The 111420-nt window shown below is 60.2% G+C and carries 112 protein-coding genes, 1 other RNA gene and 2 pseudogenes (1 of these 115 only partly in view); 61 read left to right on the forward strand and 54 right to left on the reverse strand.

Annotated elements, in window-relative coordinates:
• Positions 1-308: 308 nt before the first annotated feature.
• Both AC13QE_RS20385 and AC13QE_RS20390 read right to left on the reverse strand, forming a co-directional pair.
• Complete coding sequence (locus AC13QE_RS20385; protein WP_488485015.1) at positions 309-1499, reverse strand: SGNH/GDSL hydrolase family protein; 1191 nt, start codon at positions 1497-1499, stop codon at positions 309-311.
• Between the two features lie 79 nt (positions 1500-1578).
• A complete protein-coding gene (locus AC13QE_RS20390) occupies positions 1579-2802 on the reverse strand; it encodes a lytic murein transglycosylase (protein WP_488485016.1) in 1224 nt (407 codons plus the stop codon).
• Positions 2803-3005: 203 nt separating this feature from the next.
• Here AC13QE_RS20390 and galU point away from each other — a divergent pair, with 203 nt between their 5' ends.
• The gene (gene galU, locus AC13QE_RS20395) at positions 3006-3893 is read left to right on the forward strand and encodes a UTP--glucose-1-phosphate uridylyltransferase GalU (protein WP_132717526.1); all 888 of its coding nucleotides are present in this window, start codon (positions 3006-3008) and stop codon (positions 3891-3893) included.
• Between the two features lie 196 nt (positions 3894-4089).
• Here galU and AC13QE_RS20400 read toward each other — a convergent pair whose 3' ends face one another.
• A complete protein-coding gene (locus AC13QE_RS20400; protein WP_488485017.1) occupies positions 4090-5607 on the reverse strand; it encodes an outer membrane beta-barrel protein in 1518 nt (505 codons plus the stop codon).
• A gap of 197 nt (positions 5608-5804) precedes the next feature.
• On the opposite strand from AC13QE_RS20400, the gene AC13QE_RS20405 reads away from it, so the two are divergent.
• Positions 5805-6800, forward strand: coding sequence for a KpsF/GutQ family sugar-phosphate isomerase (locus tag AC13QE_RS20405; RefSeq protein ID WP_132717524.1), 996 nt, complete (start codon positions 5805-5807; stop codon positions 6798-6800).
• Here AC13QE_RS20405 and AC13QE_RS20410 read toward each other — a convergent pair whose 3' ends face one another.
• Positions 6801-7259 (reverse strand): NfeD family protein, encoded by a 459-nt coding sequence (locus tag AC13QE_RS20410; protein WP_488485018.1) that lies wholly within the window; start codon positions 7257-7259, stop codon positions 6801-6803. It abuts the gene before it with no gap.
• A gap of 1 nt (position 7260) precedes the next feature.
• Positions 7261-8277: an SPFH domain-containing protein gene (locus AC13QE_RS20415; RefSeq protein ID WP_488485019.1), complete on the reverse strand. Its 1017-nt coding sequence runs from the start codon at positions 8275-8277 to the stop codon at positions 7261-7263.
• Between the two features lie 299 nt (positions 8278-8576).
• Between AC13QE_RS20415 and AC13QE_RS20420 the strand changes: the two genes are divergently transcribed.
• Positions 8577-9485 (forward strand): S1C family serine protease, encoded by a 909-nt coding sequence (locus tag AC13QE_RS20420; protein WP_488485020.1) that lies wholly within the window; start codon positions 8577-8579, stop codon positions 9483-9485.
• A 34-nt stretch (positions 9486-9519) separates the two neighbouring features.
• Here AC13QE_RS20420 and hemH read toward each other — a convergent pair whose 3' ends face one another.
• The 9 genes from hemH to AC13QE_RS20465 all read right to left on the reverse strand — a co-directional run bounded on the left by hemH (position 9520) and on the right by AC13QE_RS20465 (position 19724).
• Positions 9520-10554: a ferrochelatase gene (hemH, locus tag AC13QE_RS20425; RefSeq protein ID WP_488485021.1), complete on the reverse strand. Its 1035-nt coding sequence runs from the start codon at positions 10552-10554 to the stop codon at positions 9520-9522.
• A gap of 96 nt (positions 10555-10650) precedes the next feature.
• Complete coding sequence (locus AC13QE_RS20430) at positions 10651-12750, reverse strand: 5'-nucleotidase C-terminal domain-containing protein (RefSeq protein WP_488485022.1); 2100 nt, start codon at positions 12748-12750, stop codon at positions 10651-10653.
• Positions 12751-12896: 146 nt separating this feature from the next.
• Complete coding sequence (locus AC13QE_RS20435) at positions 12897-13220, reverse strand: hypothetical protein (RefSeq protein WP_132717519.1); 324 nt, start codon at positions 13218-13220, stop codon at positions 12897-12899.
• Positions 13221-13248: 28 nt separating this feature from the next.
• Positions 13249-13638, reverse strand: coding sequence for an outer membrane lipoprotein Omp10 (gene omp10, locus AC13QE_RS20440; RefSeq protein ID WP_488485023.1), 390 nt, complete (start codon positions 13636-13638; stop codon positions 13249-13251).
• 180 nt (positions 13639-13818) lie between these two features.
• The gene (locus AC13QE_RS20445; RefSeq protein ID WP_488485024.1) at positions 13819-15270 is read right to left on the reverse strand and encodes a homospermidine synthase; all 1452 of its coding nucleotides are present in this window, start codon (positions 15268-15270) and stop codon (positions 13819-13821) included.
• Positions 15271-15536: 266 nt separating this feature from the next.
• Positions 15537-15821, reverse strand: coding sequence for a YciI family protein (locus tag AC13QE_RS20450; RefSeq protein WP_488485025.1), 285 nt, complete (start codon positions 15819-15821; stop codon positions 15537-15539).
• A 4-nt stretch (positions 15822-15825) separates the two neighbouring features.
• Positions 15826-16467: an aminotransferase class IV family protein gene (locus tag AC13QE_RS20455; RefSeq protein ID WP_488485026.1), complete on the reverse strand. Its 642-nt coding sequence runs from the start codon at positions 16465-16467 to the stop codon at positions 15826-15828.
• A complete protein-coding gene (locus AC13QE_RS20460; protein WP_488485027.1) occupies positions 16452-17612 on the reverse strand; it encodes an aminodeoxychorismate synthase component I in 1161 nt (386 codons plus the stop codon). Before AC13QE_RS20460 ends, AC13QE_RS20455 begins: the two co-directional genes overlap by 16 nt.
• Positions 17613-17879: 267 nt before the next feature.
• Positions 17880-19724: a M3 family oligoendopeptidase gene (locus tag AC13QE_RS20465; protein WP_488485028.1), complete on the reverse strand. Its 1845-nt coding sequence runs from the start codon at positions 19722-19724 to the stop codon at positions 17880-17882.
• A gap of 220 nt (positions 19725-19944) precedes the next feature.
• Between AC13QE_RS20465 and AC13QE_RS20470 the strand changes: the two are divergent.
• From AC13QE_RS20470 to AC13QE_RS20495, 6 genes and pseudogenes are all read left to right on the forward strand, one after another.
• Positions 19945-21196: pseudogene (locus AC13QE_RS20470) on the forward strand (sigma-54-dependent transcriptional regulator); the annotation flags it as partial.
• Between the two features lie 104 nt (positions 21197-21300).
• Positions 21301-21513, forward strand: a pseudogene (locus AC13QE_RS20475) (helix-turn-helix domain-containing protein); the annotation flags it as partial.
• A 175-nt stretch (positions 21514-21688) separates the two neighbouring features.
• Positions 21689-23641 carry a peptidoglycan L,D-endopeptidase MepK gene (locus AC13QE_RS20480; protein ID WP_488485029.1) on the forward strand — a complete coding sequence of 651 codons (1953 nt, stop codon included), beginning with the start codon at positions 21689-21691 and terminating at the stop codon, positions 23639-23641.
• 279 nt (positions 23642-23920) lie between these two features.
• On the forward strand, positions 23921-24538 hold the full coding sequence (locus AC13QE_RS20485; protein WP_488485030.1) for a hypothetical protein: 618 nt from the start codon (positions 23921-23923) through the stop codon (positions 24536-24538).
• 124 nt (positions 24539-24662) lie between these two features.
• Complete coding sequence (locus AC13QE_RS20490) at positions 24663-25505, forward strand: glycosyltransferase family 25 protein (RefSeq protein ID WP_488485031.1); 843 nt, start codon at positions 24663-24665, stop codon at positions 25503-25505.
• Positions 25506-25516: 11 nt separating this feature from the next.
• Positions 25517-26218 carry a polysaccharide deacetylase family protein gene (locus AC13QE_RS20495; protein ID WP_488485032.1) on the forward strand — a complete coding sequence of 234 codons (702 nt, stop codon included), beginning with the start codon at positions 25517-25519 and terminating at the stop codon, positions 26216-26218.
• Between the two features lie 124 nt (positions 26219-26342).
• Here the strand turns inward: AC13QE_RS20495 and AC13QE_RS20500 are convergent, their stop codons facing one another.
• Positions 26343-26537, reverse strand: coding sequence for a hypothetical protein (locus AC13QE_RS20500; protein ID WP_488485033.1), 195 nt, complete (start codon positions 26535-26537; stop codon positions 26343-26345).
• 347 nt (positions 26538-26884) lie between these two features.
• Between AC13QE_RS20500 and AC13QE_RS20505 the strand changes: the two genes are divergently transcribed.
• From AC13QE_RS20505 to AC13QE_RS20520, 4 genes are all read left to right on the forward strand, one after another.
• The gene (locus AC13QE_RS20505; RefSeq protein WP_488485034.1) at positions 26885-28147 is read left to right on the forward strand and encodes a flavin monoamine oxidase family protein; all 1263 of its coding nucleotides are present in this window, start codon (positions 26885-26887) and stop codon (positions 28145-28147) included.
• A 191-nt stretch (positions 28148-28338) separates the two neighbouring features.
• Positions 28339-29436, forward strand: a complete 1098-nt coding sequence (locus AC13QE_RS20510) for a branched-chain amino acid aminotransferase (RefSeq protein ID WP_488485035.1) — start codon at positions 28339-28341, stop codon at positions 29434-29436.
• Positions 29437-29637: 201 nt separating this feature from the next.
• Complete coding sequence (locus tag AC13QE_RS20515) at positions 29638-30564, forward strand: NAD(P)-dependent oxidoreductase (protein ID WP_488485036.1); 927 nt, start codon at positions 29638-29640, stop codon at positions 30562-30564.
• Between the two features lie 98 nt (positions 30565-30662).
• Positions 30663-31715: an NAD(P)H-dependent flavin oxidoreductase gene (locus AC13QE_RS20520; RefSeq protein WP_488485037.1), complete on the forward strand. Its 1053-nt coding sequence runs from the start codon at positions 30663-30665 to the stop codon at positions 31713-31715.
• A 77-nt stretch (positions 31716-31792) separates the two neighbouring features.
• Here the strand turns inward: AC13QE_RS20520 and AC13QE_RS20525 are convergent, their stop codons facing one another.
• The 3 genes from AC13QE_RS20525 to AC13QE_RS20535 form a co-directional block, all read right to left on the reverse strand.
• Positions 31793-32044, reverse strand: a complete 252-nt coding sequence (locus AC13QE_RS20525; RefSeq protein ID WP_015341059.1) for a DUF2312 domain-containing protein — start codon at positions 32042-32044, stop codon at positions 31793-31795.
• A gap of 172 nt (positions 32045-32216) precedes the next feature.
• The gene (locus tag AC13QE_RS20530; protein WP_488485038.1) at positions 32217-32522 is read right to left on the reverse strand and encodes a DUF1244 domain-containing protein; all 306 of its coding nucleotides are present in this window, start codon (positions 32520-32522) and stop codon (positions 32217-32219) included.
• A gap of 27 nt (positions 32523-32549) precedes the next feature.
• Entirely contained in the window at positions 32550-33344 is a 795-nt protein-coding gene (locus AC13QE_RS20535; protein ID WP_488485039.1) for an N-formylglutamate amidohydrolase, read from the reverse strand.
• Positions 33345-33547: 203 nt separating this feature from the next.
• Between AC13QE_RS20535 and AC13QE_RS20540 the strand changes: the two genes are divergently transcribed.
• From AC13QE_RS20540 to AC13QE_RS20555, 4 genes are all read left to right on the forward strand, one after another.
• Positions 33548-34036 carry a DUF1036 domain-containing protein gene (locus AC13QE_RS20540; protein WP_041677973.1) on the forward strand — a complete coding sequence of 163 codons (489 nt, stop codon included), beginning with the start codon at positions 33548-33550 and terminating at the stop codon, positions 34034-34036.
• On the forward strand, positions 34036-35475 hold the full coding sequence (pyk, locus tag AC13QE_RS20545; RefSeq protein ID WP_015341054.1) for a pyruvate kinase: 1440 nt from the start codon (positions 34036-34038) through the stop codon (positions 35473-35475). The genes AC13QE_RS20540 and pyk overlap by 1 nt, the downstream gene beginning before the upstream one ends.
• A 126-nt stretch (positions 35476-35601) precedes the next feature.
• Entirely contained in the window at positions 35602-36483 is an 882-nt protein-coding gene (locus tag AC13QE_RS20550; RefSeq protein ID WP_488485040.1) for an NAD(P)-dependent oxidoreductase, read from the forward strand.
• 323 nt (positions 36484-36806) lie between these two features.
• Positions 36807-37442 (forward strand): LysE family translocator, encoded by a 636-nt coding sequence (locus AC13QE_RS20555; RefSeq protein WP_488485041.1) that lies wholly within the window; start codon positions 36807-36809, stop codon positions 37440-37442.
• A gap of 104 nt (positions 37443-37546) precedes the next feature.
• Here the strand turns inward: AC13QE_RS20555 and AC13QE_RS20560 are convergent, their stop codons facing one another.
• The 4 genes from AC13QE_RS20560 to AC13QE_RS20575 form a co-directional block, all read right to left on the reverse strand.
• Entirely contained in the window at positions 37547-38518 is a 972-nt protein-coding gene (locus tag AC13QE_RS20560) for a threonine ammonia-lyase (protein WP_488485042.1), read from the reverse strand.
• 89 nt (positions 38519-38607) lie between these two features.
• Positions 38608-39180: a DUF4865 family protein gene (locus AC13QE_RS20565; RefSeq protein WP_488485043.1), complete on the reverse strand. Its 573-nt coding sequence runs from the start codon at positions 39178-39180 to the stop codon at positions 38608-38610.
• 3 nt (positions 39181-39183) lie between these two features.
• Positions 39184-39579 carry a cupin domain-containing protein gene (locus AC13QE_RS20570; protein WP_488485044.1) on the reverse strand — a complete coding sequence of 132 codons (396 nt, stop codon included), beginning with the start codon at positions 39577-39579 and terminating at the stop codon, positions 39184-39186.
• 5 nt (positions 39580-39584) lie between these two features.
• Positions 39585-39977: a tautomerase family protein gene (locus AC13QE_RS20575; RefSeq protein WP_488485045.1), complete on the reverse strand. Its 393-nt coding sequence runs from the start codon at positions 39975-39977 to the stop codon at positions 39585-39587.
• Between the two features lie 111 nt (positions 39978-40088).
• Between AC13QE_RS20575 and AC13QE_RS20580 the strand changes: the two genes are divergently transcribed.
• Entirely contained in the window at positions 40089-41030 is a 942-nt protein-coding gene (locus tag AC13QE_RS20580; protein WP_488485046.1) for a LysR substrate-binding domain-containing protein, read from the forward strand.
• Here AC13QE_RS20580 and AC13QE_RS20585 read toward each other — a convergent pair.
• The 6 genes from AC13QE_RS20585 to AC13QE_RS20610 form a co-directional block, all read right to left on the reverse strand.
• Positions 41009-42058, reverse strand: coding sequence for an alpha/beta fold hydrolase (locus AC13QE_RS20585; RefSeq protein ID WP_488485047.1), 1050 nt, complete (start codon positions 42056-42058; stop codon positions 41009-41011). The two genes, AC13QE_RS20580 and AC13QE_RS20585, sit on opposite strands and share 22 nt — an antisense overlap.
• 99 nt (positions 42059-42157) lie before the next feature.
• Complete coding sequence (locus AC13QE_RS20590) at positions 42158-42787, reverse strand: hypothetical protein (protein WP_488485048.1); 630 nt, start codon at positions 42785-42787, stop codon at positions 42158-42160.
• 90 nt (positions 42788-42877) lie between these two features.
• Entirely contained in the window at positions 42878-43003 is a 126-nt protein-coding gene (gene ykgO / locus AC13QE_RS20595; RefSeq protein ID WP_003566454.1) for a type B 50S ribosomal protein L36, read from the reverse strand.
• Between the two features lie 151 nt (positions 43004-43154).
• Positions 43155-44213 (reverse strand): 5-(carboxyamino)imidazole ribonucleotide synthase, encoded by a 1059-nt coding sequence (locus AC13QE_RS20600; protein ID WP_488485049.1) that lies wholly within the window; start codon positions 44211-44213, stop codon positions 43155-43157.
• Entirely contained in the window at positions 44210-44707 is a 498-nt protein-coding gene (purE, locus tag AC13QE_RS20605; protein ID WP_207899614.1) for a 5-(carboxyamino)imidazole ribonucleotide mutase, read from the reverse strand. The genes AC13QE_RS20600 and purE overlap by 4 nt, the downstream gene beginning before the upstream one ends.
• Before the next feature lie 16 nt (positions 44708-44723).
• Positions 44724-44927, reverse strand: coding sequence for a YdcH family protein (locus tag AC13QE_RS20610; RefSeq protein ID WP_015341042.1), 204 nt, complete (start codon positions 44925-44927; stop codon positions 44724-44726).
• A 230-nt stretch (positions 44928-45157) separates the two neighbouring features.
• On the opposite strand from AC13QE_RS20610, the gene AC13QE_RS20615 reads away from it, so the two are divergent.
• Positions 45158-45331, forward strand: coding sequence for a YdcH family protein (locus AC13QE_RS20615; protein ID WP_015341041.1), 174 nt, complete (start codon positions 45158-45160; stop codon positions 45329-45331).
• Between the two features lie 358 nt (positions 45332-45689).
• Here the strand turns inward: AC13QE_RS20615 and AC13QE_RS20620 are convergent, their stop codons facing one another.
• A complete protein-coding gene (locus tag AC13QE_RS20620) occupies positions 45690-45950 on the reverse strand; it encodes an ArsR/SmtB family transcription factor (RefSeq protein ID WP_015341040.1) in 261 nt (86 codons plus the stop codon).
• Positions 45951-46172: 222 nt separating this feature from the next.
• On the opposite strand from AC13QE_RS20620, the gene AC13QE_RS20625 reads away from it, so the two are divergent.
• The 5 genes from AC13QE_RS20625 to AC13QE_RS20645 all read left to right on the forward strand — a co-directional run bounded on the left by AC13QE_RS20625 (position 46173) and on the right by AC13QE_RS20645 (position 51262).
• Positions 46173-46826: a thiamine phosphate synthase gene (locus AC13QE_RS20625; RefSeq protein ID WP_132717494.1), complete on the forward strand. Its 654-nt coding sequence runs from the start codon at positions 46173-46175 to the stop codon at positions 46824-46826.
• A gap of 9 nt (positions 46827-46835) precedes the next feature.
• Positions 46836-48056, forward strand: coding sequence for a tetratricopeptide repeat protein (locus AC13QE_RS20630; RefSeq protein WP_488485050.1), 1221 nt, complete (start codon positions 46836-46838; stop codon positions 48054-48056).
• A 191-nt stretch (positions 48057-48247) separates the two neighbouring features.
• Positions 48248-49048 (forward strand): inositol monophosphatase family protein, encoded by an 801-nt coding sequence (locus tag AC13QE_RS20635; RefSeq protein ID WP_015341037.1) that lies wholly within the window; start codon positions 48248-48250, stop codon positions 49046-49048.
• A gap of 135 nt (positions 49049-49183) precedes the next feature.
• Positions 49184-50227, forward strand: a complete 1044-nt coding sequence (locus AC13QE_RS20640; RefSeq protein WP_041677656.1) for a hypothetical protein — start codon at positions 49184-49186, stop codon at positions 50225-50227.
• 3 nt (positions 50228-50230) lie between these two features.
• Entirely contained in the window at positions 50231-51262 is a 1032-nt protein-coding gene (locus AC13QE_RS20645; protein WP_488485051.1) for a peptidoglycan -binding protein, read from the forward strand.
• A gap of 4 nt (positions 51263-51266) precedes the next feature.
• On the opposite strand, the gene AC13QE_RS20650 is transcribed toward AC13QE_RS20645, so the two are convergent.
• From AC13QE_RS20650 to AC13QE_RS20665, 4 genes are all read right to left on the reverse strand, one after another.
• Positions 51267-52514: an RNA polymerase sigma factor gene (locus AC13QE_RS20650; protein ID WP_488485052.1), complete on the reverse strand. Its 1248-nt coding sequence runs from the start codon at positions 52512-52514 to the stop codon at positions 51267-51269.
• Positions 52515-52519: 5 nt separating this feature from the next.
• Entirely contained in the window at positions 52520-52858 is a 339-nt protein-coding gene (locus AC13QE_RS20655) for a YciI family protein (protein WP_488485053.1), read from the reverse strand.
• 247 nt (positions 52859-53105) lie between these two features.
• Positions 53106-53294 (reverse strand): YegP family protein, encoded by a 189-nt coding sequence (locus AC13QE_RS20660; RefSeq protein ID WP_015341032.1) that lies wholly within the window; start codon positions 53292-53294, stop codon positions 53106-53108.
• 101 nt (positions 53295-53395) lie between these two features.
• A complete protein-coding gene (locus tag AC13QE_RS20665; RefSeq protein ID WP_488485213.1) occupies positions 53396-55216 on the reverse strand; it encodes an ABC transporter transmembrane domain-containing protein in 1821 nt (606 codons plus the stop codon).
• 174 nt (positions 55217-55390) lie between these two features.
• Between AC13QE_RS20665 and rpmE the strand changes: the two genes are divergently transcribed.
• Entirely contained in the window at positions 55391-55612 is a 222-nt protein-coding gene (rpmE, locus tag AC13QE_RS20670; RefSeq protein ID WP_015341030.1) for a 50S ribosomal protein L31, read from the forward strand.
• A gap of 73 nt (positions 55613-55685) precedes the next feature.
• On the opposite strand, the gene AC13QE_RS20675 is transcribed toward rpmE, so the two are convergent.
• The 4 genes from AC13QE_RS20675 to AC13QE_RS20690 all read right to left on the reverse strand — a co-directional run bounded on the left by AC13QE_RS20675 (position 55686) and on the right by AC13QE_RS20690 (position 60293).
• Positions 55686-57623: a GTP-binding protein gene (locus tag AC13QE_RS20675; RefSeq protein ID WP_488485054.1), complete on the reverse strand. Its 1938-nt coding sequence runs from the start codon at positions 57621-57623 to the stop codon at positions 55686-55688.
• Between the two features lie 276 nt (positions 57624-57899).
• Entirely contained in the window at positions 57900-58415 is a 516-nt protein-coding gene (gene rcdA, locus AC13QE_RS20680) for a protease adaptor protein RcdA (RefSeq protein WP_069611865.1), read from the reverse strand.
• A gap of 383 nt (positions 58416-58798) precedes the next feature.
• A complete protein-coding gene (locus AC13QE_RS20685) occupies positions 58799-58990 on the reverse strand; it encodes a DUF1192 domain-containing protein (RefSeq protein WP_015341027.1) in 192 nt (63 codons plus the stop codon).
• A gap of 28 nt (positions 58991-59018) precedes the next feature.
• Entirely contained in the window at positions 59019-60293 is a 1275-nt protein-coding gene (locus AC13QE_RS20690; RefSeq protein ID WP_488485055.1) for an MFS transporter, read from the reverse strand.
• Between the two features lie 224 nt (positions 60294-60517).
• On the opposite strand from AC13QE_RS20690, the gene AC13QE_RS20695 reads away from it, so the two are divergent.
• A complete protein-coding gene (locus tag AC13QE_RS20695) occupies positions 60518-60679 on the forward strand; it encodes a hypothetical protein (RefSeq protein WP_015341025.1) in 162 nt (53 codons plus the stop codon).
• Positions 60680-60727: 48 nt separating this feature from the next.
• Here AC13QE_RS20695 and AC13QE_RS20700 read toward each other — a convergent pair whose 3' ends face one another.
• The 7 genes from AC13QE_RS20700 to tkt all read right to left on the reverse strand — a co-directional run bounded on the left by AC13QE_RS20700 (position 60728) and on the right by tkt (position 70530).
• On the reverse strand, positions 60728-61645 hold the full coding sequence (locus tag AC13QE_RS20700) for a PhzF family phenazine biosynthesis protein (protein ID WP_488485056.1): 918 nt from the start codon (positions 61643-61645) through the stop codon (positions 60728-60730).
• Between the two features lie 159 nt (positions 61646-61804).
• Positions 61805-63067 carry a serine hydrolase domain-containing protein gene (locus AC13QE_RS20705; protein WP_488485057.1) on the reverse strand — a complete coding sequence of 421 codons (1263 nt, stop codon included), beginning with the start codon at positions 63065-63067 and terminating at the stop codon, positions 61805-61807.
• Positions 63068-63294: 227 nt separating this feature from the next.
• A complete protein-coding gene (locus AC13QE_RS20710; RefSeq protein WP_488485058.1) occupies positions 63295-64497 on the reverse strand; it encodes a phosphoglycerate kinase in 1203 nt (400 codons plus the stop codon).
• 173 nt (positions 64498-64670) lie between these two features.
• A complete protein-coding gene (locus AC13QE_RS20715; protein WP_132717483.1) occupies positions 64671-66521 on the reverse strand; it encodes a potassium/proton antiporter in 1851 nt (616 codons plus the stop codon).
• Between the two features lie 365 nt (positions 66522-66886).
• Complete coding sequence (locus AC13QE_RS20720; RefSeq protein WP_488485059.1) at positions 66887-67471, reverse strand: putative glycolipid-binding domain-containing protein; 585 nt, start codon at positions 67469-67471, stop codon at positions 66887-66889.
• Positions 67472-67473: 2 nt separating this feature from the next.
• A complete protein-coding gene (gap, locus tag AC13QE_RS20725) occupies positions 67474-68484 on the reverse strand; it encodes a type I glyceraldehyde-3-phosphate dehydrogenase (RefSeq protein WP_488485060.1) in 1011 nt (336 codons plus the stop codon).
• A 63-nt stretch (positions 68485-68547) separates the two neighbouring features.
• Positions 68548-70530 carry a transketolase gene (tkt, locus tag AC13QE_RS20730; protein WP_488485061.1) on the reverse strand — a complete coding sequence of 661 codons (1983 nt, stop codon included), beginning with the start codon at positions 70528-70530 and terminating at the stop codon, positions 68548-68550.
• 399 nt (positions 70531-70929) lie between these two features.
• On the opposite strand from tkt, the gene AC13QE_RS20735 reads away from it, so the two are divergent.
• The 3 genes from AC13QE_RS20735 (at position 70930) to ssrS (ending at position 71956) form a co-directional block, all read left to right on the forward strand.
• Positions 70930-71205, forward strand: a complete 276-nt coding sequence (locus AC13QE_RS20735) for a DUF4164 domain-containing protein (RefSeq protein ID WP_015341018.1) — start codon at positions 70930-70932, stop codon at positions 71203-71205.
• Positions 71206-71252: 47 nt separating this feature from the next.
• Positions 71253-71630 (forward strand): cell division protein ZapA, encoded by a 378-nt coding sequence (locus AC13QE_RS20740; protein WP_015341017.1) that lies wholly within the window; start codon positions 71253-71255, stop codon positions 71628-71630.
• 167 nt (positions 71631-71797) lie between these two features.
• A non-coding RNA gene (ssrS, locus tag AC13QE_RS20745) (6S RNA) lies at positions 71798-71956 on the forward strand.
• A 305-nt stretch (positions 71957-72261) separates the two neighbouring features.
• On the opposite strand, the gene AC13QE_RS20750 is transcribed toward ssrS, so the two are convergent.
• Both AC13QE_RS20750 and AC13QE_RS20755 read right to left on the reverse strand, forming a co-directional pair.
• Complete coding sequence (locus tag AC13QE_RS20750; protein WP_488485062.1) at positions 72262-72978, reverse strand: SDR family oxidoreductase; 717 nt, start codon at positions 72976-72978, stop codon at positions 72262-72264.
• Between the two features lie 46 nt (positions 72979-73024).
• Entirely contained in the window at positions 73025-73843 is an 819-nt protein-coding gene (locus AC13QE_RS20755; RefSeq protein WP_488485063.1) for an SDR family NAD(P)-dependent oxidoreductase, read from the reverse strand.
• A gap of 101 nt (positions 73844-73944) precedes the next feature.
• On the opposite strand from AC13QE_RS20755, the gene AC13QE_RS20760 reads away from it, so the two are divergent.
• Positions 73945-74808 carry a helix-turn-helix transcriptional regulator gene (locus AC13QE_RS20760; RefSeq protein WP_488485064.1) on the forward strand — a complete coding sequence of 288 codons (864 nt, stop codon included), beginning with the start codon at positions 73945-73947 and terminating at the stop codon, positions 74806-74808.
• A 30-nt stretch (positions 74809-74838) separates the two neighbouring features.
• Here the strand turns inward: AC13QE_RS20760 and AC13QE_RS20765 are convergent, their stop codons facing one another.
• Entirely contained in the window at positions 74839-75162 is a 324-nt protein-coding gene (locus tag AC13QE_RS20765; protein WP_488485065.1) for an ArsR/SmtB family transcription factor, read from the reverse strand.
• Positions 75163-75235: 73 nt separating this feature from the next.
• Between AC13QE_RS20765 and AC13QE_RS20770 the strand changes: the two genes are divergently transcribed.
• The 8 genes from AC13QE_RS20770 to AC13QE_RS20805 all read left to right on the forward strand — a co-directional run bounded on the left by AC13QE_RS20770 (position 75236) and on the right by AC13QE_RS20805 (position 84541).
• Positions 75236-75718, forward strand: a complete 483-nt coding sequence (locus AC13QE_RS20770; RefSeq protein WP_015341010.1) for an SRPBCC domain-containing protein — start codon at positions 75236-75238, stop codon at positions 75716-75718.
• 526 nt (positions 75719-76244) lie between these two features.
• Positions 76245-78797, forward strand: a complete 2553-nt coding sequence (gene mprF / locus AC13QE_RS20775) for a bifunctional lysylphosphatidylglycerol flippase/synthetase MprF (protein ID WP_488485214.1) — start codon at positions 76245-76247, stop codon at positions 78795-78797.
• Positions 78794-80191 (forward strand): virulence factor, encoded by a 1398-nt coding sequence (locus tag AC13QE_RS20780; protein WP_488485066.1) that lies wholly within the window; start codon positions 78794-78796, stop codon positions 80189-80191. The genes mprF and AC13QE_RS20780 overlap by 4 nt, the downstream gene beginning before the upstream one ends.
• 141 nt (positions 80192-80332) lie before the next feature.
• Positions 80333-81061: an HAD family hydrolase gene (locus tag AC13QE_RS20785; protein ID WP_488485067.1), complete on the forward strand. Its 729-nt coding sequence runs from the start codon at positions 80333-80335 to the stop codon at positions 81059-81061.
• A gap of 104 nt (positions 81062-81165) precedes the next feature.
• Entirely contained in the window at positions 81166-81750 is a 585-nt protein-coding gene (locus tag AC13QE_RS20790; RefSeq protein WP_488485068.1) for a 5-formyltetrahydrofolate cyclo-ligase, read from the forward strand.
• Between the two features lie 3 nt (positions 81751-81753).
• A complete protein-coding gene (locus AC13QE_RS20795) occupies positions 81754-82578 on the forward strand; it encodes a TIGR00282 family metallophosphoesterase (protein WP_112335069.1) in 825 nt (274 codons plus the stop codon).
• 238 nt (positions 82579-82816) lie between these two features.
• Positions 82817-83659 carry an MBL fold metallo-hydrolase gene (locus AC13QE_RS20800; protein ID WP_488485069.1) on the forward strand — a complete coding sequence of 281 codons (843 nt, stop codon included), beginning with the start codon at positions 82817-82819 and terminating at the stop codon, positions 83657-83659.
• 135 nt (positions 83660-83794) lie between these two features.
• Positions 83795-84541, forward strand: coding sequence for a YebC/PmpR family DNA-binding transcriptional regulator (locus AC13QE_RS20805; protein WP_041677652.1), 747 nt, complete (start codon positions 83795-83797; stop codon positions 84539-84541).
• Between the two features lie 159 nt (positions 84542-84700).
• Here AC13QE_RS20805 and AC13QE_RS20810 read toward each other — a convergent pair whose 3' ends face one another.
• Together AC13QE_RS20810 and AC13QE_RS20815 are read right to left on the reverse strand one after the other, a co-directional pair.
• Positions 84701-85504 (reverse strand): anti-sigma factor family protein, encoded by an 804-nt coding sequence (locus tag AC13QE_RS20810; protein ID WP_488485070.1) that lies wholly within the window; start codon positions 85502-85504, stop codon positions 84701-84703.
• Positions 85501-86274, reverse strand: a complete 774-nt coding sequence (locus AC13QE_RS20815; protein ID WP_488485071.1) for a sigma-70 family RNA polymerase sigma factor — start codon at positions 86272-86274, stop codon at positions 85501-85503. The genes AC13QE_RS20810 and AC13QE_RS20815 overlap by 4 nt, the downstream gene beginning before the upstream one ends.
• 325 nt (positions 86275-86599) lie before the next feature.
• On the opposite strand from AC13QE_RS20815, the gene AC13QE_RS20820 reads away from it, so the two are divergent.
• From AC13QE_RS20820 to AC13QE_RS20830, 3 genes are all read left to right on the forward strand, one after another.
• On the forward strand, positions 86600-87574 hold the full coding sequence (locus tag AC13QE_RS20820; RefSeq protein ID WP_488485072.1) for an MBL fold metallo-hydrolase: 975 nt from the start codon (positions 86600-86602) through the stop codon (positions 87572-87574).
• Between the two features lie 25 nt (positions 87575-87599).
• Positions 87600-88061, forward strand: coding sequence for a tetratricopeptide repeat protein (locus AC13QE_RS20825; RefSeq protein ID WP_132717469.1), 462 nt, complete (start codon positions 87600-87602; stop codon positions 88059-88061).
• Positions 88062-88165: 104 nt separating this feature from the next.
• On the forward strand, positions 88166-88603 hold the full coding sequence (locus tag AC13QE_RS20830; protein WP_488485073.1) for a DoxX family protein: 438 nt from the start codon (positions 88166-88168) through the stop codon (positions 88601-88603).
• Between the two features lie 70 nt (positions 88604-88673).
• On the opposite strand, the gene AC13QE_RS20835 is transcribed toward AC13QE_RS20830, so the two are convergent.
• Entirely contained in the window at positions 88674-89672 is a 999-nt protein-coding gene (locus tag AC13QE_RS20835) for an LLM class flavin-dependent oxidoreductase (RefSeq protein ID WP_488485074.1), read from the reverse strand.
• Between the two features lie 189 nt (positions 89673-89861).
• On the opposite strand from AC13QE_RS20835, the gene ruvC reads away from it, so the two are divergent.
• From ruvC to AC13QE_RS20875, 8 genes are all read left to right on the forward strand, one after another.
• Positions 89862-90374 (forward strand): crossover junction endodeoxyribonuclease RuvC, encoded by a 513-nt coding sequence (ruvC, locus tag AC13QE_RS20840; RefSeq protein ID WP_488485075.1) that lies wholly within the window; start codon positions 89862-89864, stop codon positions 90372-90374.
• Between the two features lie 55 nt (positions 90375-90429).
• Positions 90430-90693: an AbrB/MazE/SpoVT family DNA-binding domain-containing protein gene (locus AC13QE_RS20845; RefSeq protein WP_132717465.1), complete on the forward strand. Its 264-nt coding sequence runs from the start codon at positions 90430-90432 to the stop codon at positions 90691-90693.
• Complete coding sequence (locus tag AC13QE_RS20850) at positions 90671-91090, forward strand: type II toxin-antitoxin system VapC family toxin (protein ID WP_488485076.1); 420 nt, start codon at positions 90671-90673, stop codon at positions 91088-91090. Before AC13QE_RS20845 ends, AC13QE_RS20850 begins: the two co-directional genes overlap by 23 nt.
• Positions 91091-91102: 12 nt before the next feature.
• Positions 91103-91717 (forward strand): Holliday junction branch migration protein RuvA, encoded by a 615-nt coding sequence (gene ruvA, locus AC13QE_RS20855; protein WP_488485077.1) that lies wholly within the window; start codon positions 91103-91105, stop codon positions 91715-91717.
• Positions 91718-91870: 153 nt separating this feature from the next.
• Positions 91871-92911: a Holliday junction branch migration DNA helicase RuvB gene (gene ruvB, locus AC13QE_RS20860; RefSeq protein WP_112335057.1), complete on the forward strand. Its 1041-nt coding sequence runs from the start codon at positions 91871-91873 to the stop codon at positions 92909-92911.
• Positions 92912-93814: a metallophosphoesterase gene (locus AC13QE_RS20865; protein ID WP_488485078.1), complete on the forward strand. Its 903-nt coding sequence runs from the start codon at positions 92912-92914 to the stop codon at positions 93812-93814. It begins immediately after the preceding gene.
• Positions 93815-93820: 6 nt separating this feature from the next.
• A complete protein-coding gene (locus tag AC13QE_RS20870) occupies positions 93821-94330 on the forward strand; it encodes an NUDIX hydrolase (protein ID WP_488485079.1) in 510 nt (169 codons plus the stop codon).
• A gap of 10 nt (positions 94331-94340) precedes the next feature.
• Positions 94341-94904: a DinB family protein gene (locus AC13QE_RS20875; RefSeq protein ID WP_488485080.1), complete on the forward strand. Its 564-nt coding sequence runs from the start codon at positions 94341-94343 to the stop codon at positions 94902-94904.
• On the opposite strand, the gene AC13QE_RS20880 is transcribed toward AC13QE_RS20875, so the two are convergent.
• Genes AC13QE_RS20880 through AC13QE_RS20890 form a run of 3 tightly spaced genes read right to left on the reverse strand, consistent with a single transcriptional unit; the run spans position 94849 to position 97882 of the window.
• Positions 94849-95802, reverse strand: coding sequence for an NAD-dependent epimerase/dehydratase family protein (locus tag AC13QE_RS20880; protein WP_488485081.1), 954 nt, complete (start codon positions 95800-95802; stop codon positions 94849-94851). The genes AC13QE_RS20875 and AC13QE_RS20880 overlap by 56 nt on opposite strands.
• Positions 95799-96647, reverse strand: coding sequence for a glycosyltransferase (locus AC13QE_RS20885; protein ID WP_488485082.1), 849 nt, complete (start codon positions 96645-96647; stop codon positions 95799-95801). The genes AC13QE_RS20880 and AC13QE_RS20885 overlap by 4 nt, the downstream gene beginning before the upstream one ends.
• A gap of 14 nt (positions 96648-96661) precedes the next feature.
• A complete protein-coding gene (locus tag AC13QE_RS20890) occupies positions 96662-97882 on the reverse strand; it encodes an NAD-dependent epimerase/dehydratase family protein (RefSeq protein ID WP_488485083.1) in 1221 nt (406 codons plus the stop codon).
• A gap of 135 nt (positions 97883-98017) precedes the next feature.
• Between AC13QE_RS20890 and ybgC the strand changes: the two genes are divergently transcribed.
• The 11 genes from ybgC to glmM all read left to right on the forward strand — a co-directional run bounded on the left by ybgC (position 98018) and on the right by glmM (position 110087).
• Positions 98018-98473: a tol-pal system-associated acyl-CoA thioesterase gene (gene ybgC, locus AC13QE_RS20895; RefSeq protein ID WP_112335292.1), complete on the forward strand. Its 456-nt coding sequence runs from the start codon at positions 98018-98020 to the stop codon at positions 98471-98473.
• A gap of 419 nt (positions 98474-98892) precedes the next feature.
• The gene (gene tolQ / locus AC13QE_RS20900) at positions 98893-99615 is read left to right on the forward strand and encodes a protein TolQ (protein WP_488485084.1); all 723 of its coding nucleotides are present in this window, start codon (positions 98893-98895) and stop codon (positions 99613-99615) included.
• A 26-nt stretch (positions 99616-99641) separates the two neighbouring features.
• Positions 99642-100103: a protein TolR gene (gene tolR / locus AC13QE_RS20905; RefSeq protein WP_488485085.1), complete on the forward strand. Its 462-nt coding sequence runs from the start codon at positions 99642-99644 to the stop codon at positions 100101-100103.
• A gap of 9 nt (positions 100104-100112) precedes the next feature.
• Positions 100113-101366 carry a hypothetical protein gene (locus AC13QE_RS20910; RefSeq protein ID WP_488485086.1) on the forward strand — a complete coding sequence of 418 codons (1254 nt, stop codon included), beginning with the start codon at positions 100113-100115 and terminating at the stop codon, positions 101364-101366.
• Positions 101367-101374: 8 nt separating this feature from the next.
• On the forward strand, positions 101375-101791 hold the full coding sequence (locus AC13QE_RS20915) for a hypothetical protein (RefSeq protein ID WP_488485087.1): 417 nt from the start codon (positions 101375-101377) through the stop codon (positions 101789-101791).
• Positions 101791-103116, forward strand: coding sequence for a Tol-Pal system beta propeller repeat protein TolB (gene tolB / locus AC13QE_RS20920; RefSeq protein ID WP_405047986.1), 1326 nt, complete (start codon positions 101791-101793; stop codon positions 103114-103116). The genes AC13QE_RS20915 and tolB overlap by 1 nt, the downstream gene beginning before the upstream one ends.
• Before the next feature lie 153 nt (positions 103117-103269).
• Positions 103270-103803, forward strand: a complete 534-nt coding sequence (pal, locus tag AC13QE_RS20925) for a peptidoglycan-associated lipoprotein Pal (RefSeq protein WP_015340980.1) — start codon at positions 103270-103272, stop codon at positions 103801-103803.
• A 156-nt stretch (positions 103804-103959) separates the two neighbouring features.
• The gene (gene ybgF, locus AC13QE_RS20930) at positions 103960-104976 is read left to right on the forward strand and encodes a tol-pal system protein YbgF (RefSeq protein WP_488485088.1); all 1017 of its coding nucleotides are present in this window, start codon (positions 103960-103962) and stop codon (positions 104974-104976) included.
• Positions 104977-104981: 5 nt separating this feature from the next.
• Entirely contained in the window at positions 104982-106307 is a 1326-nt protein-coding gene (gene tilS, locus AC13QE_RS20935; protein WP_488485089.1) for a tRNA lysidine(34) synthetase TilS, read from the forward strand.
• Between the two features lie 115 nt (positions 106308-106422).
• On the forward strand, positions 106423-108366 hold the full coding sequence (ftsH, locus tag AC13QE_RS20940; protein WP_041677649.1) for an ATP-dependent zinc metalloprotease FtsH: 1944 nt from the start codon (positions 106423-106425) through the stop codon (positions 108364-108366).
• 368 nt (positions 108367-108734) lie between these two features.
• Positions 108735-110087 carry a phosphoglucosamine mutase gene (glmM, locus tag AC13QE_RS20945; RefSeq protein ID WP_488485090.1) on the forward strand — a complete coding sequence of 451 codons (1353 nt, stop codon included), beginning with the start codon at positions 108735-108737 and terminating at the stop codon, positions 110085-110087.
• 88 nt (positions 110088-110175) lie between these two features.
• Here the strand turns inward: glmM and AC13QE_RS20950 are convergent, their stop codons facing one another.
• Positions 110176-110736: an SH3 domain-containing protein gene (locus AC13QE_RS20950; RefSeq protein ID WP_488485091.1), complete on the reverse strand. Its 561-nt coding sequence runs from the start codon at positions 110734-110736 to the stop codon at positions 110176-110178.
• 322 nt (positions 110737-111058) lie between these two features.
• Between AC13QE_RS20950 and AC13QE_RS20955 the strand changes: the two genes are divergently transcribed.
• A protein-coding gene (locus AC13QE_RS20955; protein WP_488485092.1) for an outer membrane protein crosses the window boundary here: on the forward strand, positions 111059-111420 show its start. Its footprint extends 490 nt past the window's final position; 362 of the gene's 852 nt are visible here — the first part of the coding sequence; it begins with the start codon at positions 111059-111061; the stop codon falls past the right edge of the window.

Genomic DNA, 111420 nt, shown 5'->3' on the forward strand with positions numbered 1-111420 from the left:
AGCGTCGCGCAATTTAATGTCCCGCTCTTCCCAGTGAACGAGCGAATTGACGTTATAGATATTGAGCACGTGCCATTCTCCATGGGCAACGTTGATGTCTAGAGGTTGAGGGCTTTACGTCCAGCAGCCGCCGGACGCATCAACGCCTCCGGCCGTCACGACTGGACGCGGAGACCTCGGCCGGAGAAAGCGCGCAAAACCGCCGCCTGCAGGCAGGTGCGGTAACGATCGATCTGATCTGCGCTTTTGGTGCTCATGCAATTCTTCTATTGGCGAGGCGCGGCGTTGTCAAACCGCATCCGCGCCGCTTACCGCGCGACCGATCCAGGCAATCTGTAGTCGTCCACGCGGCCGACTGGCGCCGGGTCCATAAGGCCCTTCTCGACCAGAAGATCGCGGGGTGATGAAGTGGTTATGGCGGGGGCAGGGCTGTTGCCGAGAAGCTGCGAGCCGCCGTCGAGATCGGGATCGGAGAGGCTCATCGGCTGGGTGCGGGTGATCTTTTCCGGCTCCGCGCCCGGAAGATTGGCCTGTTGCGCCGGCAGCGGATTGCTGGTGTCCAGGCGCGTGATGTCGGGGCTTGCCTGATCACCCAGGATCCGGCGTGCGGATTTCTCCAGATAGAAGGCGACCTTGCGCTTGCCGGCTGCCGTCAGATTGACGCCGTCGGCCGTTCTCAGTCGAACCTGCTGACCGTTGATATCGGAACCGGTCACGATGAATTCGCCATTCTGGTCGGTAAATCCATCCCATATGTCGATGAACTCGCCGCCGACGCTGGTGGTCTGGCTTTGGTAGATCTGGTTGAGCTTGACCGCGCTGGCGGTCAACTGATCTGAGCCGAAAGAAGGTAGGCCAACCCAGAGCAGCGGAATATGGCGGCTCGTTACCAGTTTGGCGAATTGCTGCACGCGTTCTTCATAGGCGAGGAACCACGGGTCGGTTCCGTATTTTTCGTTCAGCCCGTCGCCGATCATCTGCTGGCGGTCGTTGGCACCGATCATGACGACGACCATGGCCGGTTTCAGCTGGTCGATCATCCCGGGCAATTGCTGCGGCCAATTGTAATAATCCTGCCGCACGAGACCGGAGGCGACGTTGCCGCGGGACTGGACGACGACGCCGGGGGAGGTAGAGAAGGCATCTTCCAGCCCGGTGGCCAGGCCGCTCGCCAGAAAATCGCCAACGACGAGGATGGTTTTGGCGTCAGAAAGCTTTTCGGCGGGCGGCGGCGTTTCCGGCTGCGCGACCGGCTGGCGCGGCGGCGGGGTCGGACGCTTTTTCGGCTGCACCTTGCGCCGTGGCGGCGGCTGCTCCATTGGCTGGTCCGGATAATCGGGCTCGCGGGTGCCGAACAGCATGTCGAACAGGTTCCGCCGCGGCCGCTCCTGCGCTTCGGCCATGTTCGGCAGGCAGCCAAGCGCGATGACGGCGGCGAGGAATGCCGTCAGAACAATCCTTAGAGTTGCCTTGGTCGCGCGCGTAGGGTGTTTCATCATCGCTTCTTTTCCGCTGACGAGTCCGGGTCGCACAAGGACGATTTCATCGTCCGGCGGTCCCGGATTCGCTCGAGGCGGCCTACTTACGCAATGCTTTCAGCAGGTTCATTGACGGCTCACCGTCCGCATCCATGCCCATGCGCTGCTGGACGGCTGATATGGCGGCCTTCGAGCCCGAGCCGAAATTGCCGTCGACCACGCCGTCATAATAGCCGAGTTCTTTCAGACGCGTCTGCAGCTCGAATTTCTGCTTGACGTCGAGCGTGCCGCTCGGACGGGGCCAGGATTGCTGCATGCCGCCATAGCCGGCAATCTGATCCGCGAGCAGGCCGACTGCCAAGGCGTAGCTGTCGGAGGCATTGTAGCGCTTGATGGTGAAGAAGTTTCCAGTCATCAGGAAGCCGGGGCCGCTCGATCCGCCGGGCATCTTCAGCTGCGCGCGGTCGGAGGTGCTGCGGAAACCCTTGCCGTTGGGACGCACGAAGCCGAGAGCCGCCCATTGTGCGATCGTGTGCGTCTTGCCGGCCTGGGCATTGCCGCCGGGTGGTACGACCACCTCGTAACCCCAGGTCCGGCCGGTATCCCAACCGTTCTTGGCGAGAAGATTGGCCGTCGTCGCCAGGGCGTCCGGAACGGAATTCCAGATATCGGCATGGCCGCTGCCATCGGCATCGACTGCATAGAGCAGGTAGCTTGTCGGGATGAACTGCGTATGGCCCATAGCGCCGGCCCAGGATCCGTTCAGGTCCTTGCGCGAGATGTCGCCCTTCTGCAGGATTTTCAGGGCGGCGATAAGCTGTTTCTTGGCATAATTCGCGCGCTTCGGATCGGCATAGGCAAGGGTCGCCAGCGCGCGGGGCACATAATGCAGCCGATCGTTCTTGGCGAGAACCTCGCCGTAATTCGACTCCATCGACCAGATGGCCAGTATGATATTGCGATCGACGCCGAAATGCTGTTCGAGCGTGCGCAGTGTGGATCCGTACTTAACCGCCATCTTGCGGCCAATATCGACCGTATAGGGATTGACACGGGAGTCGAGGTAATCCCAGATTTGGGACTTGAACTCCGGCTGGTACTGCGCCTTTTCAAGCACCGTGGGGTCCGGGTCGGTTACGCCGGCAAATGCATTGCGATAGGTCGATTGCGTGATGCCGCTCTTTGCGGCGGTAGCGTAGAAGCCCGCGATCCATTTCTGGAACCCAGGGTCAGCGCTGGCGTTAACGGGAAGGAATCCCGCAAAGGCGCCGAGCGCGAGCGCCAGAGCGAGACCACGAAGGGAGTGTTTGCGGTTTACGGTCATCTACAGCCTTGTCCATCAATCGTTGGATTTCGGTGCGGCGATGCGTGTGGCATCGGCCCATGCGTGACGCTAAACGAACGAAGTCAACAAATTCTTTACCATGGAAGCTTGCGTCAGTCATTATTTGCAAAACGGTAGCAAATCTAATCTACTGACCTTTAGAATGGCTTTGTGCCAACTGATTTAATGCCCAGGAGGTATGCGTGGGACAGCATAAGAAGGTTCGTAAGGCAGTATTTCCGGTCGCCGGACTAGGGACGCGGTTCTTGCCGGCGACCAAGGCGGTGCCGAAGGAAATGCTGACCGTCGTTGATAAGCCGGTGATCCAGTATGTCGTTGACGAGGCGATGGAAGCCGGCATCGAGCATTTCGTATTCGTCACCGGCCGCAGCAAGCACGTCATCGAAGATTATTTCGATATTCAGTTTGAGCTCGAGCAGACGCTGCGCCAGCGTAACAAGAATGCCGAACTGTCGCTGCTGAGCGGCCTGCTGCCGAAGGCCGGTACGGCAAGCTTCACGCGCCAGCAGGAGCCGCTCGGCCTCGGCCATGCCGTTTGGTGCGCCCGCGAGATCGTCGGCGACGAACCCTTTGCGCTGCTGCTGCCCGACATGGTCATGCGCGCCGAAAAGGGCTGCATGAAGGGCATGATCGAGCTTTACGAGCAGAGCGGCGGCAATGTCATCGCAGTCGAGGAATGCGCGCCCGATCAGGCTCATAAATACGGCATCGTCGGCGTCGGCGAGACGATTGGCAGCGGCTTCCGCATCACGGAAATGGTTGAAAAGCCGGCCAAGGGTACGGCTCCTTCCAACTTCTTCATCAACGGCCGCTACATCCTGCAGCCGGAAATTTTCCATATTCTGGAAAGCCAGGAGCGCGGCGCCGGCAACGAGATCCAGCTGACGGACGGCATGCTGAAGCTTGCCAAGACGCAGGATTTCGCCGGCTACCACTTCCGCGGCCAGACGTTCGACTGCGGTGCGAAGGACGGCTTCATCCTCGCAAACGTCGCCTTTGCCTTGGCGCGTGACGACATCCGCCCGACTATCGAGGATGAGTTCAAGGCGCTGATCGCGGCCCTGAAATAGAGCATGTCGCGCAAAAGTGTGCAGCGGTTTTGCGACAATGACATGCGCAAAATCAAACCTAAAGCGTGGGACGCGAATCTGAAAGATCGCGACGCGCCTTAGGCGCTCTAACTTTCGGACAATATGGTGAGGCCTGGCATATGCCGGGCCTCAATTCGTTTGAACGAAAGAATTATTCAAAGCGACGTGCGGGTTATCAACGCTTCGCGGTCAAACCGATGCCGGCCTGAAGCTGACGGGTGCTGTCGCCAACGTCCCTGGTCGTCAGCTGGTAGCCGACATTGCCGGTGAGATCGAGGTAACGGTTGATTCCCCAGGTCAGGCCGAAGGCGGCGTCATATTCGGTTTCATCGGCGGCGCTGCCATTGGAGGGGTAGTCGCGCCAGATCGTTCCGCCCGTCAGCTTGGCGGTGAGATCGTCGCGCAGCTGATGGGCCACGGTGCTGGTCAGTTGGTAAGCGGTGTAGCCGCTGAGACCGGCCGTGGTTGAAGGCTGGACCGTTGTCGAAAGGCCGACACTGATATCGGTGCCGCGCTGTGGCGACCAGGCGAGGCTGCCGTCGATCGTCGGCGAGTCGACCGAACTCAGGCGCGAATCGTCGAACTCCGTGTGCTGGTAGCCGAAGCCCAGCTCGCCCTTGAATTTTTCACCGAGATCGACTTCGACCCCGCCCTTGCCGCCATAGCTCTGGTTCGAGCGGGCATAACCGTTGCTGTCGCGCGTCTGGTCGTAGACGGCGCGCCCGAGATCCACTTCCATGAAGGGAATGATGGCGGGTGACAGCTCGTAACCGATGCGGCCGCGCCAGCTTCCGGCCGTCTGGTTACGGTCGCTGAGGGTAACCGTCGTCCCATCCGAAAGCACGGCGTTGGAATAGACGCTGCGTGTCAGCGCCACGGCCGTCGTGCCGCGCAGCAGGCCGAAATCGCGCTCCAGTGAGAGGCCAGCGGAATACTGGTTGACAGCGGACTGTTTCGAGGCGCCGGCGATCGCATTCGGATCGCTCGTGTCTTCGCGGTAGAATTGATAGCCGGCGGTGACATGTGCCGTCGTGTCGGCGGGAAGATCCAGGCGCAGGTCGGCATTAAGATTGACTGTCGGTTTCTCTTCGCCCGTGCCGCCGACGTTCCTCTGCCAGACGCCTTCGCCGGTGATGGTCAGCGCGTGGCGATCCCAATCCGATGTCAGGGTGCTGCGCAGGTCGGTCTGCAGGAAAGTGCGGTTGTTCTTGACGTCGCCGGTGCGATCCCGCTCGATATTGACCGACTGATTGATCGAGGGGCGCAGGGTAAAGGTGCCGAGCGGTATACCCTGGACGTCTGCGCGATCCGGATATTGGCGAGCCTTCAGACCGTCGACGGCAGATTCCCGCTGGTTCACGCGGCGCAGGTCGTTATCCAGCGTCGAGCCGGTGGTCGTGGGGTCGATACCGGTGAGGCGCAGCGGCGCGTTCAATGGCGCGTCGCTGGAGGTCGATGTCTGGTTTGCCGGTGCGGTTGCCTGGCTGTCGGCGGTGGGTGCGGCGCTCGGATCCGTCGAGGAAGCCGATGTCGGGGCAGGCAAGGTATCGTCGAGGTTCTGATCTGGCGGCAATGATTGCGCATGGATCGGCAGTGGAAGGGCAAATGCGATACCCCAGCCGAGCAGGGCGGAACTTGCCCATGCCGTCAGCCGGAGGGCACCATGACCCGCCTTGTCCTTGCCGATGCCCATGTTGTTTATATCTGACCCTGCTGGAAATGACCTAAATTCTTACCCAAGTGTAAAGGCGCATGGTTAACGGTTGGTTGCCAAGCGATGGCAACAAGAATGGGTTCGATAATATTTGTCGGGAAGACGTTGCAGGCTGTCGCATCGCCATAAGTCGATCTTTGGTGGACAGATTTGTCGAAAAGCGTTAGGCCTCGCTCATGAACAAGAGAGCTGTAAGACTCATCGAGAATGGTGCGATCGAATCCGCGATGCGAACGATCGAGACCGAGAGACGGGGCATGGAAGCGCTGGAACGCGCACTGACCAACGGTCTGGCCGAGCCTTTCAGCCGCGCGGTGGAAATCATAGGCGATATTTCCGGCCGTGTGGTGATCACCGGCGTCGGCAAGAGCGGCCATATCGGCAACAAGCTCGCCGCAAGCCTGGCGTCCACGGGTACGCCGGCATTCTTCGTGCACCCGGTCGAAGCCAATCACGGCGATCTCGGCATGATCACGCAGCATGATGTCATCATCGCCATATCGTGGGGCGGCGAGAGCGCCGAGCTGCGTGGCATCATCAGCTACTCACGCCGTTTCTCGATCCCCATGATTGCGATCACTGCCGGCGAGACTTCTACACTTGCGCGCGAATCGGATGTGGTGCTGCTGCTGCCCAAGGAGCAGGAGGCCTGCCCGCATGGGCTGGCGCCGACGACATCGACGCTGCTGCAGCTTGCCATCGGCGATGCGCTGACTGTCGCCTTGCTGGAGGCGCGCGGTTTTACGGCCGAAGATTTCCGTACCTTCCACCCGGGCGGCAAGCTCGGTGCCAGCCTCTCGCATGTGGCTGACATTATGCATAAAGGCGACAGTGTGCCGCTCGTCAAGCTTGGAACCGGCATGCCGGAAGCGGCGATGACGCTATCGAAGATGCGGTTCGGCTGCGTCGGCGTGGTCGATGATGACGGTTGCCTCTGCGGCATCGTCACCGATGGCGATATCGCCCGCAATCTCGGCACGAGCCTCGCCGAGATGCGGGTGGACGAGGTGATGACCCGCAATCCGAAGACGGTCAAGGAAACGACGCTGGCGACGAGCGCCATGGCCGTGCTCAATCGCCACAATATCTCGGCTCTGATCGTCGTAGACGATGCACGCCGGCCGATCGGCGTCGTACACTTCCACGATCTGCTGCGGATCGGCGTCGCCTGATCAGACCGGTTCGACCGTGAGCTCGCGGCCGTTGCTGGCGACCACCTTGACGCGGGTGCCGACAGGCAGGTCCGGTCCGCTGACGGTCCAATAGGTATCGTTCAAGCGAATGCGCCCGCGGCCTTCGGCGATCGGTTGCTCGAGGGTTGCCGTGCGCCCGACCAGGCTGGCTCCGCGCTGGTTCAGGAATGGTTCGTCGGTCACCTGGTTGTTGTTATAGAGATAGCGGCGGCCGATGAGAGTGACGATCACCGCCGTGGCGGCGAAGACCAGCCCTTGAACCTGCCAGACCCAGAAGCTGCTTTCCCAAAACAGAAGCGACAAGGCGCCGACGATGATCGCGGCGAGCCCGATCCATACCAGGAAGAAGCCGGGCAGGACGAGTTCGGCGGCGAGCAGCGCCAGGCCGGCGAGCCACCAGCTCCAGGGGCCGAGTTCGACGATGAGATTGTCGAACATGTCAGGTCTCCTTCGGCGGCAGCGGATTGATCGAGGGGGTCGTGCGCGCAGGACCAGAGCGCGGACGGGACGGTTGCGGTACGCCGTTGCCGTCGCCATTGTCGCCGAAGACTTCGCGGGCGATGGCGCCGATACCGCCGAGCGAGCCGATGATGGAGCTCGCCTCCACCGGCATGAGGACAATTTTCGAATTGCTGGCGGAGCCGATCGCGGTCAGGGCTTCGGTGTATTTCTGGGCAACGAAGTAGTTGATCGCCTGCACATTACCCTCGGCAATCGCTTCGGATACCACGCGGGTCGCCTTGGCTTCGGCCTCGGCCAGGCGCTCGCGCGCCTCGGCATTGCGAAATGCTGCTTCGCGCTGACCTTCGGCTTGTAGGACGGCCGCCTGCTTCGCGCCCTCGGCGCGGAGAATTTGCGCGTTGCGCAGACCTTCCGCCTCCAGGACCTGAGCGCGCTTTTCGCGTTCGGCCTTCATCTGCCGGCCCATGGCGTCAACCAGGTCTTTCGGCGGTTGAATGTCCTTGATTTCGACGCGTGTCACCTTGATGCCCCAGGGCTCTACCGCCTCATCGACCACGCGCAACAACCGTTCGTTGATGGCATCGCGATTGGACAAGAGCTCGTCCAGATCCATAGAGCCCATGACGGAGCGGATATTGGTCTTGGTGAGGTTGAGGATCGCGCTTTCGAGATTGGTGATCTGATAGGCGGCCTGCGCCGCATTCAGCACCTGGAAGAAAGCGACTGCATCGGCGGAGATACTGGCATTGTCCTTGGTGATGACCTCCTGGGTTGGAACGGCCAACACCTGCTCCATCACGTTCATCCGCATGCCGATCGTTTCGATGAAGGGCACGATCAGGTTGAGCCCCGGTTCCAGCGTCCGGATATAGCGACCGAAGCGCTGAACTGTATACCGATAGCCCTGAGGTACGGTCTTGATGCCTGCAAATAGCACCAGAATGACAAAGACCACCAAGGCAATCACAACGATGCTGAAACCACCCACTACCATCGAACTCCTCCATGGACGCGCCGCCTCAACAGGCTCGCGTCGCTTAAACCGCTGCGGTTCGGCGTCCCCCACTCGGGCGAGCTCATGAGACGGCAGCTCAATCAGATGTGGTGGGTTAGCATGTTCTCGGCAAGTGAGGAATGGGGATGGTCTCGGGCCTTTTGCTGCGGCATCGCTCAAGCAATCGTCGCACGGGTCTTGCGCCCGGCGATTGATATTCATACCTTATATGGAATTTCCGGCTCCGCTGCCTCGCAGCCTTTTCGGGCCAAGCCATCGCGCATCATCAGGGTGAAGCTATGAACTTAGATAGGACCTTGCGGTCGGTTGTGGCCGTGCACGCCTCAATTCCGGAAGACGCCTTTACTGCGGCAACGCTCGGCATCCGCAGGGAAGGCAGTGGTGTTGTCATCCGCGGTAACGGTCTGGTGCTGACGATCGGCTATCTGATTACCGAAGCGGAAGAGGTCTGGCTCACGACCAATAGCGGCCGGGTCGTTCCCGGCCATGCGCTCGCTTACGATCAGGAAACCGGATTCGGTCTCGTGCAGGCGCTCGGGCCTCTCGATGTGCCCGCACTGGAATTCGGCGATACCGACAAGGCAGAGATCGGCGATGAAGTCGTCGTCGCCGATGGGATCGGCCAGTTCGTCGAGGCGAAGATCGTCGCCAAGCAGGAATTCGCCGGTTATTGGGAATATCTGCTCGACGAGGCGATCTTCACGGCACCCGCCCATCCCTCCTGGGGCGGCGCGGCCGTTGTCGACGAGGACGGCAAGCTTCTCGGCATCGGCTCGCTGCATTTGCAGATGGCGACGGAAAAGGGCGACAGCGCCGATATCAACATGATCGTGCCGATCAACCTGCTTATGCCGATCCTGGACGATCTGGTCAAACGCGGTCGGGTCAACAAGCCGCCACGGCCCTGGCTCGGGGCCTTCTCGGCCGAAAGCAATGGCGAAGTCGTCGTCATGAGCGTTACCGAGGGCGGCCCGGCAGCCAAGGCTGGCTTGCGTCGCGGCGACGTCATTTCCGAAATCCGCGATGGCGAGGTCGATGGACTCGCCGATTTCTATCGCAAGGTCTGGGAGAGCGGCCCGGCTGGATCCGAGATCCCCATGCGCGTACTGCGCGACGGCCGTGAGGCCTGGCTGCGCGTCAAATCCGCCGACCGCGGCAGCTTCCTCAGAAAGCCGCAGCTCCAGTAGGATTGCGTCGCCGGGATCAATCCCGGCGATCTCGTCATGCCCAACCGAGCAGCTCCCGCCGCACCACCTTCTCCAGCACGTTCATGCCGTCTTCGCTGTCGTTGAGACAGGGAATGTGGGTGAATTTCTCGCCACCATTGTGGTGGAAGGATTCAGCCGCCTGCTCGGCGATCTCTTCCAGCGTCTCCAGGCAGTCGGAGACGAAACCCGGATTGAGGACGGCGATCCGCTTGGTGCCGTTTTTTGCAAGCTCTTCCACAGTCTTGTCCGTATAGGGCTGCAGCCATTCCTCAGGACCGAAGCGGGACTGGAACGTAACCATGAACTGATCTTCGGATAGGCCGAGCCTCTCGCGCAGCAGCCTGCCGGTCTTCTGACAGAAACAGTAATAGGGATCGCCGAGCTTGAAGTAGGACATGGGTATGCCGTGGAAGGATGCGATGATCTTTTCGGGCTGCCAGTCCAGTGTCGAGAGGTGCCGGGTGATCGAATTGGCGAGCGCCTCGATATAGGTCTCGTCGTCGTGATATTGCGGGACGGTGCGGATTGCCGGCTGCCAGCGCATCTTTTGGAGCTTCTCGAAGGCCTTGTCATTGACGGTTGCCGTCGTTGCCGCCGCATATTGTGGATAGAGTGGGAAGAGCACGATGCGCTCGCAGCCATCATCCTTCAATGCCTGGATGCGATCGGCGATCGAAGGCTGACCATAGCGCATGGCCCAATCGACCTTGACGTTGGGCAGGTCGCGTAGTCGCTCGGCCATCAGGTCTGACTGGTTGCGGGTATAGGTGCGCAGATAGCTCTCGTTCTTGTCTTTGTTCCAGATCGTCTCATAGGCCTTGCCGACCTTCTGCGGCCGGGTGTTGAGCACGATGCCGAATAGGATCGGGTACCATTTCCAGCGCGACCATTCGATGACGCGGCGGTCGGTCAGGAATTCGCGCAGGTAGCGGCGCATCGAGGAATAGTCTGTGCCGTCGGGGGTGCCAAGATTGATGAGCAGCACGCCGACCTTGCCGTATTTCACGCTGGGGTGACCGGGTGAAAGCGTGGTCGGGTCTGCTGTCATCGATTGAATTCCTCTCAAGATACGAAGCACTCCACATAAGAATAAAAGCCGGCCCGGGAAAGCCCGGACCGGCTGGAGTAAGCGAGACAAATCGTCTTACTTGGCGGGAATTTTCAACTTTTCACCGACCGACAGGTGGTGCGGCTTGATGTTGCGATTGGCGGCCACGAGTTTGTGCCACTGGCTGGCGCTGCCATAATAGGTCTTGGCGAGATCCCAGAGCGTGTCGCCGGCGACGACGACGTGGGTTGTCGGTGTCTTTGGCGGTTCGTTGCCCTTGGCTTCCGGCGCTGCCGTTGCTGGAGCTGTGGCCGTGGGTGCGGAGGCCGCCGGGGTTTCCGCCGCTGGAGCTGAGGTGGCGGGTGTCGAGGCTGCCGGATCCGATTTTGGCGGAGCGGACGGTGTCGCACTCGGGTTTGCCGGCATGGTGGTGCTTGGCGTTGTCACCGTGGGAGGTGAGGAGGCCGGAGGGGTGGTCGTGGATGAGGTGCCGCCGCCACCTGTGGCGGCCGCTGCCGGCTTCTGCTCCGGTGCTGTCTGCGTGGTATCGGCGGGCTTTGCGGGTTCCGGCTGCGCAGCCGACGCTGCCGCGGCTATCTGTGTTATGCGGCCGTCCGTGTAGGGCTTGTAGGGATTGTGCGCGCCAAGATAATCGGCGACCACCGATTCCAGGTTGGGGCCGAAGTCATAAGCATTCTTGCCATTCTTGGCGAAGACCGTATAGCCGTCGCCGCCGGCGCGCATGTAGTTGTTGCTGACGACGCCATAGGTCTTTTCGGGGTCGATCGGCTTGAATTCCGTGCCTTCCTGAACGTCGACGGACACCAGGCGGCTGCCTGCGGGCTTGGACTTGTCAAAGCTGTATTTGAGGCCGGCAACCTGCGGGAAGCGGCCCGCGCCGTCGTCGATCTGGCTGAGGCCGTTTTCGAGCGCCGCTTTCACGTCGGCTCCCGTGAGCTGGAAGGTCGCAACCGTGTTCTGGAAAGGCAGTACGGTCAGCACGTCGCCCATGCTGACGTCGCCGGCGCCGATCGAGGCGCGCAAGCCACCGCCGTTCTGGATGGCAATGGAGATCCCTTGCGCCTTGGTGCGGTCGAGCATCGCATCGGCGACGAGATTGCCCATCGAGCATTCCCGAACGCGGCAGACTTCACGCGCGCCTTCGATCGGCTCCTGCGAATTGCCGATGATCTTCTTGCGCAGTTCCTGGATCGGTTTTGCCATCTCCTGCACGCGTGCAAGGATCGTTGGATCGGGCTTGATGGAGGAATCGAGCAGGATCGGATCGCCTTTGGCGTCCTTGACGGCGCCATTGTCGTCGAAGGTGACGACGATGTCGCCGAGATATTTGCTGTAGGATGCGGCCTGTACGACAGGCACCTTATAGCCGGCCGGATTGTCGACCATCGTCGGATAGGGGCCTGCTGCCTTCGGATCGGTATTCGACAGGAGCGTATGCGAGTGGCCGCCGACGACGACGCTGACGCCGGCGATCTTGGCGATCTTCTCGACATCGCGCGGATAGCCGACATGAGTGAGCGCGATGATCTTGTTGACGCCTTGCGATTTCAGGGCATCGACTTCGGCGCTGATGGCGGCGGCATCGTCGGTGATCTTCACATGCGGGCCGGGAGAGGCAAGTTCCGGTGTTTCGGTCGTCACCGCACCAACGATGCCGATCTTCTGGCCGCCGATATCGAGCACGATGGACTTCTTGATGCGTTCGCCGAGCTTCGACTGGTCGTCGACCACCAGATTGGCCGTCACGACGGGGAACTGCGCCTTGTCGAGAAAAGCGGCAAGCGGGCCTTCGCCATCGTCGAACTCATGATTGCCGACCGTCATGGCATCGATCTTCATGTCATTGAGGAATTCGACTTCGGCAGCGCCCTTGTAGGTCGTGTAGAACAGCGAGCCCTGGAAGTTGTCGCCGGCATCGAGGACGAGGACGTTCTGGCCGGCAAGCGCGGCGCGGCGCTGGTCGATGATGGTCTTCAGCCGGGCTGCGCCGCCGAAGCACTCATTCTTGGCTTCTTCTTCTGCGGAGCACGTCGCGTCGAACTTGTTGATCGACTCCACGCGCGAATGGAAATCGTTGAAGTGCAGGATATTGAGCTGATAGTCCGCGAAGGCGGCGCTGGTGCTCAGCGCCAGCAGCGTGGCGGCCAAAAGACCCACTCCGAAGGGCTGCTTCATCTGTCTCTCCTGTTGGTCATTGCAATCCGGCCCGCCAATGCCCGAGGCGGTCCCCCATGCCGATGTTTCCATCCCGGCGGAGCGAGCGCAAGTAAAAGCTGTTGCCTTCATTCGGATTTTACAAAGAAGCGAAATGGCCCGCCGGATCAGGCGCAGGCTTCGACGGAGGCTGCACCATAGGATTCGCGCAGCGCCGCAGCGGCATTCCAGCCGGCAGCGCAGAAGACGAGCGCACAACAGAGGAAGGCGACAAGATGCAGGCGCCGATTCCGCCTCCGGTAAAGCAGGATAGCGCCGGCACCGTAGACGAGCAAAGCCGGTATGGCGAAGAGGAGGACGCTCGCTGGGCCGTCGCAATCAAGGGCGTCGATGCCCTGAGCCCGATAGCTGTTTACAGGGAGGACCGTCGCCATAATGGCGACGGGCAATGCCGCGACAAGTGCCAGATAAAGGATCAGCATGCCGCGCATGATGCCTTATCCGCCCATCGGGTCTCTATCAGCCCTGCCGATTGAGCGAGAAGTGTCCACCGGTTTCGGAGGTGCAATTGAGCTGGCTGGGATTGGCCAGGAAGCAATTCACCTTCGATGATGTGCGCTTGATGTTCGAATAGAGGTTGATCTGGATCACGCCGGATGGATCGGTCGTATAGGTTCCCGAGGCCATCTGCTGGTTCGTGCCATCAGTGGTATGCGTTTCGAATCGGCCGCCGTTGAAGGTCGAATTCAGGCCGTTCGAATCGGCCCAGCTTCCTTCCACCGAATTCATGCGCGGTTGGGAGCCACCCGGGTTCATCCCCATCGGCGGCGGTCTGGAGCCGCCGAAATCGACGCAGGCAGAGAGGGCCGTGGCGGCGGCAACGAGGGCAAGAACGGTTCTCATCTTCATAAATATCTCCCGCGAATGAAGGCGGTCTAAAGGCGTATCGGTTGCAAGGAAGATGCCGCGGCCATCGGGCTAAAGCAAGATGCCCCAGGCGATCTGCTTGATTTATCTGGCTTGCGTAACAAAAATGCCCGCACGACTTGTGCGGGCATTCGGGTCTGGCATCAAGCTGCCACTATACCCTCAGCGAACCAGAATGTTCCGGAACTGCCAGGGGTCCTTGGTGTCGATGTCTTCCGGGAAGAGGCCCGGACGGCCGTCGAGCGGGGTCCAGTCGGTGTAGTGACCTTCGACCGGGCCGAGATAGGGCAGCTGTACTTCGAGGCAGCGCTTGTAATCGATTTCGTCTGCTTCCACGATGCCGGCCTTCGGGTTTTCCAAAGCCCAAACCATGCCGGCGAGCACGGCTGATGTCACCTGCAGACCGGTGGCGTTCTGGTAGGGAGCGATGCGGCGCGTCTCTTCGAGAGACAGGCGCGAGCCGTACCAGTAGGCATTCTTGGCATGGCCGTAAAGCAGTACGCCGAGTTCGTCGATGCCGTCTTCCAGCTCGTCCTCGTCGAGAACGTGATGGACCGGCTGCGGCGTGCCGCCATTGCCGAACATCTCGTGCAGCGAGAGCACGGCGTCATTGGCCGGATGATAGGCGTAATGGCAGGTCGGGCGGAAAGTGACTTCGCCGTCCTTGTCGCGGACGGTGAAATAGTCGGCGATCGAGATCGACTCGTTATGGGTGACGAGGAAGCCGTATTGCGGGCCGGGGGTCGGGCACCACGTGCGCACACGGGTATTGGCGCCCGGCTGCTCCAGATAGATGGCGGCCTTGCAGCCCTTCTTGTGCTTCTTGGCGTTCTTCGGCATCCATTCTTCGTGGGTGCCCCAGCCGAGTTCGGCCGGCTGCAGACCTTCGGAAATGAAGCCTTCTACGGACCAGGTGTTCCAGAAGACGTTGAGCGGCTTCGGATGCTTGGTGCGCTGCGTGTCGCGCTCGGCGATGTGAACGCCCTTGACGCCGACCTTCTTCATCAGCTTTGCCCAGCCTTCGCGATCGTGCTGATCCGGCTCTTCGAACTTCAGGCCGATATCCTTGGCGAGATTGACGAGCGCCTGCTTGACGAACCAGGAGACCATGCCCGGATTGGCGCCGCAGGTGGAAACGGCCGTCGCGCCGCCCGGGTTCTTTTCCTTCTCCTTGCGCATGGTTTCGCGCAGCGCATAGTTGGTGCGGTCGGCGTTCTTCAGGCCCCTGTCGAAGTAGAAGCCAAGCCAGGGCTCGACGACGGTATCGATATAGAGCACATCGAGCTTGCGGCACAACTTGACCAGATCGAGCGAGCCGGTATCGACCGAGAGGTTGACGCAGAAGCCCTGACCGCCGCCTTCTGTGAGAAGCGGCTTCAGGAGGTCCTTGTAATTGTCCTTGGTGACATATTCCTGGATATGGCGGACGCCATGCTTTTCCAGGATCGCCAGGTGCTCGGCATCCATCTGCGGGTCAATGACGACCATCCGGCTCTTGTCGAATTTGAAATGGCGCTCGATCAGGGGCAGGGTGCCACGGCCAATGGAGCCAAAGCCGATCATTACGATCGGACCGGTAATTTCGGCATATACCGGATAGTTGTGTTTCGTCATTCTTTTCTCCTTCGAAGGGCGGGACGCCGTTCGGTTCACGAAATTCAATCAGAGTTTGCGCGAAAGCGCTGGCAGAGTTTGCGCGAAAACGCGAGGTGAGCGGCTCTAATCATAATTTGATGTCACAATAAAGAGCTGTTGAGGGTTAGCCGGGCAAAGTCAAGTGGAGGGCAACATACACGCCATATGCGACGAGTTTGTTGCCCTCAAGGTTGGTTTTCGCTGACATAAACGGAATGGGGCGGCAGGCAAGCGCCTCCCGCCGCTTAGGCCTTCAGGCCTTCCAACCCGTCGATGACGGTGGTGAAGGCGATTTCCTGGACTTCGTAAATGGCGACACCGTGGATCGTGAAGGGGTCGGCCGCGACATAGGCTTCAAGTTCCGTCCGCTCGCCACGGGCGAAGATGACGCCGCCTGTGCGCGGCACTTTGCGGCCGGAAGCGAGGAACCAGCCCTTGGCATAGCCCTCCTGCACCCAGGCCATATGCGGCTGCATGTGCTTGTCGGCTTCGTCATTGCCCTTCAGGTAGGTGAGCGAGAGAATGAACATGCAATCAATTCCACAGGAGTTGTGCGCGGATCAGGCCGCGCAGGGAGTTTCCGACATAAAGGGGGCGATCTTTCAGGTCGTCGAGCCGGATGCGGCCGACACGAGCCTTGCGCTGGCAGATGAGTTCGGTGCGCAGGACGCCGGCAAGCAGACCGGCTGATATCGGCGGGGTGCGGAGCAAGTCCGCGCTGTCTTCGAGGAAGACCGAGGTGATCGTCCCCTCGCAAACCTCATCCCTCTCATTGAGGAGCAGCACTTCGTCTGCCTCGTCTGGCCGATACTCCGCGCGCGCTGCTTCATAAACAGCGCGGCGAGTGGTCTTGACGCGCAGCAGCTTGTCGGCGGAATCGAGCCGGGTTGTGGCGATGCGCACGCGCCAGACGGTGTCGAGCAGCAGCGGGACAAATGGTGCCGTTGTCACTTCGGTCTGCCCTTCGCGGTCCAGCGTCAGCCGCACTCGCAACGGTGCGGCAGCGCCGGCGACCGCCTGTTCCAGTTTTCCAAGCACGTTCTTCGGGGCTGCAAAGCCTAAACGGCGGGCGGAACGCTGCAGCCGCGCAAGATGCAGGCGCAGGCGCACGAAACCAGTTTCCGGCTCGAAGCGCAGCGTCTCGATGAGGGAAAAATTCTCTACCGGTCGATCCATCTATCCCCCACGGCGAAGCGCGCCTTGAGGAGGCATTCTTCATATTCCGCTTCCGCCGTCGAATCGAAGACGATGCCCCCGCCGACATTGAACACCGCGCTGCCGTCTTCGAAAAGCGTGATCGTGCGGATCGCCACCGAAAAGCGCATGGCTCCACCAGGCGAGATCATGCCGATCGCGCCGCAATAGGCGTCGCGCGGGCCGTCTTCCAGTTCATGCAGGATTTCCATCGCCCGCATTTTCGGCGCACCGGTGATCGAGCCGCAGGGAAAAAGTGCGGTAAGGATATCGCGGATCGATATGCCCGGACGCAGCTTCGCCTGGACATGGCTGACCATCTGATGGAGCGTCGGATAGGTCTCGATCTCGAAGAGCTTCGGCACGTCAAGCGTGCCGACCTGGGTGATGCGCGAGATATCGTTGCGCAGGAGATCGACGATCATACGGTTTTCCGCCTGCGTCTTTTCGTCGGCAAGCATGGCCGCGATAATGCGCTCGTCCTCGGCAGCATTCGCGCCGCGCCTGGCTGTGCCCTTCATCGGATGCGTCTCGATCCAGCCATTTTCGTCCGTGCGGAAGAAAAGCTCCGGCGAGCGCGAGAGGATGATCGGACCGCCGAGATCGACGAGTGCGCCGTATTTCACCGGTTGCCGTTCGATCAGCGACCAGAAGGCGGCGCGGGGATCACCGTTCCATCGCGCATGGATCGGCATGGTAAGGTTTGCCTGATAGCAGTCGCCAAGGCGCAAATGCTGATGCAGCCTGTCGAAGCGCTCCTGATAGGTCTCGAAATTCCAGGCCGCTTTCGGCTCTGTCAGGAATTCCTGGTTTTCCACGCGCTGGGCCGGTTGGCAGAGCGGGTGGCCGGCCGCAGCTGGGCCGTCGAAAACGCCGAAGCAGAGCAGGGGCGTTTCCCTATTCTCCTCGGCGAAGGATGCGAGTTTTTCCTCGAAGAGATGGCCGGCCTCATAGGCGATGTAGCCCGCCAGCCATTTTCCCTGTCGCTTGGCCTCTTCCATCCGGTCCAGCGCATCGAAAAATTGCGCGCGCGTATGGGCGACGATGATCTCTGCCGGTTCGGCAAAGATCAACACCTGTCCTGTGCTGTCGTCCCTGAAGAGGACGTAGGGTATGGCGTCGGCCATGTGCGGGTGTCTATCGGGTCTTTGTTATTTCGATTGTCAGACACGTCCGTGATTGCCGCAACTTCCGTGCCCGGCCCCTCACCCCAACCCTCTCCCCGCCAATGCGGGGAGAGGGAGTTACCGCAGTCGCTACACCGTCGTTTGCGAAGAACGATGCGGTGAGTGCTGAACCAGTTCCCTCTCCCCGCAAGCGGGGAGAGGGCTAGGGTGAGGGCTATGCACAGAGCTGCAGCAATGGCAGACGTGCCTGTCCTGCTTCTCTTCAGCTCAGTTCTTATCTAACGCTTCCAACTCATCGATCAGCCCTTCGATCATCGACAGGCCCTTGCTCCAGAACGACGGATCGGTCGCGTCGAGGCCGAAAGGCTTCAAAAGTTCGGAATGATGCTTGGTGCCGCCGGCCTTCAGCAGCTCGAAATACTTGTCCTGGAATCCCTTTTCGGCGTTGCGGTAGACGGCATAGAGCGAATTCACCAGGCAGTCACCGAAGGCATAGGCATAGACGTAGAAGGGCGAATGGATGAAATGAGGGATATAGGCCCAATAGGTCTCATAGCCCTCGGAGATCTTGATCGCCGGGCCTAGGCTCTCTTCCTGCACGGAGAGCCACAGTTCGCCGATATTGTCCGATGTCAGTTCGCCATTCTTGCGGGCGGTGTGCACCTTGCGCTCGAATTCGTAGAAGGCGATCTGGCGCACGACTGTGTTGATCATGTCCTCGACCTTCTGGGCGAGCATGGCCTTGCGTTCGCGCTTGTCGGTAGTCTTGTCGAGGAGCGCGCGGAAGGTCAGCATCTCGCCGAAGACGGATGCGGTTTCCGCCAATGTCAGCGGCGTCTGGCACATCAGCGCCCCCTGGCCGCCGGCCAGCACCTGATGCACGCCGTGGCCGAGCTCATGCGCCAGCGTCATGACATCGCGCGGCTTGCCCATATAGTTGACGAGGACATAGGGATGGGCCGACGGCACAGTCGGATGCGCGAACGCACCAGGCGCCTTGCCCGGACGCACCGGCGCGTCGATCCATTCCTCATCGAAGAAGCGCTTGGCGATCGCAGCCATTTCGGGCGCGAAATTGCCGTAGGCGGAAAGAACCGTGTCCTTCGCATCGGTCCAGGGGATAAGCGCATTCGGCGTTTCCGGCAGCGGCGCATTGCGGTCCCAGAAGTTCATCTGCTCCATGCCGAGCCATTTGGCTTTCATCTTGTAATAACGATGCGACAGGCGCGGATAGGCGTCGCGCACGGCGGCTGCCAAGGCATCGACGACCTCGCGCTCGACGCGGTTAGCGAGATGCCTGCTATCGGCAATATCCTCGAAACCGCGCCAGCGGTCGGAAATTTCCTTATCCTTGGCGAGCGTATTGGTGATCAGCGTGAAGGTGCGCAGGTTAGCCTTGAAGGTTTCGGCAAGCGCCATGGCCGCCTTGCGACGCACTTCGGGGTCCTGCTCCTGCAGCATGTTCAAGGCCACTTCCAACGACTGCTTCTCGCCGTCGATCTCGAAGCGCAGTTCTGCCATCGTCTCGTCGAACAGTCGGTTGAGGGCGGCAGCGCTCGTCATCGACTTTTCGAGAAACAATTGTTCGAGCTTGTCGTCGAGCTGATGCGGCTTGTCCTTGCGCAGATCGACGATCCACGGGCGGTAGTGACCGGCGGTGGCGTCGTTCGCCATGCAGGCATTCATGACTGCGTCGTCGATGCGGTTCAATTCCAGCGGAAAGAACAGCAGGTGCGCGGCGTAGTCCGTCAGCTTTGCCTGGACGTCGCCATAGAGCTTGCCGTTGGCCGGATCGATGGTGTTGGAGAAATAGGTGAGCCCGGCATAGGAGCCGAGGCGGCCCATGATATCGTCAAGCGCCTCATACTCCTTGATGGCGGCGCCGATGCCGGCGTCGCCCGTTTTGGCGGCGGCTTCGGTCAGCTTGCCTTTCCACTTTTCCTCAAAGGCAATGGCCATCTTGCCGGCCCTTTCGATGTCTCCAAGAAATTCCGGCGAGGTCGCGGACGGATAGAGATCGCTGAGCTTCCAGGCGGGCAGCTCGCCAAGCGCCTGGCCGGCGGCCGAGCTTGCGGAGAAGTTAAGAGAGTGGCGGAGCGAGGTCGGGCTCATGGGCGAAATTTCCTCTGCTTTTATCTTTCGGATCGTCCGATCCATTCGTGTCTAGTGGGCTGGAAAGGCCACCGCAAGGCCTGATTTTCCAGCGCCGGCCGTTGATTCATAAGCGATTTTATATTCGTCATAATGATTAAAATGCGATGGTTTGGCAAAACTTCATGTTCAAGCCTTTCTGCGAATGTCCGCGTCAGGTTTCGCATGAAGTGAGGCACCAATGACCGTTTACAATAGCGCCAAGGGAGGCGCGCAGATTCTCGTTGTTGAGGATGATCCGATTCAACGCCGTCTGCTGAAGAATGCCATCGAGCGGCACGGACACGTTGCCCATTTGGCAGAAAATGGCCGTCTCGGCCTGGAGTTTCTGAAGCGTGGCCACGATCAGATTAATGTGATCGTGCTCGATCTCATGATGCCGGAAATGAACGGCATCGAGTTCCTGGGCGCTCTGAACGATATGGGCATCGACCTGCCCGTCATCGTGCAGACCGGGCAGGGCGGAATCGATACCGTGGTGCAGGCCATGCGCGCCGGCGCCTTCGATTTCGTCGTCAAGCCTGTGTCGCCGGAGCGTATCGCTGCGTCGATCGCCAACGCCCTGAAGCTCGACCAGCGCGAGGCGAAGGCCCGCGCCGGGCGCAAATCGCGCTCGAGCAGCATCTCCTTCGACGACATCGTCTCGGCAAGTCCGGCGATGATGCGCGTGATCGATCTCGCCCATCGGGCGGCGCAATCGAGCATTCCGGTGGTGCTGGAAGGCGAATCGGGCGTCGGCAAGGAACTGGTGGCTCGCGCCATCCAGGCCGCCAGCGATCGTGCCGGCAAGCCGTTCGTGATCGTCAATTGTGGTGCGATCCCGCACAATCTCGTCGAAAGCATCCTTTTCGGACACGAGAAGGGCGCATTCACGGGTGCGACCGAACGCCATGTCGGCAAATTCATGGAAGCCGATGGCGGCACGCTGTTCCTCGACGAAATCGGCGATCTGCCGCTGGAAGTCCAGGTCAAGCTTTTGCGCGCCGTGCAGCAGGGCGAAATCGAGACCGTCGGCGCGCGTGTCGCGCAGAAGGTCAATGTCCGGCTGATCTCGGCCACCAACAAGGATCTGATCGAAGAGGTCAAGGCAGGACGATTCCGCGAGGATCTTTACTATCGCCTCAATGTCTTCCCGATTACGATGCCGGCCCTGCGCCGCCGCAAGGAGGACATCCCGCATCTGGCGCGCGCTTTTGCCGACCGGTTTGCACTGGAGCAGAAGCTCGATCGCCCGCTTGGTATCAGCAATGATGCTCTAGCCTTGCTGACGGCCTATGACTGGCCGGGCAATATCCGCCAGCTCGAAAACGCGATCTTTCGCGCGGTCGTTCTGTCCGAAGGACCGGAATTGCTCGATACGGATTTTCCGCAGATCGCCGCGCAGCTGCCGGGTTATTTCGCCGTCGAGCATCCGACTTTGGTTGTGGATAATTCGCATGCCTCGTCGGCTGAACTTCTGGCGGCTGAAAGAAGCGAACGGATCCCTTACGGGGTTTCGCAGGCATCGCCTGCAACTCCTCCGCTTGCTTCTGCCGATGCTTCCGACAACGTCATCGTCAGCACGAACACCTTGGGCGACGTAAGAAAACTGGCGGATGTAGAGGAAGAATTGATCCGATTCGCCCTTAAATTCTATCGCGGGCAGATGAGTCAGGTGGCGAGAAAGCTCGGCATCGGGCGCTCAACTCTCTACCGTAAGTTGAAAGACTATGGCATCGACCCGGATGATCCGCAAAAAAGCGCGGCATGAGAAAAAGCTTAACGTTTAGGCAAGCATATTTTGTTACCCGTCGTAAAGCACTTGTTAGTGCATCGTTCACCATGTATGAAGGGGGCGACCATGTGTGGCATTTTTGCCATCGTGTCACCGCAATTGACAGCCATTTGGAACACGATGCGACATTGTCTGTCGGACGGGGATCGAATTGCCGAATTTGAGTGCAAATACCAAGCCTAATAGCTTGAGCTGGCATTCTGCGTGCTCTAACCTATTTAGCAAGGTGGCCAAGGTAGCAGCCGTTGGCCTCCTTGCTTTGGCCGTTTCTACTCCTGTTTTCGTCGGTACTCCCTCGCAGGCTGGTGGTGAAACCCGCAGCTTGAAGATCTATTATGTCCACACCGGCGAAAAGGCCGTCATTACCTACAAGCGTAATGGCAGGTTCGATCCGGACGGCTTGGAGAAGCTGAACCGCATCCTGCGCGACTGGCGCAAGAATCAGCCCACCAAGATGAACCCGCGCCTGTTCGATCTGATCTGGGAGGCCTACCGCGAAAGCGGTTCGCACGAATTCATCTATGTGATCTGCGGGTTCCGTTCGCCTGGCACCAACGAGATGCTGCGCACGCGCTCGGCCCACACCGGCGTTGCCAAGAAGAGCCAGCACATGCTCGGCAACGCGATGGATTTCTATCTTCCAGACGTCAAGCTTTCCAAGCTGCGCGAAATCGGCATGAAGTTGCAGGTCGGTGGCGTCGGCTATTATCCGACTTCGGGTTCGCCTTTCGTCCACATGGACGTCGGCGGCGTGCGTGCATGGCCGCGCATGGATCGCCAGGATCTCGTCCGCCTCTTCCCGGATGGCAAGACGATGCATATTCCGGCCGACGGCCGGCCGCTGCCGGGCTACCAGCAGGCAGTCGCCGATTACAAGCGCCGCATGTCGTCCGACGATATCCAGATCGCCAGCTCCTCTTCGTCGCGCCGCGGCTTCTTTGCCCGTCTGTTCGGAGGCGGTGGTGCGGATGAGGAAGAGGATAACGCGGATACCGGCACGGCGGCAGCACCGGTGGCTGTCGCTTCGGCTGCTCGCAAAGGCCAGCCCGCTCCAGCCGCCAGCGATGATGGTGACGATGGCTCCGCTCCAGCTCCGGCCCAGGTTCAGGTCGCCAGCGTAAACGCACCCGTTCCGCAGGTTCGCCCGGCATTCGGCAATCAGCCTGCCGGCAGCGATGTTGCTTCCGCTCTCGTTTCGCCGTCTCGCAACGCTGCTCAGGACGCGCTTGCCGCCGCCATGCCGGATACGGGAGATCAGCCGCAATATGCCGATCTTCGCTCCTATCACGTGCCGGTGCCGTCCTTGCTTGACCGCCGCTCACCCGGCGATGCCGAAGTGGCATCGGCCGAGGCTGACATGAAAGGCCAGTTGGCTGCCGTTCCGGTGCCGGCGCAGCGTCCGGAATTGGCCGAAAGCCTGCTGGCATCAGCCGATGCGGATCAGGAGGCTGCCGACGACCAAGCCGATGCAGGCGCACTTTCGCCTTCGGTCATTGCGGCTCTGGAGCAGAGCCGTCCAGATCGATCGGATGGCAACAATGCGGTTGCGATGACCCAACCGTCGAACAACGTCGCGTCTAAGGATCAGCTGCCCGCGGCAGACAATGGTCTGGCTGCCGGTAACGATGCAGCGCGGGCAATTGCCTCCGTCCTGCCGCAGCAGAGACCGACCCAGCAAATGCCAATGCAGGTGGCCGCACTCGCGCCGGTTCGCAGTGAGGTGAAGGCCAGCAGCCGTCGCTTCAACGACGGGTTCGAGCCGACAACGCCGCAGGAACGCCCGATTGCCGCTGGCATTGCGACCAAGGGCGGCCGGCCGAACAGGCAGGATGCCGTCGTGGCCGATTCGGGCCGTGCAACTGTGACAACTGCGCCGACGCTGACGGATAAAATGATCTCGCAATGGGCGATCGCAAAGGCTCGGGTCGAGATCGTGAACCGCCCGGTCAAGGCTCCGCGCTTCGTGAGTCCGACGCTTCGTGCCCAGCCGACTGCCGTTTACACGGATGGCTTCAAGGTGCAGACCGCGTCGATCGATCCCGAACGCTTCAGCGGAAGCGCAGTGAATTTCCTTCAGGTGAAGAAGTTCAATTCGGTCGAATAGACCAGACAAACCGTCATCGCTTCGGGAGCCCGTTTGGGCTCCCTTTTGATTCGGCAAGATGTCACCTCTTTGCGTTCGCAATCGGCTTCTTGCACTCTCAAGCCCCACACAAATCTGAGCTGACGCGTGGTCCTCGGGCATTGCTGTTGCGTGCGGGTGACATCGCGAAGGCTTTCAGGTTCGTGTCAGCATTTATGCATCCTTCCCCTCATTCGTCTTCAGTTTGGCTTCATTTGGCTCCGTTAGGTCGGCGATTTCAGACCTGATGGATACTCATATTTGACCCGCAAGACGGCAATCATCATCGGCAATGGCAAGCTGCAGTGCGACCTTTCCGAGGTCGTGGACAATGCGGAATTCGCAATGCGCTTCAACGAGCCGAAAGCCTCGATCGGGATGAGCGGCTCACGCACTGATATTCTCATGCTTGCAGCTTCCAGCAAGCCGATGCAGCGCCGATTGACGGACCCGGCCTTTCTGACAAGCCCGACTTTTACGGCCGCCAAAGAGGTCGTGCTGGCCTATCATCCCGATATCATCCGCAAATATCACCCCAAGCCCAATCTTCTCTCGCGCCTCAAAGGCAGGAGAAGCGATTGGACGATGCGGACGATCGAGTTGGTCGGCGCCGCCGGCAAGGAAATCCGCATCATGCCGCCGCAGTTCTACATCGAGGGCTGCGAGGAACTCGGCGTGAGCCAATGCCGCATGCACCAGCTCTTTCCGAGCACCGGCTTCTTCGGCATCCGATATGTGCTGTCGCGATTGCCTGCCGACGAGTGGGAGGTGAAGCTGTGCGGTTTCAGCTGGGAAGGGTGGAAACGCCATGCCTGGCTGGACGAGCGCCGCTGGGTTGAAGGCAAAATGGCGAGCGGCCGCATCAGCATGCTCGTTTAGCCTTCTTTCAGTTGTTCAGACCAGTTGAAAACAACCGTTTTCAGTTTGGCCTCAGGTTTGCCTAAGCTCGCTTTCATTCAGGGTTGCTAGAGCCTCGCGAAATATGACCTCGAGGTATCCATTCATGCAAGCCCACGAATTCAACCCGTCTTCGGCGATGCCGCTCGAAAGATCTCACACGGGATTCGAGTTCGCTCCTGCGTCCAATTTGGTCGGTACCGTTCTGGACGCGCCCGGCCAACCCGTCATTCGTGGCTTCATCATCCATCTCGCTCGCGCCCGCGATCGCATGCCGCAGGTCGAAAGGCTTGCTGTAAAGCTTCCGGTGCAAAGCGAGATCATCGAGGCAGTCGATGGCCGCACTCTGAGTACCGTCGAGATCGACAGCGTCTATCGGCCTCGGCTGCAGAAGCCATATTATCCGTTTGTCATGAGCGCGGGCGAGATCGCCTGTTTTCTGTCCCACCGTAAGGCCTGGGCTGCCATCGTCGAGCAGGGCATCGATGCCGGCCTTGTTTTCGAGGACGATGTCGAGATCGACGATGCGTTCCATGCCGCTTTTGCCGCCGCCAAGGCCTGCCTGAAGCCAGGTTCGTTTATTCGCTTCCCGTTTCGCATGGGCAAGGAGCATGGCAGATGTGTTCTCTCCCAGGGAGAGGCCGATGTCATTCAGCCGACGCGGATCGGGCTTGGCATGGTGGCGCAGCTTGTCAGCCGCGATGCTGCCATCCGCCTGCTGGAGGCGACTTCCGTCTTCGATCGACCCGTCGATACCACCGTGCAGATGAGCTGGTTTACCCGCGTATCGCCGCTTTCGGTTGTGCCCGGCGGCGTGCGTGAAATCTCTCCCCAGCTCGGCGGCAGCACGATCAAAAGCCGCAAGACAGTAATGGAAACGCTCTCCAGAGAGGTGTTGCGGCCACTCTATCGTGCCAAGATCGCGCTTCGCTCGCGCCGCATCATCTGAGACGCTCCATCGTGGCTGTTCCGATCCTCGCATATCATCAGATTGCGGTGCCGCCGTCGCGCAAGGCGCCGTTCAGAAGCATGGTCGTCCATCCAGAAGCCTTCCGCCGTCAGATGGAATGGCTGAAAAGGCTTGGAATTCAGGGTGTGTCGCTGCGGGAGGCAATGCCTTACATCCGCGGCGAGAAGACCGGCAAAATCGCTGCCATCACCTTCGATGACAGCTATGCCAATGTCTATGAGAACGCCTTGCCCGTGCTGCAGGAGTTCGGCTTTACCGCCACGAATTTCGTCGTGGCGAACCAGATCGGCGGCAGCAATGTCTGGGATGCCCCTCTTGGGGTGGCGCAGGCGCCTTGCATGTCGGTCGAACAGCTGAAGCATTGGCACAGGCTCGGGCACGAGGTGGGATCGCATACGCTCGATCACGTTCGCCTGCCGCAATTGCCCATGGAAGAGGCACGCCGTCAGATCACACATTCGCGCGAGCTGCTCGAAGATTTGCTGGATGAGGGAATCTCGTCCTTCTGCTTTCCCTATGGCGACGAAACGCCGCTCGACCGCGTGCTTGCCTACGAAGCCGGTTACAGCGCCGCAACGACGACACGCCGCGGTCGGGCGCGATCAGGCGACGATCCCTTCGGCTTGCCGCGCGCCACTATCCGGCGTAATGACAGCTGGCTGCATTTCATCAAGAAATGTGCCCTCGGATAACGAGTCCCTGTAGTCAGGGTGCTACCGTAAAGCTGTAGCTGCCGTCGGTCTTATGGCCGGCGCTGGAAAGTACGGCGCCCACGCATCTTGGTCTTCATTTCTGCCTTATCGACCGCGGCGTCTGCTACTTCTGTTTTTGGGGCGCGAAATTGGCCGTCGGATGAGCATTGCTGTCGCTGAGTATGGCAGCTCCGTCGACATGGTTCTGTGCTGTCGCCGCCGGCGGCAGGAGGGTCCAGGTGAAATAGGCAATCAGACCGCAGACGCCGAGCAGGAAGACGGTGAGGATCGCGGGGATGGACCACTCCTTCGTGAACATCGATGTTTCCTGACGCGACTTGAAAGAAGCCCGACGTCCGGCTGCCGTCTTATTGAGCTGTGTTGGCACAAGCGCCTCCAATATTACGCGTCGCGGTCGAAAGTGTTGTTGTGAAGGTCGGTTTCCGCACGATCTTCCTCATTATCTGCCTCGATGAAGCACGTACGACATTCGTCATTTCGGCTCAATGCGGCAATTTGGTATGCCCATCATTGTGACCGTTTACAGGCCGCGCCGAGGTCGGCTACAGATGATCGACAGGGCTCGCGCCGGCGGATTGGCGAGCCTCATATCATCAAGTCGCGCGGCTGGATTATTCTCCGGCGCTTGCGCGAAAAGGAATCGGAATGCCCATCGAATCCTGGAGAGGCGGCGAGGTCGACGTTGCCGTGATCGGCGCCGGCGCAGCCGGTGTAGCTGCAGCCCGGCAGCTGCAATTGCTTCGGCCGGATCTCTCGATCGTCTTGCTCGAAGCCTCCGATCGCGTCGGCGGCCGCGCCCGCTCAATCCATCCGTTCGGCACCGACGCCGCCGCGCTCGATCTCGGCTGCGGCTGGCTGCATGGCGCGCGCACCAATGCCTGGACTGATATTGCCGAGGAAGTAGGCCTGACCGTCGATCGCACGCCTGCGCCCTGGAGCGATGGCGGCCATCGGTTGGAACAGAATGATCCCGATGCGAAGGCTGCGGCTGCCGCCGTCAACGACTTCTTCGGGCGGGTCTATGAGTATGAGGGTGACGCGGACGCCGATCTCTCGGCCATGTTGTCTCCTGATGATCCGTGGAATGAAAGGATTTACGCCGTCGGCGCCTTCATGACCGGAGGAGAGCTCGACAAGTCCTCGGTGATCGATCTTGGCCGCTACGATCCCGGCCCCGGTCCTGACTGGCGCGTGCGGCAGGGCTACGGTACCCTGGTCGCCACCTACGGCTTGCCGGTGCCGACCGTTGTCGGCGCCGAGGTCTGCCGCATCGACCACAGCGGCGCCGGCCATATCGTGCTTTCGACAGGCAAGGGTGAGCTGCGGGCGAAGGCCGTCATTGTCACGGTTTCAACCAATGCGCTTGCGGCCGAACGCATCGCCTTCTGGCCGCCTTTGCCGGAAAAGATCGAGGCGGCGTCCCGGCTGCCGCTCGGCCTGGCAAACAAGCTTTTCCTCCGCGTTGCCGAACCTCGGATATTTCCGGAGGATACGCATGTGATGGGATCGCAGTATAGCCGCCGGACGGGCGCCTATCAGCTGAAGCCATTCGGTGTGCCGGTCATCGAGGCCTATTTTGCCGCCGATCTCGCGCTCGATCTGGAGCGGCAGGGCGTCGATGCGATGTTTGGTTTTTCGGTGGAGCAGCTGAAGCGCGTCTTCGGTGCCGATGTCGGCAAGACGCTGTCGCCGCTGGCTGCGTCAGCCTGGGCGGGAGAGCCTTTCTTCGGTGGTTCTTATTCCTATGCGACGCCCGGTGCTTCCGACCTGCGCAGCGTCCTTGCCGCTCCTCATAACGAGCGTTTGTTCTTCGCCGGAGAAGCCTGTTCGAAGACGCGTTATTCTACCGCGCACGGCGCCTATGAAACCGGCGTGGCTGCCGCCGAAGCCATCGCGAAAACGCTGTGATGGGAGCCCCATGAGACCGAGAGCCAGCTTCCAGGCGAGAAATAGCGATTCGCCTCGTAATTTTATGCAAATCGCTCTTAAACTTGCGTGAGAACAGGCGTAAACGCAATCAAATACCACCTGATTTGATTTACACCATCCTTCGGGAGATGGGCGGCGAAAGCCGCGGCAAAAGAAGCATTGGAGGAGCCATGAGCACCGGCGAAACATTAACCTTCGACATCCAGAAAAACCCCAATCCCGCGACGGCGAGCGAGCGGGAGGCGCTGTTGCAGAACCCGGGCTTCGGCCGCATCTTTACCGATCACATGGTAACGATCCACTACTCGCAGGACCGTGGCTGGCACAGCGCCAAGATCGAGCCGCGCAAGGCGCTTGCTCTCGATCCGGCAACCGTGGTGCTTCATTATGCCCAGGAAATCTTCGAAGGCATGAAAGCCTATCACCTGCCGGATGGCGGGGCCGCCCTTTTCCGCCCGAGCGCCAATGCGCTCCGTTTCCAGAATTCGGCCGAACGGCTGGCGATGCCGCGCTTGCCGGAAGAGCTTTTTGTCGAGTCCGTACGCGAGCTGGTCAAGATCGAGCGCGAATGGATCCCGACCGCGGAAGGGGCATCGCTCTATCTCCGGCCGTTCCTGATCGGCACCGAAGTCGCTCTCGGCACAAAACCGTCGGCAGAATATATCTATTGCGTCATTGCCTCCCCCGTCGCCTCCTTTTTCAAGGGCGGCGGATCGGCCGTTACGCTCTGGGTGTCCGAGAATTTCACCCGCGCCGCGCCTGGCGGCACGGGTGCTGCCAAGTGCGGCGGCAACTACGCCGCAAGCCTTGCCGCATTGGCTGAGGGCCAGCGCGAAGGCTGCGATCAGGTCGTCTTCCTCGATGCCGTCGAAAAGCGCTGGATCGAGGAGCTTGGCGGCATGAACGTCTTCTTCGTCTTCGATGACGGATCGCTGCAGACGCCGCCGCTCACCGGCACGATCCTGCCCGGTATCACCCGCGATTCGCTGATCAAGCTTGGGCGCGACATGGGCCTGACGGTGCGCGAAGAGCCCTATTCGATCGAGCAGTGGCAGGCGGATGCCGAGAGCGGGCGCCTGCGCGAATCCTTCGCCTGCGGCACGGCGGCTGTCGTGACTCCGATCGGCAAGGTGAAGGGCCGCAAGCACAGCTTCACCATCGGCGACGGCAATGCCGGCGCTACGACGCAGCGTCTAAAGGCTGCGCTGACCGACATCCAGTTCGGCCGCGCGCCGGACAAGAACGAGTGGCTGGACCGCCTGTTCTAAGCGAACCATGAACCCATATCCGGCGGGAAAAGGCATATGAGCTCTCCCGCCGGCTTCTGACTCAAGAGCGGTTCAGCTTTTCGTGAAATATCTGAACCGCTCAATCTCTTTGTTTCACGCAATCCCGGACGGAAAACCGCTGCGCATTTTTCCTGGAATTGCTCTAAAGTTCGCATAGTCACCCGAACCATCGGAGTTGTCATGATGACCAACGTCAGCGAACGTCCCGGCGACGAGCCGGGCGAGGAGATCGGCTTTGTCGGTCTCGGCGTCATGGGCCAGCCGATGGCCCTCAATCTCGCAAAGGCAGGCACCAGGCTTGTCGTGTGGAATAGATCGCCGGCGGCGACCGATCCGTTGCGGGAGGCGGGTGCGACGGTCGCTGTTAGCGTCGAGGAGGTGTTCGAACGCACGCGCATCGTCATCCTCATGCTGGTCAACGAAACCGTGTTGGACGAGGTGCTGCGGCGCGGGACACCGGACTTCGAAAAGCTGGTATCCGGGCATATCGTGGTTTCGATGGGAAGCAATTCGCCCGGCTATTCACGCAGATTGGCCGCCGATATTTTCGCAGCCGGTGGGCGCTATGTCGAAGCCCCGGTTTCGGGCTCGCGGAAGCCTGCCGAGACAGCGCAGCTGGTCGCGCTGCTCGGCGGCGATGCGGATACGGTTGCCGAGGTGCGGCCGCTGCTTACGCCGATGTGCCGCGAAACGATCCTGTGCGGTCCGGTCGGCAATGCGCTGCTGATGAAGTTGGCTGTCAATCTCTATCTCTGCACGACGCTGGCGGGTCTCGCAGAAGCCTCGCATTTCGCCGAGCGGAACGGCCTCGATCTCGAAACTTTTCAGGCTGCGATCGATTCCGGCCCGATGGCCAGCGATCTGACGCGCGTGAAAATTCCGAAGCTTGTTGCGCGGGATTTTTCAGTGCAGGCGGCGACAGCCGATGCGTTCAACAGCACGAAACTGATTGCCGAGGCGGCTCGTGCCGTCGGCATGGCATCGCCGGTCCTTGATGTCTGCCGTATTCTTTACGGCGAGAGCGTCGAACTCGGCAACGGCCGGCTCGACATGGTGTCGGTGGTTGCGGCCATCGAGGCCCGCACCGAAGCGCTCAGGCGGGGCTGAATAGACCTAAATTTCGTCAAGCTCACGCTTGGGAAGCCGTCTTGCGGCACCTATGTTGCATGGAGACCTGAACAGACATTTCTGAAAGGACGCCGGACATGTCTGCACCTATGGACAGCAATCTTTTTCAACAACTTGGCTTGAAGCATCCGTTGATCGTCGCGCCGATGGCGGGCGGTCCTTCGTCGGTGGAGCTGATGGCGGCGGCTTCTGCCGCAGGCGCGCTCGGCGCCATGGGCGGCGCCTATTTAAATGCCGTGGCCATCGAAGCCTTTGCCGCCCAGGTACGTCAACGAACCGACAAGCCGTTTTCGATCAATCTCTTCATCCCGCACTCAATCCCGGAAGTTGCCACTGATCGGTTTGAGCGCGCGGCGGCGGCGACCGCACGATATCGCCAGGAGTTGGAACTGCCGTCGCCGCAGCTTTCGCCTCCCTACGAAGAGGATTTCGATGCGCAGTTCGAAGCTGTCTTGCGTATTAAACCCGCATGCTTCAGCTTCGTCTTCGGCCTGTTGCCGGCCGGCTATGTACGGGAAGCGAAGAAAGCTGGTATTCCGCTGATCGGCACAGCGACGACACTCGATGAGGCGAGGGCGCTGGAAGAGAGCGGCGTGGATGCGATCGTGCTGCAAGGGTTTGAAGCGGGCGGTCATCGCGGCATTTTCGATGCGCGGGCAGCGGATCCGGAAATCGGCATGCGCGATCTCCTGGCGCAATGCGTCGGCACCATTCGTTTGCCGCTGATCGCAGCCGGCGGCATCATGACCCCAAGCGATATCCGGGCGGCGCTGCTGGCGGGAGCGCAGGCCATGCAGATGGGCACGGCCTTCCTTGCCTGCGCGGAAGCCGGAACATCGGCACCCTATCGCAGGAAGCTGCTGGAAACGCCGGAGCGAAAGACGCGAACGACACGCGCCTTTTCGGGCCGCTTTGCGCGCGGCATCGAGAACCGCTTCATGAACGAGATGGATGGGAGGCCGGAGGCTATCCTTCCCTTTCCGGCGCAAAACAAGTTCACGCGGGACATACGCGCGGCGTCGATGGCGAAGGGGGCGCCGGATTTCCTGTCTCTATGGTCAGGAACCGGCAAGGGTGAGCTTTGGCAGGGTGGTGCCGCCGATCTGATTGCTCGCCTTTTTCCAGAATGACAGGTTCTTCGTCCAGATAAAAGAATGGAGCCGGCAAGCCGGCTCCAGATCATCTCGCAAGGCTCATAAAGCCTTGATTATTCCATGCCGAGTGCGGCCATGTAGGTCTGCAGGATGGATTCTTCTTCCAGGCGTTCGTTCGCGTCCTTCTTGCGAAGGCGGATGATGGTGCGGATCGCCTTGGTGTCATAGCCGCGGCCCTTGGCCTCGCCCATGACGTCCTTAATATCGCTTCCAATCGCGGCCTTTTCTTCTTCGAGGCGCTCGATGCGCTCGATGAATTGACGCAGTTCCGCCGCGGCCACGTTCTCGACGCTGTTCTCTTCCATGCACTTCTCCTAAAGGGTCTCAAAGGGTCGCTTGCAGCCCGTCGCAGATGAGATCGGTCAGTCACCGATAGGGGCACATCGCTTCAGGGCTTGCGCGGGATTTCGAATTCGATCGGGCAGTTGACGTGCCGCGAATGGCGCGCAAGGTCAAGCCGAATTGGTGAAGGGAGCGTTAATCTTTCGGCTTGTTCTGCTCGAAAGCGGCTTTTTGCACAGGCGAGGCTTCTTTCTGGTGCAGGTTCTTCCAATCCTCGTAGGGCATGCCATAGATCACTTCGCGCGACTCGTCCTTGCTGACGGGCAGGCCCGCCTCTTCGGCCGCTTCGCGATACCAGTTGGAGAGGCAGTTGCGGCAGAAGCCGGCGAGGTTCATCAGGTCGATGTTCTGAACGTCGCTGCGTTCGCGCAAATGCGCAACGAGGCGGCGGAAGGCAGCGGCCTCGAGCTCGGTCTGCTGTTGCTTGGTGACTTCGGTCATCTTTTTCTCCTCAATTCGCTTGCCGGCTCATACCTCATAAGGCCCAGTGCGCGAAGGATAGCGCTTATATTCATGGAGCGCCGGATCGGCATTGATCTCTGAGAAGATCGGCGCTAGGCGATCGGCCCATTCGACAATACCGGTCTCGTCGCCGATCAGATCCTGCCGGACTTCCAGCAGCGCATGCGCAATGCCCTTTGTCATGCAATGGCGGAACATGGTGTCGTTGCGCAGCGCGCCGTCATACGGCTCATTATCTCCGATAACGAGATCGGTATCGGCGCCGAGCTTTGCAAGGAGCGGCACGACGGCGCGGTCGTCGCTATCCCAGAGCACGCTGGCATGCCAGGGGCGCGGCACACCCTTCCACGCCGGCGTGAAGGAGTGCAGCGAGAAAACCAGAGGTGCCTTGCCCGTTGCTTCTGCCACGGCGGAAATCGTTTCGTCGACCGCTTCATGATAGGGCCGGTGGAAGGCTTCTATACGGTTATTCCATTCTTCATCCGTGATCGGATGATTGCCCGGAATGATCGCGCCATCCGAGATCTTCATGATGAGCGTGGGGTCGTCCTCGCCGCGGTTTGGATCGATCAGCAGACGGGAAAAGCCGCCAAGCACGCCCGGCACGTCCAGCCGCGCGCAGAGATGACGGCAGAGGCCTTCGATGCCGATGTCGTAGGCGATGTGGCGGGAGAAGGCGGTCTCCGGCAGGCCGAGGCTGCCGTAGCGCTCGGGCAGGCGCCGCATGGCGTGGTCGCCGAGAATGACCATGCCTTTGTCACGATTGCCGGGTATAAATTCAAACGGTCTGAAATCGGTCATGCGGATTGTCGATTATTGAAATTTTCAACTCTTTGTTTGATTGCATGTGCGGATGGAAGGTGCAAGGTTTGCAGCTTCGATCGGATGAGGGGCGGCGCATGGTGCCGCCACCGTCCCGTGAAGAAAATATAATCGATTAGAGTTGCGTTGACATTCATGGGATGGCAGCGCAAGAAGACGCAACAACGAATAACCGGGAGCCAATTGGAGCCGTGTCCAGCCAAGTCGCGCCACGTTTCGTTAAGCGGTCAGGCCCGCTCGCCCGAATCGCCTTCCTCATTCTCGCCGCGGCAGCGCCGTTCTTCTTCATGCCGAATGCGGCCCATGCCGATTTCCGAACGTGCAACGGTACGCAGAACCTTGTCGGCGTTGCCATCGGCTATCGCGCCAAGGACGGCTGGGTGACGGAGGGTTGGTGGCAAATTCCGGCCAATACCTGCGCGACTTTGATCGAGGGGCCGCTTCAATCCCGCTATTATTATCTCTACGCAGAAGATGCGGCCCGCGGCGGCCGCTGGACGGGTGACGTCGAAATGTGCGTGGCGGAAAATGAATTCAAAATCCCAGGCGTCAAGGATTGCTACGCGCGTGGCTACCAGAAGATGGGATTCAAGGAATACGACACCGGGCGCCAGGCGAGCTGGATGGTTCAGCTTTCCGAGCCCTCGGGCAGCCAAGAAAGCCAGAATTGATGAGACGAAACCGAAAAGTCAAAATCCTCGCAACGCTCGGTCCGGCCTCCTCTTCGGAGGAAATGATCCAGAAGCTTCACGAGGCCGGGGCGGACCTGTTCCGCATCAACATGAGCCACGCCAGCCATGATGTGATGCGCACGCTGATCCAGCGCATTCGCGCCGTCGAAGCTCGCTGTGGTCGGCCGATCGGCATTCTCGCTGACTTGCAGGGTCCCAAGCTGCGCGTTGGCAAGTTTGCTGACACCAAGGTCGATCTCAAGCCAGGTCAGACTTTCACGCTCGACAATCAGGATATCCCCGGCGACAACACGCGTGTCTACCTGCCGCATCCGGAAATCCTGGAATCGGTTCAGCCCGGCCACCGCCTGCTGATCGATGATGGCAAGCTGGCGCTGCGTGCCGAAAAGTGCGACGGCAAGAGCATCGTCACGACTGTCATTTCGGGCACCAAGATTTCCGACCGCAAGGGCGTCAGCCTGCCCGATACCCTGCTCGGCGTCGGCGCGCTGACCGACAAGGACCGCGCCGACCTCGACGCCGTTCTCGCGACCAATGAAGTCGACTGGGTCGCGCTCTCCTTCATCCAGCGCCCGGAAGACCTGACGGAGGTTCGCAAGATCTCACATGGCCGTGTCGGCCTGATGTCGAAGATCGAAAAGCCGCAGGCTGTCGAGCGCATCGAGGAAATCATCGAGCTTTCCGACGCGCTGATGGTGGCCCGCGGCGACCTCGGCGTGGAAATGCCGCTGGAAGCCGTTCCGGGTATCCAGAAGCAGCTGATCCGCGCATGCCGCCGCTCCGGCAAGCCCGTGGTCGTCGCCACGCAGATGCTGGAATCGATGATCTCCGCGCCGGTCCCGACCCGCGCCGAAGTCTCCGACGTCGCAACCGCCGTCTTCGAAGGCGCCGATGCCGTCATGCTCTCGGCGGAATCCGCCTCCGGCGACTATCCGGTCGAAGCCGTTTCCATGATGGCGTCGATTGCAGGCACCATCGAGCGCGAGCCGCATTATCCGGGCATCATCTATGCTCAGCGCGCTCTACCTGAAGCAACTGGCGCCGACGCGATCTCGCTCGCCGCCCGCCAGATCGCCGAGACGCTGAAGCTTGCCGCCATCGTCTGCTACACGTCGTCCGGCACCACCGGTCTGCGCGCCTCGCGCGAGCGTCCGCAGGTTCCGATCCTGGCGCTGTCGCCGATCATCCAGACGGCACGCCGCCTGTCCGTCGTCTGGGGCATGCATTGTGTCGTCACTCACGATGCGACCGACCTCGACGACATGGTCAACAATGCCTGCCGCATCGTTGCCGAAGAAGGTTTCGGCAAGCCGGGCGACCGCATCATCATTTCGGCCGGTGTGCCGCTCGGCACGCCGGGCGCCACCAACATGCTGCGCATTGCCTATATCGGTTCGGATGGCCAGTCTGGCGTGTGATTGCCGACATCCGATTGCGGCAGCACCTGAAACATCCGAAACCCGCTGTCGAAAGACGGCGGGTTTTTTCTTGAAGCCGAAGCGCCTGCAATCCCCAAGCAGGCGGATTGAGAAGGAGATATGCCAATGAAAGTCGGATTTATCGGATTGGGCCAGATGGGCAGCGCCATGGCCGTCAATCTCATCAAGGCTGGGCATGAGGTGACCGTCTACAATCGCTCTCGCGACAAGGCCGAGGCTCTGGCTGGGGAAGGTGCCAAGGTTGCCGCAACCGTTGCGGAAGCCTGTGGCGGCGAGGCTGTCTTCACAATGCTCGCGCATGACGATGCGCTGTCGGCGGTCGTCCACGGCGATGGAGGCGTTCTGGCAAGCCTTGGCAAGGGTGCAGTTCATATTTCCGCCAGCACGATCAGCGTCGCCATGTCGGAAAGGCTGACGAGGGAACATGCCGCGGCAGGTCAGCACTTCGTGGCAGCGCCCGTCTTCGGCCGTCCGGAAGCGGCGGCAGCGGCAAAGCTCTTCGTTGCCGCTGCGGGTGCGCCTGATGCGATCCAAACGGTCACGCCGCTCTTCGACGCCATCGGTCAGCGCACCTTCGTCCTCGGCGAGGAGCCGAAGGCGGCCAATCTCGTCAAGCTCAGCGGCAATTTCCTCATCGCTTCGGTCATCGAGTCGCTGGGCGAGGCCATGGCGCTGGTCGAGAAGGGCGGTGTCGACCGGCATGCCTATCTCGATCTCTTGACCTCGACGCTGTTCAACGCGCCTGTCTACAAGACCTATGGCGGGCTGATTGCGGACCGCAAGTTCCAGCCGGCGGGCTTTACGGCCCCGCTCGGCCAGAAGGATATTCGGTTGGCTTTGGCGGCCGGCGAGGCGCTGAACGTGCCGCTGCCATTGGCGAGCCTGCTGCGTGATCGGTTCCTCAACCTGCTGGCGCATGGCGGAGAGGAACTGGACTGGTCGGCGATTGGCGCGCTGGCGGCGAAAGATGCGGGGTTGGTGGGGTAATTATGTAAACATCGGTGACTGAGTGTGAGGAGGGTGCGTACCCCCCTCTGTCACTTCGTGACATCTCCCCCACAAGGGGGGAGATCGTTTGGAGCTTGCCGCCTGTTCTTTTCAAACCACTAGGCTGTAGTTGCTGCACATCCGACATTTGTTTGAGGCACGTCGGTGCTGCGGGTAACCGATCTCCCCCCTTGTGGGGGAGATGTCCCGACAGGGACAGAGGGGGGTATCAGAAGTACGGCATACTCAAAGCCTCCATCAAGCAACCCCTTGCTAAGTACCCCACCACATGCAACCTTCCTATCTTCCAGAGGAGGGACCTCATGCATCTGACCACGCTGCTTGCCTTCGCCACCGTTTCCTTCATCGGTATCGCGACGCCGGGGCCGACTGTGCTTCTGGCGTTGACCAATGGCTCGCGCTTCGGCATCAGGCGCGCCTTGCCGGGCATGATCGGTGCCGTTCTTTCCGATGCGGTGCTGATCAGCGCCGTCGCCATCGGGCTTGGTGCCTTGCTGGCGGCTTCCGAATTCTGGTTCTCGGCCCTGAAATGGGTGGGTGCGGCCTATCTCGCCTTTCTCGGCATCATGATGTTGCGCTCCAAGGGGAGCATCGACGGTGCCTTACAGGCGATCGCAAGCCAATCGAAGGGAACCGCTTTCTCCATCGGCCTCAAGAGTTTCATGGTCGCCGTGACCAATCCGAAGGGCTATCTCTTCTTCTCAGCCTTCCTGCCGCAGTTCATCGACCCTTCAGCGCCGCAGATTCAGCAATACATCGTGCTCGGCGCGATCTTCGCTGCGCTCGATTTCATGATCATGTTCGGCTATGCGGTGTTCGGTTCGCAGGCCGTCCGTGTCCTGAAGTCGGAGGGGGCGAAATGGCTTGAGCGCGCCTGTGGCGGCGCGCTGCTGGCTCTTGCCGGTTCGCTGGCGCTCTATCGCCGCGCCGTCAACTAGAACAATTCCAGGAAAAGTGCGTAGCGGTTTTCCGTCTGGAATTGGGAAAAACAAAGAGATAAAGCGGTTCAGAGCTTCCGTGAAAAGCTGAACCGCTCTGGGATCTAGTGGCGGCTCAACGCCGCCTCGAAAACATCCTGATCGACATTGCCGCCAGAGGTGACGGCGATCACCGCATCACTCTCGATTTGCCTGCCGTGGAAGAGTGCGGCAGCAAGCGCGACTGCGCCGCCCGGTTCAACCACGATCTTCAGCCGAGTGAAGGCGAGTGCCATGGCCTTCTGCGCTTCCTCGTCTGTCACGACGAGGCCGGGGCCGCAGAGGCGTTTCATGATCGGAAAGGTGATGTTGCCCGGCTGCGGCGTGATGATGGCGTCGCAAATCGAGCCCTGCAGCGCGACATTGCGCTCGATCTTGCCTGAGGCCAGCGAGCGGGTGGTGTCATCGAAGTTTTCCGGCTCGCAAGGGCGTGCCGTGAGGCCCGGTGCGCGGGATTCGAGCGCCAGAGCGATCCCTGAAGTCAGGCCGCCACCGCCGCAGGGCACGAGCACGCTGGCTGTCTCGATGCCTTCCTCCGCCGCCTGCTCTGCGATCTCCAGCCCGGTTGTTCCCTGGCCGGCGATCACCTGCGGTTCGTCGAAGGGTTTGATGAGCGTCAGGCCGCGCTCCCCGGAAATGCGCGCGCCGATCTCGTCGCGATCTTCCTTGATACGATCATAGAGCACGACCTCGGCGCCGAAGGCGCGGGTATTGGCGATCTTCAGCTTTGGCGCATCCGTCGGCATGATGATGACCGAGGGGACGCCGTGCAGCTTTGCCGCCAGCGCCACCCCTTGGGCGTGGTTGCCGGAGGAAAACGCGATGACACCTCTGGCGCGCACGGACGGCTCCAGCGCTGAAACCGCCGACCAGCCGCCGCGAAACTTGAAGGAGCCGGAATGCTGCAGGCACTCGGCCTTCACGAAGAGGCGGCGCCCGGCGATCTCGTCGAGAAAGGGCGAGGAGAGAAGCGGCGTGCGTCGCGCCCTGCCGCCGAGGCGAGTGCGGGCGGCTTCGATCATTGCGATATCGACCATGGAGGGATCACTCTTCGGATTCAGAAAGACTTTCCATCCATAAAGCGCCCGCCTTTCCTTTAAAACAAGGAGATTGTCTCCGTGACACTTCAGGCGATGCCTGGCAGCGAGAGGTACCCGACATCATAGGTCTGCAGACCGGATTTAGCCGGATTTTCGGGCGGCTCTGCCAATAGGCGGAAGCGTACCAGCGTCCAGTGGGTCGGTTCGAAGGCGGCGACCGAAGCGAGGGCTTCACCGTTCGATATGGCCTGCGCTGCTGCCTCGATCTCCTTCGCGCGGAGTTCGGCAAGCGATGTTTCGGCGTCGATCGCGACCACCTCGCGCGTGGCGAACTTGGCGCTGCGAATATCCGCAGATGTCTCGACGTGCCAGGCGATCCAGGTATTGACCTGAGGACGACCGAAATTCTCGGTCAGGGCCGCGAAGCCTGGGCCAGAGACGAAGTCGCTCAGGCTCTGTTCTTCATGCCAGACATAAAAGGGGGAATAAAGGTTCTGCCGGCTCCCCGTGACGACATCGCCCTTTCTTGCCGTTAGGTAGGCCTTGAACTTCAGGCCCGGGAGATTGTCGAGCAGGGGACCTTTTTCACGGATACGGCGATCGATGATCGCCATGTCGTAATCCGCGGGTAGGGGGAAGTTATATTGCATGGCGATCATCGGTCATTCCTCCAGCCAGGTCACGGCGCTTCCATCTTGCGCCGCCTGGATGCTGATATAGGAAAAGGCATTCTCCGGTGCCGCACCGTGTCGATGGCGTTCGTTCGGTGCGAAGCTGATGCAGTCGCCGGCGCGCAGTTCCTCGGCCGGGCCGCCGAAGCGTTCGGCAAGTCCGACGCCGGACAGAACATAGAGGATCTGCCCATGCGGATGCGTATGCCAGCGCGTCATGACGCCAGGTTCGAGTTCACAGCGCATGGCCGTGAGACCGCTGTTTTCAACGTTCTCTACAAGCGGCTCCACCAGGAAAGAGGCCGTAGCGATGCCCTCGGGCGATGGGCGCATATTCGTGCCGGCGCGATGTATGGCCGGCGTTTGGGTCGATGTGGTCTGAGGCATGGCTCTCAGACCTGTTCGATCATCTGCGCGCGACCGTCGGAGAAGGACCAATCCTCGCGCGTTGCCGTGGTGATGGTGATCATGATGTCTTCGGGACGAACGCCAGGGGCGTCTGCAAGAAGCTCGACAACACGGCGATAGAAGGCTTGCTTGACCTCGGTGCTGCGCGGCTTGCCGATGGTGACGTCGAAAAAAACGTAATCGTCCGAACGCGGCTTGCTGGCGAAATAGGTGCGATCGAAGACGAGTTCATACGGCTCCAGCTGATGAATGGACTGGAAGCGATCGGTGGGCGGCACGTCGAAGGCTTCGACCAGGGCGCGGTGGAAATTATCCGACAGTGCCTTGAGATATTCCGGCGACTTGCCGCGCAGAAGGGTGATGCGGGTGAATGGCATGCGATTGCTCCTGTTTCCCTGTCACTTGACGAGCATAGAATGCCAGTGGATAATCATCCTGAAAACCAGATAATTCTGGATATATAGTCCCAAAAATATGGATGGTTATCCGTGCGAAAGATCATCTTCGATCTCGATGTGCTGCGCAGCTTCGTCACCGGCATGGATCTTGGCAGCTATGCCAAGGCGGCAGACCGGCTCGGGCGTTCGACCTCGGCCATCAGTGCCCAGCTGAAAAAGCTGGAGGAGCAGGCGGGCACGCCTATCTTTCGCAAGGCGGGCCGAGGACTGGCGTTGACGGAGGCTGGCGAGACGATGCTTGGCTATGCACGGCGGCTGCTGGACCTCAACGACGAGGCGGCCACGGCGCTCCATGGGACCGAGCTTGCAGGCTGGGTGCGCCTGGGGCTGCAAGAGGATTTCGGCGAGACGCTGCTGCCGGACGTATTGGGCCGCTTCGCCCGTGCACATCCCAAGGTGCGTATCGAGGCGCGTGTCGTGCGCAACGCGGAACTTGTGGAACGGGTGACGTCAGGCAAGCTCGATCTGGCGCTTGCCTGGAGCGATGGTTTCCGCACGGCTTATACGGATCGCATAGCCGAAGTACCGCTCTGCTGGGTCGGCCCGGCCAGTGGCGACATGCAATGGCACGCCGATGGTGGCGAGGCCATGCCGCTCGCCTCGCTTGAGGCGCCTTGTTTGCTGCGGAATATCGCCACGAAGACGCTCGATCGCGCCGGCATCGGCTGGCGAATATCTTTCGTCAGCCCGAGTCTCGGGGGCCTTTGGGCTGCAACGGCGGCAGGTCTCGGCCTGACACTGCGCACGCCGCTCGGGCTGCCGCCAAAGGTACGGCAATTGATGCCGGGAGAGGCGGGCTTGCCGGCTTTGCCGACGCTCGATCTCGTGCTGCATCGTACCGAGGCGGAGGGGAGCCCGGCGACGGAGCGGCTGGCATCTATCATGGTGCAGGCGGTACGGCAGACCGTCGAGACCGTGCCGCAAAGCCGCATCTTTGAGGATGCGTCTGGTCAGGATGTCGTCATGGCCTGAGAAACGGTGGCAGCTTCAACGGATCCTTCCGTCAGGCTGGCGATACGGATTTCCGCCTGTGCAGCCAGTTCATACAGGTCACGCGGCTGGCCTGCCAGCCGTTCCATGGCAGCGATCGCTACATCCGTCGTTACATAATCCGGCTTATGGCCAAGATTGCGGATGGTAACGAGTTCGGCGCCAGGGATATCCCGGGCAAGGCCGCGCGAATGCAATTCCTCGAGCACGATATCGTCACTGTCGCCGGTGATGATGACCGTGGGCGCCTTGATCTCGCTATAGCGCGGCGCATGGGCCGAGACATAGGCAAAGAGATTGACCACGTCGATCGCATTGTTGCGAAAGGTTTGCGGACGCAGCACCAGTTCCGGGGCTGTTCTCATTATATAATCCGCCGGTCGTTCGTTGGGGCGGAAGATGCTGAGCGTGCCGCTCTCGACCCGGCGCAAGCCGAGAGGAATGACGAGGAGTTGAGTAAAAAGCCAGCCAAGAACGGGCAGGGCGGCAAGCGTGTAATACCAGTCGATACCACCGGGCCAAGGATGGGTGGCAGGTGCCAGAAACAGTAGTCCCTTCGTCTTCTCAGGGTGCCGCATGCCGAAAGCGGCTGCGATCGCACCACCGAAGGAGTGACCGACGATGATGGCGCTCTTGATGCCGCGCTTGTCCATCAGCTTGGCGATCGCATCGGCCTGGCCGGAGGGCACCGCGTTTTCGGCCGGCCCGCGTTCGGAATAGCCGTGACCGGGGCGGTCGACGAACAGCATTTCGGCGCGGCCAGATAAAGGTGCTGCAAAGGCCTCGAACTGGTCGCGCAGATTGCCGCTGGCCCCATGGATAAAGACCAGAGCCGGCAGATCAGCCGTTGCCGGGCGCGGCAAATGGACCGCGTTGAGGCGGTAGCCGCCAATATCGGTAAGTTCGCCAATATTGGGATAGGCCTGCTCGATGGCGCGGGTCTTGTAGGCGGAAAAGCCCGCGGCGGCGATAAGAAGCAAGACAATGGCGACGAGGAAAGAATCGATCATTGCGGCGCGGATCAAATATCTTAAGACGCTAATCTAGCGCGATATGGCGACTTTTCATCCCTCCAAATGCGATTTCCGCCGGGAAACCGCGGCGGAAAATCAGGTGCGGCTGCCGGCGATCTTTTCCGAGAGCTTGTCCGCTTCCTCTTGGGCCGATCGATTCGCAGGATAGACTTCGAGAAAGCGCTGCCAGGCCTTGAGGGCGAGAGTATCGTTGCCGCGTTCGGTCAGCATCGCCGCCATGCCGGCCAGCGCTCCGAAATGGCGCGGTTCGATGCGCAGGACCTGATTGATGTCTTCCATCGACTTGCGATAGTCGCCGATCGCAAAATTGAGCGTGGCGCGTCGGTTCCAGCCTTCGACATAGTCGGGCTTCAGCGAGATCACCTGATCGAGATAATCCATCGCGGCGGCATTGCGCTTGTCCTGAATGGCCTTGTCGGCCCATTGCATCAGGAGATTGATGGTGGCGCTGCCGGAATCGGCGAACTGGGCATTGATCTGGTCCGCAATCAGGCTTGCCTGGTCGGGATCGCGCTGCCGCTTCAACGTCGTGAACAGATTGTCGAGCTGCTGCTTGGGCGACAGGGTGCCGGAGGAATTGCCCTGATTCTGCTTTTCCACAGGGTTTGGTTCATCAGCCGGCGCCGCATGGGGTGCAGAGGCAGTCAGAGCAAACAGAATCGACAGGGCTAGATATGACAAAACAAAAACGCGCATGGCGGGCATAGTAGCCCGCCAATGTCGAAGATCAAAACAAATTTGATGCGATCAACTAAAACTGAGGCTCGATCCGTGGGATCGGAGCCGCGCGCTGTATCAGCCTTGGCGAGCCTTGAAGCGCGGGTTCAGCTTGTTGATGATGTAGATACGGCCCTTACGGCGGACGAGACGGTTGTCACGGTGGCGCGCCTTGAGCGACTTGAGCGAATTCTTGATCTTCATTTTTCTGATCCGCGATCTCTGAGGGGGAATGTCACATTCGCCCGGGTCTTTAACAATCAAAAGCGCGCTCAGGGCGCGCTCTTTAGGGTGGGGAGCAAATACCCTGTCGGCCGTGCGCTGTCAACCATGTCAGGGCTTTTTCCCGCTGATCTCAGCGCAGAAGCTGTGTAACATGCCCCATCTTGCGGCCCGGCCGGGCTTCGGTCTTGCCATAGAGATGCACTAGCGTGTCGTCAAGGCGCAGCCAATCCGGCAGCGCCAGGATGTCGTTACCGATCAGATTCGTCATGACGCAGTCCGAATGACGATTGGGATTTCCGAGCGGCAGGCCGCCGACGGCGCGGATATGCTGCTCGAATTGCGAGATGACGCAGGCGGCTTCCGTCCAATGGCCGGAATTATGGACGCGCGGCGCCATTTCATTGGCGATCAGGCTGCCATCGGCAAGCACGAAGAACTCGATGCCGATGACGCCGACATAGCCGAGCGCCGTCAATATCTTTTCCGCAGCATCGCGAGCGGCGTTCGCCGTCTCTTGCGAAATGCTCGCGGGCAGCGTGGAGGTGTGGAGAATGCCGTTGCGATGGACGTTCTCTGCCGGATCGTAGCAGGCGACCTTTCCGTCGCTGCCGCGGGCGGCGATGATGGAGACCTCGCGCTCGAAGGATACGAAGCTTTCCAGAATCAACGGAACGCCGCCCAAGGCCGCGTAGCCGCCTTCGGGGCTGTCGACGGCGGAGCGATAGACGCGCTGGCCCTTGCCGTCATAGCCGAGGCGGCGCGTCTTCAGCACGCCTTGGCCGCCGAAATCGGCTAGTGCCTTTTCGAGGTCGTCCTGGCTGCCGACAGCATGGAAGCGGGCCGTCGGAATGCCGCAGCCGTTGATGAAGCTCTTTTCGGTCAGCCGGTCCTGCGCCATTTCAAGCGCCTTGGGCGGCGGATAGACCGTTACCTGCAAGGCAAGATCCTCAGCGGCGGTCACGGGCACGTTCTCGAACTCATAGGTCACGACATCGCAGCGCTTCGCCAGCTCGGCAAGGGCGGCCGCATCGTCATAGGCGGCTGTGATCTGTTCGTTGGCAACATGGGCCGCCGGGCAATCGGCCTGGGGCTCGAGGATGATGGTGCGAAAATTCAGGCGTGCGGCCGCCATGGCCAGCATGCGGCCGAGCTGGCCGCCGCCGATGATACCGATCGTCTTCGCGTTCATAGGTCGTCCATCGGATATTCGGCAACGGCGGCGCTCTGGCGCGCGCGCCATTCGTCGAGCCGGTCGGCAATCTCTTCGTCGCCGAGCGCCAGGACGGCGGCAGCAAGAAGGGCGGCATTGACCGCGCCGGCCTTGCCGATCGCGAGCGTGCCGACGGGAATGCCGGCCGGCATCTGCACGATCGAAAGAAGGCTGTCCTGACCGGAGAGCGCGCGTGACTGAACCGGCACGCCAAAGACCGGAAGAGGCGTCATGGACGCCGCCATGCCCGGCAGATGCGCTGCGCCGCCGGCGCCGGCGATAATGACCTTGAAACCCTCGTCCCTCGCGCCCTTGGCAAAGCTCACCAGCCTGTCCGGCGTACGATGCGCGGAAATGATGCGCGCATCATAAGTGATCTCAAGCACTTCCAGGGTGTCCGCAGCATTCTTCATGGTTTCCCAGTCGGACTGGCTTCCCATGATGATGGCGACAGGCGGTCTTTCGGTCAGCATCGTTGCGTTGTGCTCCTCAGGCGATGATGTCGGGGATGATCTGGTCTTCCAGCTTGGTCAGCTTGTCCTTGATGACGAGCTTCTTCTTTTTCATGCGCTGGATACGAAGGGCATCGCAGCCCGTCTCGATCATGGCATTGATTGCGGCATCATAATCCTCGTGTTCCTGGCGCAGCCGCGCCACGATCAGCCTGATTTCCGCCTGTTCCTGATCGGCCATGTTCATTTCCCCAGCATATCGCGGAATCGCATTCGTTCCGCCTCCTGATTTCCGCAAGCTCCTATCACCAAATGACGATAACGGGAAGTTATCCTTCTTCACGAATTTGCCGCCTATAGGCCACGTTTTCGCCTTCGACAAAGGCTCCATCTTATGGCACAGTGAGAAGGTTGACACCTAGAGCCTTGGCGAATGGATGGTCAGGGCTCTTCAGAGGAAGGAAGGGTCATATGACTGTTCAAGCACATCTTGAATCGCTCGAAAAGAAACATGTCGCGCTCGAGGAGGCGCTGCATGCGGCAATCTCATCTCCCTCTAGCAATGATACGGAAATAGCCGACATCAAACGCAGGAAACTGCGCGTCAAGGACGAAATCCAGCGTCTGCGTTCCTCGGTCCACTGAGGCAACGTTCCAAAGTTCAAAAAAGCCATCGATCTTGGGGCGAGAGAGGCAGATCGAAAGGTCTTGAGGCAAATTCCCATCCAGGATCGATGAGCATTTCCGTCAAAAACGGATGCGCCAGCTTCGTAGTGTCGAAGGTAGGGGTTGGCGCAATTTCCCCATCTTATGCAACAAATGCCGTCGTTGGCGACTCTCGGCTCGTTGTGGTCGCGGCACTCGCTCATCCGGAGGTCATGTCGCTTCGATTGCTGGCTTAACTCGAAGAGCCGCTTTTCGCGCCGTCATGGCTGACGCTATCAGCTACCAAATTCCGCAAATTTCCAAGTATTCCAAGTATAATGAAGGTGGAAAAGCCGTTTCAGGACCAGAATTGATCCAGCCATAGATTCAGCTTGTCGAAACCGCGGCTGTTGACCGCATAAATGCGCTTCGTGCCTTCATTGGTGACGGAAACGAGGTTGCTGTCGAGCAAAGCCTTGAGATGCTGCGAAACGGCCGGGCGGCTGATCGGCAGGCCCTGCGCCAGTTCGTTGACCGTCTTGGGTGCGCGGCGCAACTCTTCCAGCAGATGACGCCGGTTCGGGTCCGCGATGGCTGCGAAAGGATCCATGGTCGACATGGCGGAAAGCTACGTCAAACACCAAAGGGCGGCAAGTTAATTGTGCGCTGCATGATATATTGTGCGAATGGCCGCTCGCGGAGGTGGCGTGTCCGATGTCCTTCATCGCGAACTGCCCGTTTCGGCCGCTGCCCCTTGTCAGAGAGAGCTAACGGATTTACTCACGATTATCGAACCGGTGCGCCATCGCTGACGATGGAGGCCGAAACCATGGAAGCTCGCATGACCGTGCCCGAAGATCGTTGCCGCCTTGTACTCATCGTTCCCGACATTGCCGATATCGAGCAGCGGGCGACGGCGGTGGCCGATGCCCTGAGGGGTGGGGACGTCGCTTCGGTGATCATTCCTCAATATGATCTCGATGACGGTACCTTTCAGAAACATGCGGAAAAGCTCGTGCCGGTCATTCAGGCCGCAGGTGCGGCAGCGCTTATCGCGGGTGACAGCCGCGTGGCGGGCCGTGCCAAGGCCGACGGGCTGCACATTACCGGCAATATTACCGAGCTTACGGAAGCCGTCGAAAAATTCGTGCCGAAGCTGATCGTCGGCGGCGGCAGCGCGGCCGACAGGCACAGCGCATTGCAGGTCGGCGAGCTCAGACCGGACTATATCTTCTTCGGTAAGCTCGATGGCGATATCAAGCCCGAGGCGCATCCGAAAAATCTGGCGCTCGGCGAATGGTGGGCTTCGATGATCGAAATTCCCTGCATCGTCATGGGCGGCACCGATCCGAAGTCGGCGCTGGAGGTGGCGCTTACCGGCGCCGAGTTCGTGGCGCTGCATAAGGCGGTCTTTGCCGATCCCGCCGCCGCCCCCTCGATCGTTGCGGAAGTGAATGCGCTTCTGGACGAAAAAGCGCCACGGTTTGAGGATTGATAGCGGTCCATGTCGTCAGCGCCTCGATTCCGCCATCGATCTTTCCTTGCCGTGCTTGCAGCCGGGCTTGCGGCCTTCCCGCTGCTGGCCTGGGCGCAATCCGGCAATGACAATACATCGCTGCCTGGCGTTTCTCAGCCAGCGGACAAGGGGCCGCGGCCAGAAGACAATGTGCAATCCGATGACGACACAAGCGTGCCGGATGCACCGCAGCACAACGACAATGTCATGACCCGGCCTTTGGGCGCCGATGCCGGGACCTTCAAGACTGAAAAGATTCAGCCGGGTGCAGAGCCGAAAGCCGATAGCGACATCAAGCCATCCCAGGGCGTTGGCGTTTTCGAGCGCATGGGGGCAAATTTGCCGGACCTGCCGCCGGAAAAGCCTTTCACCGGCAAGGTGGATGATGCCTATGGTGCCTTCCAACGCGGTTATTACCTGACCGCTTTTCAGAAAGCATTGCCGCGGGCGCAGCTCGGCGATCCGGCCGCACAGACCTTGATCGCGGAACTGATGGCACAGGGCCTGGGCGTCAAGCGCGATACGAAGGACGCCGCCTTCTGGTACAGCAAGGCAGCCGAGGGCGGTGATCCCACGGCGATGTTCAAATACGGGTTGATTCTGATGGAGGGCCGCGAAATGCCCCGCGATCAGAAGAAGGCCGATGAATGGATGAAGAAGGCGGCCGATGCGGGTCAGCCTTCGGCAGAATTCAATGTCGCCCAGATGCTGACGGCCGAAAATCCAGGCCCGAAGGGTCTGCAGATGGCGCTTCCCTATTATGAAAAGTCTGCGCAGCAGGGCATTGCCGACGCGCAGTATGCCGTTTCGCAGCTCTATCTGAACCTTCCCGATCTGCCGCCGGAAAAGAAGGCGCGCGCACGCGAGTGGCTGTCGCGTGCCGCCAATGCCGGCTTCGATACTGCACAGCTCGACATGGGCATCTGGCTGATCAACGGCACCGGTGGCGCGCAGGATCTCGAAAACGGCTTCAACTGGATGCGGGTCGCAGCCTATCGCGGCAACGTCGTTGCGCAAAACAAGCTGGCGCATCTTTATATCAACGCCATCGGCACGAAGCAGGATCCGGTGGCTGCCGCCACCTGGTATGTCATTTCGCGTCGTGCCGGCCTGAAAGACCCCGAGCTTGAGGATTTCTATCAAGGGATCGAGGACTACCAGCAGAAGGCGGCCATCGACGCAGCCAACAAATATCGGCGCGCGCGATAATAAAGGTGTCGGATTGAGCCTCGGCGGAGCTGATCTGATACCAGTTTGCGCCTGCTACAGCCTCACCACTTGAAATTCCCGCGATTTTATGGTCTTGAGGCCGCCAATCTTTATTTCCGCTGACGCTTCTGCTCCGTCGGTGCCTGCTTTCGGGCCCGGTCAGCGCTTTCTGCATTATCCAAGGAACCCCGATGGCCCGTTCTGCTCTTCTCAATGTCATGGTTCAGGCTGCCCTCAAGGCAGGCAAGTCGCTCAGCCGCGATTTCGGCGAAGTGCAGAACCTGCAGGTGTCGGTGAAGGGACCGGGTGATTTCGTCAGCCAGGCGGACCTGAAGGCGCAGAAGATCATCCGCGACGAGCTGTTGAAGGCCCGCCCCACCTACGGTTTCCTCGGTGAAGAAGGCGAAGAGGTCAAGGGTACGGATGGCGCCCATCGGTGGATCGTCGATCCGCTCGACGGCACCACCAATTTCCTGCACGGCATTCCGCTGTTTGCGGTCTCGATCGCGCTTGAGCGCAACGACGAGATCGTTGCCGGCGTCATCTTCAATCCGGCCACCGACGAACTCTATACGACCGAGCGCGGTGGTGGCGCATTTCTCAATGACCGCCGCCTGCGCGTGGCTTCGCGCCGCGTACTGTCGGACAGCGTCATCGGCTGCGGCGTTCCGCATCTCGGCCGCGGCAATCATGGCAAGTTCCTCGTCGAGCTGCGTCATGTCATGGGCGAGGTTGCCGGTGTCCGTCGTCTCGGTTCCGCATCGCTCGATCTTGCCTATGTGGCAGCGGGCCGCTTCGACGGCTTCTGGGAAACCGGCCTGTCTTCCTGGGATATCGCAGCCGGCATTCTGCTGATCCGCGAAGCCGGCGGCTTCGTATCGGATTTCCATGGCGGTACCGAGATGTTCGCAACGAAATCGATCATTTGCGGCAACGAGCATATCCAGAAGGCGCTTGCCGAAGTCGTCAAGCGCCCGGTCCCGACGAAGTAAGCCATTTCTCCATTCGCGTTTTAGAGTGACAAAACAGTCTGTTTCCAGCGGGCTGTTTTATGCTTTCCATCTCTTCAATTCGGCACAATGTTGCTCTAGTCTCCGCCTGCGGAAAATGCGGTGGCGGAGCGTGCAATGGAAAATGTGAAATTGGCGGATCTGGGATCGACCGACAATGTGTCGGGCAGCTACGCCTATAAGCTCTCGAGCCCGATGGCCTTTTTCTGGACGATGGTGCTTTTCCTCGTCATCGTCGGCTTTATCGTGGCTATCCTTTTCCGTCAGGCCCAGGTCGCGTTCCTGCACAATCCCGGCCTCAACGGCCTGATCGTCGGTGTGCTGGTCGTCGGCATCCTGCTGGTCTTCAACCATGTGCTGATGCTGAGACCCGAGGTTCGCTGGTTCAATCACTTCCGCGCAGTCGGCAATGCGGACAAGGTCGGTCGCAACCCGCGGCTGCTGGCGCCGATGCGGGCGCTGCTCGGCAATCGCCGTGCGATGCAGCTTTCCACGGCGACGCTGCGCTCGATCCTCGACTCGATCGCCACGCGCCTCGACGAATCGCGCGACACCTCACGCTATCTTATCGGCCTCCTCGTCTTTCTCGGCCTGCTCGGCACATTCTGGGGTCTGATCGGCACGATCGGCTCGATCAATGACGTCATCCAGGGCCTCGACGCGGGCACCGGCGACTCAGGTGACATTCTGAGCGCCTTGAAATCAGGTCTTTCCGGCCCGCTTGTGGGTATGGGCACGGCCTTCTCCTCCTCGCTGCTCGGCCTTTCCGGCTCGCTGATCCTCGGCTTCCTCGATCTCCAGGCCGGCCGTGCTCAGAACCGTTTCTACACCGAGCTCGAGAACTGGCTTTCCTCGGTCACGGATGTCGGTTCCGATATCACGCCCGTCATCGAAAATGCCGCCGGCGCCTCCTCGGAGGATGTCCGTGCGCTTTCCGACTATCTGCGCAAGATCGCCGAGGAGGGCGGTGGTCAACGCTCGGTGACCGCGATGGCGAACCTTGCCGAAGGCATTCAGGGCCTGGTCAAGAACATGCGCAATGAGCAGCAGATGCTGCGCGACTGGATCGAGGCCCAGCAGGAGGAGGCGAAATCGATGCGCCGCACGCTCGACCGCCTCGCCGACCGGATCAGCCATACCGAGAAGACCGGGAGCAAGTAAGCCATGGCGCTCGCCCGCAACCGACGCCACCAGAGAAGCGTCGACTATTGGCCCGGCTTCGTCGATGCGCTGTCCACGCTGCTCATGGCGATCATGTTCCTATTGACGGTATTCGTCGTTGGCCAATTCATTCTCAGCCGCGAAATTTCCGGGCGCGACGAAGTGCTCAATCGCCTCAACAGCCGCATCAACGATCTGGTGCAGCAGCTGGCGCTGGAAAAAAGCGGCAAACAGGACCTGGAGGATGCTGTCGCCAATCTTCAGGCATCGCTGTCCTCAGCGGAGACTGAGCGCTCGCGGCTGCAAGACCTTCTAGCAGCAGGCTCCGGCAGCAGCCAGGCCGCGGAAAAGCGGGCCGGATCGCTTTCGCAGGAGCTTGACGATCAGAAGCAGGTGAGCGCGCGGGCGATGAGCCAGGTCGATCTCCTCAATCAGCAGATCGCCGCGCTGCGCAGCCAGATCGCCGCTATCGAAGCTGCCCTTCAGGCATCGGAAGCCAAGGATCAGTCATCGCAGGTGAAGATTGCCGATCTCGGCCGGCGGCTGAATGTGGCGCTGGCGCAGCGCGTGCAGGAGCTGAACCGCTATCGTTCCGACTTCTTCGGCCGCCTGCGCGAAATCCTTTCGGATCGGGATAATATCCGCATCGTCGGCGACCGCTTCGTGTTCCAGTCCGAGGTGCTTTTCCCGTCCGGCGCTGCCGATCTCAATCCGGCGGGCCAGGCGGAGATGACCAAGCTTGCCGCAGCTCTCATCGATCTTTCCAAGGAAATTCCGCCCGAGATCAATTGGGTGCTGCGCGTCGATGGCCACACCGACAATGTGCCGCTTTCGGGCAATGGCCGCTATCCGGACAACTGGGCGCTGTCATCGGCGCGCGCTATCGCAGTCGTCAAGTTTCTGATTTCGCAGGGTGTGCCCGCCGATAGGCTCGTCGCCGCCGGCTTCGGCGAATTCCAGCCGATTGCACCGGGCGATACGCCGGATGCTCGCGCCACCAACCGCCGCATCGAGCTGAAGCTGACGGAGAAGTAATCGGTCATCGCTCCGGCGATGCGATACTATCGAGGCGTGCCTGCAGGAATTGCCGCACGGCTTCGCTGTCACTGAGGCCGATCGCGGTGCGGTATGCGTGGGAAGCGCTTTCCTCATCTCCGGCTTCGGTCAGCAGGTGGGCGCGCACGGCCCAATAGGGCTGATAGTTGACGATTTCGCGCTCGGCTATCCGGTCAAGGAGAGCCAACCCCGCAGCAGGACCTTCCACTTTGCCCGTCACCGCGGCATAGCTGACGCGGGCGCCGACGGTCGGTTTCATCATAACGAGCGCCTGATAAAGCTTGGCAAGGGCCGTCCAGTCAGTGATGCCCGAGCGTCGCCGGTCGGCATGCACGGACTGGATCGCGGCCTGGCACTGGAACGGACCGAAACGCCCGAATGTGCCAGCCTTTCGTAATAGATTATCGGCCTCCGCGATCATTTCGACGTCCCAAAGGGCCATGTCCTGCTCGTCGAGAGGGACATACCGTCCATTCGCGTCGCGCCGCGCTTTATGACGGGATTGGCTGTAGAGCATCAGCGACAACAAGCCGGCGGCTTCCGGTTCCCCGGGCAGGGTCGCAAGCAGCGTGCGGCCGAGCCAGATGGCCTCGTCCGCTAAAGATCTTTGCTTGCCGATCTCTCCGTCGACACCGTCCCAGCCGAGGCCATAGGCGGCATATATCGCCGAGAGCACGCTTTCCAATCGGTCTGGCAGTGCGGACCGCTCCGGAACGATGAAGGGAATATGTGCGTCGCGGATCTTGATTTTTGCCCGTACCAGCCGCTGGCTCATGGCTTGCGGCGAAACGAGGAAGGCTTTGGCTATGGTTGCGGCATCGATGGCCAGCACGGATTGCAGCATCAGCGGGGTGTGAGCTGAGCGATCCAGAGCCGGATGGGCGCAGACGAAGAGGAGCTTCAGGCGCTCATCCGGAAAGGTGGAATTGTCGGCATTCATGCGTTCCTCCGCTTCTTCGAAGGCCATCATGATCCTGTCGCGCGCTCCGGCCCTGACGTTCTCGTGCCTGACACGGCGAAGGAGGTTACGCTTGGCTGCAACCAGCAGCCAGGCTTCCGGATTGTCGGGGATGCCGCGTTCCGGCCAGGTACTCAACGCTGCCGCGATCGCATCCGACAAAGCATCCTCGGCCGCCGGCACGTCGCGGAAGCGTGCGGCGAGGAAGGCGATCAGCTTGCCGTAGGATTGACGCGCCGTTTGCTCGGCGGCGCGTCCGGCATCCAACGCCATGATGGCTACATCTGCAATCGCGGCCGTATCTCGACCGAACCTTGCTGGGAGATTGGGACGCGTAGTGCCCATTCCAGCGCGGCATCGAGATCCGGCACATCGATCAGGTAGAAGCCGCCAAGCTGCTCCTTACCGTCAGGGAAGGGACCGTCCTTTACTTCATGGTCCTCGCCCTGGCGACGGACAACCGTTGCCGTCTCCGGCGCCGTCAATCCCGCGCCGCCTGTCATGATGCCGGCCTGGATAAGCGCCTGCGTGTAGGCGATCCAGCCGTTCTTATAGGTCGGATCGGAGCGACGCCCAAAATCCTCGACTGATTCACGGATGATCAAAGCATATTGCATGAGATGGGTCTCCCATTTGCAGTTTTGACGATGGCCGGACGGCGTATCCCGAAAGCTGAATGCCGGAATATACAACACCGCTGGCAAAACGGCTTCCTGCCGCTTCGACATAATGAGCCGCGGGCCGGAGTGAATTCGACACTCGCGAAAAGATTTCTTGAAATTCGCCGCAGAAAATCAAAACGACCGGCATGCCCAAAGGGCAGCCGGCCGTTAATGGCTTTGCAGCGAGTGCGTGACGCGAGAATTATGCGGTGGCGGTGGTCTGGTCGTCGATGACGGCGCCGCCAACGTGAGCCTTGATCGATTCGATGGCATGCAGGGCCGAGGCCTTCGCCTTATAGCCTTCCGAACCGAACATGGTTTCGCCGTTCGAGGCCTTGAAGCGGAAGCGAAACTCGCCGGCTTTGTCCTTGTAGACTTCAAATTTATACATGGTGCACGTCTCCTAGAATCGCGTCAGCGCGGGATAACGCCGAAAATCTAGCTCAACTTTGAAACTATTTCCACAAGGTTGTATTTGAGACGACTTGCGCGCTATTTCGCGACGAGCATGTGGTCCTCGATGCCGGCATCGAATTGCAGGCGCGCGAGCTTGGCGTAGATGCCGCCATGGCGGATCAGGCTCTGGTGCGTACCTTCCTCGACGATGCGGCCCTGATCCAGCACCAGAATGCGGTCGGCCTTGAGCACGGTCGCCAGGCGATGGGCGATGACGAGGGTCGTGCGTGCTTCCATCAAGCCCTCCAGCGCCTTTTGAACGAGCGTCTCGCTTTCGGCATCGAGCGCGGAGGTCGCTTCATCGAGCAGCAGGATAGGCGCGTTCTTCAAGATGGCGCGGGCGATGGCGACACGTTGGCGCTGGCCGCCGGAAAGGGTGACGCCGCGCTCACCGACCTGCGTATCATAGCCTATTTCGAGGCGCGAAATGAACTCGTCCGCCTGCGCGGCAATCGCGGCGGCGCGCACTTCGTCGCGCGAGGCGCCCGGGCGGCCGAAGGCGATATTGTCATGGATGGAGGCGGCGAAGATCGTGGTGTCTTGAGGAACGATGGCGATGCGCTCACGCAGGGCATCCGGCAGCACATCGCGCGCATCGACACCATCCAGGGCAACCCGGCCCTTCTGCGGATCGTAGAAGCGCAGCAGCAGCGAAAAGATGGTGCTCTTGCCCGCACCGGACGCGCCGACGATTGCGACCGTCTCCCCCGGCTTCACGGAGAAGGAGAGCCCATGCAACGCCGATCTGTTCGGTCGTGACGGGTAAGAGAAATGGACGTCGGAAAATTCCACGCGACCCTGTGGCGGCTGTGGCAAGGGCAGAGGATTGGCCGGGGCGGCAATGGGTGAGACTTCTGCAAGGAGCTCGCCCAGGCGATCGGCAGCACCTGCGGCCTGGGAGAGCTCGCCCCAGACCTCCGACAGCGAGCCCAGCGAGGAGCCGGCGATGACGGAATAGAGCAGGAATTGGCCGAGCGTGCCGGCCGACATCGTGCCGGCGAGAACATTCTGCGCACCGACCCAGAGGACGGCGACGATGCTGCCGAAAACCATGGCAATGGCGAAGCCCGTCAGTAGCGAGCGGGATTTGATCGCGGCGCGTGCCGCCTGATAGGCATCCTCGACGGCGCTGCCATAGCGCTGAGCGGCGGCGTTCTCGCCATTATAGGCCTGGATGGTGCGGTTGGCCGCGATGGTCTCGTTGGCATAGGCGGATGCCTGTGCCAGCGTTTCCTGTGCGGCCCGCGAGCGCTTGCGCACGGAGCGGCCGAAACTGACCAGCGGCAGCACGATGATCGGAATGGCGATCAGCACGATACTCGAGAGCTTCGGGCTGGTGACGATCATCATGATCACGGCGCCAAGACAGAGGATCAGGTTGCGCAGCGCGACGGAGGCCGTGGCGCCGACTGCGGACTTGATCTGCGTGGTATCGGCGGTCAGTCGCGAGACGATCTCGCCCGATTGATTGACATCGAAGAAGGAGGGCGACAGCCGCGTCACGTGGTCAAAGACCTCGCGGCGCATGTCGGAGACGATGCGCTCGCCGATGGAGATGACGAAGTAATAACGCAGCGCGCTCGCAGCGGCGAGCAGCAGCGCCATGATCATGATCGCTACGAAATAACTATCGATCAGACCGCGGTCGGCTTGATCGAAGCCGTGATCGATCATGCGGCGGACGGCGACTGGCAAAGCAAGCGAGGTAACGGCAGCGATGACGAGCGATATGATTGCCCCGGCCACCATGCCTCGATATCGCCTGAGGTATGGTGCCAGTCGTCCGAGAGGACGGATTGAACGGTTTTTCTTTTCCTCAGCCTGGCCAGTTTCTGACAAGTCGTCTCCAATCCCCATATCAGCAAGGGACTCGGCGTTTCGCCCCTTGTTATCGCCGCTGCCTTCATGTATAGGCACGCCATCTTAATTGGAAGCCGTGGCCTTTAACGGACTGCGGCTTCATTTATTCAATCGGTTCGGTTGCCGCAATGCCTTGCGACAAATGGACCCTGGCATGACAGGAAGATTGTTATGAAGGCCAACATTCATCCCGACTACCACACGATCAAGGTAGTCATGACCGACGGTACCGAATATGAAACCCGCTCGACCTGGGGTTCTGAAGGCGCTGTCATGAACCTCGAAATCGACTCCAAGTCCCATCCGGCTTGGACCGGCGGCAACCAGCAGCTGATGGACCGTGCCGGCCGTGTTTCGAAGTTCAACAAGCGCTTCGGCGGTCTCGGCATCTAATCGCATTGCGATTTGCCGCTTGAAAAGAGCCCGGTTTGCCGGGCTTTTTTGCGTTGATACGGAGCCTCGTCCCTCATCGCACACGCCGCAGGTAATCAGCACGGTCGAACGGATTTACGGCTGCGCGCACCCGTACGCGCTGCGGACCCGATAGTGGCGCATAGTGATCGAAGGCGTGCTCCAGGACGCCGGCTCCGCCCGACAATCCTGGTAATTGCCTTTGGAGCGTCTGGATCATCGATGATGCCACCGTGCCTTTCAGACGGGCCAGTCCCTCGTCGATCAGCGATTTTCTCATCGAGGCGCCGGATTTTGCGAGCAGGCTGTGCACACCAGCCAAAGCCGTTGCCGGTATCTCGACGTGAAAATGCTCGATAGGTTCGCAGAGGATCGTTTGTGCCGATGAGAGCGCGGATGCCAGCACCAGCGGCGTCAGCTTGCGGAAATCCACCGCAGTGCTCGCCGGCGAACTTTGCCGCGCTGCCGTCATGGCGACATGGCAGTCGATGATCTGCCAGCCGAAAAGACCTTCCTTCAGCGTTTCGAACGTGGCTTCCTCGACCGCCCGGTAGAAGCTTGCGGGCATCTGGCCGATATCCACTTCCAGGGCAAAGCTGTTTCCGCTGCCTTCCGGCCGCGGCTCGACCCGCAAGCCGACTGTTGCGAGAAACGGATTGGGCTCCTTGAATATGTGCTCAACCGCGCTCCCCGTTCCTGCCAGCCTTTCGACATAGATGACGGTGCTTTCCTCGAAAGCTATATCCAGGCCGAATTCTGTGGAGAGCGTTGCCTGGATGACTTCCTTCTGCACTTCGCCATAGAGTGAGACGTATATCTCGCCGGTTTCCTCGTTGCAGCGCAGGTTGATGAGCGGATCCTGTTCTGCAAGTTGCCCCAGAGCTAGCCAGAGTGCCGCATTTTCTGAAGGGCGCCTCGGGCGGATGCGGGTCTCCAAAGTGGGCGGCGCGAAGTGGCGAAGCGTGCCTGGCCGGCTTTCGGTGCCGATCCAATCGCCGATGCGGGCGTTCGGAAGACCGCCGACCTTGGCGATCTGTCCGGCGCTGATCTGCGCGACCTTGTCCGCCTTGCCATCCCGGAAGAGTTGGAGGCTGCTGATCTTTGCCGGGCCGTTCGCGGTTTCGATATCGTCGCGAAGGCCGACCGTGCCAGACGCCAGATAGAGATAGGCGAGCTTTCCGCCACCCCATCCGCGTTCGATCTTGAAGATCGTCCCGGAAACCGGACCGTCATGGTTCGGCTGACGGCTGGGCAGCAAAGTCTGGACCGCCGAAATCAGGGTAGGGATGCCGAGGCCCCGCGTCGCCGCGCCGGCGAATGCCGGATGAACCAAAGACTTCCCCACCTGATCGACAAGGGCTTGCTCCAGCCTCTGCCGTGTCAGGCGCTCGGGAGCTAGAACATAATCTTCCAGGAAGAGCTCGTCGTTGACTGAAAGGGCTTCGCAGACGCGCGAGAAATGCGGATCGCTTCCGAGATCGGCTGTTTCCACAGTGGCGAGCCTGCTGCCGGCATCATGGACGATCGACATCGCAATGGGGCGAACCGCCAGCTGGGTCGCAATATCCTCAAGCACTTCATCATAGCGCGCGCCGGGGCGGTCAACCTTGTTGATGAAGAAGATGAAAGGGATGCTGAGGCGGCGCAATGCCCTGACGAGCACGCGGGTCTGCGATTGCACGCCCTCGACAGCCGATACGACGACCACGGCCGCATCGAGCAGCTGCAGCACCCGTTCGATCTCGGCAATGAAGTCCGGATGTCCCGGCGTATCGATGAGGTTCACCGTGACGTCACCGACCGTGAACGAGACCACCGCGGCGGCAATGGTGATACCGCGTTGCCTTTCGAGTTCGAGGCTATCTGTCTGCGTGCTGCCGGCGTCTACGCTGCCGAGCTTGTCGATTATGCCGGTATCAAAAAGGAGTCGCTCCGTAAGGCTAGTCTTGCCCGCGTCTACATGGGCGAGGATGCCCATATTCAATGTGCGCATGGTTCATCATCTTCTCAGAATTTCGGATTTGATTTTCGTGAGAAGTGAGTCGGCGCATTGGGTCCTCCACGCGGATTCGTTTTCGGCTCGCCCACCCCTTGAGAGAGGCAGACGCTGTCTTTTTAATGAAGTTTCGCTGAGATCGTCAAGCTTTGCCCGCTTGCTACTTGGGGTTTAGCTCCCCGCGCACGGTTTTTCGGAGAGATGAATAACTGCTCAAAACAAAACCGGCCGCGCAGTGCGCGACCGGTTCGAATTCATAGCCGATGGTTGGGCTCAGTTGCCGCCGAAGGCGGTCTGCAGCAGGGTCAGCTGTGCCTTGACGCTATTCTGGTTGTCCGGAACGATGGCCGCTTCCGTAGGACGATAGATCTCGCGATCGAGGATGGCGACGCGGTTCTGCAGGCGCAGCGAACGCTCGACGAGATCGCGGAAGGATTCTGGCAGGTCATTCCAGCCGGGTGCCGTGCGGTCGACGTTGAAGCCGTCGAGGCGAACCTTGTTCTTTTCGGCCAGCACCTGATCGCGCGACATTTCGCCATTGTTGACGGCGCGCTGGAGCAACAGCCAGGAGGCCATCTGCATGAGACGGGTCGTCAGCCGCATGGATTCGGCGGCGTAGAGTACGGAGGCCATGCGCGGCAGAACCTTGGAAGCGGCGCGGCCTTGGCCGTCGAGATAGCCGGCAGTTTCTTCGACCAGCGACATGCCTTCAGAATAGAGCGCCCTGAACTGCGCCGACGATGCGGCGTGGCCAGCAAAGCTGATCGTGTTCAATCCAAGTTCCGACATCGAATAAATCCCTGCTTCACGCAACACTTTTGTTCAGGAAAGGCCGGTCAAGTCCCTAAGAGCTTTCGGCATCCGCTTTTATGACTTTAAGATGGTTGTTTTAACTGAAATTCGCAAGGCGATTCTTAAGAAAGGGTTAATCTCCACAGTTTCGGCAAGGTCCGTGATACAGGACAAAAAAGAAGAGCCGCAAAAGCGGCTCTCAAGGTAAAACAGGGAGAAAAATCAGACCAATTCGCCAAGTGGAGGAACTGTCTGAGTCCAGAGCGAATCTGGATGGTCTAGTAATATGTCGTAAAGCTTAATATTCGGTTGACCATGTCTTGATCCAGGGCTGCGCCGCCCAAATTTTGTGCTGCGGCGATACACCTTGGGACGAGGCGTCAGAAGCGGAAAAGGCTATCCGCCGCCTTGCGGCCGGAGGTCTTGGTGGCGATTTCCTCTTCCAGCCGGGCGATCTCGCCCTGAAGCAATGCAACACGGCTTTTCAGCTCGTCGACCGATAGTAACGACAGGTCGCTGCCAATCTCGTGGGCGGACGGCTGCGTGGGACGATCATCATCGAATAGGCTCATTTCGGCTCCTCCTTCCCTTCAAGAGGGATCAGGTGCCGTAATCTACAGTTATATCGTCCTTTTTTGAAGTCTCGCTGCGCGCCAGCGCCATGCTCTCCGGTGTGATCATCTGCGCGTTGGCCGATGGCATAGTCGTGTAGGCGTCGCGATCGCTCGCGGGCTTGGCGGCGCGCATACGGCTGCGGAAGATCGAGTAGGAGGTAATCAGCACATGGGCGATGGCGGTGACGAAGAACAGCGAGTAGGGGCCGATGGAGGACATGACCGGTCCGCTCAACGTCGGGCCGATGATCGTGCCGATGCCATAGAGCAGCAGGAGGCCGCCCGAAACCTTGACGAAATCCTCCGGCGCAGCGAAGTCGTTGGCATGGGCGACGGCGATCGGATAGAGCGTGTTGGCGACGGCGCCATAGATGACGACCATGCTGATAAGGAAAGCCGGGCTGCCCGGCTTCAACAGGAAGAGCAACAGGCCGTCGAGGGCTGCGATCGCCGCCATGCCCGCGAGCACATAGCGTCGGTCGATGCGATCGGACAGGCGGCCGGCCGGCAGCTGCATGACGGCGCCTGCAAAAATCGTCGAGCTCATCATCAGCGCGATATCGCTTTGGGAAAGGCCGGCCTTGGCGCCGAAGACGGCGCCGAGCGTGCCGTATGCGCCATTGGCGATACCGACGAGCAGGATACCGATCGAGGCGACCGGCGAATTGCGGTAGAGCGCCTTCAGGTCGAGGCTGACGGCCTTCAGCGGCTGCGGCGAGGCGGCGGTCGACAGCGTGGTCGGCAGCATGGCGATACAATAGCAGATGCCGCACACCATGAAGAGGATGGGCGTATGGACATCGGCAAAGGGCACCATCATCTGGCCGGCGACGGCGCCGATGAGGGTGATGCCGATATAGAGCGAGAAAATCGCGCCACGGCTTTCATTGGTGGCGCGTTCGTTGAGCCAGCTCTCGATGATCATCGAGGTGCCGGCCGTGCAGAAACCGGTCACGGCACGCAGCGCCACCCACCAGATGGGGTCGACGATGATGCCCGTCAGAAGCGCAATGATTGCGATGACGGAGATGAAGCCCGAAAAGGCGCGCACATGACCTATGCGTCGGACCAGTTTCGGCGCCGTCAGGCAGCCGAGCACGAAGCCCGTCGCCCACGTCGTGCCCAGCAGGCCGAGCGTCGTCGTCGCATAGCCTTCGGCCGTGCCACGCACAGGCAGCAGCAGGCTGTGCAGACCATTGCCCGTAAACAGGAACAGCGTGCCGAACAGCAGAGCGAGTACCGGCAATATGTTTCTTTTCATGCTCCCCACCTTCACGCGGCTCCGTTTGGGAGCCGAAAGACAGGATCGCGCCCTGCCTGTATTCGCTATTGATTGTGTCCCGGATTGCCGCTATCGGCGTGTAGAAACAGTCTGTTGGCGCGGAAAAATGTCCGTCGTATGACGATTAGAGCATGATCGCGAAAGGCGTGCAGCGGTTTTTGGTCGCGGCTGCTCTCACTCTTGCATAAATGGGGAAAAATAGCGTGACAAAAGCCATAGCGGTGCTGCTCCTGCTCGCCATGGCGGTGCACATCATTAAGCCTTTGGGACTGCCCGGCCTGAGGCGCAGGGCTGATTTCTGGAAGATCGCCCTCTTCGCCTTTGCCATCTGGACGGTGGCGCTCGTTATCAACGAGGTGTTTTAAGGCATTCCAGACCGGTTTCGGGGCTTCAGCTCCGGCGTGTGTCGCATCCTATACCCGGATCTCTCCGCGCATGACGAAGACGCTGCTGCCGGACAGCAAGACTTCATTTACCGTACCGGCGGATTTTTTGACGTCGACGCCGATGACGCTGCGTCTTCCCATTTCTACGCCCTGCTCGATGGTGATTTTTACCTCTGCATCCTGTGCCGGTAGTAGGGACGTTAGATAGGCGCCAATTGCGGCGGAGGCGCTGCCGGTCGCCGGGTCTTCCGTGACATTGTCGAGCGGCGCAAACATGCGGGCGCGGATAGCCCATGGATTTTCGGCGGAGCGTACGTAGAGAAAGAGCGAGAAGCCGGTCTTGTCCTCTGTGTGCCGCGCAGCTGCTTCGGCAAAAACGGCGGCATTCGGCCGTGCTTTACCAAGCGTTTCCAGGCTGTCCAGCTCGGCAAAGGCGAAAGGCAGGCCGACGGATGCGAAGGTCGGAGTATGGGTCGTATGGCGGATCGATTGCGGGTCGATCTGTACGCAGCGTGCAATCAGTTCGTCGGCAATCGTCTCGCCGACTGAAAGTCGGCCCGGCGCGCGGATGCTTGCGCCCGAGACTACGCCATCGTTGCGCAACAACGTCACTTCCACAAGGCCGGCATCCTCTTCGAAAATCAGTCTGTCGCCCCTAGGCTTTCCGAAGATCGCCGGCTGCTGGCCGAGAACGAAGGCGGTGCCGACATTCGGGTGGCCAGCAAAGGGAATTTCTGATGTCGGCGTGAAGATGCGGACGCGGGCTGTATGCTCTGGGTTTTCGGGCGGCAGCACGAAGGTCGTTTCCGAATAACTGAACTCGGCCGCGATCTTCTGCATGGCGTCGCTGCTGACGCCACGCGCATCGGGGATGACCGCCAGCGGATTGCCGACAAAGCGTTCGGACGTGAAGACATCGACGGTGACATAGGCGACAGTGTTCATGGCGGCCCCCAGAGCTTCGGTAGATCTGCGAGGATTTAGCCGTTGCTCGGCTGATGCTGGAAGCGGGAACTTGTGCCGGTGACAACTTCACCAGCGGTCTCCTTTGGAAGCCGGGCTTCGCGTATCAACTTGAAAGCCGGTCACGCGATGGCGATCGCGTCAATTGTTTTGAAACTGCTTGAGCACGCTGGACCAGAGCTCGACAAGCTCCGCACTGCCTGCATCGCCGGGCTTGGCACGGACCGCAGTGTGCACCAGAACCAGATGTGTTGCCGGATCGACGAGAATGCGCTGGCCGGCTCGTCCGTCCAGAAAGAACGTTCGGCGCGGGCCGGGCATCAGCCAGGTCTGATAGCCGTAGCCCCATGGGTTCGTTTCGTGATTGACGGCGAGGAACGAGCCTTGCTTGACCGGCTCCGTCGCATCCAGCAGCCATTGGCGCGGAATGATCTGCCGCCCGTTTAAGGCACCATCATGGGCGAGCAGCATGCCGAAGCGGGCATAGTCGCGAAGCGTCGCGCTGAAGCAGCAGTAGCCGACTTCCTGACCTGTTTTGTCGACCTGCCAGTTCGCGCTGGCTTCGGCGCCCATCGGCTGCCATATCCGCGTCTGTAGATAGTCCGCCATGCTCATATGGGTGGCATGCGTCAGAACGAGGCTCAATCCTTCGGTATCGAGATTGCTGTAGTGCCAGACCGTATCGGGAGGCGCCACCCGCTTGTTGAAGCGGGATATGGCCGTGATGGGATCAAGCTTTTCGGGGCCAAGCAGGGAATTGCTGAGATGAATGTTGTCGTCGGGGTTGCCGAAGTTTTCGGTAAAGGCAATGCCGGAGGCCATATGCAGCAATGCGCGGATCGGCGTAACGCCCATCTCCGTGCCTTTCAGCTCCGGCACATAGGTCGCAACTGTATCGTCGATCGAATGAATGGCGCCTTCGGAAATTGCAATCCCGATCATCATGCCGGTCAATGTCTTTGCCAGGGATTGTGAGACGAAGTGGTCGTGATCGGTGCGGCCGTATTGATAATGTTCGAACAGGATCGTGTCGTTGCGGGCAATCAGCAATCCCGTGGTGGGATTGGTGTCGAGATATTTCGACAGGGAGGCGGTTTCGGCGCCGAATGTGAACTTCACCGAAATCTCGGATGGGGCGCGTAACAGCTGTAACGGATGCTCGGCAGCGGCGATCGTGTGCGTTGGCGCAAGCTGATCGGCGTGAGTGAAGTTGCCGATCATGTTGCGTTGTTCGCTGAGCGGCAGACCGACGGGATAGCCGAGTTTCTCACCGTAAGCTTCCGCATCCGGTCCAGTCGGAGAAAAGACAGGAACAGCTGCACGCACCTGTTGGGCTTGAGAAATATCTGCTTGAGCGACCAGGACGACAGCAAGAACGGCGATAAAACTGCGCCAGGCCAGCATATGGCAACCCCTCTATTCGGCCCTTCATTATAATTGGACCTAGTGCCGCGCTTTTGTAACATCCGTTTGACACGGTTTGCTTTCCGATATCACAGCAAAGCTGATCTTACCATTGTGGCAGATGTAGCTTGCTCTGTTCTGAACGTTCGGACGTTATCACCATAAAGAAAAAAGCCCCGGCCGCATTTACGACCGGGGCTTTTCATTCATTCGAAGTACTGGCCGATTTACTTGCCGGCCTGCAGAACAGCGACGCCGGGAAGGACCTTGCCTTCCATCCATTCGAGGAACGCGCCGCCCGCGGTCGAAACATAGGTGAAGTCGTCGGCAACGCCGGCGTGATTCAGCGCCGAAACCGTGTCGCCGCCGCCGGCGACCGAGGTCAGCTTGCCGGCCTTGGTGCATTCGGCGGCATATTTGGCTGCCGCGACCGTTGCTGTATCGAAAGGCGTGATTTCGAAGGCGCCGAGCGGGCCGTTCCAGACGAGCGTGGTGGCGCGGCCGATCCAGTTGTTGATCGCTTCGACCGATTTCGGGCCGACATCGAGTACCATGGCATCGGCGGGGATTGCTTCGATCGCGACGACTTCGTTTTCTGCGCCGGCCTTGAATTCGCGAGCGATGACGCCGTCCTCAGGCAGCACGATCGCGCAGCCGGCCGTGGCGGCTTCGATCATGATCTGCTTTGCGGTGTCGGCGAGATCGTGTTCGCAGAGCGATTTGCCGACATTGGTGCCGCGCGCAGCGAGGAAGGTGTTGGCCATGCCGCCGCCGATGACAAGCGCATCGACCTTTTTCACCAGGTTCATCAGAAGGTCGATCTTGGTGGAAACCTTGGCGCCGCCGACGATGGCGACGACCGGGCGGACCGGATTGCCGAGGCCCTTTTCCAGGGCTTCAAGCTCGGCCTGCATCGTGCGGCCTGCATAGGCCGGCAGCAGGTGAGCGAGGCCTTCCGTGGAAGAGTGGGCGCGGTGCGCTGCCGAGAATGCGTCGTTGACGTAGATATCGCCATTGACTGCGAGCGCCTTGGTGAAGGCTGCGTCGTTCTTTTCCTCTTCCTTGTGGAAGCGGGTGTTTTCCAGAAGCAGGATGTCGCCATTGTTCATCTTGGCAACGGCGTCGGCAGCCGGGGTGCCGATGCAATCGGACGCAAAGAGAACGGCATGATCCAGAACTTCCTCGACGGCCGGCACGATGAGGCCGAGCGAAAGGTCCGGGGAGGGGCCATCCTTCGGGCGGCCGAAATGGGCAAGCAGAATGACCTTGGCGCCCTTTTCGGACAGTTCGAGAATCGTCGGGGCGACACGCTCGATGCGGGTCGCATCGGTGACCTTGCCATCCTTAACCGGCACGTTGAGGTCAACGCGTACGAGAACGCGCTTGCCGGAGATGTCGGTGAGATCGTCGAGAGTTTTGAAGGCTGCCATGGGAGGATCCGATATTGTTGGTGGCGAAAAGCGCGCCGACCATACTACGGATGATCGGAGACGCAAGAACCGTTCGGCGTTTCGTGGGATCGCCGAACGGTTCTATTTTCCTGCTTTTGGGCAATTCCGGACGGAAAGCCGTCATGCATTTTTCCGGGAATTGCTCAAGGCACTCAGGCGTCGTTTTTACCCGGTGTCGATTCGTCGGAAATAGCTTCATTCACGCGCTCGCGGCGCTTCTGCAGATAAGCCCGGATGCTCTTCAAAATATCATGGAGATTGATGAAGATCGGCATGATGACGGGCGGTTCCACCGCCTCGAGCGACATTCCGACGGATTGGATATGATCGTTCTCGTCGAGATCGCGGACGATGAGGATAATCTCGCCGAGGCGTACGCGATCCGCATAGTCGGCCTTGCCACCGAGGCGATGGCGCATGAGCTCCGCTATGGTGAGCCCCTTCTCCTGTTCGCTGAGCAATCCCGGTCCATAGGCGGCGTCGAGATCGGCGGCGGGGCGCAGCGGCGATATCGAGAAGGCACCGAAGAATTCGGCATCCTCGGGATCGACCGGCGCGCGGCTGGCGAAGATGCGGTCGAGAAGGCGCGAATAATTGGGAGAGACGAAAAGATAGACGATATCGTTTTCGCGCAGGCGGCCGGCATATTGATAGCGCATGGACTTGCCGTCGCGAACGATGAGCGACGGCGTCGCCCAGCGCGGAATGCGTTCGCCGCGCAGGACCGGACTGTCCTTCACGACGCGATAGGAGAGGAGTTCGTGGTTGACCGTGCCCGGCAGGTCGACTTCGACCTTGTCGATCGCCCCCATGCGCGGGGGAACGATGAGGCCAAGCCGGCGCGCCATCGGCTTGATGGTCCAGCCCTGTACGAGCAGCGACACCAGCACGACGATGAAGGCGACGTTGAAATAGGTTTGCCCCGCCTGCAGGCCGCCGAGGATCGGCATGATCGCCAGAAGAATGGAGACGGCGCCGCGCAGTCCGACCCAGGCGACAAAGCCGGTCTCGCGCTGCGTATAGTCGAAGGGCAGCACGCAAAGCCACACGGCGATCGGCCGGGCAACGAAGATCAGGAACAGCGCCAGCGCCACGGCCGGGATGGCGATTGCCGGAAATTCCGATGGGGTGGCGAGCAGGCCGAGCACGAGGAACATGATGATCTGCGCCAGCCAGGTCATGCCATCCTGGAAACGCTTGATCGAGGCGGAGGCTGGCAGCTTGCGATTGCCGGCATAGATGCCTGCGACATAGACGGCCAGGAAGCCGCTGCCGCCGACGGCGCCGGTAAACGAGAAGACGAGGAGCGCCAGCGCCAGTACGAAGATGGGCGTCAGGCCGCGATCCGTCTCCAGGCGGCCGACGATGAGGACGATCATCATGCCGCCGAGCAGGCCGAGTATGACACCCAGCCCCATCTGCTGGACGAAGGTGGCAAGCATGGCGAGGTTGATGCCGGCATAGCCTTCGCCGCTTGCCAGGAGCTCGACCAGGGCAAGCGTCAGGAAGATTGCCATCGGATCGTTGGTGCCGGATTCGACTTCCAGCGTCGAGCGCACCTTGTCACGGATATTGATGCCGCCGATGCGCAGAAGGAAGAAGACGGCCGCCGCATCCGTCGAGGCGACGATCGAGCCCAGCAGAAGACCCTGCAGCCAGGTGAAGCCGAGCAGCCAGGTGGCCGCGAGGCCGAACAATGCGGCCGTCACGATGACGCCGACGGAAGCGATCGTCAGCGCGGGTGCCGCAGCAAGCTTGAACGCCTGGATCGGCGTGCCATAGCCGGAATCGAACAGAATGATAGCAAGCGCCAGGGAGCCGAGGATATAGGCGAGATAATTGTTGGAGAATTCGATGCCGAGCCCGTCCGTTCCGGCGGCAAGGCCGATCATCAGGAAGAGCAGCAGCAAAGGCGCGCCGAAACGGAAGGCGAGGAGGCTGGAGAAGGCTGCAATGAGTATGAGAACCGTGCTGATCAGCACGATAATGTAAAATGCCTCCACCTTTTTTCCCTTTCCGTGCGCCGCCAGCGGGCCAAAAGCCGCGAATGCCGGAGGTCTTCCCAGTTTCCATCATGTTGCCGTGCCTGGCAAATTGGCAAACACGGAAATCGTTCGGAGGAGAGTTCATGGATCGAAACTCTTTCCGACGACTGCATCGTCATGGTGTGATGCGCTTTTGCCAGAACGGCGAAGCGGCTTGGAATGCCTGGGAGACTTCCTGCTTCAAAATTTACTGGTAAATCTGGACGATAGCAGGGCAGGGCGAACAAAGATTGAGGCGTTTTGAAGGGCGATTGCGATTGCTACGAGAGGCACAAGCTCGTTGCTTGCCGAATGAGCAAGGGTATCGATACCGAGGCCTTCGCTCAGACATCCACGCGCCTGAAATAGCTGGGATAGTCGATCACCAGCCCATCCTCGTCGACCGGAAGATCGACGGTGAAATTCCTGTCTTCGGCCGCATAGCGATAAAGTTTCTCCGGCACGATGCAGGTATAGTGCTGACCGTCGCGCACCGGTTCGAAGGTGTCGAATGGGATATAGAGCATCGAAAGCTTAGCGGTTCCGCTTTCGGGCGTCATGCCAAGCCGGCGGATCGGCAGACTGTTGGTGAAGGGCGAGCCATAGAGATCGATATCGATGCAGCCGTCGAATTGCGGCAACGTCACGCCATGCTCGGTGCGCCAATGTCCCTTGCCGTCCGAAATCAGCGCCAAGCGACGGCCATCGGTGGTTTCGACCGAGAAGGAGAGAGCGGCCCAATCAGCGTCGCAGTCGATACGGTAGGAGACGCCATAGGGCGTGCCGCCGCGGGCACCAATGACAATGCCGGCGGCACGGATGGCCGCGCTGCCGGCATTGTCGATAGGAGAGATCGTCAGGTGCTCCAGCCCGTCTCCTTCCAAGGGACGCCAGCGGACTGTCGTCGGAAGGAGCGGGCGGAAGGTCATGATCAGATCAGCTTTGCGAAGGCAACGGCCGTGTCCGACATGCGGCTGGAGAAGCCCCACTCGTTGTCGTACCAGGACAGGACGCGCACGAAGTTCCCTTCCATGACCTTGGTCTGGTCGGTCGCGAAGATCGACGAGTGGCTGTCATGGTTGAAGTCGCGGGAAACCAGCGGCTCGTCGGTGTAGCCCAGGATGCCCTTCAGCTTGCCGTTCGATGCAGCCTTGATGGCTTCGTTGATTTCGCCGACCGTCGTTGCCTTCTTGGACACGAACTTGAAGTCGACGACCGAGACGTTCGGCGTGGGAACGCGGATCGACGTGCCGTCGAGCTTGCCCTTGAGGTGCGGCAGAACGAGACCGACAGCCTTTGCGGCGCCCGTCGACGTCGGGATCATGGACAGGGCTGCGGCGCGGGCGCGGTACAGGTCCTTATGCATGGTGTCGAGCGTCGGCTGGTCACCGGTGTAGGAGTGGATTGTGGTCATGAAGCCGTGATCGATGCCGACGGCATCGTCGAGAACCTTGACCACCGGTACCAGGCAGTTCGTGGTGCAGGATGCGTTGGAGATGACCAGGTGTTCCCTGGTGAGCTGGTCATGGTTGACGCCGAAAACCACGGTTAGGTCGGCACCGTCGGCAGGAGCCGAAACGATGACGCGCTTGGCGCCGGCCGTCAGGTGGGCGGCAGCCTTGTCGCGGGCGGTGAAGATGCCCGTGCATTCCATGGCGATGTCGACGCCGAGATCGCGGTGCGGCAGGGTTGCCGGATCCTTGATCGCCGTGACCTTGATCGGCTTGCCGCCGCCCACGATGATCGAGTCGCCTTCGACCTTCACTTCGGCGGGGAACCTGCCGTGGATGGAATCGTAACGCAGCAGGTGAGCATTGGTCTCGACCGGGCCGAGGTCGTTGATGGCAACGACTTCGATGTCGGTACGGCCGGATTCGACGATTGCACGCAGGACGTTACGGCCGATGCGGCCAAAGCCGTTGATGGCTACTTTTACAGTCATGAATGTCACTCCCTTTCATTCAGGGTGTTTATCTATTGGATTTGAGAGCGCTTGTCAGCGCCCTCAGGAAAGCTTTGCCTCAGCGGCGGCGACAACAGCCTCGGTGGTGATGCCGAAGTGCTTGTAGACGTCCTTGTACGGAGCCGACGCGCCGAAGCTTTTCATGCCGATAAAGGCGCCTTCCGGCCCGATGAAGGCATCCCAGCCTTCGCGAACGCCGGCTTCGACGGCAACCTTGACCGGCGAGTTGCCGATGACTTCCTTGCGGTAGGCGTCCGGCTGCTCGAAGAAGAGCTCGGTGCAGGGAACCGAAACGACGCGCGTGGAGACGCCCTTGCCTTCAAGAACGGTGCGGGCGGCAACGGCGAGTTCGACTTCGGAGCCCGAAGCGAAGATCGTCACCTTGGCATCGGCATTGCCGGCCAGCGTGTAGGCGCCGAGTTCGCAGAGGTTCTTTTCGCTGTACTCTGTACGGGCGGCCAGCAGGTTCTGACGGGTCAGAGCAAGGCCGGACGGACGGTTGGTCGTCTTAATGGCGATCTGCCAGCATTCGGCCGTTTCCGTTGCGTCCGCCGGGCGGAAGAGCTGGAAGTTCGGGATAGCGCGCAGGCTGGCGACCTGCTCGACCGGCTGGTGGGTCGGGCCGTCTTCGCCGACGCCGATGGAATCATGCGTCAGGACGTGAATGGCGCGGATGCCCATCAGAGCGGCGAGGCGGAGCGGCGGGCGGCAATAATCCGAGAAGATCAGGAAGCCGCCGCTATAGGGGATGAGGCCGCCGTGGAGCGCGATGCCGTTCATGGCAGCAGCCATGCCGTGTTCGCGGATGCCCCAGTGCATGTAACGGCCGGAGAAATCGGTCGGGGTGATCGACTTCATCTGGCTGGTCTTGGTGTTGTTCGACGGCGTCAGGTCGGCCGAGCCGCCGAGCGTTTCCGGAATGAAGCCGTTGATGATTTCCAGCGCATCTTCCGATGCCTTGCGGGTTGCGAGTGTCGGCTTGGTTTCCGCGAGCTTCTTCTTGTAGTCGCTGATGGCGGCGTCGAAGCCGGCAGGCAGCTTGTGATCGAAGCGGCGGGTGAACTCTGCCTTCTTGGCCGGGTCGGCGGCAGCGAGGCGGCCTTCCCAGGCTTCGCGGGTGCCGACGGAGCGTTCGCCGGCAGCGCGCCATTCGCCGAGGATGTCGTTCGGAATGACGAAGGGCTCGTAAGGCCAGTTGAGCGCAACGCGGGTCGCGGCGATTTCCTCGGCGCCGAGCGGCGAGCCGTGGACCTTGTGGGTGCCCTGCTTGTTCGGAGCGCCGAAGCCGATGATCGTCTTGCAGGCGATCAGCGTCGGGCGGTCGGACTTGTGAGCGGCTTCGATGGCGGCGCTGATGGCGGCCTGGTCGTGGCCGTCGACCTCGATCGTATTCCAGTGAACGGCCTTGAAGCGCATGATCTGGTCGGTCGAGTCCGACAGCGAGACGGCGCCGTCAATGGTGATGGAGTTGTTGTCCCAGAACAGGATCAGCTTGTTGAGCTTGAGGTGGCCGGCCAGCGCGATCGCTTCATGGCTGATACCTTCCATCAGGCAGCCGTCGCCGCACATGGCGTAGGTGTAGTGATCCTGAAGTTCGGAGCCGAACTCTTCGCGCAGCTTGCGCTCGGCGATCGCCATGCCGACGGCATTGGCAATGCCCTGGCCGAGCGGGCCGGTGGTGGTTTCGATGCCGGTGGCGTGACCATATTCCGGATGGCCGGCGGTCTTGGAGCCGAGCTGGCGGAAGCGTGTAAGCTCATCGACCGTCATGTCCGGATAGCCGGTGAGGTAGAGAACCGAATAAAGCAGCATCGAGCCGTGGCCAGCTGACAGAACGAAACGGTCACGATCCGGCCAAAGCGGGTTCTTCGGGTCGAAGCGCAGATATTTGCTAAAGAGAACGGTGGCGACATCAGCCATCCCCATCGGCAAACCGGGGTGACCGGAATTGGCCTTCTCGACAGCATCCATGGCAAGGAAACGGATCGCATTTGCCATCCGGTCGTGTTGTTCGCGAGAGTTCATGGGTTTTTCCGCAGTGTTCCGGGTTCGGGGGATGGCCGCACGCTTGGGAGGGAGGCCATCGGTTAAAGGCGGGTGAAGTGAGGCGCTCTTCCGAACGCCATTTCCAACGTCGCCTCAGGCGGTCGAGACATAGCAGTTAGGGCGAGCAAGTCAACAAATCGAGGGCTCAATCCGGCTTCCTCGCGGCAATTTTTTAACATTTGCCCGTTCACTTTTACAAAAGACGACAATCATGCGACAAGGCCTGTGCAGACGGCAAAGGCGGCATTCATCCACAGAATAGGGGCCCTGCCACATGACAGCCTTTATTGACGTGCTGTTGCCGAGTTGAATATTGTTGCGAAATCAGACAAGTGGCCGGATGTTTTGATTCGGGCCTTGCGCGGAGAAGCGAAGGGTATGACACCTTCAGGCAAAACGGTGGACGCGGCGCTCGCCCAGTTGCGCCAGGCGCTTTCGACTTTGGAGAGTGCCGTCGACGGACGGTTCGAGCGGGAACGGGCGCAGAGCGATATAGAAGGCGAGGTCCGCAGGGTTCACGCCGACCGGTCGCGTCTTGCCCAGGAATTGGATCAGGCCGAGTTCCGGGCGAACCGGCTCGAAGAAGTCAATCGTGAAGTGTCGCGCCGGCTGGTTACGGCGATGGAAACCATAAGAGCCGTGCTGGACCGCTGATCCCTCGGGAGGCAGCCGTGCCGGAGCGGCAGTGATCGGAAAGTCGAATGGCGCAAGTAACGGTAACGATCGACGGCAAAGCCTACCGGATGGCCTGCGAAGAGGGGCAGGAAGACCATCTGACGGATCTTGCCAATCGTTTCGACCGCTATGTCCTGCATTTGAAGAGCCAGTTCGGCGAAATCGGCGATCTCAGGCTGACTGTCATGGCAGGGATCATGATCATGGACGAAGTATCGGAATTGACGCGACGGGTCTCCGCGCTGGAAGCCGAACTGGAGTCCCTCACCAGCAATCGTGATACGACGCTCGCTGCCAATGCCCGCGCCGAGGAAACGCTTGCCAGTGTGATCGACGAGGTGACGACACGCATCCACGGCATCACCGAGAAGCTCCTCGAGCGGCCGGGCATCGAGCAGGTTTAAAGCGCATCGCGAGCTTTCAGCCTCGCTTCTCTCGCTTTAGATTCGATTTTACGCATGTCGTTATCGCAAAACCGCTGCTCACTTTTGCGCGACATGCTTTGAGTTATTTCTGCGGATCCCCGATGCGGCCCTCTGGTGCAGCGGCACAATCCGCTCTATATAGTTCAGGCGGTCTGCGCTTCCCGACAGGAACCACAATCCCTGGGGCCATACTCGATCCAAAGGGAGCTGTCCCTGACCAGGCCCGTGGGCCTGGACACACGGTGCCCACCTACGTTTGTAGGCACCCAGGATCGTAAACATCCATCGGTCGTCGTGGATCGCTCTTCAATTTTTCGGACGATTGCCAAGGAAAGCGCCGCGCAGTTCTATCGCTGCGCTGGCAAGTTTCGTTCGCAGATAGGCACCGCGTTCAAGTTCGGTGCGGCTGCTCGCGCTGCGCAGCCGCGGCAGATCTTCGTGGGCAATCAAGCCCACCAGGCGCGCGACCGCCCTTCAGCCGCTTTCCGCTTCGAAGGTTCTTCAGCGGCTCAGCTCGATCCATCTGATCGAAATCCGCACGCATCTGCAGGCGGGTGACCAAAACAGCTGAGGACGCCATCGCCGCTGCCGGCTGGCAATGGTGCAGGGATCATTGACCGAGGCGGATGCCGCCGTCGCAGATCAGCGTATGGCCGCTCGTAAAACCGTTGCCGATCAGGAAGGCGATGGCTTCGGCTATTTCCTTGGGCTGGCCGACACGACCGACGGGTGTGCGCGCTGCGAAGCCGGAAAATGTCGGCTCTTTCTGATCTGCGCTCAGGAAGTCCCACCAGGGCGTGTCGACAACTCCTGGTGAAACGCAGTTCACCCGGATCGGCTTGAGCTCGACGGCGAGAATCGGCGCCAAGGCGGCTATGGCGGCATTGATGGCTCCGAGTCCTGCGGTTCCGGGCATCGCCGCCTGTGCCGATACGGCGGAGACGAAGGTGATGCTGCCTTGCTTCGACAGATAGGGCAAGCAGGCCTGGGCGCAGGCGAAATGTGCCATCGTCTTCTGCTCGAAACCTTTCCTGACGTCGGCAAGATCGACCGTGGCGAAAGGTCCGGCGCCATTGCCGCCGCCCAATGCCAGGACGAGATGATCGAGAGGGCCGATTGCCTCAAAGGCGGCGGGAAGACCGGCGAAGTCGGCTGCATCCATGGTGATTGGCGTAAGATCGCCATTCAGGCCTTGTGCGGCGGCCTGGAGTTTCGCCTTATCGCGGCCAGTGATCGTGACGCGATAGCCTTTTTCGAGAAGATGGGCGGCAGTCGCAAGACCGATACCGGAGGAGCCGCCGACAATAGCGACGTGTTGAGACGACATGGTTGTCTCCTTTCTGGAGGCTGGGGAGGGGGCAAGGAATAAGGTCTCAGGCCAGGCCGGTAAGGCTTTGGCTGATTGTTCGCAGGTTGCCGCGCGCAGTTGCGTCATAGGCTTGGGCAGAGGCGCGCGATGGGCGCAGTCCGTCGTAATAGAGGCCGGTGTGTCCTTCCAGAGCGGTGCCGGCGGCCAGATTGAGGATGGCATCGGCTCCTTGCTCGACGGAGCTTAACGGCGCAACGCCTGCCTGGCGCACCATGGTCGTGTCCATATAGGTCGCCGGGTGCAGGCAGTTGGCGGTGACGCCGGAGCTGGCAAGCTCTTCGGCGAGATCGAAGGTGAACATGATCTGCGCCAGCTTGCTCTGGCAATAGGCGCGCACGCCGCTATAGCCGCGCGTCAACATGACATCGGAGAAGTCGATGGCCTGTTGACCGACGGAAGATACATTGACGATGCGGGCGGGAGTGCTTGCCTTCAACAGAGGCAGAAGCCGGCGCGTCAGCAGGAAGCCGGCAAGATAATTCACCGCGAAGCGCAGCTCGTATCCGTCTCGGCTTACCTGGCGCCCGGTGCCGCCGCCACTGGTGCCGATGCCGGCATTGTTGATCAGAACATCGAGGCGATCGTAGTCGCGCTCGATGGCGTCGGCCAGAGTGCGGACCTCTTTCAGTGAGGAAAGGTCGGCGAGGTAATAGGCCGCTTTGCCGCCCTTGTCCTGAATGCGGGAGACCAGTTCTTCCGCGCGGGTCTTGTCACGGCCGTGAACGATGAGCCTAGCACCTGCCGCTGCCAGTCGTTCTGCAACCCTGCGCCCGACACCATCCGTCGAGCCTGTGATCAGAATTGTCTTGCCGCTCATATCCATAGCAACCGCCTTCTCGTTGTCTGCATGATGATATTTGGCAGCTTGCGGACGCGGCAAACAGTTCTGACTTTATCCTAGTATTGATCCTGCTATGATAGGTCATGACCATCAACCAGAGCCAGATCATCATCGAAGCCAGGCGTCGCGAGTTCGGCGCCTTTCTGCGCTCCCGCCGGGAAAAGCTGACGCCCGCCAAGGTCGGGCTTCCGGAAGGGTTCCGGCGGCGCACGCCAGGGCTCAGGCGCGAGGAAGTGGCGCTGCTCGCCGGTGTCGGTACCACCTGGTACACTTGGCTGGAACAGGGGCGGGACGTTCGTCCCTCCGCAGAGGTTCTATCGGCGCTGGCCGACGCACTGCGGCTCGATCCGGTCGAGCGGCGGCATCTCTTTACGCTGAGTGATCGGCCATCTATTGACACCCCGTTGCGCGGGCCTGAGGAAGTGCCGGATGCGCTAGCGCGCATGCTTGCAAGCCTTGTTGGCCAGCCGGCCTATGTTCTCGGCCGCCGCTGGGATGTGCTGGCCTGGAATGCCGCGGCTGTTGCAGTTTTCGGTGATTATGCCCTGCTGCAGGGGGATGCGCGCAACAGCGTCCATCGGGTGTTTACCGACCCTTCCCACCGGCAGCTTCTTGTCGATTGGGAGATCGTGGCGGCGAATTCGCTGGCGATGTTTCGCGTCGACAGCGCCCGTTACGCCGGCGATCCTGATTTCGAGCGGTTGATCGCTACCTTGATGCAGGCGAGCCCCGAATTTCGCGCCTGGTGGCCGAGGCAGGATGTGCTGCGGCCGCTGACGGGTCACAAGCGTCTGCGCCATCCGGAGGGCGGCTTAATGACATTCGAATATACCGCACTTGCCGTCATGGACCGTGCCGACATGAAGCTGGTCGTTTATACACCGCTCGAAGAAGACGGGACGAGCGATAGGCTGAAACATCTGTTGGGCCGCGCCAGCGCAGCGTAATCCGACTTTCTCCGAACCCAACCGTCTTTTTTAGCTTTCCAGATCGTTCTTCAGCTGATCGAGGATGGAGAGGGCATGGCCGGCATAGGCGCTGATCCAGCGATCATGGATCTGCTTGATCGGTAGGCTGTTCAGATGGTTCCAGCGCTCGCGGCCATCCTTCTTGGCAATCACGAGATCAGCTTCTTCCAGCACTCTCAGATGCTGCATCACGGTGCAGCGGTCCATATCCGTGAAAGCTTCGCAGAGCGAGCCCGTCGTGCGTGGCGCATCTTTGAGCATGTCCAGGATTTCGCGCCGCCGCCGATGCGCAAGAGCCCTGAAAATGAGGTCGCTATCCGATTCGTTTGACATGTTATATTTTTATAACATAATGGGGCCAGTCGCAATGGAGCGATAACGACAGACAAATAATGGAGGAGATGCCATGACATTGAATGTTCGGATTTCAGGACGGATCGGCCGCAAGGTGGATGAAGTCTTCGATGCTGTCGTCAACCCGAAAAAGCTTTCGAGCTACTTCACCACCGTCGGCGGGGCGAGCGCGCCCCTGGTGGCGGGAACGACCGTCATCTGGTGGAAGAACGCCCCCGTCGAGGTCAATGAGGTGGAGGCCAACAAGCGCATCGTCTTTCACTGGGACGGCGGCACCGGCGAGGACGGCGTCCGTTACAGAACCAAAGTGGAGATGACCTTCGATGCGCTGGAGGATGGCGGCACGCTTGTCATCATCGAAGAAAGCGGCTGGCGCGAGGATGAGGCCGGCCGTCGCGGCACCTATCTGAACTGCGAGGGCTGGACGCAGATGCTCTGTTGCATGAAAGCCTTCGTCGAATACGGGATCAATCTGCGCGAAGGGTTCTTCCTCAGCGAGATGCGCGGCGAACCGGCGGAGGCGCCGGATCGCTGAGTTCCGGCAAACCCGTATCACCAGTAACTATCGTCTCGATCCCTTTCCTGGCTATCGGTCAGTGGCCCGGTGCCGATTTCGGCGCCGGGCCTATCTGTTTGCGGATTCTACTACTGGGGAGGGCGGTTGATGCCGTGAGATGGATATCCATCTCACGTTGTAGTAGGCTTCGGACAATCGGAAGAAGGGCGGTATTGGCGGTGAGGGCGCTCAGGATGAGATGGGAATATCACTTTTGTGTGTGGATAAGCCCAAAAGCCGGATGAATGACAAAATCCTTTAAATAATAAGAGATTCATTGTTGGCGGGACGGGGCCTGCGCCAAAATTGCCTAAATTCAGAACGATGGAGCGCGCGTCACAACGGGCTTGTCGAAAGAAGTGTATACGGCAACTCGAAGACGCGTCGTCGATGTTACTGAATATCCGGACAGTCGGAACCGGCGAAGATCACTATAAACAGGTAGAGCATGTCGAGCCCAATCGATCTGGAAAATGCCGATGAGGAATTGGAAGAGCGTGGCGGCATGGTCGGTCTGTTGAACCGCTATCGCGCGCTGATTGTCGCCGTTCTTACAGTCGCCGTCTTCTGCATCGCCGCCTATGCGATCTACGACCTGACGACCGAGGTGCGCTATGATGACGTCGTCCATGCCCTGACGACGACGAAGATCTCCTCTGTACTGCTGGCGCTGCTGTTTACTGGCCTGAGTTTCGCCTCCCTGATCTTCTATGACCAGAATGCGCTCGAATATATCGGCAAGCGGCTGCCGTTTCCGCATGTCGCGCTGACCTCCTTCAGCGCCTACGCGGTCGGCAATACCGCCGGCTTCGGTGCGCTCAGCGCCGGCGCGATCCGCTACCGCGCATATACCCGGCTCGGGCTGTCGCCCGACGACATCACTCGCGTCATCGCTTTCGTTACGCTCGCCTTCGGTCTGGGTCTGGCGTCTGTCGGCGCCATGGCGCTTCTGGTCATCGCCGACGAGATCGGCCCGCTGATCAGCGTCGATGGCTTGTGGCTGCGGCTGATCGCTATCGCCATTCTCGCGGCGCTTGCTTTCGTAGTCTATGCCGGCCGCAATGGCCGCGAAGTGCGTATCGGCCCGGTCGCCGTGCGTCTGCCGGATTCGCGCACCTGGTCGCGGCAGTTTCTGGTCACTGCATTCGATATCGCAGCCTCGGCCTCCGTGCTCTATGTGCTGTTGCCGGAAACCTCCATCGGATGGCCGGGCTTCTTCGCGATTTACGCGATCGCCGTCGGGCTTGGCGTGCTCAGCCACGTTCCGGCCGGCTTCGGCGTGTTCGAGACGATCATCATCGCCTGGCTCGGCAGTTCCGTGAATGAAGATGCCGTTCTGAGCTCTCTGGTCCTCTATCGCGTCATCTACAACGTCATTCCGCTCGTCATCGCCATTGCCGCGATCTCGGTCGCGGAGCTGCGCCGTTTCGTCGATCATCCGGTGGCTTCGAGCATGCGCCGCATTGGCGCACGCCTGATGCCGCAGCTATTGTCGGCCTTTGCGCTGCTGCTTGGCATGATGCTGGTCTTTTCGAGCGTGACGCCGACGCCCGACCATAATCTGATCGTGCTATCAGACTATCTGCCGCTGTCTTTGGTCGAAAGCGCTCACTTTCTGTCGAGCCTTCTCGGGCTGGCAATCATCGTGGCCGCCCGTGGGCTCAGCCAGCGTCTCGACGGGGCGTGGTGGGTTTCGACCTTCTCGGCGTTGTTCGCCCTGTTCTTCTCGCTGCTGAAAGCCATCGCCATCGTCGAAGCCGGTTTGCTTGCCTTCTTCGTCTTTAGCCTCGTCGTCAGCCGTCGCCTGTTCAAGCGGCCGGCTTCGCTGCTTAACCAGACGTTGACGGCCGGTTGGCTCACGGCCATCGCGGTCGTCTGCATCGGCGCTATCGTCGTGCTGTTCTTCGTCTATCGCGATGTCGGATACAGCAACGAGCTTTGGTGGCAGTTCGAATTTGCCGATGAGGCGCCGCGCGGGCTTCGTGCAGCGCTCGGCATTTCCATCGTGTCCTCGGCGATCGCGATCTTCAGCCTGTTGCGTCCGGCAACGAAGCGGCCGGAGCCTGTCAGCGACGATGCGGTGGCGCGCGCCGTGGAAATCGTGCGCAAGCAGGGCGTTGCCGACGCCAATCTGGTACGCATGGGCGACAAGAGCATCATGTTCTCAGAAAAAGGCGATGCCTTCATCATGTACGGCAAGCAGGGCCGCTCATGGATCGCCCTGTTCGATCCGGTCGGCCCGCGCCAGGCGTTGCCCGATCTGATTTGGCGCTTCGTCGAGACGGCGCGCGCTGCCGGTTGCCGCTCGGTCTTCTACCAGATCTCGCCGGCGCTTCTCTCCTACTGCGCCGATGCGGGCCTGCGGGCGTTCAAGCTCGGCGAGCTTGCCGTGGTCAATCTTGCCAATTTCGAGCTCAAGGGTGGCAAATGGGCCAATCTCAGGCAGACGGCGAGCCGCGCAGTGCGCGATGGACTAGAATTTGCCGTTATCGAACCTCAAGATATACCCGATGTGCTGGATCAGCTCGCGCATGTTTCCGATACATGGCTTGCCGATCACAATGCCAAGGAAAAGAGTTTCTCGCTCGGCGCGTTCGATCAGGATTACGTGTGCTCTCAGCCGGTCGGCGTGTTGAAAAAGGATGGTAAGATCGTCGCTTTTGCGAATATTCTGATGACGGAGACCAAGGAGGAGGGATCCGTCGACCTGATGCGTTTTTCCCCTGATGCCCCGAAGGGTTCGATGGATTTTCTGTTCGTGCAGATCCTCGAATACCTCAAGGGTGAGGGATTTCAGCGTTTCAACCTTGGCATGGCGCCGCTGTCGGGCATGTCGAGACGGGAATCGGCGCCGGTTTGGGACAGGGTCGGGGGAACTGTCTTCGAGCACGGCGAGCGCTTCTACAATTTCAAAGGGCTTCGTGCCTTCAAATCAAAATTCCATCCCGAATGGCAGCCACGCTACCTGGCTGTTTCGGGAGGGGTTAGTCCAATGATCGCGTTGATGGATGCCACATTCCTCATCGGGGGCGGACTTAAGGGGGTCGTGAGGAAATGATCTTGAAATACGCAATGTCATTGGCTTTCGCATGCGTGCTGTCCACGGGGCTGCTGATGTCAGGCCAAGCACGGGCTGAAGCCGACGATACAAAATATGATCTGGGCATGATCCCGGCGCCGCACATCATGCGACCGCACGGCAAGGTTTCGAACGAAGTCGTTCTGATTTCCGATCTCGCCGGCTGGGGCGACAAGGAGAAGGCTGTTGCCGACAAGCTCGTCGCCAATGGCTCGCTCGTCATCGGCATCGACTATCCGTCCTTTCTCGCCGCGCTCAACAATTATGACGTCAGCAAGAATGACGGCTGCATCTATATCGTCTCGGATCTGGAATCGCTCAGCCAGCAGGTGCAGCGCTCCTTCGCCGACAGCACCTATCAATTGCCTGTTATCGCCGGTGTCGGCGCCGGTGGCGCTATGGCGCTGACGATCGCGGCCCAGACGCCGGATGCGACCGTTGCCGGCACGCTGGCCGTCGACCCGACTGCCGGCATCGGCCTGAAGCAGGAACTCTGCACGCCGGCCGAAAAGAAGACCGATGGCGATATGGTGTCCTTCGGTCTGCAGGAAGGCGCTCTGCCCAATCCGATACTCGTGGCCTATACGGCGAATGCGCCGAAGGATGGCCGCGACCACGTCGCAGACATCCAGAAGGACCATCCCGAAGTCCAGACCACGGATTCCGACAATGCCGATACCTATGCGACGCTGGAGGCTTCGCTCGCCGATCTGATGAAGACGATCGACAGTTCGAAGTCGCCGCTTGGATTGCCCCTTGATATCATGGAGACGACGCCAACCGAGGACACGCTCGCCATCGTCTATTCGGGCGATGGCGGCTGGCGCGACATCGACAAGGAAGTTGGCAGCTACCTGCAGGACCAGGGCATCCCGGTCGTGGGCGTCGATACGCTGCATTATTTCTGGACCGAGAAGGATCCGCAGCAGACGGCCAACGATCTCGGCCGGATCATCGACTTCTACACCAAACGCTTCAAGGTCAAGCATGTGGTACTGGTCGGCTATTCCTTTGGCGCCGATGTGCTGCCGGCGAGCTACAATCGCCTGCCCCAGGCCGAAAAGGACAAGATCGTCCAAATGTCGCTGCTGTCTCTGTCGCAGAAGGTCGACTATGTGATTTCGGTCATGGGCTGGCTCGGGGCTTCGAGCGCGGGCAAGGGCGGCGATCCCGTCAACGACCTCAAATCGATCAATCCAAAGATGGTGCAATGCGTCTACGGCAAGGACGATGACGAGGATGTCGCTTGCCCGCTGCTGAAGGGCACGGGTGCGGAAGTCATCGCCATGGATGGCGGCCACCATTTCGATGATGATTACGAAGCCCTGGCGAACCACATCATCAATGGACTGAAGAGCCGCCTCGGCGAATAATGCTCATGGCGCGCGGCGTGTCTTGCTGTCGCGCGCCCTTTCTCGCCTTTCCCCACGGTCTCCTACCGACTTTTCCTGCGCGTTCGGCGCAGCATTTATTTGCTTCTTTCGACGGCTGCCGTTAGTCGGGAAGGGCATATCATGAGCGCTACGTTTGCCACAGGTGCTCGCCGTCTTATCCAGAAAGGTCCGCCCTTGTCCGCTGCATCGAATTCCGCCTTCGCCAAGACCTATTCCGGCTTCCTGTTCGATATGGACGGCACGATCATCAATTCGATTGCTGCTGCAGAACGTGTCTGGGGCAATTGGGCACGCGCCCAGGGTCTCGATGTCGAGAAGTTCATGCCAACCATGCATGGCAAGCGCGGTGTCGATACGATCGGTCAGTTGAATCTGCCTGGCGTCGATCCGGTTGCGGAGGCGCTGAAGATCACCGAAGCCGAAATTGCCGATGTCGAGGGTGTGATCGCGCTGCCGGGCGCCGTCGATTTCCTTGCATCGCTGCCACCGGAGCGCTGGGCGATCGTCACCTCGTCGCCCTATCGGCTGGCGCTGGCGCGGCTTGACGCTGCCGGGATCCCCGTTCCGCGCTTCATGGTTACCGCCGAGGACGTGAAGGTCGGCAAGCCTGATCCGCAGTGCTATATCCTCGGCGCGCAGCGCCTCGGCCTCAGCCCATCGGAATGCCTGGTGTTCGAAGACGTCCTGGCCGGCGTCAAGGCAGGCGAGGCGGCTGGTGCGGATGTGGTGGTTATCACCGCGACGCATTCGCATCCGATCGAGACCAATCACACCACACTGCCGAATTATGAAAATGTTCGCGCGCATGTGGATGGCGACGGAAAATTGTCGATCATCCATAAAGGATGATGCAGCCCACTCCTTTCGTGACCACAGCATGTCGCTTTCGTGCTTTGCAACGGGCTGCCGGCTCATTATGTTTTCGTGATATCATAGATATTTGCGAAGATCAGATGAGCAAAGAGCTGAAAGCCCAATACCGCAACGAGCGCCTTGCCGAGCGAGACGCCATTCCGGCAGAAGATCGTATTGAAAAGGGCCTGGCCATGGTCGTGCATGGCGGTGACGCTATCGATATCAGGCCGGGAGATATCGTCTCCGGCTTCCTGCCGATCCGTTCGGAAGTGGATATAAGGCCATTGATGGCGCGTCTGCGGGAGCGTGGGGCGCGGCTCTGTGTGCCTGTTATTCTTGATCGCAGCACGATCGTCTTCCGGGAGCTTGTCGCCGGGATGCCATTGGTTCCGGTCGGATTCGGGACTTCCGGTCCGGGACCCGAAGCGGCAGTGCTGGACCCGGATATTATGCTCGTGCCGCTTTCGGCCTTCGACAAGAGCGGCCACCGCATCGGCTATGGTGCCGGTCATTACGACCGTGCGATCGAACGCTTGCATCAAAAAGGCCTGAATCCGCGGCTGATCGGCATTGCATTCGATTGCCAAGAAGTGCCATCAGTGCCGGCTGAGCCGCATGATGTCCGTCTTGACGCGATTTTGACCGAGAGCGGACTCAATTTCGTTTCGGAAGTGATTGGATAGCGAATGCGGCTGCTTTTTCTGGGAGATATGGTCGGCAAGACGGGGCGGACCGCGGTGTGGGACCGCCTGCCGGGCCTCGTGTCTGACCTGAAGCTCGATTTCGTCATCGTCAATGGCGAGAATGCTGCCGGCGGCTTCGGCATCACCGAGGACATCTTCCTCGAGACGATCAATGCCGGCGCAGACGTCGTGACGACGGGCAACCATGTCTGGGACCAGAAGGAAGCCGTCGTCTTTTGCGAGCGCCACGACCAGTTTCTGCGCCCCGCCAACTATCCGGCCGGCACGCCCGGCCGCGGTTCCGGCCTCTATTACGCGCGCAATGGCGCCCGCGTGCTCGTTGCCAACATCATGGGCCGCGTCTTCATGCATCCGGAGCTCGACGATCCCTTCAAGTCGGCAGAAGCCATTCTCGATGCCTGCCCGCTGAAGGAGCAGGCGGATGCCATCGTCTTCGACTTCCATGCGGAGGCGACGAGCGAAAAGCAGTGTTTCGGTCACTTCGTCGATGGCCGCGCGAGCTTCGTCATTGGCACGCATACGCATGTGCCGACTGCGGACGCACAGATCCTGAATGGTGGCACCGCCTATATGTCGGATGCTGGCATGTGCGGCGATTACGATTCCTCGCTCGGCATGGAAAAGGAAGAGCCGCTCAACCGCTTCATCTCCAAGATGCCGAAGGGGCGTTTCGAGGCGGCGTCGGGGCCAGCCACCATCTGCGGCGTCGGCGTCGAGATTTCCGACGCGACGGGATTGGCTGAAAAGATCGCACCGCTCCGGCTTGGACCACGCCTTGCGGAGACCATTCCGGATTTCTGGCGCTGACCGCTGCACTAGAGTCGGATGATTTTAGGTCGAATCGACCTAAAATCTGAATCCGCTCTAGACTCAAAGAAGTAGAGCGTGATGTCGTCCGAAAACCGCCTACACTTTTCGGCATCACGCTCTATAATTCAGCATCACCATATGATGACGCGATTGTGAGCAATCCTGTCTGATTGCCGCTGGACCCGTTTCCGGTCATGCCGCATCCTTCCGCCATTATCTGGCTTGAGGGGATGGCATGTTACAGCGATTTCCTGTCTTTGCCGTGTTTTTCCTGGCGATGATTTTTTGGTGGACCGCGGCTGACGCCCAGCAAAAGCCTTCTCGTCCGCAACCCAGCCAATGCCAGGCGATCGCGCAATCTCTTCCGAAAGCAACTTTCGCCAGCTTTTCTCCTCCCCGTCCGACGCTTGTCGATGATCCGGTTAATGGCGAGGTGAAGATTACCTTCCTCGGCCACGCCACGCTTTTCATCGAGACGCCGGGTGGCGTTTCCATCGCCACGGATTATAGCGGCGCTTATCCGCCGCCCTATACGCCCGAGGTCGTCACGATGAACAAGGCGCATCCGAGCCACTACACGCTGACGCCGGACCCTGCGATCAAATATGTGCTGCATGGATGGAGCGATGTGCCCGGAGAGCCGGCAAAGATCCGCATGACCGTCGGTGACACCTTGATCCGCAATGTCGTCACCGATATTCGCTCCTGGGGTGGCGGCATCGAAGCCAACGGCAATTCGATCTTCATCTTCGAGGTGGCGGGTCTTTGCATCGGACATCTGGGGCATTTGCATTTCGAGCTCACCGACCAGCAATATGCCGAGATCGGCCGGCTCGATGTGGTGATGGTGCCGGTCGACGGTGGCCTCACCATGGGAGCCGACAGCATGAGCCGCGTGGTCAAAAGGCTGCGCTCGTCGCTCATCCTGCCCATGCACCGTTGGGGTCCGCCGGTCGATCAGTTTCTCGCCCTGTTCGGTCCCGACTTCGACGTCGCCTATGCGCCGACACCAAGCGTCACGGTGTCGGTGAAGACCTTGCCGCGCAAGCCGCTGATCTATGTGCTCAAGGGGCTGTGACCATCGCGATCACCTTTGAGACCTTCTCGATCGCGACCGCTCTCCATCCCCATTACCCGGCTTTTTACTTGAATGAGGGCCGCTTCGCTCTTATAAGGCAGCCCATTCCCAACAAAAGACGTGAACAGGGGTGCCATGGCTGGCCATTCACAGTTTAAAAACATCATGCACCGCAAGGGTCGTCAGGACTCGGTGCGTTCGAAAATGTTCTCGAAGCTGGCGCGCGAAATCACCGTCGCTGCCAAATCGGGCCTGCCCGACCCGACGATGAACGCGAGCCTGCGTCTGGCGATCCAGAACGCCAAGGCCCAGTCGATGCCGAAGGACAATATCGACCGCGCCATCAAGAAGGCGTCCGGTGCAGACACTGAGAATTACGATGCGATCCGTTACGAGGGCTACGGTCCGGGCGGCACGGCGATCATCGTCGAAGCGCTGACCGACAACCGCAACCGCACGGCATCCAACGTTCGCTCGATCTTCACGAAGGCCGGCGGTGCGCTTGGCGAAACCGGTTCGGTGTCCTTCTCCTTCGATCACGTCGGCGAAATCACCTACAAGCCTTCCGCCGGCGATGCCGACAAGGTCATGGAAGCGGCGATCGAAGCAGGTGCCGATGACGTCGAAAGCGATGAAGAAGGCCATGTGATCATCTGCGCCTTCGAATCTCTCGGCGAAGTCGCCAAGGCGCTCGAAGCGACGCTCGGCGAAGCCGAAACCGTAAAGGCGATTTGGCGCGCGCAGAACAACGTGCCGGTCGACGAAGAAAAGGCCCAGTCGCTGATGAAGCTCATCGAAAACCTTGAAGACGATGACGACGTCCAGAACGTCTATTCGAACTTCGAAGTTTCGGACGAAGTTATGGCCAAGCTCTCGGCCTGATCTTTTGCAGTTATTCAAGAAAGCCGGCTGCAGCGATGCGGCCGGCTTTTTTGCTTGAGAGCATTCCCGCTTTTCTGCGAAATGCGAAAACACTCTATCGCGTTGTTTCTTTGCGCAATTCCGGACGGAAAACCGCTACGCACTTTTCCTGGAATTGCTTTATGGCGCCGTCGCGCGGATAAAATCGTCGCGGAAGGTGGCGAGATCCGGTGCGGCGACATCGGAGACAGCCCAAAAGACCAGCCCGTCGGCATGCCATTCAACGAAATTATAACCCTCCTTCTCGGCATTGGTTTTGGCTCCCGCAGCGCCGGGCCAGATGAAAAGATTGATGACATGGCCGTGCCGGCGATAGATTAGCGCCGCCACCACCCGGCCATCGAGATAATCCACCCTGCCGCCGACGAGAGGGAAGCCCTGTGCTGCCAGATCGACTACCGGCGGTGAGAAATCGATCTTGCCGTTGAACCATGGTTTGACCGTGTGCTGGTCGGAGGTCAGCACGTCGGTCAGATGGTCGGCGAGCATCGAGCGCACATGGCTTGCGAGAAGCTGATCCTCGATCGTCTGGCTCTGCTGCGGCACGTTCAGCACGAGCATGAGGCTTGCCGCAAGGATGGCAAGCGACGGTACGAAGCTCCATTCGCGAACCAATCGCCACACGTGCTGCCACGGGCTCTCCGTTTGGCTCGCGGCCGTGGTTGCGCGCCTCATCATGGATTGCTCCAGCGTCAGTGCCGCCTGCACGCGGGCATGGACGGTATCAGGCGCCTGCCATTTGACGCCCTCGCGTGCGGAAAGACGCTTGACCATCAGGGCATTCTCCATCTCGCCGGCGCAGTCCCGGCAAGTCGCCAGATGCGCCTCGAAACGCGCCGCGTTGGCTGCGTCCAGCTCGCCGTCGATGAAGCCGTGCAACAGGTCGTTCCATTCACCGTGATCATTCTCTTCAGCGCCGCTCATCGTGCCGCCTCTTTTCCTTCGAGGCTGCGCCAGACTTCGCCGAAATCGCGGCGGGCGCGGGCGAGGCGCGACATGACGGTGCCGATCGGCGCATCGATGATCTCGGCGATTTCCTTGTAGGAGAGATCCTCGAGTTCGCGCAGGACCAGGACCTCGCGCATGGCATCGGGCAATCGGTTGATGACTTCGCGCACCCGTTGCGTTTCCGATTTGCGGATGAAGGCTGCCTCGGGCGTATCCTCCTCGGAGGCGGGATCGGGGGAGGGCGAGCCTTCATCCAAATCCCTTTCGTCGGTCATCGGCTGCTCGTAACGCGTCTTACGCCGGCCCTCCTGCAGCCAGGCATGGTAGCAGTTGCGGACGATGGTGAAGGTCCAGGCGCGGGCATCGCCGTCGCGAAAGCTGCCGAAGCCGCGATAGGCGCGCAGATAGGCTTCCTGCACGATATCCTGCGCTGCATCGGCATCGCGGCTCAGAAACCGCGCGAAATTATAGGCGGCATCCAGATGCGGGATGATCGTTTGCTGGAAGCGGCGCATAGTCTCGTCGGGCAGGGCGGTCGCGCGTTTTAATGGCTCTGTGCCGGCTGCGGATTGAGCGACCGCCATCTGGACGAGGTGATTACCAGGCTTCAGCTCGGCAATGAAACTACGCAGGCGAGCCAGAAATCGCACAAATCTGCTGATCGCGGTGTTTTGCGGCGAACGCCATGTCCATGGGCGGAGCTGGCCGCCAAGTATCATCGAACTCATAGGTCGGGCGTCTGTCATCGTGATCCCCGCAAAACGCCTCTGCTGACTGTAAGCTTCAGCTAAAGCGCTTGCAATGTTGCCTGAAAAGCTAGATCGCGCTCGCGCGGGTTTTATTCCTGGTCGGATGAAAAAAGTCGAAGTCACGGAACGCGGAATGTCCGCCATCGCATCCGGTAATTCTCCCGCCGCAAAATAATCGAATGAATTTCAATAGCTTGTAAAAAATCCTCGGTCGACGGGGAATAAGCACCCATGAGCGTCGATCTTCTTCCTCAGTGGATGGCTGCAATCGCTTGCGACCTCCGCCTGGCCCGAAAAGCCATAACCCTGAGGAGATATTGCGATGTTTGATATGACCCGCCGCGCCGTGCTCGGCACGGCCGCAGCTGCGGCAGCCTTCGGGCTGTCGTCGAAGCTCGAATTCATCCCGCGAGCCTTTGCCGCCACCCCGCTGGAGCCGACGGTCGGCTTCTACAAATACAAGGTCGGTTCGATCGAGGTCACGGCCATCTATGACGGCATCTGGCGCAAACCGCACGATCCGGCCTTCATCAAGAATGCTTCCGTCGAAGATACCAAGGAGGCGCTTTCTAAGGCTGGCCTGACGACGGATTTCATGCCCATTCCGCTGACGGTCGTCGTTCTCGACATCGACGGACGCAAGATCATGATGGATGCCGGATCGGGTGTCGGGCAATGGCAGACCAATGCCACCCACCTGCCGGCCAACATGGCGGCCGCCGGCATCGACTACAAGAAGATCGATACGATCATGATCTCGCATTTCCATCCGGACCACGTCTGGGGCCTGATGGAAAAGGGAACGAACGCGGCGGTCTTTCCGAATGCCGAGCTGATCGTCAACGCGGCTGAATACAACTGGTGGACCGACCCCGGCCGTGTCGACAAGCTGGCGGAGGGCCGCAAGGAAGCCGGCCGGCGCATCGCCTCCGTCTTCCCGACATGGAAGAACTGGAAGCTGGTCGACGATAATGCCGAAGTGGCGCCCGGCGTGCACATGCTGGCCGCATACGGTCACACCCCCGGTCATTCCGTCTTCCTCATTGACGGCGGCAGCGAGCAGCTGATGGTCTCGGCCGACATCATGTATGTGCCGGCGCTGCTCGCACCCCATCCGGAATGGCAAGGCGCCTACGACCAGGATGGCCCGATGGCCGTCGCCACCCGCCGCAGGCTGATCGATCGCGTCATTGCCGACAAGATCAGGATCTGCGGCTCGCATTTCCCATTCCCGGGCTCCGGCACTTTCGTCAAGGACGGCAATGCCTACGGATTCACCCCCACCATCCAGGCCTGAGCGGCCGAAAACAGGAGCAACTACCATGTTCAGACATGCCATTTTCGGGATCGCCGGCCTCTGCGCTGTCGCCATCCTGCCCGTTGCCACAGCAGGCCTCGCCTTCGCCGTCGACAATATGGAATCGACCGACGCGCCGGACCTGACCTCCGTGCGTACCAAGATCGATGCGAAGGACTATACCGGCGCACTCGCCGAGCTTCGCGATATTGCCGAGGAGCACCAGCAGGCCGATGTCTACAATCTGATGGGCTTCACCCTGCGCAAGACCGGCGACTTCAAGACGTCGCTCACCTACTACACCAAGGCGCTGGAACTGCAGCCCGATCACAAGGGCGCGCATGAATATCTCGGCGAACTCTATGTCGAGACCGGCGACATGCCCAAGGCCCGCGAGCAGCTGGCGGCACTCACCAAGCTCTGCCCGGCGGGATGCGAGGAGCTTGAGGACCTGACCAAGGCAATCGCCGCTAAGGGAACCAACTAAAGCTCGGCCGCAATCGATCCGGCAGCATTCCATCCGATCAGGTCGTGGGATGCCGCCGGGCAGGATCGGAAACCGCGCGGATCTCGACGGGAAGGAGAAAGGCCATGGAATTCGAAGAGGAGAGTGCCGTTCTTGTAAATATGGCCGACATGGCATTGCTGTTCGGCCGCCTGCTGCTATCGCTGCTCTTTCTCGAGGAAGGCATCGAACTTGCCAGCAACTTCGACATTGCGTTGGAGGCCATGGCCAAGCTTGGCGTCACTGCCCCCATCGCTATTGCAACCATCGTACTGCAGCTCGCCGCCGGCTTTGCCATTGCGCTCGGGCTGATGACTCGCCTGGCGGCATTCGGCTTGGGCCTGTTTTGCTTGCTGACGGCGCTGCTCTTTCACACCAACTTCGCCAGCCACAATGAGTTGCTGCATTTCGAAAAGGACCTGGCGATCGCGGGCGGTATGTTTGCCCTGATCGTCGCCGGTGCCGGCAAGTTGTCGCTCGACATGCTCATCCGGCGTCATTGGAAGACGAGGCTCGTGGCTTGAGCCCGCCGGTCGCCCGGTGAGCCGTATATGCTGGATCGGCTCACCGGATTAGACTGTTCGCTTTCGAAGGTCAGGAGACCTTCTTGAAGCTCGGAAGCGTCGCGAAGAGTTCCACGGACTTCAGGCGCGCTTCGATATCGTGGATTGGCATCGATATGATGACTTCATCGGCTTCCGTATCCTTGATGAATTGCGAAAGCTTCGCCTCCGCTGTTGCGGGCGAGCCGACCACGGCATAGCGCAGCGTATTTTCCACATTCAGCTTTTCCATCGGCGTCCAGAAATCATCCATGTCGCGGCGCGGGCGCGGGAAGGGGCCGCGCACGTTGCGGCGGAGATTGACGAATTGCTGCTGTGCTGAGGTGAAGTGATACTGCGCATCTTCATCTGTCTCCGCCACCGCTCCCATGGCGCCGACCATGACATAGGGCTTGTCGAGCGTGGCCGAAGGCGTGAAGCGCTCGCGATAGATGGCGATGGCATCCATCAAGGCTTCCGGGGCGAAATGTGAAGCGAAAGCATAGGGCAAGCCCAGCATAGCGGCGAGGTGGGCGCTGTAGAGGCTGGAGCCGAGCAGCCAGATAGGGATATTGGCGCCATGGCCGGGAACGGCGAGGATGATCTGATTGTCGTCCGCGGGGCTGAAGAGGTGCTGCAGTTCGACGATATCCTGAGGAAAGCTCTGCGCGCCGGCATCTATATTGCGCCGCAGGGCCTGCGCTGTGCGCATGTCGGTGCCCGGGGCGCGGCCGAGGCCGAGATCGACGCGGCCGGGAAACAGCGCTTCCAGCGTGCCGAACTGCTCGGCAATGACCAGCGGCGAGTGGTTCGGCAGCATGACGCCGCCCGAACCGATGCGGATGCGCGAGGTTGCCGCGCCGACATGGCCGATGACGACCGATGTCGCGGCGCTGGCGACACCCGGCATGCCGTGATGCTCGGCGAGCCAGAATCGGTTGTAGCCCAGTTCTTCCGCCTTCTGCGCCATGCGCTTCGAACTCTCGAAGGATTGGCTAATGGTGCTGCCTTCGGCAACGGGCGAAAGATCGAGGATGGAAAAGGGGACCATGGCAAGAAACCTGCGTGGTGGAAGGGAGGGTTGCTTGCACATGTAGGAGCGCTATCCGCCTATTCCAAACCCATCGCCGCAATTTCGTCACGATGTTTTCAGCGCGGCCTTGGCGCTCCAATTCGGATCTTGTTTTTGTTTTGTTCACATTTTGCTGGCACATGTCGGGCCTGAAAGATAGGTTGGCTTATGCAGAATACGATTCGCATCATCGGCATCGATCCAGGCCTGCGCCGCACCGGCTGGGGTATCATCGATACGCTTGGCAATTCGCTGCGCTTCGTGGCCTCGGGAACCGTGACCTCGGATGGCGACATGGATTTGGCATCCCGTCTTTGCCAGCTTCATGACGGTCTTGCCGAGATCGTTCACAGCTACAAGCCGGATGAGGCCGCCGTCGAGCAGACCTTTGTCAACAAGGATGCCGTGGCAACGCTGAAGCTTGGCCAGGCGCGCGGTGTCGTTATGCTCGTGCCGGCACGTGCTGGCCTGCCTGTCTCGGAATATGCGCCGAATGCGGTCAAAAAGGCCGTCATCGGCGTCGGCCACGGCGAGAAACAGCAGATCCATATGATGCTGAAAATCCTGATGCCCAAGGTCGAATTCAAGGGCAACGACGCTGCCGACGCGCTCGCCATCGCCATATGCCATGCCCATAACCGAGGCGCCAACCGGCTGCGGCAGGCGGCGCTGGCGGGATAGTTTGTTCTTGACTTGTTCCCGGTGGATCGCTAGGTATTACTGAAGAGGTATTACTATGCGCGTGACGGAAAAAGGTCAGGTGACCATCCCGAAGGAAATTCGAGACAGGCTGGGCATCGTTCCAGGTTCAGAGGTTGATTTCATCGCCTCCGGTGGCGGCGCGATGCTCGTTAAAATCGGGGAGGCGTCGGATCCAGCTATTCGTGATTTCGACGATTGGCTCGAGAGCGTCAGGGGCACGATTGATCTCGGCGGCATGACAACGGACGAATTTATGGAGTTTCTGAGAGGGCCGCGTGACGATATCGACCCTCATTGATACCAACATTTTCATCGATATCCTCGGCCCGGCTTCAGTCCAACGGCAATGGTCGGCCAAACTCTTGAAACGATGTGTCGGTGAAGGCGATCTCGTCATCAGTCCGGTGGTGTGGTCGGAACTCGCTGCCTCGCCTTTGAGTGAAGAGGAATTGACGATTGCTTTGTCCTGGCTCGATATGAAGCGTGAGGCCATACCTTTCGAGGCGGCGTTTCGAGCCGGAAAAGCGCATCGCCTCTATCGGCTTGCCGGAGGACAACGGGAAAGAACACTTCCGGATTTCCTAATCGGTGCCCATGCCGAATGGCGAAGGCATAGGCTGCTGACGCGCGATGCCTCGCGCTATCGCTCCTACTTTCCTTCACTTGACCTCATCTCTCCCGAAACCCATCCCTGACGGACATCATCCATGATCGGCAAGCTGAAAGGCACAATTGAAGAGATCGGCGAAGACTATGTGCTCGTGGATGTGCACGGCGTTTGCTACGTCGCCTATTGTTCGGCCCGGACGCTGTCGAAGCTCGGTTCGATTGGCGAGGCCTGTATTCTTTTCATCGAGACCTATGTTCGTGAAGACCAGATCCGGCTCTTCGGCTTCATGACGGCGTTGGAGCGCGAATGGTTCAACATCGTGCAGACGGTTCAGGGTGTCGGCGCGAAGGTGGCGCTGGCGCTGCTCTCGACGCTGACGCCGGCCGAGCTTGTCAATGCGATCGCGCTGCAGGATCGCACCGCCGTTTCGCGGGCGCCGGGTGTTGGTCCGAAAGTTGCCATGCGCATCGTGACGGAACTCAAGAACAAGGCACCGGCCTTTGCCGGCGACGCGGCCAATATCGCGCTCAAGCAGGAGCTGGGCGAAGGCGTTGCCGCAGCGCCCGTGGCTGATGCCGTTTCGGCGCTGACCAATCTCGGCTACTCCCGCGATCAAGCGGCCAACGCCGTTTCGGCGGCGATAAAGGCGGCCGGGGAGGGCGCCGATAGCGCCAAGCTGATCCGGCTCGGCCTCAAGGAACTCGCGCGGTGAGGCTTTGCACCTTTCGCAATCCTGACTATTGTCGCAAAGCTGAGAGATCGGGCCTCGGCACTCCTTCGTCAAAGAGTATTCTTGATGCGGCGGATGTGATAACGCCTTCGGCGCGGGAGCCGCAAAACGCATACCGGGAATGGAACCTCTGACATGAGTGAAGCCGCACGTCTGATATCGCCGGAAAAGCGGGGCGAAGACATCGATGCGACGCTCAGGCCGCAATCGCTGGACGAGTTTACCGGCCAGGCGGAAGCGCGTGCCAATCTGAAGGTCTTCATTGAAGCGGCCAAGGGGCGCGGTGAAGCGCTGGACCATGTGCTGTTTGTCGGTCCGCCCGGCCTCGGCAAGACGACGCTGGCGCAGATCATGGCGAAGGAACTCGGCGTCAATTTCCGCTCGACCTCCGGCCCGGTCATCGCCAAGGCGGGCGATCTTGCGGCACTGCTCACCAATCTCGAAGAGCGCGACGTGCTCTTCATCGACGAGATCCATCGTCTCAATCCGGCCGTCGAGGAAATCCTCTATCCGGCCATGGAGGATTTCCAGCTCGATCTCATCATCGGCGAAGGCCCGGCGGCGCGTTCGGTGAAGATCGATCTCGCCAAGTTCACGCTGGTTGCGGCCACGACCCGCCTCGGCCTGCTGACGACGCCGCTGCGCGATCGTTTCGGCATTCCGGTGCGTCTGAGTTTCTATACCGTCGAGGAACTGGAGTTGATCGTCCGGCGTGGTGCGAGGCTGATGGGTCTCGGCATGACCGACGAGGGCGCGCGGGAAATCGCGCGCCGCGCCCGCGGCACCCCCCGTATTGCCGGCCGGCTGCTGCGGCGTGTGCGCGATTTCGCTGAGGTCGCCAAGGTCGAAGCGGTGACGCGCGAGATTGCCGACGAGGCGCTGACGCGGCTTCTGGTCGACAATGTCGGCTTCGACCAGCTCGACAAGCGCTATCTGAACATGATCGCGGTCAATTTCGGCGGCGGCCCTGTCGGTATCGAGACCATCGCCGCTGGCCTTTCCGAGCCGCGCGACGCGATCGAGGATATTATCGAGCCCTATATGATCCAGCAGGGCTTCATTCAGCGTACGCCGCGCGGCCGTGTTTTGACCGCGATCGCCTGGAAACATCTCGGCATGCAGCCGCCCAAGGATCTGGAGGCCGCGCAGTTCGGGTTGTTCCGGGAGGACGATTGAATGCTTGGCCGTCGTGCCTTCCTGAAGCTTTTCGGCGGCAGCATATTCGGTTTGATGGCACTCGGGGGATATGCTCTCGGCTACGAGCCGGTCGTTCGGCTGAATGTTACCCGCTACGCGCTGACCCCGCCAGGATGGACGCCTGGGCTGAAGCTCAGGGTCGTCGCACTTGCCGATTTCCATGCCTGTGAGCCATGGATGAATGCCGAGCGCATCGCATCGATCTGTGCCCATGCCAACGAACTCGGCGGCGACATCATCATGCTACTCGGCGATTACACGTCCGGAACCGATCTCATTACCAGCCGTGTCGATCATCGCATCTGGGCGGCGGAATTGGCAAAGCTGAAGGCGCCGCTTGGAGTCCATGCCATCATCGGCAATCACGACTGGTGGCATGACGCGACCGCCCAGAGGACTGGCCGTGGGCCGACCTTCAGCCATAGGGCATTGGAAGCTGTCGGCATCGAAGTCTATTCCAACCGCGCGGCGCGCCTAGAGAAGAATGGACAAGGCTTCTGGCTTGCCGGCGTTGAGGATCAGCTGGCCTTGCGCCGCAGCATGCGGTGGAAGAGGCCGCTTACCATGGGCCTTGACGATCTCGGCGGCACGCTGGCGCAGGTGGGCGACGCCGCGCCAGTCATCCTCATGGCCCATGAGCCCGATATCTTTCCTGCCGTTCCCCAGCGCGTTTCGCTCACCTTGTCGGGGCATACGCATGGCGGACAGGTGAGGATTTTCGGCTGGTCGCCCTATTCGCCTTCGCGCTACGGCAACCGGTATGTCTACGGTCATATCGTTGAGGAGTCGCGCCATATCATTGTGTCGGGCGGCCTCGGCTGCTCTATCGCGCCAGTACGCTTCGGCGTTCCGCCGGAGATCCTGGTGATCGACCTGGGATAGAGGATCATGCCGAAGCGCAAACTCATCAGATTGAATGCCGGCCGAACACGCTTCCAGATGCGCGTCGCAGGCCTTGGCTTTCGCGACGGTCATGTCCTGGTGCATCGAGCCGTACATGAGCACTTCTGGACTTTTCCCGGCGGCCGCGCGGAGATCGGCGAGACCTCGGAAGAGACATTGCGGCGGGAGATGATGGAGGAGATCGGCGTTAACGTTACGGTCGGGCGCCTTCTGTGGTCGGTCGAGAATTTCTTCCATTACGAGCAGCTCGACTGGCACGAGCTCGGCCTCTACTATCTGATGGATATTCCTGCCGACTTTCCCTTCGACCCCGCGAAGATCGTGCATCGAATCCAGGATGGCGACGACGATCTGGAGTTCAAATGGGTGCGGGCGACGCGCGAGGCGCTGGTTGCGCTCGATATCCCGCCCTATTTCATCGCCGAGGAAATCGAGAATCTGCCGCTGACGTCTCGTCATCTCGTCTGGCGGGATGGGGATCTCGACAGGGCTTAGGGGGAGGCTTATGTCTGCTTTCGATCCGGTTCGCAGCTTTCGCAAGCTCGCCTATAACAATGCCTTGGCGAATGTCCGGCTCCATCGGGCTTGTGCGGCTCTGCTGCCCGGCGAATTCGAGGCAAAGCGTGTCAGCTTCTTTCCGTCGATCAAAGCAACCCTCAATCATATCCTGACGGTCGATTGGTTCTATGTCGATGCGCTGGAAGGCGGCACGCTGGGCCTCAAAGCTTTTGACATCGAGGAGCCTTATGACCGGCTGGGCGAGTTGAGCCAGGAGCAGGCCGACGTCGATCGCAGGCTCGTCGTTTTTTGTGAGGGGCTGACGCCGGAAACCGCGATGCGGATCATCGATATCCAACGCGATGGACGCATCCAGCAAGAGCGAGCGGACGATGTGCTGAACCATTTGTTTCAGCATCAAACGCATCATCGTGGGCAGGTGCATGCCATGCTGGCCGGCACCAGCGTTGCGCCGCCGCAGCTCGACGAATTCATTGTTTCCGATGATGCGCGGTTTAGGGGCGAGGAATTGGCAGCGCTTGGTTGGGATGAGACAAAGCTGATGCGCTGATATCCGCCTTTGGGTATCCCGATTTAGCCAGTGTCTCTATCGTTTGCTTGAGCAGGAGTTTTCCGCCAGCTTGCCAGCCAAGTGCACGGATTTTCGCCGTATCCATGACAGAGACCGCGCCGAGCTCCGCAGTCTGCGGCAGCGCGTGCGGACAGCCTATTGCGCTCTGGAGATGGCTAAGAATCTCGTGAGTGTCGGTCAGAATATCCGACAGGTTGAAGGCTTCACCGTCTATCCGGCCGGCTTCCGTTTCCAGCAGAAGACGAACCGCACGACCGAGGTCGCGGCCGTGAACTTCGGTTCCGGCGCGCGACGGAACTGGCTTGCCGCTTAGATAGTCGTCGAACAGGTCATCCCATTTATTGGGGCGAAGGTCGCCATAAACGCCGGTTGCCCTGAGGCTCGCGGTGGCAAAGCCAGGCGTGGACAGAGCGAACAGTGCGTGCTCGGCATCACGCTTGATTTCACCATAGAGCGTGTTCGGCTTCGGCGTACTCGCCTCGGTCAGTTCCTGTCCGACGATGCCATTGCCGTAGACTGCGCGCGAGGACAGAAAGATGCAGCGGCGGATGCCGGCCTTTCTGGCCGTCTCGAACAGCTTGACCGTCCCATCGAGATTGAGGCGGCGAAAGCTTTCCGGATCATCGCCTTCACCGTCGCGATATTTGCCAGCAACATGGTTGAAGGCCGCGTGCACGAAGAGATAGGCGTCATCGAAAGCGCAGCTTTGATTTTCCGTTGGATCGAGGCTCATGGGAACGAAGGAGACCGGATGCGAAAAGAAGCCAGGTGACGGAGGGCTCCGTCCGCCGATCACAACCTTGTATCCGGCCGACAGCAACTCCTCGGCGATATATCGGCCGACGAGACCCGCTCCGCCTGAAATCAGGACTTTCATGCCGCCGCTTTCGGATTTGCGAGCGTGGCAATATCGGGCATGTTCCGACCGGAATGGAAGCTATGCCATAGCTCGATCAATGGCTTCAGTTGTTCGGCCTTTGGGTGATTTTCCTCCCAGGGCTTCTCATACTGGTAATGCAGGATCGAGACGCTGTTCCAGTTCCAGAGCTCGGGCATGCTGAACCAGACATATTGCAGCATGTTCATGAAGATGGGCAGCCCGTGCCAATCCGGGAAAAAGGCCTCGAGAAAGGTCTGGTCGGTGCGCCGCCAGAAGACGTCGGGGCGATCGAGGTGCTCCAACATGTGCCGAAAGGTCGCAAGCGACGGCTTGGCGACGAAGACGCCGGAATTCAGCCGGTGGAAATCGGCAAGGCTCTCGTAGACGTTCGGTGCTGCCGAAAATTCCGGGTAATCGAAGAGCCGGTCGACGTTGCGCAGCACCAGCGCATCCGCGTCGATGAAGACGCAGGTGTCGTATTCGATCAGCTGCCAGAGCCTGAGCTTGCAGAAATTGTCGAGCGGCGTGTGGAATGAGGGCTTGCGGCCCTTGGTGAAGGGAGCTGCAGTGTGAAGATTGCCGCGCGCATGCCGCTCATTGAAGGCATCCGAAAGCGGAAGATGCTCGACTTCCACCAGCCGGCAGTCGAGCGCTGCCAATGGGGCAAGGTCGCTTTCGCCGACCCCTTCCGTATGCAGCACGACGATATCGGCTTTCGTGCCGCTGTGGACGATCGAACGCGCCAGCGCCAGTGCGCCCATGGCGTAATCGGCATTCGTGACGAGCGTCACGAATGCCTGCCCGGCACGCGGCCGCGTTTGTGCACGTAGACCCTGCAGCATTTCGCTTCCCGGCATCATGACACGGACTTCAGCCTCTTGCCCTCGGGATCATGATTGACCGTCGCGGCGAGATCCTTTGTCCAGGCCGAGACGGCCGGGACGCGCGACCGATCGACGCGATAGGCATATTTCCTGGCGACATCGACGATTTCGCCAAGCAGGCCGGCTTCGAGGGTGATCGGCGCAAGGCCGAGATCGAGGAACTTGTCGTTCTTGACGATCAGGTCGTTTTCGGGCGCTTCCTTGCGCGGATTGGGCAGGCGGACGACTTCCGCGCCACTCATCCTGGCGATCATGTCGGCGAGATCGCGCACGCGATGCGTTTCCGTCATCTGGTTGAAGATTTCGACGCGAGCGCCGCGGGCCGGCGGGTTCTTCAGTGCCAGCTCGATGCAGCGCACCGAATCCTGGATATGGATGAAGGCGCGGGTCTGGCCGCCGGTGCCGTGCACGGTCAGCGGATAGCCGATCGCCGCCTGGATGAGGAAGCGGTTGAGTACCGTGCCATAGTCGCCGTCATAATCGAAACGGTTGATCAGCTGCTCATGCCGGCGCGTCTGCTCGGTATGCGTGCCCCAGACGATGCCCTGATGCAGGTCGGTGATCCTCAGTCCGTCGTTCTTGGCATAGAATTGAAACAGCAACTGATCGAGGCATTTCGTCATGTGGTAGATGGAGCCGGGATTGGCGGGGTAAAGGATCTCCTGGCTGGCCGTGCGGCCATCGGTCGTCTCGATGCCGACGGGCAGATAGCCTTCGGGGATGGCAGCGCCGATTGTGGAATAGCCATAGACACCCATCGTGCCGAGATGCACGAGATGCGCGTCTAGATTGAGGTCTACCAGCGCGTTCAGGAGATTGTGCGTGGCGTTGACGTTGTTGTCGACCGTGTAGTTCTTGTGGCGGTCGCTCTTCATCGAATAGGGGGCGGCGCGCTGCTCGGCGAAATGGACGATGGCGTCAGGGCGATGCTCGGCCAGCCACTTTTTCAGGAGCTCATAGTCCTTGGCGAGATCGATCAGGTGGAAATGGATGCGGCGGCCGGTTTCGGCGTGCCATATGCGGGTGCGTTCCTGGATCGAATCCATCGGCGTCAGCGACTGGACACCCAGCTCGGTATCGATCCAGCGGCGGGAGAGATTGTCGAGGATGTGGATCTCATGACCGGCGTCGGAGAGGTGAAGCGAGGTTGGCCAACCAATGAATCCGTCACCGCCCATAACCGCAATTTTCATAGGATCTTCCTTCTATGCCGATCCGCTAGCCGGCACGATTCCGGATAGTCGGAGTTTATGACAATTGTTCAAAGCTTGCTTGATGGCAGAACTTCGGCCAAAGAGATGCCGGACATTCAAGGAGATGCGGCAACGATGAACAGCCCCTTTCTGATAGCTGGGGAACTGGAAGCCGGAAGCCACCGGCTGGTGCAGCGAGTCTACTATGAGGATACGGATTTTTCCGGGCTCGTCTATCACGCGCGCTATCTGCATTTCCTCGAGCGGGGACGCACCGACTATCTGCGTTGTCTCGGAGTGGAACAGCGCGAACTTCTGAATGCGGATGAAGAGGGGCTGGTTTTCGTCGTTCATCGTATGGAGATCGATTTCAAGGGGCCGGCTCGCATGGATGACCTGCTGACGATCCGCACAGTCACCGAAAAGGCCGGTGGCGCGAAGATGGTGCTGTCTCAGGAAATCCGGCGCGATGAGACGCTGCTCATTGCCGCGAAGGTCATCATTGCCGTGATCAATGCAAAGGGGCGTCCGCGCCGCCTGCCGGAGAAGCTTGCCGCGCAAATGCTTACGGCGTCGGAAAGTGCTGGGTAATTAGTAACCTGGCATGCTCATAGCATCAGGGCTGCCTCGCATAAGGATAGCATGATCGACAAGAGGCGGCTTGCAATAACTTGAGTTTTATGTGAAGGAATTCGCCGTGCAAGCTTTGTCTGCGTTTGTCGCCGGTTTTGTCCGGTCAGTTCTTCCCTGGAGCGAGAATAACCTTCGCCGCCGTTAAATTCTTTATGTTTCGACGCTAACATTCTTTTAACCATAATAGTGTCTTACTGATTATGTCGGAGTTTGTGCGGTGCACGCCTTCCTTTGACCAAATTTGACGGCAAGAAGGCAGTTGTAAGCTTGGAAGGCTTGACCAGGGCGTTCAGCGGCGGCTGCCAAACAATTCTTGTGAGATCACTTTTAGCCGCCCGGTCTAGCACCGGGCGTTTGGATTCGGGGATTTTGGATCAATGGAACAAGTAGCATTGGCAGCGGCCACCACACCGGACATCACCCTCTGGTCGCTCTTCATGCAGGCAGGCCTGGTGGTCAAGCTCGTCATGATCGGTCTGCTGGCAGCGTCCGTATGGACCTGGGCGATCGTCATCGACAAATATCTGAGCTACGCGCGAGCGCGGCGGCAGTTCGATCACTTCGAGCAGGTTTTCTGGTCCGGCCAGTCGCTCGAAGAGCTCTACCGCACGCTTTCGGAGCGTAACAATACAGGCCTTGGCGCCATTTTCGTCGCAGCGATGCGCGAATGGAAGAAATCGTTCGAGCGCGGCGCTCGCTCGCCGATCGGTCTGCAGATGCGTATCGACCGCGCGATGGACGTGACCCTCGCGCGTGAATTGGAACATCTGACGGCCCGTCTCGGATCGCTTGCCACTATCGGCTCCGCCGGTCCGTTCATTGGTCTCTTCGGTACGGTCGTCGGCATCATGACCTCGTTTCAGGCGATCGCCGGTTCGAAGTCGACCAACCTTGCGGTCGTCGCGCCGGGTATCGCCGAAGCGCTTCTGGCAACTGCGATCGGTCTGGTTGCCGCTATTCCGGCCGTTATCGCCTACAACAAGTTCTCGGCCGATGCCGGCAAGCTTTCGGGCCGCATGGAAGGCTTCGCGGATGAATTCTCCGCCATCCTTTCGCGCCAGATCGATGAAAAGCTGCAGCCGCGCCAGGCTGCGCAGTAAGTCGCGGACAGAACCGGAGTATTCACATGGGAATGTCTGTTGGAGGCAGTAGTGGCGGCGGTGGCCGTCGTGGCAGTCGTCGTGGCGGAGGCCGTGGTGGCCCGATTTCCGAGATTAACGTGACGCCGCTGGTCGACGTCATGCTCGTGCTCTTGATCATCTTCATGGTGGCGGCACCGATGATGACGTCGGGCGTGCCGATCGACCTGCCGCAGACGCAGGCCGGCGCACTGAACGCCCAGACTCAACCGATCACGATCTCGATCAAGGCCGATGGCCAGGTCTTCCTGCAGGAGACGCAGATTAACGTGACGGAGATCGCCGACAAGCTGAAGGCGATCGCGACGACCGGCTATAACGAGCGCATTTTCGTGCGCGGCGACGGCAAGGCGCCTTACGGCGTCATCGCCGACGTCATGTCTCGCATTCAAGAAGCCGGTTACAAGAACATCGGCCTGGTTACGCAGCAGCAGACAACGGATCACTGACGAACCGACATGAAGCGCAGTATTGCCACATCTGCTGTCATTCACATCCTGGTGCTGATCGGCGCCATGGTGTCGCTGAGTGCGCCGGCGCCGCTTGAGACGCCGGAAAGCACGGCGATGGATGTCGATATCGTGACGGCGGATCAGCTGCAGCAGGGCGAGAAGAAAGCGCCGGTGACGGACCACGTTTCGCGCAAGCAGACCACGAAGCAGGACCAGGTCGCCAACGCGCAGAACGTCGGCGAGAACAAGGTTGATATCAAGAACCCGGTCGTGCCGACGCAACGGCCGGAGAGTGAGACTGCCGCCCTGGCGCCGAAGAAGGTGGAAACGCCTGTTCCACAGGACGATCCGCGCCCGAACGACGTCAAGACGATCGAGCAGCAGGAAACGGAAGCCGCGCCGAAGGAAGTGGCGGCCATTCCCCAGCAGAAGCCGGATGTGACGCCGACCCCGAAACCGGATCCCACGCCGCCGACCCCGAAGGCCGATGCAACGCCCACTCCGCCCCCGCAGCAACAGCCGACCGAGCAGGCCGAGATCCCGGTGCCGAATAGTGTTCCTGTGCCGAACGTAAAGCCACAGCCGACGCCGCCGAAGACCGCCGAGCAGAAGCCGGAGGTCAAGCCGACGCCGAAGCCTGACGTGAAGGTCGCCGACGCAAAGCCGACGGACAAGACGACGACGCAAAGCACGAGCAAGAATACCTCGACCGACGATGGCAAGAAGGACGCTGACAAGAAACGCGAGTCTGCCAAGGGACCCAAGTCGAGTGCCAGCGATTTCAATGAGGATCAGATTTCGGCGATGTTGAACAACACCTCGTCGAAGGGCGGCGCTAAGCGGTCGTCGCAACAGGCTTCCGCTGGTGCGGATACGCAGGTTGCTTCACGTGGTGGGATGAAATCGCTCGGCGGTGGTAAGCTCAGCCAGAGCCAGAAGGACGGTTTGCGCGATCTGATCGGTAAGAACTGGAATGTTGTCCCCGGCATGGAAGGGGCAAGCGATGTCACGATCAAGGTTCATGTTCGTCTCGACAAGTCAGGCCAGATTGTCGGCACACCGGACGTTTCCGTCAGCGGCGGCCCGGCTACGACGCAACAAGCGCTAAGGGGCGCTGCCGAGCGTGCGGTGCTGAAAAGCCGCGCCGATCTGCAAAAGGAAGTGAATGCCGGAGGGCTGTTGCCGCCAGACAAGTATGACGGCGCAGATGGCTGGAATGAGCTGGTCCTCAACTTCGATCCGAGAGACTTGGGGCTGTGATGCGGGGAATGCAGCGTTCAATAAGCCACTGTCTCCATTTCGGCCTGAGCTTGCTTACGGCCTTGGGGGTGATGTTGACTGGCTTAGTGTCCGCACAGGCTGCAAGCGCGACGCAGCCGCAAGAAAATTCGGCCAGGAACAGTCTCCGCGAGGACGTTGCGAAGAATTGGAATATCGTGCCTGGCATGGTAGGGGCGAAGGATGTTCACGTCCGGGTGCATCTCAAGCTCAGCCGAAGCGGAGAGATCGTGGGCGAACCGAAGGTTACCGCCGCCGGTGGACCCAAGGCGACGCAACAAGCCATGGAGGCCGCCGCTGTGCGAGCCGTGCTCCGGGCCGCTCCGTTCAAAAACCTACCAATAGATCAATATGACGACTGGAAAGAAGTGACGCTTCGCTTCGATGCCAGCGATCCGGCGAATTAATGCTGAAAGGCTTGATACATATGATCAGAAAATCCTTCGTCCGCCTCCTGGTGGTGCTAGCAGGCCTGATGGCTGTGGCATCCACTCCGGCCTATGCCGTGGTCGAGCTCAATATCAATAAGGGCAACGTCCAGCCCATGCCGATCGCTATCACCGACCTTCTGTCGAATGATACGCTCGGCCCGCAGATCTCGAGCGTCATCGCCGCCGACCTGCAGCGCTCGGGATTGTTCGCTCCGATCAACAAGCAGGCCTTCATCGAGAAGATCACCAATCCGGATTCGACCCCGCGCTTCCAGGACTGGACCTCGATCAATGCGCAGGCTCTGGTGACTGGCCGCGTGACGCAGGAAGGCGGCCGCCTTCGCGCAGAATTCCGCCTCTGGGATACGTTCGGCAACAGCCAGATGATCGGTCAGCAGTTCTTTGCCCAGCCGGACAACTGGCGCCGTGTCGCGCACATTATCGCCGATGCGATCTATCAGAAGATCACTGGCGAAAAGGGCTATTTCGATACCCGCGTCGTTTTCGTCGCCGAAAGCGGCCCGAAGACGGCCCGCAAGACGCAGCTCGGCATCATGGACCAGGACGGCGCCAACGCGCGCATGCTGACCGACGGCAGCGACCTGGTATTGACGCCGCGCTTCTCGCCTAATCGCCAGGAAGTGACCTACATGTCCTTCGCCAACCAGCAGCCGCGCGTCTATCTGCTGCAGCTGCAGACGGGCCAGCGCGAACTGGTGGGCAACTTTCCGGGCATGACCTTCTCGCCGCGCTTCTCGCCGGACGGGCAGCGCGTCATCATGAGTCTTCAGCAGGAAGGCAATGCCAATATCTACACGATGGATCTGCGCTCGCGCACCACGACCCGCCTGACATCCACGGCCGCGATCGATACCTCGCCATCCTATTCGCCCGATGGCACGCAGGTTGCCTTCGAAAGCGACCGCGGTGGACAGCCGCAGATCTATGTCATGAATGCCGACGGCTCCAATCAGCGCCGCATCTCCTTCGGTAATGGCTCCTACTCCACGCCGGTCTGGTCGCCGCGCGGCGATCTGATCGCCTTCACCAAACGGGCTGGCGGCAACTTTTCCATCGGCGTCATGAAGCCGGACGGTTCCGGCGAGCGAATCCTGACCTCCGGCTCCTACAGCGAAGGACCGACGTGGGCGCCGAACGGCCGCGTCATCATGTTCTTCCGCGCGCCGTCAGGTGCAAGCGGACCGCAAATTTATTCGATCGATCTGACCGGTTATAACGAGCAGAAGATCCCGACCCCTGGCTTCGCTTCCGACCCGGCGTGGTCGCCGCTGCTCGAGTAGCGGAAAGGGCCGCCACGTTATCGCCGCAAAGTCCTGTGAGTGGACCGTTTGGCGACAATTTTAAGACATCATTAACCATACTTGTTGGAATCCGATTAACCGAACCCGGTTACAGTCTGGCAACCCTGATAGAGACTTAAGGAGAGACCGGCCATGAGCCGCACCGCAACCCAGGCCGTTGGCCATATGCAGAACCTCGCCCGCAACCCGATCATGATCGCGCTTTTCGTTGGCCTTTCTCTGGCCGGCTGCGCTTCCAAGAAGGGTCTGCCGAACGATGCCAACGGTCTTGGCCTGAACGGTGCCGGCAATGCCACTCCGGGCTCGCCGCAGGACTTCACGGTCAATGTCGGCGACCGCATCTTCTTCGTTGTCGACAGCTCCTCCATCAGCTCCGAAGCGGCTCAGACGCTCGACCGTCAGGCTCAGTGGCTCGCCCGTTATCCGAACTATTCCATCACGGTCGAAGGCCATGCCGACGAGACCGGCACCCGCGAGTACAACCTTGCTCTCGGCGCGCGCCGCGCTGCCGCCGCGAAAAGCTATCTCGCTTCGCGTGGTGTCCCGGCGAACCGCATGAAGACGATTTCTTATGGCAAGGAGCGCCCGGTCGCTACCTGCGACAACGAGTCCTGCTGGTCGCAGAACCGCCGCGCGGTCACCGTGCTCAACGGCGCCGGCTCCTGATCGTCAAAGACCAATCGAAATGCAAAAGGCGGCCTCGTGCCGCCTTTACTTTTTTGACCACACTTTGGCCGAACTCCGTTGCTTTTTGAGAGCAATTGTAAAAATCTCCTGTTCGAGCCCTCCGGCCCGAAGAATCAATAGGACAGGACGATCCATATGAGAAAACTTGTCGTGGCGAGCATGCTTTGTCTCGCTGCCATCGTGGGTAGCGAGCGCGATGCTTCTGCCTTGTCGTTGTTTGGAATGCATCTCGGAGGCCGCGATGCCTCCGCGCAGGCGGCTCCCGGCAACGCAAATCAAAGACAAGCGCAATACGGCCAGGCACCTGTCATCAACGTTCAAAACAGCGATGCGGAAATGCGCCTTCAGCAGCTCGAAGACCAGATGCGCCAGCTGAACGGCCGCGTCGAGGAGATGAGCTACCAGCTTCTCCAGATGCAGGAGCAGATCCGCAAGGCGCAGGAAGACAACGAATTCCGCTTCCAGCAGCTGGAAAAGCGCGGCGGCGGTGGCAGCGCGCCCGCATCGGGCGGCACGATGAAGAAGAGCGAGGCTGACGCGCCTGCGCAAGGCGGCGTCAAGCAAGATGATATTGCCGGCGTTATCAGCAACTCGCAGAATGGAAACACCACCGGTGCACGCGGCGCCGGCGCTGGCAAGCCGCCGAGCGAGCTTGGCTCCATCCAGTTCGACCAGGGCGGCGACCAGATCGGCTCCTCGATTACGGGGGCCAACAACGGTTCGGGTGCGCCGCCAAGTGCAGGCTCCGGCTCGCAGACGGCATCGCTCGGCAGCGAGAACGATCAATATAAGGCTGCCTACGGCCACGTCCTGTCCGGCGACTATAGCGTCGCCGAACAGGAATTCCGCCAATATCTCGACAGTTATCCCAGCAGCACGCGGGCCGCGGATGCGAATTTCTGGCTCGGCGAAGCGCTTTATTCGCAGGGCAAGTACAATGATGCTGCCAAGACTTTCCTGAATGCTCATCAGAAATATAGCACGTCGGAAAAGGCGCCCGAAATGCTCTTGAAGCTCGGCATGTCCCTGGCTGCTCTCGACAACAAGGATACCGCCTGCGCCACGCTTCGCGAGGTCACCAAGCGTTATCCGAAGGCCTCCAAGGCTGTGACCGGCAAGGTTGCCAGCGAACAGAAGCGGCTTGCCTGCTGACCGCCATGTCCATTGATGCTGTGACCGGCGATGCCACAGCCATTACGCCTGAAGCCGCAACCAGCGAATTTCTGCATTCTCTCTCGAAGCCTGCTCATATTCTCGTCGCCGTTTCGGGCGGCAGCGATTCCACCGGGCTTCTGATTGCCCTTGCCGAGCGGCTGAAATCCCATCCTCACGACGATATTACCCTTACCGCAGCAACGATCGACCATGGGCTGCGTGCCGCATCGGCGGACGAAGCGCGAGAAGTCGCGGCACTCTGCGCCTCGCGCGGTATTTCCCATTTTATCCGTCGCTGGGAGGGGGAAAAGCCCGGAACCGGCATCATGGCTGCAGCACGTGAAGCGCGTTATGCGCTGCTTGCGGAGCTCGCCTCCGAGATTTCGGCCGATGCGATCGTAACCGCCCACACCTGGGACGATCAGCGCGAGACGATTGCCATGCGCGGTGCGCGGCGGGGGCAGGGCGGTTATGGCACGGGCATCGCCGATGCGGTTCTATTCGATCGGCGTATCTGGATTGTCAGGCCGTTTCTCGCCTGCCGGCGGGCTGAAATCAGGGCCTATCTCGAGACGCGCGACGTATCCTGGCTCGACGATCCCAGCAACGAGGATGCGCGATACGAGCGCGTACGCACCCGCATGGAGCTTGCAAGGGAGCCGGTCGCCGAAATGCCGGCTGATGGTGGCGCCGATCGCGCCGCGCTTTCCGAGCGGGCTGCAGGGTGGCTGGACGAGCATGTCGCAATCCATGCGGGTGCGCTCTGCGCCGTTGCGCGGCCCGGTCTTTCCGCTGATGCAGCGGTCGTTACCTATGCCCTGTCTTATCTTGCCGCCATCTTGGGTGGCAGTTCCTATCCGCCGGGGCGTACGCAAATGGAGCGTGTTCTCGAATTTGTGAACGGTGCGAACCTCGGTCGGCGTACGGCGGGAGGCGTGATCTTCGATCTGCGTCGCGATGCGCTTTATCTTATGCGGGAGAGCCGCAATATCGCTCCGATTTCGGTCCTGCCTGGCGAAAAAGCCGATTGGGATGGCCGCTTTGAAATAGAGAATTTCGGCCCGACCGCGGTCCGCATCAGCGCTCCGGGAGCGGGAAATGCGACGATTTTTCCGGCAAATCTGCCGGGAGGCGTGGTGAAACGCGCTCAGGCGGCGATGCCGTCGATCGTGCCGGAAGGAGGGGACAAGGCGGCGAGCGTCGCGCTTCTACCCCGTCTCGCGCCCTTCGACCGCTTTTTGACACGATTTGATCTCACATTTGCCAATAGCCTCTCGGTCGCTTTCGGGCGCGAAGCCTATAGGCGGCTGCCGATTTCGGCCCTATAGACGGAAAAAACATGCGGCGATGCGGTTTGCCTTGGCAAGGGCTTGGCGCAACCCTATGTTAGGGATCAAGTAATACCGCCGCTTGACGGCGGGAGTTTCAGTGCTGGGGAGTTCGATGAACCCTAATTTTCGTAATTTCGCTCTGTGGGCAATCATAGCCTTGCTGTTGATTGCCCTGTTCAGCATGTTTCAGAACGCGCCGGCACAAACAGGCTCCAGGGAAATACCGTATTCGCAGTTCCTTCGGGAAGTTGATTCCGGCCGCGTTCGTGACGTTACCGTCACCGGCAACCGCGTCGTCGGCAGCTATGTCGAAAACGGCACGCCCTTCCAGACCTATGCTCCGGTCGTGGATGACAGCCTGCTTGAGCGCCTGCAAAGTAAGAACGTCAACATCGTCGGCCGTCCGGAATCGGATGGCTCCTCGAGCTTCCTGAGCTATCTAGGCACGCTGCTGCCGATGCTTCTGATCCTCGGCGTCTGGCTGTTCTTTATGCGTCAGATGCAGGGCGGCTCGCGCGGTGCCATGGGCTTCGGCAAATCGAAGGCGAAGCTTTTGACGGAGGCGCATGGTCGCGTCACTTTCGATGACGTCGCTGGTGTCGACGAAGCCAAGCAGGATCTGGAAGAAATCGTTGAATTCCTGCGCGATCCGCAGAAATTCCAGCGTCTCGGCGGTCGTATTCCGCGCGGCGTTCTTCTTGTCGGCCCTCCCGGTACTGGTAAGACGCTTCTGGCGCGCGCCATTGCCGGCGAAGCCAATGTGCCGTTCTTCACCATCTCCGGTTCCGACTTCGTCGAAATGTTCGTCGGCGTCGGTGCAAGCCGTGTCCGCGATATGTTCGAGCAGGCCAAGAAGAATGCACCTTGCATTATCTTCATCGACGAAATCGACGCCGTCGGCCGCCATCGTGGCGCCGGTCTCGGCGGCGGTAACGACGAGCGCGAGCAGACGCTCAACCAGCTGCTGGTCGAGATGGATGGCTTCGAGGCCAATGAAGGCATCATCCTGATCGCCGCGACCAACCGTCCCGACGTTCTCGACCCTGCGCTGTTGCGTCCGGGCCGCTTCGACCGTCAGGTCGTGGTGCCGAACCCGGATATCGTCGGCCGCGAGCGTATCCTCAAGGTTCATGCCCGCAACGTGCCGCTGGCGCCGAATGTCGATCTGAAGACGCTCGCTCGCGGTACGCCTGGCTTCTCCGGTGCCGATCTCATGAACCTCGTCAACGAAGCTGCCCTCATGGCCGCCCGCCGCAACAAGCGCCTAGTCACCATGCAGGAATTCGAAGACGCCAAGGACAAGATCATGATGGGCGCCGAGCGCCGCTCTTCGGCCATGACCGAAGCGGAAAAGAAGCTCACCGCCTATCACGAAGCCGGTCACGCCATCACGGCACTCAAGGTTGCCGTCGCCGACCCGCTGCACAAGGCGACGATCATTCCACGCGGCCGTGCGCTTGGCATGGTCATGCAGTTACCGGAAGGCGACCGTTACTCCATGAGCTATACGTGGATGGTGTCGCGGCTCTGCATCATGATGGGTGGCCGCGTTGCTGAAGAACTGACTTTCGGCAAGGAAAACATCACCTCCGGTGCATCCTCGGATATCGAGCAGGCGACCAAGCTTGCCCGTGCCATGGTCACGCAATGGGGTTTCTCCGATCAGCTTGGTCAGGTTGCCTATGGCGAGAACCAGCAGGAAGTGTTCCTCGGCCACTCGGTTTCGCAGTCGAAGAACGTGTCCGAAGCGACCGCGCAGACGATCGATAATGAGGTCCGCCGCCTGATCGATCAGGCTTATCAGCAGGCCAAGGATATCCTTACGGAGCATCACGACGGCTTCGTGGCGATCGCCGAGGGCTTGCTCGAATATGAGACGCTGAGTGGCGACGAAATCAAAGCTCTGCTTCGTGGCGAAAAACCGGCGCGCGATCTCGGTGACGATACGCCGCCGAGCCGTGGCTCGGCCGTGCCGAAGACCGGTGCGAAAAAGGACGGCTCGCTCGGTGCCAAGGGTGACGAGCCCGAAGGCGGTTTCGAACCTCAGCCGCGTTAAGGCGTGAGAGGTTCAAACCTCGAAATTGAAAGGCCAGCCCATGAAAATGCGGCTGGCCTTTTTGCTGAAAGGTCGAGGGAGAGGCGATGGGCCGACCTGCAGACCCTTTGGCTATTGCCATATCAGTCTGAAGTAACGGAGACGCGGGAGGCTGTGGATTGGACTATGTCCGTCACGATGTGATGCAGTTTTTTAGTGCTTATTAATGGTAACGCGGTGTAATAGGCGTTCTCGGTAATTTAAGTGCCGAATTTTACAATCTATGGCATGAGCCAGAAGCATCGATGTTTGCAGTGCCGCGGGTTTCCAAGCGGCGATATCGATGCCGCCGTATTCCTCGCGAGGACGCGGCAACGACAGGAGTGCATATGAAACGCCGTTATTTCGGAACTGACGGAATTCGCGGTCAATCCAACATCTATCCGATGACGCCAGATCTTGCCATGCGCGTGGGTATCGCTGCCGGCACGATCTTCCATCGAGGTAGCCATCGCCATCGGGTCGTCATCGGCAAGGATACGCGCCTTTCCGGCTATATGCTGGAAAATGCCATAGTGGCAGGCTTTACCGCAGCCGGCGTCGATGCCTTCGTTCTCGGACCTATCCCGACGCCGGCAGTCGCGATGCTGACGCGCTCGCTGCGCGCCGATATCGGCGTCATGATCTCGGCTTCGCACAATCCCTATCAGGATAATGGCATCAAGCTTTTCGGCCCTGATGGCTATAAGCTCTCCGACGATCTCGAAATGAGGATCGAGGACATGCTCGACAAGGACATGTCGGAGCATCTAGCCAAGTCGGAGAATATCGGTCGCGCCAAGCGTATCGACGGTGTCCATGACCGTTACATCGAGCATGCCAAGCGTACGCTGCCGCGCGATGTGACGCTGCAGGGGCTGCGGATCGCCATCGATTGCGCCAATGGTGCCGCATACAAGGTTGCCCCGGCCGCCCTTTGGGAGCTTGGCGCCGATGTCGTGACCATCGGTAACGAGCCGAATGGTACGAATATCAATCTGAATTGCGGCTCCACCAGCCCCGTCGCCCTGCAGAAGAAGGTGGACGAAGTGCGCGCCGATATCGGCATTGCGCTGGATGGCGATGCCGATCGCGTCATCATTGTCGATGAAACCGGCACCATCATCGATGGCGATCAACTGATGGCCGTCATTGCTGAAAGCTGGGCCGAGAGTCAGACGTTGCGCGGCAATGGCATTGTCGCAACCGTCATGTCCAATCTCGGACTGGAGCGGTTCCTTGACGATCGCGGCATGTCGCTTGCGCGCACAGCTGTCGGCGACCGCTATGTCGTCGAGCATATGCGCCAGCACGATTACAATGTCGGCGGCGAGCAGTCGGGTCATATCGTGCTCTCCGACTACGGCACCACGGGCGACGGTCTGGTGGCTGCGCTGCAGATCCTTGCCGCAGTGAAGCGCACGGGCAAGCCGGTCAGCGAAGTCTGTCGCCGTTTCGAGCCGGTGCCGCAGCTGCTGCGTAATGTCCGTATTTCCGGCGGTAAGCCGCTGGAGGATATTCATGTGCGCCAGGCGATCGCCGATGCAGAAAGCGAGCTGTCCCGCAACGGCCGACTGGTGATCCGCCCCTCCGGCACGGAACCCTTGATCCGCGTCATGGCGGAAGGGGATGATCGCGGCCAGATCGAGCGCATCGTCGGCGGATTGATCGACGTGATCTCGAGCGTGCGTTCGGCTGCCTGAGCAGGCAAAAGACGTAATTGCGAATAAAAACATAATGGCCGTCCCATCGGGCGGCCATTATGTTTTCAATTTCGGAATGACGGTAGTTCTACTGGAACATTTCTCCGGGATAAGCGCCCCAGAGCTTGTCCTGCCGGATATAACCCCTGGTGGAGTGGTCGCGGACGGAGACGCGGCACCACGTTCCGGTGCAGGATTGCAGTGAAACCAGCACGCGGGGCTGCAGCTCAGCGATCGTCGTGGCGGCGGGATTCGGATCGGCGCGCAGCGTGGCATTCTTCGCCAGCCAGGGGGCGATCAGAGCTGTTCGCGCTCCGGAAAGCAGGGCGCTGTGCATCCAGCCGGTAACGCCCGTATCGTCGCGGACCTGCCGCCAATGGCCGTATTCGTCGATGATCTCCAGGGGAAGGCCCGGCTTCATATAGATCCATTTCGTGGCATAGATCGTCGACGGGCCGACGCGCATGCGCGCCTTTTGGGCGCGAAGGGAAACATAGCGTGGGATCGGCAAGCCGGTTTCACGCCCCTTGTTCCACGCAGTGGCTGTGGCGGCTATTGGCTTTACCGGCATTGCTCCTGCCAGGACGGCGGAGCTCAGAAAGATGAGAGCAAGGCCCAGGCCGGCCGATATTATGCGATGGTAAGTCAATGACTCCCTCCTGAGTTATCTCTCCGGCGACAACACTGTAATGGTTCGATTCTTGCCAAACGGTTTAGGAACTGCCGCCTCTGGGTCCATCCGCAGATCCGGTGCCTGAGTTAAAAAGGAGGTGCGCGCCGCTTCTTATCTCGTTCTCTTCATTTAAGTATCAATTTTCTCTAATATATGAAACAAAGTATAATTCGTAAATAAACACGGTAAATATTCGTAGTTAATCAGGTTTTAACTCCTTTTCATCATTATTCCCGCCATGTCATTTCAATTGGCAAGCTTTTGCTGTGCCAAGGGCAAGAAATTTGGAGCCAAAGCCATGATGAAAACCCTGATTGGGGCACTTGCCACTTTGCTTGTCGGCACGTCGGCCTTTTCTGCTGATCTTTATACGCCCGAACCGGTTCAGCCGGCGCCGGAAGTAACGGTCGCTCAATCCAGCGGCTGGTATCTGCGCGGCGATGTCGGCTATGCCTTCACGAACCTGCGCGGTGCGAACTACTTCCAGGGCTCCAATTCCAGCCTGGTCGATTTCGATCGCGCCAAGCTGGACGGCAATGTCACGCTCGGTGGCGGTGTCGGTTACCAGATCAACAACTACCTTCGCACGGACTTGACGCTCGACTATCTCTTCAAGTCCGACTTTAAGGGCTCCACGAAGGGCGATTGCGGTGCCTGCGG

The sequence above is a fragment of the Martinezella sp. CNPSo 3957 genome, assembly GCF_057784395.1.

Bases quoted from the DNA above. Each gene is read 5' to 3' on its own strand.
- AC13QE_RS20515 (WP_488485036.1), top strand. From the start codon at position 29,638: ATGATGACCAACGTCAGCGAACGTCCCGGCGACGAGCCGGGCGAGGAG.
- AC13QE_RS20500 (WP_488485033.1), bottom strand. From the start codon at position 26,537: ATGTTCACGAAGGAGTGGTCCATCCCCGCGATCCTCACCGTCTTCCTG.
- AC13QE_RS20700 (WP_488485056.1), bottom strand. From the start codon at position 61,645: ATGAACACTGTCGCCTATGTCACCGTCGATGTCTTCACGTCCGAACGC.
- AC13QE_RS20650 (WP_488485052.1), bottom strand. From the start codon at position 52,514: ATGGCGTTGGATGCCGGACGCGCCGCCGAGCAAACGGCGCGTCAATCC.
- ftsH (WP_041677649.1), top strand. From the start codon at position 106,423: ATGAACCCTAATTTTCGTAATTTCGCTCTGTGGGCAATCATAGCCTTG.
- tolQ (WP_488485084.1), top strand. From the start codon at position 98,893: ATGGAACAAGTAGCATTGGCAGCGGCCACCACACCGGACATCACCCTC.
- AC13QE_RS20835 (WP_488485074.1), bottom strand. From the start codon at position 89,672: ATGGTCCCCTTTTCCATCCTCGATCTTTCGCCCGTTGCCGAAGGCAGC.
- AC13QE_RS20615 (WP_015341041.1), top strand. From the start codon at position 45,158: ATGACTGTTCAAGCACATCTTGAATCGCTCGAAAAGAAACATGTCGCG.
- AC13QE_RS20820 (WP_488485072.1), top strand. From the start codon at position 86,600: ATGTTTGATATGACCCGCCGCGCCGTGCTCGGCACGGCCGCAGCTGCG.
- AC13QE_RS20415 (WP_488485019.1), bottom strand. From the start codon at position 8,277: ATGGTAGTGGGTGGTTTCAGCATCGTTGTGATTGCCTTGGTGGTCTTT.
- AC13QE_RS20430 (WP_488485022.1), bottom strand. From the start codon at position 12,750: ATGAAGCAGCCCTTCGGAGTGGGTCTTTTGGCCGCCACGCTGCTGGCG.
- ykgO (WP_003566454.1), bottom strand. From the start codon at position 43,003: ATGAAGATCAAGAATTCGCTCAAGTCGCTCAAGGCGCGCCACCGTGAC.
- AC13QE_RS20620 (WP_015341040.1), bottom strand. From the start codon at position 45,950: ATGTCGACCATGGATCCTTTCGCAGCCATCGCGGACCCGAACCGGCGT.
- AC13QE_RS20610 (WP_015341042.1), bottom strand. From the start codon at position 44,927: ATGGCCGATCAGGAACAGGCGGAAATCAGGCTGATCGTGGCGCGGCTG.
- AC13QE_RS20720 (WP_488485059.1), bottom strand. From the start codon at position 67,471: ATGACCTTCCGCCCGCTCCTTCCGACGACAGTCCGCTGGCGTCCCTTG.
- AC13QE_RS20510 (WP_488485035.1), top strand. From the start codon at position 28,339: ATGAGCACCGGCGAAACATTAACCTTCGACATCCAGAAAAACCCCAAT.
- AC13QE_RS20815 (WP_488485071.1), bottom strand. From the start codon at position 86,274: ATGACAGACGCCCGACCTATGAGTTCGATGATACTTGGCGGCCAGCTC.
- AC13QE_RS20400 (WP_488485017.1), bottom strand. From the start codon at position 5,607: ATGGGCATCGGCAAGGACAAGGCGGGTCATGGTGCCCTCCGGCTGACG.
- AC13QE_RS20635 (WP_015341037.1), top strand. From the start codon at position 48,248: ATGGCCCGTTCTGCTCTTCTCAATGTCATGGTTCAGGCTGCCCTCAAG.
- AC13QE_RS20915 (WP_488485087.1), top strand. From the start codon at position 101,375: ATGCAGCGTTCAATAAGCCACTGTCTCCATTTCGGCCTGAGCTTGCTT.
- AC13QE_RS20805 (WP_041677652.1), top strand. From the start codon at position 83,795: ATGGCTGGCCATTCACAGTTTAAAAACATCATGCACCGCAAGGGTCGT.
- gap (WP_488485060.1), bottom strand. From the start codon at position 68,484: ATGACTGTAAAAGTAGCCATCAACGGCTTTGGCCGCATCGGCCGTAAC.
- AC13QE_RS20585 (WP_488485047.1), bottom strand. From the start codon at position 42,058: ATGATCGATTCTTTCCTCGTCGCCATTGTCTTGCTTCTTATCGCCGCC.
- AC13QE_RS20790 (WP_488485068.1), top strand. From the start codon at position 81,166: ATGAGCAAAGAGCTGAAAGCCCAATACCGCAACGAGCGCCTTGCCGAG.
- AC13QE_RS20530 (WP_488485038.1), bottom strand. From the start codon at position 32,522: ATGACCGAAGTCACCAAGCAACAGCAGACCGAGCTCGAGGCCGCTGCC.
- pal (WP_015340980.1), top strand. From the start codon at position 103,270: ATGAGCCGCACCGCAACCCAGGCCGTTGGCCATATGCAGAACCTCGCC.
- AC13QE_RS20735 (WP_015341018.1), top strand. From the start codon at position 70,930: ATGACACCTTCAGGCAAAACGGTGGACGCGGCGCTCGCCCAGTTGCGC.
- AC13QE_RS20830 (WP_488485073.1), top strand. From the start codon at position 88,166: ATGGAATTCGAAGAGGAGAGTGCCGTTCTTGTAAATATGGCCGACATG.
- AC13QE_RS20600 (WP_488485049.1), bottom strand. From the start codon at position 44,213: ATGAACGCGAAGACGATCGGTATCATCGGCGGCGGCCAGCTCGGCCGC.
- AC13QE_RS20705 (WP_488485057.1), bottom strand. From the start codon at position 63,067: ATGCTGGCCTGGCGCAGTTTTATCGCCGTTCTTGCTGTCGTCCTGGTC.
- AC13QE_RS20795 (WP_112335069.1), top strand. From the start codon at position 81,754: ATGCGGCTGCTTTTTCTGGGAGATATGGTCGGCAAGACGGGGCGGACC.
- AC13QE_RS20445 (WP_488485024.1), bottom strand. From the start codon at position 15,270: ATGACGAAACACAACTATCCGGTATATGCCGAAATTACCGGTCCGATC.
- AC13QE_RS20625 (WP_132717494.1), top strand. From the start codon at position 46,173: ATGACCGTGCCCGAAGATCGTTGCCGCCTTGTACTCATCGTTCCCGAC.
- AC13QE_RS20675 (WP_488485054.1), bottom strand. From the start codon at position 57,623: ATGCGCACATTGAATATGGGCATCCTCGCCCATGTAGACGCGGGCAAG.
- AC13QE_RS20785 (WP_488485067.1), top strand. From the start codon at position 80,333: ATGAGCGCTACGTTTGCCACAGGTGCTCGCCGTCTTATCCAGAAAGGT.
- AC13QE_RS20570 (WP_488485044.1), bottom strand. From the start codon at position 39,579: ATGCCTCAGACCACATCGACCCAAACGCCGGCCATACATCGCGCCGGC.
- glmM (WP_488485090.1), top strand. From the start codon at position 108,735: ATGAAACGCCGTTATTTCGGAACTGACGGAATTCGCGGTCAATCCAAC.
- AC13QE_RS20885 (WP_488485082.1), bottom strand. From the start codon at position 96,647: ATGCTGCAGGGTCTACGTGCACAAACGCGGCCGCGTGCCGGGCAGGCA.
- tilS (WP_488485089.1), top strand. From the start codon at position 104,982: ATGTCCATTGATGCTGTGACCGGCGATGCCACAGCCATTACGCCTGAA.
- AC13QE_RS20870 (WP_488485079.1), top strand. From the start codon at position 93,821: ATGCCGAAGCGCAAACTCATCAGATTGAATGCCGGCCGAACACGCTTC.
- AC13QE_RS20865 (WP_488485078.1), top strand. From the start codon at position 92,912: ATGCTTGGCCGTCGTGCCTTCCTGAAGCTTTTCGGCGGCAGCATATTC.
- AC13QE_RS20520 (WP_488485037.1), top strand. From the start codon at position 30,663: ATGTCTGCACCTATGGACAGCAATCTTTTTCAACAACTTGGCTTGAAG.
- AC13QE_RS20535 (WP_488485039.1), bottom strand. From the start codon at position 33,344: ATGACCGATTTCAGACCGTTTGAATTTATACCCGGCAATCGTGACAAA.
- AC13QE_RS20435 (WP_132717519.1), bottom strand. From the start codon at position 13,220: ATGCGCGGCATGCTGATCCTTTATCTGGCACTTGTCGCGGCATTGCCC.
- ruvA (WP_488485077.1), top strand. From the start codon at position 91,103: ATGATCGGCAAGCTGAAAGGCACAATTGAAGAGATCGGCGAAGACTAT.
- AC13QE_RS20460 (WP_488485027.1), bottom strand. From the start codon at position 17,612: ATGGCCGACGCCATACCCTACGTCCTCTTCAGGGACGACAGCACAGGA.
- AC13QE_RS20645 (WP_488485051.1), top strand. From the start codon at position 50,231: ATGGCGCTCGCCCGCAACCGACGCCACCAGAGAAGCGTCGACTATTGG.
- AC13QE_RS20555 (WP_488485041.1), top strand. From the start codon at position 36,807: ATGCATCTGACCACGCTGCTTGCCTTCGCCACCGTTTCCTTCATCGGT.
- AC13QE_RS20575 (WP_488485045.1), bottom strand. From the start codon at position 39,977: ATGCCATTCACCCGCATCACCCTTCTGCGCGGCAAGTCGCCGGAATAT.
- AC13QE_RS20550 (WP_488485040.1), top strand. From the start codon at position 35,602: ATGAAAGTCGGATTTATCGGATTGGGCCAGATGGGCAGCGCCATGGCC.
- AC13QE_RS20660 (WP_015341032.1), bottom strand. From the start codon at position 53,294: ATGTATAAATTTGAAGTCTACAAGGACAAAGCCGGCGAGTTTCGCTTC.
- AC13QE_RS20385 (WP_488485015.1), bottom strand. From the start codon at position 1,499: ATGATGAAACACCCTACGCGCGCGACCAAGGCAACTCTAAGGATTGTT.
- AC13QE_RS20450 (WP_488485025.1), bottom strand. From the start codon at position 15,821: ATGTTCATTCTCTCGCTCACCTACCTGAAGGGCAATGACGAAGCCGAC.
- AC13QE_RS20565 (WP_488485043.1), bottom strand. From the start codon at position 39,180: ATGATCGCCATGCAATATAACTTCCCCCTACCCGCGGATTACGACATG.
- ybgF (WP_488485088.1), top strand. From the start codon at position 103,960: ATGAGAAAACTTGTCGTGGCGAGCATGCTTTGTCTCGCTGCCATCGTG.
- tkt (WP_488485061.1), bottom strand. From the start codon at position 70,530: ATGAACTCTCGCGAACAACACGACCGGATGGCAAATGCGATCCGTTTC.
- purE (WP_207899614.1), bottom strand. From the start codon at position 44,707: ATGCTGACCGAAAGACCGCCTGTCGCCATCATCATGGGAAGCCAGTCC.
- AC13QE_RS20760 (WP_488485064.1), top strand. From the start codon at position 73,945: ATGACCATCAACCAGAGCCAGATCATCATCGAAGCCAGGCGTCGCGAG.
- AC13QE_RS20825 (WP_132717469.1), top strand. From the start codon at position 87,600: ATGTTCAGACATGCCATTTTCGGGATCGCCGGCCTCTGCGCTGTCGCC.
- AC13QE_RS20780 (WP_488485066.1), top strand. From the start codon at position 78,794: ATGATCTTGAAATACGCAATGTCATTGGCTTTCGCATGCGTGCTGTCC.
- AC13QE_RS20465 (WP_488485028.1), bottom strand. From the start codon at position 19,724: ATGAGCCCGACCTCGCTCCGCCACTCTCTTAACTTCTCCGCAAGCTCG.
- AC13QE_RS20890 (WP_488485083.1), bottom strand. From the start codon at position 97,882: ATGAAAATTGCGGTTATGGGCGGTGACGGATTCATTGGTTGGCCAACC.
- AC13QE_RS20560 (WP_488485042.1), bottom strand. From the start codon at position 38,518: ATGGTCGATATCGCAATGATCGAAGCCGCCCGCACTCGCCTCGGCGGC.
- AC13QE_RS20455 (WP_488485026.1), bottom strand. From the start codon at position 16,467: ATGGATCGACCGGTAGAGAATTTTTCCCTCATCGAGACGCTGCGCTTC.
- AC13QE_RS20630 (WP_488485050.1), top strand. From the start codon at position 46,836: ATGTCGTCAGCGCCTCGATTCCGCCATCGATCTTTCCTTGCCGTGCTT.
- AC13QE_RS20490 (WP_488485031.1), top strand. From the start codon at position 24,663: ATGCAAGCCCACGAATTCAACCCGTCTTCGGCGATGCCGCTCGAAAGA.
- AC13QE_RS20910 (WP_488485086.1), top strand. From the start codon at position 100,113: ATGAAGCGCAGTATTGCCACATCTGCTGTCATTCACATCCTGGTGCTG.
- AC13QE_RS20420 (WP_488485020.1), top strand. From the start codon at position 8,577: ATGAACTTAGATAGGACCTTGCGGTCGGTTGTGGCCGTGCACGCCTCA.
- ybgC (WP_112335292.1), top strand. From the start codon at position 98,018: ATGAACAGCCCCTTTCTGATAGCTGGGGAACTGGAAGCCGGAAGCCAC.
- AC13QE_RS20505 (WP_488485034.1), top strand. From the start codon at position 26,885: ATGCCCATCGAATCCTGGAGAGGCGGCGAGGTCGACGTTGCCGTGATC.
- AC13QE_RS20640 (WP_041677656.1), top strand. From the start codon at position 49,184: ATGGAAAATGTGAAATTGGCGGATCTGGGATCGACCGACAATGTGTCG.
- AC13QE_RS20525 (WP_015341059.1), bottom strand. From the start codon at position 32,044: ATGGAAGAGAACAGCGTCGAGAACGTGGCCGCGGCGGAACTGCGTCAA.
- AC13QE_RS20410 (WP_488485018.1), bottom strand. From the start codon at position 7,259: ATGTTCGACAATCTCATCGTCGAACTCGGCCCCTGGAGCTGGTGGCTC.
- AC13QE_RS20800 (WP_488485069.1), top strand. From the start codon at position 82,817: ATGTTACAGCGATTTCCTGTCTTTGCCGTGTTTTTCCTGGCGATGATT.
- rcdA (WP_069611865.1), bottom strand. From the start codon at position 58,415: ATGTCGGAACTTGGATTGAACACGATCAGCTTTGCTGGCCACGCCGCA.
- AC13QE_RS20685 (WP_015341027.1), bottom strand. From the start codon at position 58,990: ATGAGCCTATTCGATGATGATCGTCCCACGCAGCCGTCCGCCCACGAG.
- AC13QE_RS20770 (WP_015341010.1), top strand. From the start codon at position 75,236: ATGACATTGAATGTTCGGATTTCAGGACGGATCGGCCGCAAGGTGGAT.
- AC13QE_RS20750 (WP_488485062.1), bottom strand. From the start codon at position 72,978: ATGTCGTCTCAACACGTCGCTATTGTCGGCGGCTCCTCCGGTATCGGT.
- pyk (WP_015341054.1), top strand. From the start codon at position 34,036: ATGAGACGAAACCGAAAAGTCAAAATCCTCGCAACGCTCGGTCCGGCC.
- hemH (WP_488485021.1), bottom strand. From the start codon at position 10,554: ATGACAGCAGACCCGACCACGCTTTCACCCGGTCACCCCAGCGTGAAA.
- tolB (WP_405047986.1), top strand. From the start codon at position 101,791: ATGCTGAAAGGCTTGATACATATGATCAGAAAATCCTTCGTCCGCCTC.
- AC13QE_RS20655 (WP_488485053.1), bottom strand. From the start codon at position 52,858: ATGCAATATGCTTTGATCATCCGTGAATCAGTCGAGGATTTTGGGCGT.
- AC13QE_RS20810 (WP_488485070.1), bottom strand. From the start codon at position 85,504: ATGAGCGGCGCTGAAGAGAATGATCACGGTGAATGGAACGACCTGTTG.
- rpmE (WP_015341030.1), top strand. From the start codon at position 55,391: ATGAAGGCCAACATTCATCCCGACTACCACACGATCAAGGTAGTCATG.
- tolR (WP_488485085.1), top strand. From the start codon at position 99,642: ATGGGAATGTCTGTTGGAGGCAGTAGTGGCGGCGGTGGCCGTCGTGGC.
- AC13QE_RS20755 (WP_488485063.1), bottom strand. From the start codon at position 73,843: ATGGATATGAGCGGCAAGACAATTCTGATCACAGGCTCGACGGATGGT.
- AC13QE_RS20765 (WP_488485065.1), bottom strand. From the start codon at position 75,162: ATGTCAAACGAATCGGATAGCGACCTCATTTTCAGGGCTCTTGCGCAT.
- AC13QE_RS20405 (WP_132717524.1), top strand. From the start codon at position 5,805: ATGAACAAGAGAGCTGTAAGACTCATCGAGAATGGTGCGATCGAATCC.
- AC13QE_RS20390 (WP_488485016.1), bottom strand. From the start codon at position 2,802: ATGACCGTAAACCGCAAACACTCCCTTCGTGGTCTCGCTCTGGCGCTC.
- AC13QE_RS20590 (WP_488485048.1), bottom strand. From the start codon at position 42,787: ATGCCCGCCATGCGCGTTTTTGTTTTGTCATATCTAGCCCTGTCGATT.
- omp10 (WP_488485023.1), bottom strand. From the start codon at position 13,638: ATGAAGATGAGAACCGTTCTTGCCCTCGTTGCCGCCGCCACGGCCCTC.
- AC13QE_RS20845 (WP_132717465.1), top strand. From the start codon at position 90,430: ATGCGCGTGACGGAAAAAGGTCAGGTGACCATCCCGAAGGAAATTCGA.
- AC13QE_RS20880 (WP_488485081.1), bottom strand. From the start codon at position 95,802: ATGAAAGTCCTGATTTCAGGCGGAGCGGGTCTCGTCGGCCGATATATC.
- mprF (WP_488485214.1), top strand. From the start codon at position 76,245: ATGGTCGGTCTGTTGAACCGCTATCGCGCGCTGATTGTCGCCGTTCTT.
- AC13QE_RS20710 (WP_488485058.1), bottom strand. From the start codon at position 64,497: ATGGCAGCCTTCAAAACTCTCGACGATCTCACCGACATCTCCGGCAAG.
- AC13QE_RS20740 (WP_015341017.1), top strand. From the start codon at position 71,253: ATGGCGCAAGTAACGGTAACGATCGACGGCAAAGCCTACCGGATGGCC.
- AC13QE_RS20665 (WP_488485213.1), bottom strand. From the start codon at position 55,216: ATGGGGATTGGAGACGACTTGTCAGAAACTGGCCAGGCTGAGGAAAAG.
- ruvC (WP_488485075.1), top strand. From the start codon at position 89,862: ATGCAGAATACGATTCGCATCATCGGCATCGATCCAGGCCTGCGCCGC.
- AC13QE_RS20875 (WP_488485080.1), top strand. From the start codon at position 94,341: ATGTCTGCTTTCGATCCGGTTCGCAGCTTTCGCAAGCTCGCCTATAAC.
- AC13QE_RS20690 (WP_488485055.1), bottom strand. From the start codon at position 60,293: ATGAAAAGAAACATATTGCCGGTACTCGCTCTGCTGTTCGGCACGCTG.
- ruvB (WP_112335057.1), top strand. From the start codon at position 91,871: ATGAGTGAAGCCGCACGTCTGATATCGCCGGAAAAGCGGGGCGAAGAC.